We start from the raw sequence: 113,971 nt of genomic DNA on the forward strand, positions 1-113,971 counted from the left end.
CGCCCGCGCGAGCCTCGGCGCACTCGGCGTCGCGCTCGAGGTCGAGCTGCAGGCCGTTCCCGCGTTCCACCTGACCGATTCGCGCACGCTCACGGATGCGGAGGATCTGCGCGCGCAGTGGGACGGCCTCACCGATCCCGCGCGACCGGCCTCGTTCCAGTGGCTGCCCGGGGAGGATTCCGCATCACTCCTGGAGCTGCCCGCGCCGGAGGGCGAGCCCTCAGCCGGGCGTGCGCTTGTGCGCCGCTCCGCGCGCGCCGCGACGACCGCACTGGTGGAGGGCACCGGCTCGCCGACAGGTGCCCCCGACTCGCCGACAGCTGCCCCCGGCCCCGTGAACGCCGACGGCACCGACCGCTCCTACCGGGTGCTCGTCGGCCGGTCGATGAAGCCGTTCCACGAGATGGAGCTGCTGGTGCCGCTCGATCGCGCCCGAGAGGCCTTCGATGCGCTCACCGCGCTACTCGCCGAGGACTTCCCTGAGCACCAGCACCCGATCGAGGTGCGCTTCGTGGGGCAGGACGACGCCCACCTCTCCCCCACCGAGGGCGGCCCGCGCGCGGCGCTGTCGATCCCGGTGAAGACGAGCGCCGACTACTGGCCGATGCTGATCGCCATCGACGCGCTGCTGGAGCCGCTGGGCGCCCGCCCCCACTGGGGCAAGCTGCACCTCCTGGACCGCGAGCGGGTGGCGGCGCTCTACCCGCAGCTCGGGGCCTTCCAGGGCGTCCACGCCCAGCTGGACCCCCACGGGATCTTCCTCAACGACCACCTGCGCGCGCTGCTCGGCTGAGCGCGCAGCGCTCGATTCTCGGGCCCGATTCCCCCTCGCCGAGACGGCATCGACTGCGGCTCGCAGCTCACTCCCCCCATGCCCATCGCAGTCCCACCAGACCCGGGCCGACGTCGTGCGCGGAGACCCGTACGCGGTTCGAGGCGTTGATCAGGGCGGGCTCCGCCGTCTCCTCGCCTCCGGCCCGGATCCTTCTCTCGCAGCGCACCGGCTCCTGCTCGGGCGCGAACTGCACCTGGATGAGGACCTCCCTGGCTTTGCGGGAGAACGAATAGGTCGCTTCCCTGATCGCCGACGGCGGCAGGGCGAAATGCACCCGGTACTCGCAGTACGCCAGGTCTCCGACCTGCAGGTCCTCGTCCATGATGAGCTCTGCACCGTGCGTGCGCAGGTCGGGCCGGTCGATCTGCCTGCCGACGGCGCACCCCAGCAGCGGCTCCAGAACAGGCCGCGCACCGGGCTCGTCGGGGGCCATGATGTGGACAGACGGCAAGTGGCACCGGCCCGCCCTCAGAGCCCGCATCAGGATCCGGAACTCGAAGACCACGGTTCCATCCCCCCGCGAGAGATCAACCTTCTCGACGACGTAGAGCTCGTGCGGAAGCTCCTCATCATCCTCGAAGCCGAGGGCCGTGAGCGCAGCGCTCGCGATGTCCCGATGCGGCATCTGCTCATGAAGAGGCTCTTGGAGGAGCGGCCGTCCAGCGCGCCGAGGCGCGCCGATGGCGTCGCGCAGATGCCCGGACTCGCACCCGAGGATCTCCTCCAGCGCTTCCACTGCGCGCAGCGACTCCGCCTTCTCGGGCTGGCGTGCCCCCGACTGCCACATGCTCAGCGCCGAGATGCTGACCCGATGCCCGCGCGCCTCCAGGCGGTCCTTCACAGCACGCAGCGTCAGCCCGGCGGCGGTGATCGACTCTCGCAGGCGGGACGCGAAGCTCTCGCCCCCGGGGTCCGTCACAGAGCGGCCTTCGCGCGGGTCAGCGGGAGGCAGCTGCGGGATCGGCTATGACCAGTCATAACCCGATGATGACATAGAGACGGCTTCCAGAAAATTGCTCCGGGCCCGACAAGAAAGCGCGCAAGGTCGTTCACGTGTTTTGCGCCCCGCGTGAACGCCCCTCGTCGGCGAACCCCCGATCAGGCCGAGCCCAGGCACGGATGCGCAGCGCGGGACCAGTAGATTTCACACATTTCTCCAGTCCGTGAACGCCGACGCAATTCACGGGTTGCGAACTCCTGTGAATCCCCGGCACTTAATCTCCCCGTGTTCCGCTCTCGCGGAGCGCCGATCGGCGCTCTGTGAGCGCCCGGTCCTCCGCACACGCTTCCGAAAGGCGGCGCCATGCACGCGATCCCCCGTTCCACGTTCCTCACCGGAGCACTCACCGCCGTCGCGGCCCTCGGCCTCGGCACCTCCGCAGCCTCCGCACACGGGACTGCCGGCTCGAGCGGAGCCCCGAGCACGACCTACACCTGGGGCACCGCGTACACCTTCGCGAACACCGAGCGGTACGTGTACCTGCGCGAGGCGCGCACTGGATACGTCCTCATCTTCCAGCGCTCCCGCTCCGGCAGCTACTGCCTGTACCGCCGCACCTGCTGGATCCCGTGCGGAGCAGTCCCGGCCACGATCCCTGAGCCCGAGGACAACGCCGAGCCTCTGTTCGCACCCTGACCTCTCCGCCCCCGGCCCTCCGCGCACCCAAGGACACAGACATGACCTCCACTGCCGGAGACACAGCTCCCCCGCCCCGCCCTACGCGCCGGGCGCTCGCACGCGGCACATTCTGGGCGGTGCCGACAGCCGTCGTCGCCGTCTCCGCCCCCGCCTTCGCCTCGAGCACGCCCGTCACGCCTCCCGACCACGGCGATTCCACCATCGGGCTCCAGGGCCTGCTGAACGTCGGCAAGGGATGCTCCGGGTACGGGGGCGGCCCCTACGATCTGGTCGTCAACGCCCAGGATCTCTCCTCGACGAAGCCGGTCTACGACGAGAACGGCGTCCTGGTGAAGTACGGCTTCTACGTGCTGGGGGCGACGGCCTCGCAGCGGCCTGCGAATGCTCGGTTCACGATCTATCTGCCGTCGGCGCTCGGCTCGATCGCCTGGACGAACCGGGCGACCACCTCGGGGTGGACGAATCTCATGAAGGACTCCTCAGTGCCCCAGTACAGCGGCATGACCGCCTACACCACCACGTTCCAGGGGACCTGGCGCTACTCGGTGGTCGACGGGGTCGGACGATGGGCGGCCGGGGGCAGCGCCCCTTCATGGGGTGCCAACCCTCCTGCTCTGGATGCGAACGGAACTGCGCGCCAGTACTGCCCGAACGGCACGATGCCTGCAACCGCCTTGCGCCGGGTCATCGTGGACGGCGAGGAGCTGAGCTTCCAGCGCAGCGTGCGTCGACCCGTCTGAGGGCGCGCGGTCTGCTCTCGCCTCGCATCCGACCCGCGTGCACGGGCCGGACGCTCAGAGCACCCGCGGCTCCTGGTCGCCGTCGGCCACCATCGGCAGGCCCTGCTCGAACCACTCGTCCATGCCGCCGGCGACGTTGATCGCGTCGTAGCCGTTCTGGTTCAGCCACATGGTGGCCTGCGCGCTGCGGCCGCCGGAGCGGCACACGATGTAGAGGTCGCCCTCCTCAGGCAGCTCGCCGAGGTGCTCGACGATCGAGCTCGCGGGCACATGCTGGGCGGTCGGCGCATGGCCGGCGTCCCACTCGTTCTGCTCGCGCACGTCGATGAGGTGCGCGCCCTCGGGGATGTCTCGGGGCTGCACGGATTCGATGCTCATGGGGGCTCCTGGATCGATCGGACGGTCCCGTTCAGACTACGCGGGCCGCCTCCTCCGAGGGGGCGGCCCGCGCGCCGCGCCTCACTTTCCGGTGAGCGCACCCCGGCGCACGATCGGCCCGGAGACCAGCACCGCCGCGGCGACCAGGCCGTATGCCGCCGCCGCCGAGACAAGCAGCTGCAGGACCAGCGGCAGCGGGTTCTCCGCGACCTGGCCGATCGCCGGGGTGAGCAGCAGCAGCGCCGTCATGACGGCGACCACGGTGCTGAGCGCGAGCGGGATCGCGATCTCCATCCACCGCGCCGCGTGCAGCTGGCGCACCTCGGCGCCGCCGACGTGCTGAGAGCGCAGCACCGGTGCCTGGTCGACGGCCCGGGCGGCCTGGGTGACGCCCGTGGAGACGGCGGCGAGCACGGCGGCGATGGCGAGGGTGAGCATCCCGCCGGTGTGCATTCCGGTGAACATGCGCACCTCCTCCGGGCTGGTCGGCTCCGAGACGACCTGGATGAAGCCGAGGAAGCCGGCGATCACGAGTGCCACGGTGATCCCGGAGACCGCGCGCCATCCCCCGCGAGGATCTGCCGCCAGGCGCCGGGCGCCGACGAGCAGGGCCGGCCCCCGCGCGATCCGAGGGATGATCCGCGCCGCGGCCCACACCAGGAAGGGCCCGATGATGGCCAGGCTCAGCATCACCAGTCCCATCATCACCACCAGCACCACCACGACCAGTGCATCCCCGCCGAGGACCTAGAGCTGCCCCGTGGAGCGGGCGGCGATGAAGAACCCCAGCATCAGCGCGCCCCACAGCGCGACGCGGGCGATCGACATCCGCACCGAACGGGACTGGCGCGCCACACCGAGCGGCGTCACGGCGACCCCGAGCAGGGAGACTGCGGCAGAACCCGCAGCGAGCGCCACGATCCCGAGCAGTACGAGCGGATACCCCCACCACGGCAGCAGCAGCTCACGGGCCGTGGACGGATCGATCCCGAAGTCGAGCGTCGTCATCAGCGGCGTCGCCGCCAGATGCAGCCCGAGTCCGACCATCGCGCCGGCGACCGCCTGCACGACGACATCGGCGACCGCCACCAGGCCGACCTGCGCGGTCGTACCGCCGACCAGGCGCATCGCGGCGAGGTCCCTCTCGCGCCGGGCGAGGGAGAGCCGGGCGGCCGCGCCGCCGAGGCCGAGAGCGCTCGGCACCAGCAGCGTCGCCGCGATGCACGCGCACACCAGGAAGAACAGGAGGATCGAGGCCTCCTCGCTCTGCCCCGCCCCCGCCGCACCTGCGGCGTCCGAGGCGCCTCTCGCGCGCGCGAGGAACGCGCCGACGCCCCCGAGGACGGTCATCAGGATCCCGCTCGCCGCGGCGAAGGCGATGACGGGCAGGAGATCGGCGAGCGCACCGCGACGGCGCAGGAGCAGGGGCGCGGAGGAGAGGAGGACGGTCATCGCGCATCGCCCCCGCGCAGGTGCTCCGCCGCGATCCGGCCGTCCTGCATCATGATCGTGCGCTCGCAGGCGGCGGCGACGTGGGGGTCGTGCGTGACCATCACCAGACTCGCACCGACCTCCTGGCACGCGTCCGTCAGCACCGCGAGGACCTGCTGGGAGGTGGACTGGTCCAGCGCTCCCGTCGGCTCGTCGGCGAAGACGACCGACGGCCCGCCGGCGAGGGCCCGCGCGATCGCGACGCGCTGCGCCTGACCGCCCGAGAGCTGGCCGGGGCGGCGCCCGTGCAGTCCCGTCAGACCCAACCGGTCCAGCCACTGCGCGGCCTCCATGCTCGCAGACTGCCGCGAACGGCCCTCGAGCATCCGCGACAGGATCACGTTCTCCAGCGCGGTCAGCTCGGGCAGCAGCTGGCCGTCCTGGAAGACGAAGCCGAAAGCGCTGCGTCGCAGCCGGGTGCGCGCGGTATCGGAGAGGCGGGCGAGGTCGGTGCCCGCGTGGAGCACCGTGCCGGAGGTGGGTCGGAGGATCCCACCGAGCACGTGCAGCAGGGTCGTCTTGCCCGAGCCCGAGGGGCCCATGATCGCGAGCGACTCAGCGGGGCGCACGTCGAGATCCACGCCGTCCAGGGCGACGGTCTGCGCGCTGCGGTCGCCGTAGGTGCGGGTGAGGCCGCGCGCGCTGAGCACGGCCATCGACGCGGAGGCGGCGGGAGCTGGAGCAGTGGGGGCTGGGTCAGTGGGGGCTGGTGCGAATGTCATGCCTCCACCCTCGACGCCGACCCCCGGCATGCGCGTCGGCCCCGAGGACGAATCCTCGGGGCCGACGTCATACCGCAGCGGGAGGCGCGACCCGTACCGAGGTCGCGCTCCCGGGCCAGATCACCCGAAGCGGCCGGAGATGTAGTCCTCGGTCTGCTTGTTGGAGGGGTTCGTGAACATGCGCTCGGTGTCGTCGATCTCGATGAGGTGCCCGGGCTTGCCGGTGCCGGCGATGTTGAAGAAGCCGGTGCGGTCCGAGACGCGCGAGGCCTGCTGCATGTTGTGCGTGACGATCACGATGGTGAAGTCCTTCTTCATCTCGTGGATCAGGTCCTCGATGGCGAGGGTCGAGATGGGATCCAGGGCCGAGCAGGGCTCATCCATCAGGATCACCTCGGGCTTCACCGAGATCGCGCGCGCGATGCACAGACGCTGCTGCTGCCCGCCCGACAGGCCCATGCCGGGCTTGTCCAGGCGGTCCTTGACCTCTTCCCACAGGTTCGCGCCGCGCAGCGAGCTCTCGACGAGCTCGTCGGCCGCGGCCCGGGAGATGCGCTTGTTGTTCAGCTTCACCCCGGCGAGCACGTTGTCGCGGATCGACATGGTGGGGAAAGGGTTCGGCTTCTGGAACACCATGCCGACGCGGCGGCGCACGTTCACCGGGTCCACGCCGTTGCCGTAGATGTTCGAGCCCTCGATCTCGACGACGCCCTTCGCGTAGGCGCCGGGGATGACCTCGTGCATGCGGTTCAGGGTGCGCAGGAAGGTCGACTTGCCGCAGCCGGAGGGGCCGATGAGCGCGGTGACCGAGCGGGGCTGGATCGTGACGTTCACATCCTCGACGGCGAGGAAGTCGCCGTAGTAGATGTTCAGATCCTCGACGTTGATGGCCTGGGCCATGGTGGTTCCTTTCGGGGCGGTCGAGCAGGGCCGGGGATCCGGCTCAGCGGCCGAGCTTCGGCGAGAAGAAGTAGGAGACGAGGCGGGCGGCGATGTTCAGGACCATCACGATGATGATCAGGGTCAGGGCCGCAGCCCAGGCGCGATCGAAGTTGATCGAGGTGGAGCAGGCGTAGTCGATGCCCGAGATCGGGTTCGTCATCACGTCGGAGTTGCAGACCGCGTTGCCGGCGCCGTACTGGCTGTTGATGAACGTCGGCAGGGTCTGCATGCGGCCCGAGAACAGGTTCGTGTTCAGCATCGGCACGGAGCCGACGGTCAGCAGCAGCGGAGCGGTCTCGCCGATGACGCGCGCGATGGCGAGGGTCACGGCGGTGGTGAGGCCCGCGATCGCGGTGCGCAGCACGACCCGCACGATCGTGAGCCACTTCGGCACGCCGAGACCGTAGGCCGCTTCGCGCAGCTCCATCGGCACCAGGCGCAGCATCTCCTCGCTCGAGCGCACGACCGTCGGGATCATCAGCACCGAGAGCGCCACGGAGCCCATGAAGCCGATGCGGATACCGGGGTCCTTCGTGATGGTGATGAACAGGGCCAGGCCGAACAGGCCCGCGACGATCGAGGGGATGCCCGTCATGACGTCCACGAGGAACGTGATGCCGCGGCCGAGGACCTTCTGCCAGCCGTAGCGGGCGTACTCGACCAGGAAGATCGAGGTGAACAGGCCGATCGGCACCGAGATCAGGGTCGCGCCGAGGGTGATCAGCAGGGTGCCGACGATCGCGTGCGAGATGCCGCCGGCGTCCATGCCGCCGATGACGCCGGCCATGTCCGTGGTCCAGAACTGGAGCGGGGCCGGGGTGATCAGCTTGTGGATGCCGCGGCTGAGCACCTCCCACAGCAGGGAGAACAGCGGGATCATCGCGACCGCGAACGCGCCGAACACCAGCAGGGTGACGAAGCGGTCCATCGCCCAGCGGCGGCCCTCCCGCACGCGGGAGTAGGTGTAGCCGATGATCAGGTGCAGCACGTAGCCCAGCAGGACCAGCGCGGGAATCGAGAACACGCCGAGCAGGAGCAGGATCACGGCGGAGACCACGAGCGCGATCCCGGCGGTCATCGCCAGATGCCACCAGGGAAGGCGGGTCTCGGCCGCGCCGGAGCCGGTCATGAGCGCGTGGGAGCCGCCGCGGGGCGGGGTGCCCGCATCGCGGGGGGCAGCGGAGGTGGAGGTCATGTCGCGGGCCTCAGCTCTTCGTCGTGCGCGAGACGATCGCGCGGGCGATGGCGTTGATGATGAACGTGAAGACGAAGAGCACAAGGCCGGTGAAGATCAGCCGTGCCATCACGTCGGGTGTCGCCTCGGCGCTGTGCGAGGCGATGTTCGCGGCGATCGTGTTGTGCTGGCCGACCTGCAGGATGCGCAGGGAGAAGGTCTCTCCGGGCGAGAGCACCATGAGCACCGCCATCGTCTCGCCGAGGGCGCGGCCGAGGCCGAGCATCGAGGCGGAGACGACGCCGGAGCGGCCGAAGGGCAGCACCACGGTCTTGATGGTCTCCCAGCGGGTCGCGCCGAGCGCGAGCGCGGCCTCCTCCTGGAGGCGGGGGGTCTGCAGGAAGATCTCGCGGGTCACGGCGGTGATGATCGGCAGGATCATCACCGCGAGCACCACGGAGGCGCTCGCCATGTTGCGCATCGGGGCGCTGACGGTCCCGCCGAACAGCGGGATCCACCCGAGATGCTCGTTCAGGAAGAAGAAGAGGGGCTCCAGGCGGGGCACCAGCCACACGCCGCCCCAGAGGCCGAAGACCACCGAGGGGACCGCGGCGAGCAGGTCGATCAGGAAGCCGAGCGGAGTGGCGAGGCTGCGCGGGGCGAAGTGCGAGATGAACAGCGCGATCCCCACCGCGATCGGAACGGCCATCAGCAGGGCGAGGAGCGCCGCGAGCACGGTGCCGTAGACCAGCGGAGCCACGTACTGCACGAGCGAGACGGCATCGGCGTTCCCGGTGAGCTCGCGGCTGGTCTGGATCGCCGGCCACGAGCGGATCAGCAGGAAGATGAAGACCAGCGCCAGCGTGAGGAAGATCAGCAGGCCCGAGCCGATGCTCAGGCCGGAGAAGATGACGTCGCCGGGCCGCTTCGCGGTGCGGGCTGCGGTCGTGGTGGGGGCTGCGGGGGCAGGAGGATCCTGCTGCGGCGACGAGGGTGTCGCGACGGAGCTGCTCACGAACGGCCTTCCAGGAGGAGGGGTCAGGGATCCGGGCGCAGAGCCCGGGAGGCGGGCCGGTGCGCCGCCGGGAGCGGGGAGCTCTCAGCGGCGCACCGGCGCGGTCATCCTCCGGCTCAGCCAGCGGCCTTGATCTTCTCGATCGACGCGGTGGCTTCGGCCGAGAGCGTGTCGGTCAGAGCCGCGTTGCCCGCGGCCTGCGCGGCAGCCTTCTGGCCCTCCGGCGAGACGATGTAGGAGGCGTAGGCCTTCACGAGGTTCGCGGTGTCCGCATCGGCGTAGGTGTCGCACACGGCGAGGTAGGACACGAGCACCAGCGGGTAGGTGGTGGGATCGGTCAGGGTGCGATCCAGCTCGATGACGATGTCGCCCTCGGCGCGGCCCTCGGCGCGCGGGGAGTCCTCGACGGCCTTGGCAGCGGCCTCGGGGGTGTACTCCACGTACTCGTCGCCGACCTTGAGCTTGGCGATGCCGAGGTTGCCGGCCTTGGAGGCGTCGGCGTAGCCGATGGTGCCGTTGCCGCCCTCGACCACGGAGATCAGGCCGGAGGTCTTGTCACCGGACTGCCCGCCCTGGATGGGCCACTCCTCGACGGCGCCGTAGGTCCATGCGTCGGGAGCGTTCGCGGACAGGTAGTCCGTGAAGTTCTTGGTGGTGCCCGAGGAGTCCTGGCGGTGCACGGGGGTGATCGCGAGGTCCGGGAGGGTGGCCGAGGGGTTGTCGGCCGCGATCGCGGGATCGTTCCAGTTGGTGATGGTGCCCGCGAAGATGCCCGCGATGGTGGGGGCCGAGAGCTGCAGGTCCGTGACGCCGTCGAGCTTGTAGACGACGGCGATCGGGGAGATGTAGATCGGGACGTCGAACGCGGAGCCGCCCTGGCACGCGGTCGCCGACTGCGCGATCTCCTCGTCCTTGAGAGCGGAGTCGGTGCCCGCGAACTTCACGCCGCCGTTGAGGAACTGCTCGCGGCCGGCGCCGGAGCCGACTGCGTCGTAGGTGACCTGCGCCTCGGGGTTGAGGGCGGTGAAGTTCTGGGTCCATGCGCCCTGCGCGGACTCCGCGGAGGAGGCGCCGGCGCCGGCGAGCTGGCCGGAGACGGTCGTGCCGGAGGCGGAGCCGCCGTTGTCCGAGCCGGTTCCACCGGAGGTGGTGCCCGCGCCGCCGCCGCACGCGGAGAGCGCGAGAACGGAGGTGAGGCCGAGGGCGGCGACTGCGGCGAGCTTGTTCTTGCGAGCGATCACAGCGAATCCTTTCGGGGCCGGAGCCCACGCGTCAGTTCTGCAGGAGGTTCAGCATCGGGAGGCGGCGGGAAGGATCCTCTGCGAGGTCCAGGGCGATTCCGCCTGACGAGTCCGACAGCGCTGACGCTAAGGAGCACAGGTGACAACGGGGGCCTTGCTCGGTGAACTCCAGGTGAACGCGGCCGCAGACACCCCCGATCGGCCATGGAAGCGCAGGTCAGAGCGGGATACGGTTGCGTCACATCAAGGTCACAGTCGGGTCACAGCGCCCGCTGGACGGCACTCAGTCAAGGATCGGCCTGTGGCGCTCGAGCGCGACCACGCGCCCCTGCTCCGTCACGTGCAGCACGAGGGCCTCACCGGCCGCGAGATAGGGATCCTCGGCGGGCAGCTCCGCTGCGACCTCCTCGCTCGCATGCTCCCGGATCACCCCGATGACCGTCGGCAGCACCGGGCGGTGCGTGCACACGACCGTCGGCCGCGCCTCCTGCAGCACCCGGGCGATGACCGCCGCAGTTCGGGAGGGCTGCGCCTCGTGGCCCGCCTCGGTGAGGGCGCTCTTCGTGGTGAGGTCCAGGCCCGAGAGCCGGCCGAAGGGCTGGACGGTGGAGCGGCAGCGCTCCCAGGGGCTGGAGATGAGCACGGCCGGATCGTAGGAGTCCAGCATCGCCGGGAGCAGCTTCGCCTGCCGCTTCCCCTTCGTGTTCAGCGGGCGCGTCTCCTCGCCCTCGCGCCACTTCGCACGGGACAGCGCCGCGGCGTGGCGCTGGATGATGATCGGGCGGGTGCGCGCGGCGTCCTGCTCGAGATGGTCGCGCAGCGCGGCCAGCGGCGCCTGATCGTTCTGCCCGTGCATCAGTCGCCCGGCCTTCTCGATCTCGACCCAGCGCACCTCGTCCACCTCGCGGGGGTTCTGAGGCCCGGGGCCGACGCGCGAGCGCACCTCCCCGCTCCAGTAGCGCACGAGCTTCGGACGGCCGCTGGCGAGAACGTAGGAGCTCGAAGGCAGCGGCCGGTGCAGGCGCACCCGGTACCCGGTCTCCTCCTCGACCTCCCGCACGGCAGCGGCAGGGAAGGTCTCGCCCGGATCGAGCTTCCCCTTGGGGATCGACCAGTCGTCATAGCGGGGTCGGTGCACCAGCAGCACCTCGATCCGCCCCTTCTTCTCGCGCCAGGTCAGCACGCCTGCGGCGAGCACCGTGCGCGGATCCGCCAGGACCTCCGTCGTGCTCATGCGGTGCCCGCCTCCGTGCCGTGCTCCGCGCCCGCAGCCTCCGGGGCGGCGGAGGCCTCGGCGGGGAGGCGGAACTGGAGGTCCTTCCCGCTCACGCGGAAGCCTGCGCGCTCGTAGAGGCGCCGCGCCCCCGCGTTCCCGCCCTCCACGTACAGCTCCACCTCGCGCACTCCCGTGCGCTGGAGGTCGGCGAGCGCGGCCGCCGTGAGAGCGCCCGCGATCCCTCGGCCGCTCGCTGCCGGATCTGTGCCGACGGCATAGAGCTCGGCGCTGCTGCCGTCGGGCGCGCGCTTGACCCAGACGAAGCCGAGCATCTGCGCTCCCTCGCGCGCCACATGGAGATCAGCGGGGTCGAACCACGGCTCGGCCCGGCGCGCGTCGAGATCAGCGCGCGTCATCCGCCCCTGCTCGGGATGGTCGGCGAAGGCGATCGCATTGACCCGCACCCACTCGTCGGCCTCGCGGTCCAGCTCGAGCACGGGATCCAGGGCGGCGTCATCGCCCTCGGCCCCGGTGCGGGATCCCAGGGTGCCGAGCACGACGCCCTCCGGGACGGCAGGCACCGGCAGCGCGGGGCCCGCCGGATCCAGCGCACGGGACATCGTGAGCAGCTCGCGCGTGCACTGCAGGCCGTGCCGCGCGAGGAGCCGCACGGCCTCCGGCAGGCCGCCATGGGCCCACACGCCGGCATCCGGGCGCAGCGCGAGCGCGCGGCGGAGCAGATCGGCGCCGATCCCCCGGCCGCGGTGCGCCGGTGCGACCATGCCCTGCACGGTGCCGTCGGCCAGGATCGAGACGGCTCCGACCAGGGGAGCGCCGTCGGCGCCAGGCTCTTCGGGCGAGAGCGGGGCAGGGACGAGCAGGTGGCGCGCGCCGCGCGCAGGGCCGACGGCCTCTCCCCGCAGCGCGAGGCGGGCGGCCTCGTCCCAGGGGCTCACGCCGTCGTGCGCGGTCACGCTGCGCAGGAGGTCCGTGAGGGATCGACGCGCCCCGGGGCGCAGCTCGTCCGTGACGATCATGCAGGATGTCCTTACGGTCCTCGTCGGATTCCGCTGTCGGCGGCGGCTCGTAGACTGCCACTGTATCCCCAGCCCAGCACCGGGCCGCCCGAGCGCCCATCGCGCAGCGGAAGGCCGGGCGAGACCCTGACCGCAGCCCCGAGGAGGACGAGCATGATCGCATCCGAGCGCACTCCCCTGGGTGCCGCGCTCGCGGTCCTGCTCGCGCTCGTCGCGCTCACGGGCCCGCACTCGGCGGCGCTGATGGCGGCGCTGATGTGCCTGCTCTCGATCATGATCGGCATCGGCTGGCCCGACCTCCTCGAGCTCGCGAGCCCTCGCGGCACCCGGATCGTCGTGGCGGGCACGGGCGTGCTCGCCGCCCTCCTGACGCTCGGGACCGCCTCGACCGACGCCCCCCTCGGCAGCGTGGTCATCGCCTGCGCCCTGGGCATCTTCGGCGCGTTCGCGCACCAGATGGTGCGGCGGGAGCGCGACGGGCTCTCCGCCTCCCTCACCAGCACGATCGCCGGAGTGATGCTCACCGGCATCTCGGCCACGTGGGTGCTCGCCCAGGCCGAGGCGACGACCGGCAGCGAGGCCCGCATGCTCGCCGCCTGCGGGGCCGGTCTCGCGATCACGCTGCTGATCACGGCGACGGGCCTGCCCCGTCTGCTCCGGCTGGCCCTCGCGGTGCTGGCGAGCGCCGGGGCGACGGCCGTGCTGATGCCCGCTCTCACCTCGGCCACCTGGCCCCTGGGGATGCTCGTGGGCGCCCTGCTCGGCGTCGGCGCCGGCGGCGTGCACCTGCTGCTGGGGTCCGTGCTCGTCGCGAAGGAGCCCCTGCCCTCCCTCACCGTCGCCGCGGCCCCGGTCGCGACGATCGGGATGGTCGCTCTGCTCGCCGCGCGTCTGCTGGGCTGAGCGCGGCTCCTCTAGACTGGGCGCCATGAGCGCACTCTCCATCATCTTCTCGCTGCTGTCCGCCGTCGTCGGCCTCGGCACCGCCGGGTTCGCCGTCCTCGTGATCTCCCGGCTCTTCGGGCGCTGATCCCATGCCGATCGTCCTGGACCCCTCGCTCCCGGAGAGCCTCTACCCGCTCGCCTGGCTCGTCGGATCCTGGAGCGGCACCGGCGCCGCACAGGTCTCCGCCGAGGGCGGCGAGCTCGAGGGCCGCAGCATCGAGCAGCGCGTCGTCTGCACTCCGGGCGATGACGGCACCCTCGCGTGGGTGATGAGCACCGATCAGCTCGACGCTCCCCCGCCTCTGCCTCCCACCAGCGTGTTCGCGAACGGTCCGGAGGCGCAGGCCGCCCCCGAGGCCCCCGCCGACTCCGCCGCCGTGGAGCGCTCGCAGCTCGTGCGCGAGCGCGGCTTCTGGCGCGTCGGGGAACCCCTCCCCGGGCAGGATCTGGCGGCGGCCCAAGCCGCCAAGCCCGGCGATCCCGCCGGCATCGTCTCCTACGCCGTCGAGCTGGTCCTGCAGCGGGAGGACGGCGAGGAGATCTGGGCCGGCGAGGTGCGCGGACCGCGCATCCAGCTGGGGCTGCGCACCTCCCCCACCGCCCGCAGCGCCGACGGCGCGATCGCCGCGACCCGCATGTTCGGGCTCGTGGGCGGGCGCATGTTCTGGCTGTGGGAGCGCGCGCTCGATCCCGCCGCCCCGGACCAGATCGGCCCGTTCCTCTCCGTGGAGCTCGACCGTGGCTGATGCCGCGGACTCCCCTGCCGAGGCCCCTCCCCTGCCGGACTCTCCCCGCATCCGGCTGCTCCAGCGCCGCGGAGCCGTGCTCGCCGCGGGAGCGGACCGCGCCGTCCCCGCCCACTACGGGGCTCCGCTGCGCGAGCAGCGCCGTCTCCTGCGCGGCAGCGCCGTCGTGGATGCCGGGCATCTCGAGCTGCTCGAGGTCGCGGGCCCGGACGCCTTCAGCTGGCTGACGACGATCAGCACCCAGGTGCTCACCGGCGCCCCCGTCGGCGCGTCCCTCACCCTCGCGGTGCTCAGCCCCCAGGGGCGCCTCGAGCACCTCGCGGCCGTGGCGATCACCGCCCCGGACACGGCCCTGCTGATCACCGATCCCGGAGCCCGCTCTCCCCTCCTGCGCTACCTCGAGATGATGCGATTCGCCGCGCGCGTGGAGCTGACCTGCCGCGATGACCTGCGCGCGCTCGGCTCCACCCGTCCTCCCGCCGACGTCCTCGCCGCGGCGGGCATCGCCCTGCCCACCCCGGAGGCGACCTGGACCGATCCCTGGCCCGCGGTCGCTCCCGGCGGCGTCGCCTACGGCCCCGACCCGGAGGACGCCACCGCGTGGGTGCTCTCGGTGTGGCCCGCCGCCGCACTGACCGCGATCGACTGGCCCGCGGATCTCCTCGCCGGGCTGGACGCCGCGGAAGCGCTGCGCGTCGCCTCCCACCGCCCCCGCCTGATCACCGAGAGCGACGCGCGCACGATCCCCCACGAGCTCGACCTCCTGCGCACCGCAGTGCACACCCAGAAGGGCTGCTATCGCGGGCAGGAGACTGTCGCGAAGGTCCTGAACCTCGGCCAGCCCCCGCGGCGCCTCGTCATGCTCCACCTCGACGGCTCCCAGGACGTCCCCGTGCGCGCCGGCGCCGAGGTGCGGATGGGCGGGCCCGAGGGCCGCGCCGTCGGCACCGTCACCACCGCCGCCCTCCACGCGGACCTCGGCCCGATCGCCCTGGCGGTGGTCAAGCGCGCCGTCCCCCTGGAGGAGCGGCTGGTCGTACAGGCGCTCCTCGGCGCGCAGGACAGCGCGGACGAAGGCCAGGGCGAGGGCGAGGCGCTGTGGCTGGACGCCGCGCAGGAGGCGATCGTGCTTCCTCGCGATCACGGCGAGCGGCCTCCCACTGCCCGCCTCTGAGCGAATCGGACCTGCGAGAATGGACGCATGAGCGGGCAGGAGCAGGAGCACCAGCAGGAGCAGCGGAGCTGGTCCGAGGAGCGCGCCGAGATCATCGCCGCGAAGGACCGCGCGCTCTATGATGCCCGCCAGGCCGAGCACGAGCAGGCGACGGCCCTGCTGCGCGAGTTCGCCGAGCGCTTCGAGTCCGCGGGGATCCCTCCGATCCCTCTGCAGGCCCTCCCCTATCGGGGCGACCGCCCCGTGCGCACGCATCTGCGCGGCTGGTACCTCACGCAGGACCGCACCCTCGGGATGGATCGGCAGGGTCGCTATTACATCCTGCGCGCCGACGGCGGACTCGGATCTCGCCTCCGCGGGGCCGACGTGGAGCCTGCTCTCGCGCCCCTGGTCATCGGGCGCGGGGCGCGGGACGGAGAGACCGTCGATCTGCGCACGCTGCTCTCCACGCGGCTCAGCGATCCGGTGCGGTCATGACGGCCCCCGGCTCCACCTCCGTCGCGGAGCTGTCCCGGCGCCACCGGGCGCGCGCCGCGGTGCGCAGCCGGCTGCGCGAGAGCGCCTCGCGCACCCGCTCCGGGGTCTTCACCACCCTTCGCGGTGCGGCGGCGGCTGCTCTCGCCTATCTGCTGTCCACCGTGCTGTGGGGCCACACGCATCCGGTCTTCGCCGCGATCGCGGCGTTCGTGATCATCGGCGTCTCCAGCACGGAGAAGAAGATCCGCAAGGTCGGCGAGATGTCCAGCGGGGTCATGCTCGGCGTGCTGCTGGGCGAGCTCGCCCGCTCGACCATCGGCTCGGGCTCCTGGCAGATCCTCGTGGTGATCACCGTGGCGGGGCTGCTCGCCCGGTTCATCGACTCGGGCGTCATGTTCGCGATGCAGTGCTCGATCCAGTCGCTGCTGGTGATGCTGATGCCCGTGACGCCCGGCCTCGCCCCCGGTGCGCGCGTGCTCGACGCCCTCACCGGGGTGAGCGCCGCGATCCTGATCCACCTGCTGCTCACCGGCGATCCCCGCCGCGCGCAGCGCGATGCGGCCGACGCCCTCTTCCGCGCGCTCGAAGATGCCCTCACCCAGCTGTCCCTCGCGGCACGCACCGGCGATGCGGCGGTCGCCCGCGCCACTCTCGCCGAAGTGCGGCGCACCTCCCAGGGGCTCGTGGACGAGTGGCGCATCGCCAACAGCGCGGCCGACGAGGTCACCGCCTACTCCCCTACGAATCTCCGCCACGCCGCGGACGTCGAGCGCCTGCGCCAGCTCCTGGTGGGCTCCGACCGCGCCATGCGGAACGTGCGCGTGATCGCGCGGCGCGAGGTGCAGTTCCTCTCCGTGGTCGACGGCGACCCCCACTCGACGCTCGCCGACGCGCTCCTGGAGGCGAAGGACGCCGCGACCGCGCTGCGCGAAGCGGTGGACACCGACGTGGACTTCACCGAGGCGAGGCGCGAGCTGCGGCTGTTCTGCTCGTACCTGACCCCGGAGATGCTGCTGAAGAACGATGCCGGACAGCATCCGGGGCGCGTCGGCCACTTCGAGGGCGTCACCCTCGCCATCCAGCTGCGCTCCCTGGCGAGCGATCTGCTGGAGGCCACGGGCCTCTCGCCCGCCGAGGCCCAGCGCTTCCTGCCGAGCCTGCTGGTCGCGGGCGACGGCGACACCATCGGCCCGCGCCCTCTCACCCAGGAGATCCGCGCGATCGAGCCGCCGCCCACCACCGCCGCTCTCGAGCTGCTGATCACGGACCGCTCGGATCCCGATCGCCGTCGGCCCTCTCCCCCGCCCGAGGCGGGGGTTGCGGCAGCGGGCGAGACAGCGGGCGGGAAAGCGGGAGCGGAAGGCGCCGCGGCCACGGCAGCGGCGGGGCCGGGCGCGGCGGGGCCCGGCGCTCTGGATTCTCCCGACCCCGCACCAGAAGGACCGCGCGCAGGCGCGCCGGGGAGCGGCCGGTAGCCTGCGGGCATGGTCTTCGTCATCCAGCAGTGGATCTTCGCGATCCTCGCCGTCGCTCTGTTCGCCCTGGAGCTGTGGGCGCTGGTCAACGCGCTGCGGTTCCGCGCCGACGCCTACACCGCGGCGGGCAAGCGCACCAAGGCGTTCTGGGGAGTGCTCACCGGCGTCGCCGCCCTGCTGGGCTTCCTGTCGCTGCCGTACCCGATCGGCGGCGGGCAGAGCCGGATGCTGTTCATGCTGATCGGCGTGGTCATCGCGGGCGTCTTCCTCGCCGACGTCTACCCGGCGCTGAAGTCCGTCATGCGCAACGCCCAGGGTCCCCGCCGCCGCTGAGCTGCGCTCGCGGTGACGCGCTGCCTCACCGCGGACTCTCATAGCCTCTCCCGGCCCCCATCGATGCGTACGCAGCCGTCGGATAAAAATCGCATTCCGACGCCCACGCTCGCGTCGCCTCCTGCAGCGCCACGATTCCGACGCCCACTCACGCGTCGGCGCCTCGACTCCCCCAAGCGTCCCCCACCACGCGCCCTGCCGCCCCCAGCGCACAGCCCGCCTCGCCGCCGGAGCAGATCGAGGTGCGCTTGCACGTCGAATAGACCGACTCATTCCGACGTCTTCACGCACCTCGATCGTGCAGACACCTCCATTCCGACGTCTGCACGCACCTCGATCATCGGACCGTCCTCGCCACCCGGCAGCCCCACCCTGCCCCGGTCGATGTGTACGCAGCCGTCGGATAGAGATCCCATTCCGACGCTCACGTACGCCTCGATCGCGCCAGCGCCACCATCCCGACGCTCACGTACGCCCACCCGCCCGCGCACAGACGAGCGCCCCGCCCGGCGGAAGCCGGACGGGGCGCTCGGTGCGCGCTCTCAGCGCGCTGATGAGGCGTGAGCTCAGGCGCTCATGCTCGTGCCTGCGGAGCGCAGGTTCTCGCAGGCCTCGACGATGCGGGCGGCCATGCCGGCCTCCGCCTTCTTGCCCCAGGCGCGGGGATCGTAGGCCTTCTTGTTGCCCACCTCGCCGTCGACCTTGAGGACGCCGTCGTAGTTCTCGAACATGTGGGCGACCGCGGGGCGCGTGAACGCGTACTGGGTGTCGGTGTCGATGTTCATCTTGATGACGCCGTTGTCCACAGCCTCCTGGATCTCCTCCAGGGTGGAGCCGGAGCCGCCGTGCATGACGAGGTCCAGCGGCATGTCCTTGCCGACCTTCTCGCCGACAGCCTGCTGGATGTCCTTGAGGATGGACGGGGTCAGCTTGACGTTGCCCGGCTTGTAGACGCCGTGGACGTTGCCGAAAGTGAGGGCCGTGATGTAGCGGCCCTTCTCGCCGAGGCCAAGAGCCTCGACGGTGGCGAGGCCGTCCTCGGGGGTGGAGAAGAGCTTGGACTCATCGACGTCGGCCGAGTAGCCGTCCTCCTCGCCGCCGACCACGCCGACCTCGATCTCGAGGATCTTCTTGGCGGCGGAGGTCTTCTCCAGCAGGCGCTGGGCGATCTCGAGGTTCTCCTCGACGGGAACGGCGGAGCCGTCCCACATGTGCGACTGGAAGAGGGGGTTCAGGCCCTTCTTCACGCGGTTCTCGAGGTCCCACTCGATGAGGGGCTCGACCCACGACTCGAGGTTCTCCTTCGCGCAGTGGTCGGTGTGCAGCGCGATGGTGACGGGGTAGTTGTCGGCCACGGCGTGCACGAACTCGGCGAGCGCGATGGAACCGGCGACGCGGTCCTTGACGGTGGAGCCGGAGAGGTACTCGGCGCCGCCGACGGAGACCTGGATGATGCCGTCGGACTTCGCGTCGGTGAAGCCCTGCAGCGCAGCGATGGCGGTCTGCGAGCTGGAGACGTTCACGGCCGGGTAGGCGAACTTGCCCTTCTTGGCGCGATCGATCATTTCACCGTACTGCTCAGGCGTTGCGATGGGCATGTGTGCTCCTGACGAGAGTGGACATCATCGGGACGCAGGGAAGCGCCCGCTCGCCTCCGATTCTCTCATGCCCGCCCGTTTTCGAAAGGGGACGTCCGGCCCGGATCCGCGTGCTGGAGGAGCCAGGTGTGCATGGCGATGGCGGCGGCCGCGGCGACGTTCAGGGAGCGGGTCGAGCCGTACTGGGTGATCGCGAGCATCCGCTCGCACGCTTCCTGCAGCACCTCGCTGATACCGGGGCCCTCCTGCCCGAAGACGAGCACGGAATTCGCGGGCAGTGCCGCGCCCTCGAGAGGCTCGGCGCCGGGCGCGTTGTCGATCGCGATGAGGGGGCGGCCCTCGGCGCGCGCCCAGTCCGCGAGGGAGGCGACGCCCGGATGATGGATCTCGTGCTGGTAGCGGTCGGTCACCATCGCTCCGCGCCGGTTCCATCGGCGTCTGCCGACGATGTGGAACGCCCCCACCCCGAACGCGTTCGCGCTGCGCACGATGGAGCCGATGTTCGCGTCGTGCTCGAGGTTCTCGATGGCGATGTGCAGGTCGAAGCGCTTCTCGTCGAGAGCGGCGACGATCTCCGCGCGCTTCCAGTAGCGGAAGCGGTCCTCGACGTTGCGCCGATCCCCGTGCGCGAGCAGCTCCGGGTCCAGGCGCGGATCCTCGGGCCAGGGCTCCGGGTGGGGGCCGACGCCGACGGTGCGCTCCACGGCTCCGACGTCGCTCATCCTTCGTCGCCGGCGGCGGCGCGCCGGTCAGCGGCGTCCAGCGCGCGGTTCTCCTCGGCGTCGGGGTCGGGCAGCCCGAGGGCGCGGCGCCTCCGCTCGCGGCGCACGAGCTTCACGAGCCACCACACCACGGCCACGGCGATGAGGACGTAGACGATGTTCGAGACGACGTCGGTGTACGGCTCGATGATGTGCCAGCGGCTGCCGAGCTGGTATCCGAGCGTGATGAACAGGGTGTTCCAGATCGCCGATCCCGCGAGCGTGAGCAGGGAGAACGGCAGCAGCGGCATGGCGTACAGCCCGGCGGGGATCGAGATCAGGGAGCGCACCCCGGGGACCATGCGGCCGAAGAAGATGCCCTTCGTGCCGTGCTTCTCCATCCACTCGACGGTCCGGTCGTAGTCCTCGACGTGCACGAGCGGGAGGCGGATGAAGATGCGGCGCAGGCGCTCGGGCCCGAGCGCCCTGCCGAGTCCGTAGAGGAGCCACGCGCCCGTCAGCGATCCGAGCAGCGAGAAGAGCAGCATCTCGAGGAACGAGTGCTCGCCCCCGGCCGCCGCGACGCCCGCGAGGGGGAGGATCACCTCGGAGGGGATCGGCGGGAACACGTTCTCGAGGAAGATGAGCAGCGCGACTCCGAAGCCGCCCATCGCATTCATCGTACTGACCGCCCAGTCGACCACGTTCATGCCCGCACCTCTGTGACGTGCAGGGATACAGGGCGGAGCTGCGGCATGAGGTGCCTTTCGGAACGGGCGGCGCACGGGGCCTCGGACATCCTCATCGTAGGCGCGGCGCGTTCGCGTCCCCTGTGCGGCCTCTGACCTTCTACTGTGTCTCCCATGACCTTCAATCCCAATGCCAACATCACCTCCGGCAACGTCTCCCGCGCAGGGGGCGGCGGCGGACTCGGCGGTCGCGGCGGCCTCGCGATCGGCGGAGGCGGCGGCTGCCTCATGCTCGTGGTCGTCGTCATCATGATGCTCATGGGCGTCAACCCCGGCTCGCTCCTCGGCGCCGGCCAGGGCACGACCCAGCAGGACCCCGGCACCTCCACGGAGTGCACCACGGGCCAGCAGGCGAACGAGCGCGACGACTGCCTCGTCGTCGGCACCGTGGAGTCGGCCGACGCCGTCTGGGCGGGCCTCGCGGGCCCGGCCGGCATCCAGTTCTCCGAGCCTCAGGGCCGGCTGTTCTCCGGCCAGGTGAACACCGGCTGCGGTGCGGCGTCCTCGGCCGTCGGCCCGTTCTACTGCCCTGCCGACCAGACCATCTACATCGACACGAGCTTCTTCGACGAGCTCTCGAGCCGCTTCGGCGCCAATGACGGCAGCTTCGCGAAGATGTACGTGGTCGCGCACGAGTACGGCCATCACATCCAGAACCTGCAGGGCACGATGAATCAGATCGACCAGCAGCAGACCGGCCCCACCAGCGACGGCGTTCGCCTCGAGCTGCAGGCCGACTGCTACGCGGGCGTCTGGGCGAACCACGCCGCGCAGTCCAAGGACGGCGAGGGCAACAACTTCCTCCAGCCGCTGACCGACCAGCAGATCGCCGACGGCCTCTCGGCCGCCGCCGCCGTGGGCGACGACCACATCCAGGGCGAGGTGGCCGGCGGCCAGGTGAACCCGGAGAGCTGGACGCACGGCTCCTCCGAGCAGCGCCAGAAGTGGTTCACCACCGGCTACCAGTCGGGCGATCCCGGGGCCTGCAACACCTTCGCGACCGACGCTCTTTGATCTGAGCACTCCCGTGATCTGAGCATCCCCGCATCGCAGAGGACTCCCCGCAGATCTTCGGCGGGGAGTCCTCTCGTTCCGGGCCTTGCGCAGGGCCGACGGGTGCGCACCGGCCGGTGCGCCGGCGGGCTCGCGCCGGCGTCTGCGCGCCGGCGGGGCGCGGCTCAGATGCTGAGCTCGTCCACCCCGAAGGCCGTCAGGTAGCGGTACCCGGCCTTCTCGATGACCTCGCGCGCTCCCGTGCCGCGGTCCATGATCACGGCGACCGCGCGGATGCGCCCGCCGGCCTCCTCGATGGCTTCGCAGGCGGTGAGGACGCTGCCGCCGGTGGTGGAAGTGTCCTCCACGGCGATGACGTCGCGCCCGGCGATGTCCGGCCCCTCGATGCGGCGCTGCAGGCCGTGGGCCTTGTTGGCCTTGCGCACCACGAACGCGTCCAGCGCCGGCACGGAGGCGTCGGCCGCGGAGGCGTGGAGGAGAGCGGTGGCGACGGGGTCGGCGCCGAGCGTCAGCCCGCCGACGGCCGCGGCCGCTCCCTCGCCCTCCAGCAGGCCCTCGGTGCGCAGGAGATCGAGCATGACCCGCCCGACCAGCGGCGAGGCCTCGTGGTGCAGGGTGATGCGGCGCAGGTCGACGTAGTAGTCGGCCTCCTTGCCGGAGGACAGCGTGACCTTCCCGCGCACGACGGCGAGCTCGTCGATCAGCTGGAGGAGGCGGGCGCGGTCGGACGCGGGGGCAGTATCGATATCAGCCATGGCCACAGGGTAGTCCGGACCTCACTGGCCCTCGCGCTCCCACGGCGCGTGCAGCTCACGCTTCGAGGCCGTCCGGCGGGAGCGGCGCAGCCGGCGCCGGCTGAGGCGGGTCTCCCAGGCGGGGCCCGTCAGGAAGCGCATCAGGCGCCGCGGGGCGAGGCGGGACACCTCCCCTGCTGCGCGGTACTTCACCGAGGGGATCGAGAGCACGTGCCCGGCGGCGGTGTCCCGCAGCGCCTGCTCGACCACGTACGGGGCTTTCAGCCAGGTGACCCGCGGCAGGCCCTCCACGTTCATCGAGGCGCGCTCGTGGAACTCGGTCTGCACGAATCCGGGCAGCAGCGCGGTCGCCGTGACTCCTGTGCCCCGCAGCTCCGTGGCCAGGGACTCCGTGAACACGGTGACCCAGCTCTTGGAGGCGGCATAGGGCCCGGCGGCCGTGTAGCCGGCGAGGGAAGAGACGTTGAGGATCGCCCCGCACCGCCGCTGCACCATCGCGCGGGCGGCGGCGTGCGAGAGCACGAGGACGGCGCGGATGAGGGTGTCCATCTGGCGCTCGTGATCCTCGATCGGGACCTCGAGGAACTGCCCGCGCAGTCCGTAGCCGGCGTTGTTCACCAGCAGGCTGATGCGATCCACCGGATCCGTCAGCCGGCGCGCCACCCGGTCGAGCTCGCGGCGCACGGAGAGATCGGCGGGGAGCACCTCGATGTCGACTCGGTGCACGTGGCGGATCTGCTCGGCGACCGCATGCAGGCGGTCCTCGGAGCGCGCCACGAGCACGAGGTCGTGGCCGGTGCCGGCGAGCTGCCAGGCGAATTCCAGGCCGAGTCCTGCCGTGGACCCGGTGACGAGGGCGCGTGCCATCTCTGCTCTGCGGGAGCGGCGGGGCTCAGCCGCGCATCCCCGGGGACTGCGCGTAGACCTCCTTGGGGATCCGCAGCGGCTTCATCGCCTCGCGGGGGCTGATCCAGAAGGGCTCGCCGCTGCCCCGGGTCGCGTAGAAGTCGCGGATCAGCTCGACGTGCGAGGCGCCCCAGTACGCCCGCGCGCCCTCGAGCCGGCGCTCGGCGACGGTCTCGACTGTCCCGTCGGCCCAGGTCACCGTGAGATCGCCGCGCATGCTGAGGGTCGCGTTCTCGGCGGCGATGACGATCGAGACGGGCTCGTTGACGGCGTTGGCATTGGTCGCGTACATGACCGAGCGCACGCCGCCCTCGTGGGTGAGGACGAGCTCGGCGGTGTCCTCCACCTCGATGATGTCGCCGAAGACGTGGTTCGCGGCGTGGCCGGCGACCGCGCTGACGGGCCCCAGCAGCCACTCGAGCAGGTCGATCGTGTGGATCGCCTGGTTGATGAGCAGGCCGCCGCCGCTGTTCTCCCAGGTGCCGCGCCAGGGCTTCGCCCGGTAGTACTCAGGGGTGCGCGCCCACTTCACGGTTGCCGATCCGCCGATCACTCGACCGAGGCGCCCGCTGTCCAGGAGCTCCTTCATGGCGATGGAGGTCGCGTTGTAGCGGTTCTGGAAGCAGACGCCGATGCGCTGGGCGCTGGCCTCCGCGTGCGCGACCAGGCGCTCCGCCTCTGCGAGAGAGGCCGCGAGCGGCTTCTCGGTGAGGACGTCGGCCCCGGCGTCGAGGGCGTCGATCGCGACGGGGACGTGCTGGTCATGGGGAGTGCAGATGTGCACCACATCCGGGCGCAGCTCCTCCAGGAGCGCGCGGTGGTCGGTGAAGGAGGGGACACCGTTCGCCTCGCCCGCGCGCGCCGCGGCGTCCGGGTCGACGTCGCACACGCCCACGAGCTCGATGCCGTCGAGGTCCTCGATCGCTCCGAGGTGGAGCGCGGAGATGTCACCGCATCCGATCACTGCCGCCGTCGCCACATCGCACCCCCGAGATCGCCCAACTGGATCCCGACAGTCTAGGACCCTCGTCACATCCCGGGGGCCTTTCGCTACCCTGGCCGCATGCGCATCGCCACCTGGAACATCAATTCGCTGCGGGCCCGGATGGATCGCCTCATCGCGTTCCTGGAGCGCCACGAGATCGACGCCGTCGCCCTGCAGGAGATCAAGGCCAAGCCCTCCCAGCTCGACCTGGCCGCGCTGAACGCTGCGGGCTATGAACTGGCGGCGCACGGGCTGAACCAGTGGAACGGCGTCGCGATCGCCTCGCGCATCGGCCTCGACGACGTCCACACGGAGCTCGCCGCAGTGCCGACGTGGCCCGAGGAGGAGGGCGGCGTGGTCGAGGCGCGCGCGCTGAGCGCGGTCGTCGGCGGGAAGCTCCGGCTGTGGTCGCTGTACATCCCCAACGGTCGCGAGATCGACCACCCGCACTACGCGTACAAGCTGCGCTGGTTCGACGCCCTGCGCGCCGAGGGGGCGCGCGTGCTCGCCGAGGACCCGCAGGCCGCGATGGTGCTGGCGGGCGACTTCAACGTCGCCCCGGAGGATGACGACGTGTGGTCGATGGAGGCCTTCGAGGGCAGCACCCATGTCACCGAGCCCGAGCGCGCGGCGTTCCGCGCCGTGGTCGACGCCGGATTCGCGGATCTCGTGCGGCCGGACCACCCGGGCCCCGGCGTCTACACGTACTGGGACTACACGAAGCTGCGCTTCCCGAAGAAGGAGGGCATGCGCATCGACTTCCTCCTCGGCTCCCCCGCCGTGCAGAGCCGCGTGACCGGTTCCTTCATCGACCGCGAGGAGCGCAAGGGCAAGGGCGCCTCCGACCATGCCCCGGTGGTGCTCGACCTGGATCTCTGAGAGGCCGACGGGGGTCGCGGGGGCCGACGGGCATCGCGCGGGCTGGCGGGCGCGTCGCGCGCTCCGCGAACTCTCCCCACTGACGGGTTCTCCCCAAGCGGGCGGGCGGCGCTGACGCCGCCCGTCCGCTCCGCGACTCTGGGGGCATGACCAGCCTCCTGGAGCGATCCTCCCGCGGCACCCGCCTCGGCCCCTCGCGCGCCGCCGCGGCCCGCACGGACGCCCGCATCCCCTCTCGATTCCCGGCCGGGGCCGCCGCGCTCTCCGCAGACGGAGCATCCTCGACCGCTGCGCCAGGCGCCCGCGCGGTCGTGCTCTGGCACGGCGAGCGCGAGGGCGCGCTGCGCAGCCTCGCTGCCGACCACGTCAGCGCCGCCGGTGCCGAGCTGCGCGACGCCGGGCGCACTGCATCCGGCCCGATCGCACCGGGCCTGGGAGGCCAAGCCGACCAGTCGCTGCAGGGACCCGGAGAGCCGGCTCCTGCGCTGCATCTGTGCCCGGCCGAGGCCCTGCTCACGGCCGACCATCTGCCCGCCCCGGCCGGTCAGCTGATCGCGGTGGCCGACGCGCCGATCGCCGAGGGCATCTGGCGGCGCGCCCTGTCGGCGCAGGTGCGGGCCGTGTGCCGACTGCCCGAGGACTCCGCGGCCCTGCTCGCGCTGCTCTCCGGCGCGCTCCGGGCAGGCGAGGGCGCGCGCGTGATCGGAGTGGCAGGCGGCTGCGGCGGTGCGGGCGCCTCGAGCTTCGCGGCCCGTCTCGCGGGCGCCGCCGGGCGCCTCGGGCCGGTCGCGCTGATCGACGCGGATCCCCTCGGCGGAGGGCTGGAGCTCCTGGTCGAGGCTCCGCCCGCAGCGGGGGCGCGCTGGGAGGATCTCGCCGGCATCGACACGGCCGACGGCGCGCTCCTGCGCGAGGGCCTGCCCCGCGTCGACGGGGTGCATCTGCTGACCGCCGGTGCGGGCGCCCCGCCCCGCGCCCTCGATCTGGACCGCGCTCTCGGCGCGCTCGCGCGGGTTCCCGGCCACGTGATCGCCGATCTCTCCCCGGACCTGGTGGGCCCTGCCCTCCCCCACCTCGACGAGCTGCTCATCGTTCTCCCTGCCCGCGATCATGCCGTGCGGGCGGCGTGGCGCCGCCTCGGCTCCTGGCGGCCGCCCGCGGGCGTGGCCCGACTGGTGCTGCGGGGCCGGGGCCCCGTGAGCGCGGACGAGGCGCGCGAGGATCTGCGCCTGCCCGTCGCGGGCGTCTTCCGCGACTCCCCCGCCTCGCACGTGCCGCTGCTGGATGTGCGCCGCGGCCGGGCCGATGCGCTGTGCCGCCGCCTGCTGGAGGCCGGGCTGTGAGCGGGGCTGTGAGCGGGGCGCCGCTGCCGGGACTGCTCGAGCAGGTGCGCGAGGATCTCGCCGGCGATCCCGGGCCGGTGGACGTCCCCCGGATCGCGCGCCTGCTGCGGCGCGAGGGGCAGGTGCTCGGGGCCGCAGCGATGCTCGAGGCGACCGCGCGGGTGCGCGAGCATGTCGGCGGCCTCGGCCCGCTCCAGCACCTCGCCGTCCCCGGCACCACCGACATCCTCCTCAACGGGGACGGCAGCGTCTGGGTGGAGGACGCCGCCGGCCTGCATCGCACCGACGTGCAGGTCGACGCAGAATCCGCCCGGGATCTGGCGGTGCGGCTGGCCGCGCTGGGAGGGCGGAGGCTGGATGACGCGGTGCCCTTCGCCGACGCCCACCTGCCCGACGGCACCCGCTTCCACGGGGTCCTGCCGCCGCTGTCCACCGCGGGGGCCGTCATCTCCCTGCGCCTGCCCTCCGCGCAGGCGCTGTCCCTCGCGGATCTCGGGGCGCGGGGAGTGTTCGGCGCGCGCACCGCTGCCGTGCTCGAGGCCCTGATCGCCTCTCGCACCGCCTTCGTGATCTCCGGCGGCACCGGCACGGGCAAGACGACCCTGCTCTCCGCTCTGCTGGCCCTCGTCCCTCCGAGCGAGAGGATCGTGGTGGTCGAGGATGCGCAGGAGCTCCAGGTCCCCCATCCGCATGTGGTCCACCTCCAGTCGCGGCACGCGAACACCGAGGGTGCCGGCCGAGTGGACCTCGCCGAGCTCGTCCGGCTGTGCCTGCGGATGCGCCCGGACCGGATCGTGCTCGGCGAGTGCCGCGGCGCGGAGGTGCGGGAGCTGCTGCAGGCCCTGAACACCGGCCACGAGGGCGGCTGCGGCACCCTGCACGCGAACACCGCGGCCGACGTGCCCGCCCGCCTCGAGGCGCTCGGCGCGCTCGGCGGCCTGGACCGGCGAGCTCTCGCGGCGCAGGCGGCGAGCGCACTGGAGGTCGTGCTGCACCTCGGGCGGCCCGGCGGGGTGCGGGTGCTCGAGGAGATCGCCGTGCTGCATCGCGACTCCTCGGGACTGCTGCGCACGCAGACGGCCCTGGATCTGCGCTGCACGGGCGAGGTGCGCCCGGGGCCGGGATGGGACGCCCTGGCTGCGCGTCTGGACGGCCGCGGCCGCGATCACGGGACGCTCCGATGACGGGCGCGCTCGCGGTGCTGACGCTGCTGACGGGAGCGCTGCTGCTGTGGTGCTGCGCCCCGAGCAGTCCGATGCGCAGGAGCACCGTCTCCGCCGACGGGTCCTCTGCTGCGGCGAGCGGCACTGCGGAACGGCTCGTGATCCCTCCGGCGGCCCGGCGCGCACGACCGAGCGCGCTGCAGGTCGCAGGGCTGATCGAGCATCTCGCCGTGGTGATCGCGAGCGGCGCGGCCCCGCGGCAGTCCTGGCAGCTGGTCGCCGCCGCGGAGCCGCCCGGCCCCCTCGCGGATCTCGCACGGGCCGTCGGGGCCGGTGCGGATCCGCGCCGGGCAGCGAGCGGCGCTCTTGGGCGCTCTCCGGAGGTGCATGCGCTCGGCGCTGCGCTCGAGGTCTGCGAGCGCAGCGGCGCACCGCTGGCCGCGCTGCTGCGCAGCCTCGCCTCGGCGCAGCGCGACCTGCATGATGCCTCTCTCGCGCGCCGCAGCGCCTTCTCCGGCCCGCGCTCCACCGCCCGGATCCTGCTGGCCCTGCCCGCGGCGGGGATCGGACTGGGCATGCTGCTGGGCGCGAATCCGCTCGCGACGCTGACGGCCACCGGCCCGGGCCGGGCGCTGCTGACGTCCGGCCTCGCCCTCACTCTCGTGGGCTGGGCGTGGATGCGGCATCTGCTGCGCGCCGCCGCTTCGAGCTCCTCCGGTGGCATCGACCCCTCGGTGCTGCTCGAGCTCATCGCCGGTGCGCTGCGCGCCGGACTGCCGCTCGCCGGAGCCGCAGGCATCGTGGCGCGCGCCGCCGGGAGCAGCGGGCCGACCGGACCCGCCGACGCCGCGGCGACGTCCCTCGGCAGGTTCGCGCAGGCGCTGGCCGGTGGAGTCCCGAGCCGACTCGCTGCCGCCCATCTGGACCCTTCGGTGCAGGTCCTCGGGACCTCGGCGCTGCTCGCCGAATCTTCGGGAGCCGACCTCGCCCAGGTGCTGCGCAGCGCCGCCGCCGACTCCCGCCGCGGACGCGCTCGTGACGCGGAGGCCGCAGCGGCTCGACTCGGCGTGCACCTCGTGCTCCCGACGGGGCTGACTCTGCTGCCGGCCTTCGTGCTGCTGGGCATCATCCCGACGGTCGCCTCGCTGCTGGGCGGATCCTTCACCGGACTCGGCCCCGGCTGAAGGCGCCAGCTGAAGGCTCCGCGCACGCCACCGGTTCGAGTCGAAGCCCCATCAGATCGCCAGTCCCACAGACCCCCGCAGTCGGCGCCAGCCGGCTCCGGACCGCCGCGCTCGCGGCACCCATCGCAGTCGCCGCCGGCGCCTGCACGGACAGAAGGAGAATCCCATGACCATCACCGCCACCGCTGCTCCCACCGCAGCCACCCGTCCCGCCTCCGCGCCCGTCGTCATCGGCACCGTCACCGGGGCCGACGCCGGCGCCGGGGCCGACGCCGGCGCCGGGGCCGGGATGGCCCTCGCGTCCGTCCCGCGGCTCCCGCTGCGCGCGCGACTGCGGGACGAGACCGGGGCGAGCACGGCCGAGTACGCGATCACCGTGCTCGCCGCGTGCGGCTTCGCCGCAGTGCTCGTGGTGCTGCTGAAATCCGGAGAGGTGCGCTCGCTGCTGATGAACGTGATCACCTCGGCGCTCGCGCTGGGTTCGTGAGCACCCGATCGACGAGGTCCCGGCCCCTGGGCACCGGAACCGGCAGGTCCGCACCGTCGGTTTCCGCGCTGTCGGAACCTCCACCGTCGGCTTCCGCGCTGTCGGAACCCGCACCGTCGGGATCTGCGCCGGCGGGATCCGCCTCGGCGGGGGCCGCTCCCTCCTGGCTGCGCCGCCTGCGCGGCGCGGCCAGGAGGGAGGGCGGGGCCACCACGGCCGAGACGGCGATCGTGCTGCCCGTGGTGGTGGTGATGGTGCTCGTGATGGCCGTGGTCGGGGCGGGGATCGGCAGTCGCGTGCAGCTGGAATCCGCCGCACGCTCTGCGGCCCGCGAGCTCGCCCGGGGAGAGGACGCCGCCTCTGCCTCCCGCGCCGCGCGCACCATCGCCGGCCAGAGCGCGCGGGTCTCGATCTCGACCGAGGGCGAATGGGTGAGCGTGCGGGTCCAGCGCACCCTCTCGCTGCCCGGGGGCGCGCTCGGCGGGGCATCCTGGGCGCTCGAGGGCGATGCCACCGCCCGGCGCGAGCCCCATCTGCTGGGCGCCCCGGCTCCGGTCGCAGCGATCGGGCGTGCGCCATGAGAGCCTTCCCCCAGCTGCGCTCAGAGACCGGCTCCGGGGCAGCCGGACTGCTCGCCTGGACGGGAACTCTGAGCGCCCTGCTCGCCGTGCTCGTGCTCGCCGGGCAGGCCCTGCTGGCACAGGCGGCCGCGGATACCGCGGCCGATCTCTCCGCCCTCGCCGGCGCCGATGCGCTCGCAGCCGCGACCGCCGATCCCTGCGCGATCGCCGCCGAGGCCGCGCGGCGCAACGCGGCAGAGCTCAGGGGCTGCACGGTCCAGGGTGCCGACGTGCTCGTGCAGGTGCGCGTCCCGGCCGGGGCACTGCCGCCCGTGCAGGCGCAGGCCCGAGCAGGACCCCCGCCCGCCGGGACCGGGGCGCCCTGATGTCGCGGTCCGAGATCCGCGGGTACCAGATCTCAGGCCCAGGCCGCAGCTTCTCAGTCCATCGTCGCGAGCAGCTCCAGCAGGGCGATCGCTCCGGCCTTCGACAGCGGCTCGTTGCCGTTGCCGCACTTCGGGGAGACCACGCAGGCCGGACAGCCCGCCTCGCAGGAGCATTCCCGGATCATGTCGAGGGTCGCGCGCAGCCAGGCCGCGGCGTCGTCGGCCCCGCGCTCGGCGAAGCCGGCGCCACCCGGGGCGCCGTCGTACACGAAGATCGTCGGCTCGCCGGTGTCCTCGTGATGCGCGGCGGAGACCCCGCCGATGTCCCAGCGGTCGCAGGTCGCCAGCAGCGGGAGCATCGAGATCGCCGCGTGCTCTGCGGCGTGGAGAGCACCGGGAAGGAGCTCCCCTGGGATGTCGTGCGCCTCGGTGAGCGCGCGCGGGATCGTCCACCACACGGACTTGGTGGTGAGGGTGCGCGGCGGCAGATCCAGCGGGTGCTGGCCGAGGACCGCCTGCGTGTAGACGTCGCGCACCTGGTAGCCGGTCACCTGATCGGTGACGTCCACCGTCCCGAAGGACAGCTGGACGCCGTCCTTCCAGGGCGCGGAGCGGTCGGCCTGGCGGATGCGGATCGTGGAGGTCGACTGCGGATGCGTCGAATGCAGGGGGTCCTCGCGGTGCACGAAGGCGACGGCCCGCTCCACATCGAGGTGGTCCACGACGAAGGAGCGTCCCTGATGGAGGTAGACCGCGCCGTCGTGCACCTGGGTGTGGGCGCTGCCCGCATCGACGGTGCCCAGCAGCGCGCCGCTGGAGGCCTCGACGATCCGCACCGGCTCCCCGCCGCTGCCGCGCAGGTCGGTGAGATCGTGGGCGCTCTCCGTCATGGTCCAGTACCAGCCCGTGGGCCGGCGCCGCAGCACTCCGCGGGCGGAGAGAGTGTCCAGCAGCTCCTTCGCGGCCGGGCCGAAGATGCCCTCCTCGCCGTCCCGGATCGGCAGCTCCGCCGCGGCCGCGCACAGGTGCGGGGTCATCACGTACGGGTTCTGCGGATCGAACACGGCGGCCTCCACCTCGCGTCCGAACACCGTCTCGGGGTGGTGGACGACGTAGGTGTCCAGCGGATCCTCGCGGGCGATGAACATCGCCAGCGCTCCGGTGCGCTGCGACCGGCCCGCGCGGCCCGCCTGCTGCCACAGGGAGGCGCGCGTGCCGGGCCAGCCTGCGATCAGCACGGCATCGAGACCGGAGATGTCGATGCCGAGCTCGAGCGCATTGGTCGAGGCGAGCGCGCGCAGCTCGCCGGAGCGCAGCGCGTCCTCCAGCGCCCGCCGCTCCTCGGCCAGATAGCCCCCGCGGTAGGCGGCGACCCGGTTCGCACGGTCGGCGAGCAGGGCGCTGCCGCCCTGCTCCGCCTTCTCGTGCAGGAGCCTGCGCGCCCCGCCCGCCACGAGCTCTGCGCCGCGCCGCGAGCGCGCGAACACGAGGGTCTGAACGTCGGCCGCGACGAGGTCGGCCAGCAGCGCGCCCGCCTCGCTCGTCGCCGAGCGCCGCAATGGCTCTTCCGCGCGCGCGGCTCCCCCGTGCTTCGCGGCAGGTGCCGCGCTCTCGGGCCCGGCTCCACTCGCGCCCTCGCCGGCTCCCGACCCCTTCTCGGCCCTTCCGCCCGTGCTCCCGTTCGCTGCCCCGTCGGCCGGCCGCCCATCGACCACGGCCTTCGTCCCCGGCTCCCACAGCGCGAACGTGAGTCCGGCGCGCGGGGAGCCGTCCTCCGTGACGGCCACGACGTCCTCCCCCACCAGGCGCGACGCCGAGATCTCCGGGTTCGCGGTCGTGGCCGAGGCGAGGATGAACGTGGGCTCAGCGCGGTATGCGGCAGCGATGCGCCGCAGCCGGCGCAGCACCATCGCCACATGGCTGCCGAACACCCCGCGATAGGTGTGGCACTCGTCGATGATCACGTAGCGCAGCGCGCGGAAGAAGCTCGCCCACTGCTCGTGGCCGGGCAGGATCCCGAAGTGGAGCATGTCGGGATTGGTGAGCACGAAGCTCCCGTGCCGGCGGATCCAGCGCCGCTGCTCCGAGGGGGTGTCGCCGTCGTATACGGCGATGCGCGCATCGCGCAGCTCCGCGCCGTCGGCGAGCGCCGCGATGTTCGTCATCTGGTCCGCGGCGAGCGCCTTGGTGGGCGAGAGATACAGGACGGTCGCGCGGCGGGCCGACGGCTCGCGCTCTCGCGCGCTGATCGCGCTGAGCGCGGGCAGCAGGTAGCCCAGCGACTTCCCCGACGCCGTGGCGGTGGCGAGCACGACGTGCTGGCCGTCATGGGCGAGCTGCGCGGCACGGGCCTGATGGATCCAGGGCGCCGTGATGCCGCGATCCGCGAGGTGAGCGCGGATCCGCGGATCCGTCCATTCGGGGAACGGCGCGGTGCGCCCCTCCCGCTGCGGCAGGTGCTCGACGTGCGTGAGGCAGGTGCGCCGGGTCAGGGGCAGGGAGAGGTCCCGCAGCAGGTCGTCCGCTCCGCCAGCACGCACGCGCACACCTCCAGCTCTCCGGGGACGACCCAGCTGCCTCCCGGAGGGGTTCCACGGGGCTGGGGCACAATCGTAGCCATGCCCGACTCCACCCCCTCAGCCGGCTCCAAGCGACTCGCAGCGTCCGATCGCGCCTCCGCTCCGTTGCTCACCGACCCCGCGCTCCTGGCTCGACTGCGCGCGGATCTCCGGAGCGCCGACTACACCGTCGAGCGCGCCGAGGAGGCCCTCGGCACCCTCGCGGCCGACGCCCTGCGCCGCGAGAACCCGATCCCTGCGCGGCTCGCCCTGCGCGGGCGGCGCGATCCGCTCGCGGTGCTGTACTCCCTGTTCACCCTCGGCGCCATCCGGCCCCGAGCGGAAGTCGAGCCGACCCTGCCATCACTCGGAGTCGACGGTGCGATCGCTCTGGGCCTGCTTGCCGCGGCCCCCGCAGGCCCCGGCCACCGCGAGGAGGAGGACGCCGTCCGTGCGCTGGTGGACCTCTCCCCCTACTCCGCCACCGACGACCTGGGAGCGATCTCCTGGTGGATCGCCTCGGACCTCTCGGAGATCGCGACAGGCCGCGCGCTGGAGGGCGAGCACGTACTTGGCGTCGGCGGCGCGTCCCTGACGCTCGCCCGCATCACGCCGCGAGAGCCCGTCGGCCGCGCGCTCGACATCGGCTGCGGCGGCGGGATCCAGGCGCTGCACCTGGCGCGCCATGCAGAGCATGTGGTCGCGACCGATCTCTCGCAGCGCGCTCTCGACTTCGCAGCTTTCAACGCCGCGCTCAACGAGATTGCGCTCGAGCTGCGACAGGGCTCCCTCGCAGAGCCGGTGCACGGGGAGGTCTTCGACCTCATCGTCTCGAATCCGCCGTTCGTCATCACCCCGCGCACGGCGGCGGAGGGGGCGCCTGCCCCAGCGGCAGGGAGCGAGCAGCCCACCGGCGAGCGCTGGACCTATCGCGACGGCGGCCGTGCAGGGGACGCCCTGCTCGGCGAGCTCCTGGCCGACCTCCCCTCGCTGCTCGCGCCCGACGGGCGCGCCGTGATGCTGGCGAACTGGGAGATCAGCGAGGACGATTGGCGCGCGCACCCGGAGGCCTGGCTGCGCCCCGCGGCTGCTGACGGCGTCGACGCCCTCGTCATCCAGCGCGAGAGCGAGGACCCCGCGCAGTACGCCGAGACATGGGCGCGCGATGGCGGCATCACCGTGCGCGACGCCGCGTGGGAGGGCATGCAGGAGGCATGGCTCGCGGACTTCGACTCCCGCGGTGCGCACGCGATCGGCTTCGGCTACATCGCTCTGCACCGGCCCTCGACCCGCCGCCCCGGCATCCTCACCCTCGAGAACGTCGTGACCACCGGCTCCGGCCACCTCGGCGCGCATCTCGCGCAGACGCTCGACCGCATCGACGCGCTCGCGGCACTGCCCGACGAGGAGCTCCTCGCCTCACGCCCGGCGCGCGAGGCCGACGTCATCGAGCGCCGCCACCAGGAGCCCGGCGCCTGGGACCCGATGCTGATCGAGATCGTCCAGGGCGCGGGCTTCGGCCGCACCGTCCCCGCCGACCAGATGCTCGCCGCGGCCGTCGGCGCTCTGGACGGCTCCCTCACCCTCGACCAGACGATCGGCGCGATCTGCGCGCTCACCGACGCCGACCCCGAAGAGGCGAGGGAGCGCCTGCTGCCGAGGATCCGCGAGCTGATCCGCACCGGGGTGCTGCACCTGTGAGCTCCGCCCCGACGCCGGCGCCGAAGCGCACGCTCGCCCACCGCCTCCTGCAACGCCGGCGCCTTGGCGTGCTCGCCGCGCTCTGCCTGCTGGGCGCGGGGATCTGCACGGGAGCGCTCGCTCTGCTCGCCCGGGCCGCCGTCGGCACCGCGCGCGGGCAGCGGCTGGACCAGCTCGTCCTCACGGCCGCGCAGGCGGACACCAGCGCGATCAGCCGCGTCGTCTTCCCGGTCCTGAACACCGTCACCGTGCCGATCGTGCTGGCGCTGCTGGCGCTCGGGGCGGCCGTCGCGCTCATCCGGCGCCGGTACGGGACGCTCGCGCAGATGATCGTGCTGGTGGGAGGGGCGACGGCGAGCACCCAGATCCTCAAGCACCTGCTGCTGGACCGTGCGACTCTCGCCGAGGCGATCGAGCAGACGCCGAACTCCTTCCCCTCAGGCCACACGACGCTCGCGGCGTCGGTCGCGCTCGCCCTCGTGCTCGCGACCCCGCCGCACCTGCGGGGGCTCGTCGCCCTCATCGGCACGTTCTGGGCGGCAGGCGCCGGGGTCGGGACCATGGCGGGCGGCTGGCATCGTCCGAGCGATGTCCTCGGCGCACTGCTCGTGACAGGCGCCTGGGCGCTCCTCGTGCTCGCCGCCGGCGCGCTGCTCGGCGGGGCCGAGTCCGCTCGCCCCGGCAGCGCCGCCCTGGAAGACGGGGCAGTCGCTGAGGAGCAGCCCAACGACGGCGGCGCGAGCACCTCCGCAGCCCTCGCGATCATGGGCGTCGGCGCCGTGATCGTCGGCGTGCTGGGGCTCTCCAGCGTCCCCACGCCCCTGAGCCTGACGAGCGAGTCCGCACAGGCGAGCGCCTACGGCGGGAGCGCCATGGCGATCCTCGGCAGCATGGCACTGCTCACCGCCGCCGTGCTCGCGCTGCGCCTGCCCCGCCCGCACCGGCGCGACCTGCGCTGAATCGCCGGGCCGCTGCGCCGCAGGTCAGGCGCGGCTGCGCGCTCCGCGCATCCGGGGAGCAGTCCCGGTCGGCGCTCGCGGCGACCGTGTACGGTGAGCACGCCGGGGCCCTGGAGCACCGGCGACCGAGCAGAGCAGACAGGACGCAGCAGCGGCGCAGCCGGTGCTCCGTCCGCCGTGGAAGGACGTGTGACGTGGCCGGATCGCGCCATCTGGTGATCGTGGAGTCCCCCGCCAAGGCGAGGACAATCGCCAAGTACCTGGGCGATGACTACGTGGTGGAGGCCAGCGTCGGGCACATCCGCGACATCCCCGTGCCTCGCGACCTGCCGGCGGAGATGAAGAAGGGGCCGTACGGGAAGTTCGGCGTCGATGTCGAGGACGGCTTCGACCCCTACTACATCGTCGACCCCGACAAGAAGAAGAAGGTCGCGGAGCTCAAGCGCCTCCTCAAGGACGCCGACACCCTCTACCTCGCCACCGATGAGGACCGCGAGGGCGAGGCGATCGCCTGGCACCTCCTCGAGACCCTCAAGCCCAAGAAGTCCACGCCCGTGCACCGCATGGTGTTCCACGAGATCACGCGCGATGCGATCCAGAACGCGCTCACCAGCACCCGCGAGATCGACACGCACCTGGTCGACGCACAGGAGACCCGTCGCATCCTCGACCGCCTGGTCGGCTTCGAGCTCTCCCCCGTGCTGTGGCGCAAGATCGGCCCGAGCCTCTCGGCCGGTCGCGTGCAGTCCGTCGCGACCCGCCTCGTGGTGGAGCGCGAGCGCGAGCGCATGGCGTTCGTCGCCGCCGACTACTGGGATGTGACCGGCCGCTTCGCGGGAGAGGACGCCGCGTTCACCGCGCGCATCGCCACCGTGGACGGCGCGCGCGTCGCGAGCGGCTCCGACTTCGCCGACGACGGCACGCTGAAGAAGCGCACCGCCCAGGTCACCGTGCTCACGGAAGAGAGCGCGAACGCGCTGGTCTCCGCCCTGGAGGGCGCAGGCGCCACCGTCACCTCGCTCGACTCGAAGCCGTACACGCGCCGCCCCGCCGCGCCGTTCACGACCTCCTCCCTGCAGCAGGAGGCCTCGCGCAAGCTCCGCCTCGGCGCGCGCCAGGCCATGCGCGTCGCGCAGTCGCTGTACGAGAACGGCTATATCACCTATATGCGCACCGACTCGGTGGCCCTCTCGCAGGAGGCCATCCGGGCATCGCGCGCACAGGCCGCCGATCTCTACGGCAGCCAGTTCGTTCCCGACAAGCCCCGCTTCTACCAGATCAAGTCCCAGGGCGCCCAGGAGGCGCACGAGGCGATCCGCCCCGCCGGGGACCGCTTCCGCACCCCCGCCGAGGTCGCCGGCCAGCTCACGGGCGACGAGTTCCGCCTGTACGAGCTGATCTGGAAGCGCACCGTCGCCTCGCAGATGGCCGACGCGAAGGGCACGACCTCCTCGGTCGAGCTCACCCTCGCGAAGGACGGGCGCACCGCCACCTTCCGCGCCTCCGGCACCGTCATCACCTTCCGCGGCTTCCTCGCCGCGTACGAGGAGGGCCGTGACGCCTCCCGGTACGAGGACTCCGAGGGCGATGAGAAGCGCCTGCCCCAGATGACCGAGGGGCAGAGCCTCGAGGTCCAGGGACTCGTGCCCGACGGGCACTCCACCACCCCGCCCCCGCGCTACACGGAGGCCTCGCTCGTGCGCGCGCTCGAGGAGCGCGGCATCGGCCGCCCCTCGACCTACGCCTCGACCGTCACCACGATCCAGGACCGCGGGTACGTGCTGCGCCGCGGCAGCGCCCTGGTTCCGAGCTGGACCGCCTTCGCGGTGGTGCGGCTGCTGGAGGACCACTTCGGGCCCTTCATCGACTACGACTTCACCGCGCAGATGGAGGCGCAGCTGGACCGCATGGCCCGCGGCGAGCTGGGCCGGCGCGACTACCTGCAGGACTTCTACTACTCCGACGGCACCGGCGCGCCCATCGGCCTGAAGCCCATGGTCGAGGGGCAGGGCGAGATCGACGCCCGCGCGATCAACACCCTGCCGATCGGCGAGGGCATCGACCTGCGCGTGGGCCGCTACGGCGCCTATGTGGAGCGCGCTGCGGTCGACGAGTCGGGTGCTCCGATCGAGGGCGCCGATCCGGTGCGCGCGAGCGTTCCCGATGACATCGCCCCCGACGAGCTCACGGTCGCGAAGGCGAAGGAGCTCCTGGAGCGCCAGAAGGACGACGGCCGCGTGCTCGGCACCGACCCCGAGACCGGCCGCGAGATCATCGCGAAGGACGGCCGCTACGGCCCCTACGTCACCGAGGTCCTCCCCGAGGACCCCGAGGACAAGACCCCGAAGTCGAAGCGCCCGAAGCCCCGCACTGGGTCGCTGCTGCAGTCGATGGATCTGGCGACGGTGACCCTCGAGGATGCGCTGAAGCTGATCTCGCTGCCGCGCGTGGTCGGGGCCGACGAGGACGGCACCGAGATCACCGCGCAGAACGGCCGCTACGGCCCGTACCTCAAGAAGGGCACGGACTCGCGCTCCCTCACCTCCGAGGAGCAGATCTTCTCGATCACGCTCGAGGAGGCGAAGGCGATCTACGCCCAGCCCAAGCAGCGCGGTCGCGCCGCCGCGAAGCCTCCGCTGAAGGAGCTGGGCATCGATCCGACCAGCGAGAAGCCGATCGTGGTCAAGGAGGGCCGCTTCGGCGAGTACATCACCGACGGCACCACCAACGTGACCCTGCGCAAGGACGACTCCCTGGAATCGCTCACGCACGAGATCGCGGTGGAGCGCCTCGCGGAGAAGCGCGCGAAGGGTCCCGCCAAGAAGCCCGCGCGCAAGGCGCCGGCGAAGAAGGCTCCTGCCAAGAAGCCCGCCGCGAAGAAGGCGGCTCCGAAGAAGGCCTGAGGCGAGAAGGCCTGAGGCGCGAGCGCCAGCAGCGACGGGGGCCGGAGCCTTCCGCCTGCCTGCTCCGCCTCTGCCTGTCCGGCCCGGCCGACGCCCCAGCGGCGTCCGTCGGGCCGGACTCATGTGATCGGCGCCGCCCTAGGTCACGACTTGGTCACGAATGTCCGAATCCGTGCTGTGAGGTGCCACCATGTCTCCGGGGGAGGCCTAGCCTTGCCCCACCCCTCGATGGAGAAGGAGACATCATGAGCCGACGCGCTCTGAGCAGGCGCACGCTGATGGCCGGAACGGCCGCAGCTGCAGCGACGGCAGGCCTCACGGGCTGCCTGCAGAACCCCAGCCCCGGAGGATCCGGCGGCGGAGCTGTGAACCGGTACACCGAGGGCGACGTCCCCGGCAGCGGGACCGTCACGATCCTCGGCGCGTTCGGCGGCCAGGAGCAGGAGGCCTTCGAGGCCTCCCTGGCTGCGTTCCAGAAGGAATCCGGGATCACGATCCAGTACACCCCGGATCAGGACTTCACCACCACGATCCAGCAGCGCGTCGGCGCGGGCGACGCCCCCGACATCGCGCTGTTCCCGCAGCCGGGCGGCCTGTTCGACCTGGCGGAGAACGTCACGCCGATCGATGTCTTCCTGGACTACGACCAGCTGAACTCCACGCTGATCCCCGGCTTCCTCGACTCCGCGCGCCTGCAGGGCCGCGTCATGGGCGCGCCCATGCGCATGGCCTGCAAGTCGCTCATCTGGTACCCGAAGGCTGCCTACGACGCCGCCGGCTACTCGACGAGCCCGGCCACCATGCAGGAGCTGATCGGCATCGGCGATCAGATCAAGGCCTCGGGCATCACCCCGTGGTCCGACACCTGGGGCTCCGACCAGGCCACCGGCTGGGTGGGCACCGACTGGATCGAGGAGTACATGCTCCGCGTCCACGGCCCGGACGTCTACGACGACTGGACCTCCCACCGCATCCCCTTCAACGATGAGCGCGTGGTGCAGGTCTTCGACCTCGTCGGCGAGCTGCTGAAGACCGAGGGCAACGTGCTCGGCGGCGTGGACACGATGATCAACACCCCGTTCTCCGAGGCTCCCCTGCCCCTGTTCGAGAACCCCCCGCGCGCCATGCTCGTGCGCCAGGGCAACTTCGTCACCGGCTTCTTCCCCGAGGACGTCCTGGCGAACATCGACACCGAGGTCGGCGTGTACGCGATGCCGACCTGGGAGGGCGGCTTCGAGGGCCAGCCCATCCTCGGCGGCGGCGACCTGGCAGCGCTCTTCAACCTCAACGACGACTCGGCGAAGGTCATGGCGTTCCTGACCTCCGACAAGTTCGGCGCCGAGTGGGCGAAGGCCGGTGGCTGGCTCAGCCCTCACAAGACCTTCCCGCAGGAGAACTACGCCGACGAGACGACCCGCAGCATCGCGAAGATCGCTTCCGAGGCCGCCGTGTTCCGCTACGACGGCTCGGACCTCATGCCGAACGCAGTCGGCGGCGGCACCTTCTGGACCAACATGGTCGAGTGGCTGCAGGGCACCAAGACCTCGCAGCAGGCCTGCGACGCCATCGAGGCGAGCTGGCCGGCATGAGCACCGCCGCGACCTCCCCCCAGACCTCGACGGGTCCCTCGGCCGGCGCGCCGACGGAGCTGAACGAGAAGGCAGGCTCGCCGGCGCGTCCGGTGCGCGTGCTGGTGGGCGCGGTCGGCATGGTCGTCACGGCCTGGCTCGTGTGCAATGCCTTCCTCGCCTTCGCCTACTACCCGGGGTGGTTCTTCAACTCGGGCATCCTCATCGGACTGCTGGGCCTCATCGTGGGCATCGGCGGCTCGCTGCTGTTCTTCTACTTCCTGAACGTGTGCATCGAGGGCTTCCCGTCGCGCCTGGCCGAGGGATTCATCCCCTACGCCTTCCTGCTGCCGGGCTTCGCCCTGATCGCGCTGCTGCTGCTCTACCCGACGGTGCAGACGATCGTGTACTCCTTCGCGAACGATGACTCGACCGACTGGGTCGGTCTCCAGAACTACCGGGCGATCTTCGGCGATTCGGCCTTCTGGTCGGCGCTGCTGAACAACTTCCTGTGGATCCTCATCGTGCCGGTCACGACGGTCGCCATCGGCCTCGCGGTCGCGGTCTTCGCCGACAAGCTCAGCCCGCAGGGGGAGAAGTTCTCGAAGTCGGGGATCTTCCTGCCGATGGCCATCAGCTTCGTCGGCGCGGCCACCATCTGGGGTCTCGTCTACGCCTACAAGGCGCCGGGCGAGTCGCAGATCGGTCTGCTGAACGCGATCGTGCAGGGCCTCGGCGGCACTCCGCAGGCCTGGTTCCAGATGGAGACCATGCGCCTGAACTCGATCTTCCTCATGGTGATCCTGATCTGGCTGCAGGCGGGCTTCGCCATGGTGCTGCTCTCGTCGGCCATCAAGGGCGTCCCGGAGGACACCATCGAGGCCGGCCGCATGGACGGCGCGAGCGAGGTGCGCATCTTCTGGAGCGTCATCTTCCCGCAGGTCTGGCCGACCCTCGTCTCGGTGTTCATCACCGTGCTGATCATGGTGCTGAAGGTCTTCGATCTCGTCTACGTCACCACCAACGGCCTGTACAACACCGACGTCATCGCGAACATGTTCTACCGCAAGGCGTTCGTGTCGCAGCAGGCCGGCCAGGCCGCAGCCGTCGTCGTGGTGCTGCTGCTGCTGGTCACCCCGATCCTCATCTACCAGGTGCGGGTCTTCCGCCAGCAGGAGGCGAACCGTTGATGGGCATTATGAAAGACGGACGGCGCCGTTCTCTCGCCGCCATGATCACGATGCCGATCCTCGTCATCCTGTGGTCGATCCCGACGCTCGGCCTCCTGGTCACGAGCTTCCGCACCCGCGAAGCCGCGGCCACTTCCGGCTGGTGGACCTCGCTGTGGAACGGCGGCTGGACGCTCAGCAACTACGAGGCGCTGCTCAGCGGCTCCATGGGCACCTCGCTCATCAACTCGGTCGTCGTGGCGATCCCCGCCACGGTGCTCCCGATCATGTTCGCGGCCTTCGCGGCCTACGCGTTCACGTTCATCGAGTTCAAGGGCAAGGACCTGCTCTTCATCCTGATCGTGGCCCTGATGGTGGTCCCCATCCAGGTCGCCTTCCAGCCGATGCTCGACTTCTTCGGCCCCCGGGGCCTCGGCATCAACGGCCAGTTCGTCGCCGTGTGGATCCTCCACACCGGCTTCGGCATGCCGCTCGCGATCTACACGTTCCGCAACTACATGGCCTCTCTCCCCCACTCCGTGGTGGAGAGCGCGAAGATCGACGGCGCCTCGCACTTCCAGACGTTCTGGCGCCTGGTCGCTCCGATGAGCTCCCCGGCGATCGCCGCGTTCGCGACCCTGCAGTTCCTGTGGGTGTGGAACGACCTGCTCATCGCGAAGCTGTTCCTCGGCGGCGGCGCCAACCGCACCGTCATCGTGGATCTGCAGCAGATGCTCGGCACCCAGGGCCAGGGTCAGGAGATCCTGACCGCCGGCGCGTTCCTGTCGATGATCATCCCGATGATCGTCTTCTTCTCGCTCCAGCGCTTCCTGGTGCGCGGCATGACCTCCGGTGCGGTGAAGGGCTGACGCCCTCGCGGGCTCTGCCCGCCGCACGGGACCTCGAGAGCCCCGCTCCTGCCACGGCAGGGGCGGGGCTCTCCCCATGCAGATGCCCGCCCCGGTCGATTGTCGGGAGGGGCGGCTAGATTGGTGGGCATGACGAGCGACTCCACCGCCCGCGAGACCCTGCGCCTGCCGGCAGCGGAGGTCCCGGATCCCGCCTCCGCGCCCGCCCTGCGCTGGGCGGTGATCTCCCCCGGCGGCATCGCCGGCAAGTTCACGCACTCGCTGCACGCGGCGACGGCGTCGCGCGTCGTGGCCGTGGCCTCCCGGTCCGCGGATCGCGCCGCCGCCTTCGCCGCCGAGCACGGCATCGACACCTCGTACGGGTCGGTCTCCGAGATGCTCGCGGCCGGCGGCTTCGAGGTCGTCTACATCGCCTCGCCCCACGCGCAGCACGTCGACCTCGCGCGCGAGGTGCTGCGCGCCGGCTTCCCGGCGCTGGTGGAGAAGGCGTTCACCCTGAACGCCGAGCAGGCGCGAGAGCTGATGGATCTCGCCCGCGAGCGCTCGCTCTTCCTCATGGAGGCGATGTGGTCGCGCTTCCTCCCCCAGTACGCCGTGCTCCGCGGGGTCATCGCGAGCGGCATGCTCGGCGAGGTCGTGAGCGTGCGCGCGAGCCACGGGCAGTCCTTCCTCTTCGATCCCGCCCACCGCCTCTTCGATCCGGAGCTCGGCGGGGGAGCGCTGCTGGACCTCGGCGTCTACCCGATCTCCCTCGCGCAGATGGTGCTCGGCGACCTCGCCGATCTGCAGGTGCTGGGCTCCCTCACCGCGACAGGGGTCGATGAGACCCTCGGGCTGCTGGCGCGCGGATCCGCTCCTGTCGGCCGCAGCGAGGACTCCGCCGAATCCAGCACTGACTCCGCCGGTGCGGGCACCGGCTCCGCCGATGCGGGGGCCGGCTCTCCCGCCGGCTCCCCGGGCATCGCGATCCTCGAGACCACGCTGCGCGCCCGCTCCCTCAACGACGCGACCGTCGTCGGCACGGCGGGGCGCGCCCACCTCCGGGAGACCTTCTACGCGCCGACCTCCCTGCACATCGAGCTCGAGGACGGCCGCAGCGCGGCCGTCGAGCACCCCGGCGATCCCGAGCTCGCGATGGCCTTCGAAGCCGCCGAGACCGCGCGCTGCATCGCGGCGGGCGCCCTCGAGTCACCGCTGATGACGTGGGCCGACACCCTCTCCGTCCTCGAGACGATGGACGAGGTCCGCGCCCGTCTCGGCATCACCTATCCCTCGGAGCAGGAGCACCAGTCATGAGCCCGTTCTCCACCGGAGCCCACTCCCTGCGGGTGCCGAGCCCCCACGCTGCCCGCCGCGGCCTGTTCCTCTCCTTCGAGGGAGGCGACGGCGCCGGGAAGTCCACCCAGATGGCGCTCCTGCGCGAGCACCTCGTGAAGGAGCGCAGCGTCTCGGAGGACCTCGTCCTCACCACGCGGGAGCCCGGGGGGACGCCGATGGGAGCGCAGCTGCGCGAGCTGGTCCTCCACGGCGACCACATGAGCCCGCGCACCGAAGCGCTGCTCTACACCGCCGACCGCGCGCACCACATCGACACCGTGGTGCGCCCGCACCTGGAGCGCGGGGGTCTGGTCCTCGCCGACCGCTACGTCGACTCCTCCGTCGCATACCAGGGGGCCGGCCGCGAGCTGGAGCCCGAGCAGGTCGCCGCGCTGAACCTCTGGGCGACCGGCGGCATCATGCCCCACCGCACGATCCTGCTGGATCTCGCACCCGAGGCGCTCGAGGAGCGCCGCCCGGCGGAGAGCCTGGACCGCCTGGAGCGGGCGGGGCGCGACTTCCACCGCGCCGTGCGCAAGGAGTTCCTGGGGCTCGCAGCGGCGGAGCCCGAGCGCTTCGTGGTCATCGACGCCTCGCAGCCCCGGGAGTCGATCCACGCGCAGATCGTCGACGCGCTCAGCGAGGAGCTGTCGGCGTTCGACCCCACCTTCGAGCAGACGGTCGCCGCGCGCCCGCCCTCGGAGGAGCGGTGAGCGCGGGGCCGTCGGCGCCGCCCGGCCCAGGAGGCGTCTGGGACGATGTCGTCGGCCAGGACGAGGCCGTCGCCCAGTTCCGCCGCGCCGCGTCCCCGGAGGGCTCGCTCGCGCAGGCGTGGCTGATCACGGGCCCGCCCGGATCGGGGCGATCGACGGCCGCGCGCGCCTTCGCCGCGACCCTCCAGTGCGAGACGGGGACGGGCTGCGGGCACTGCCGCGCCTGCCGGACCGTCCTCCCGGGCACCCACCCGGACGTCACGCTCGTCGCCACCGACAAGCTCTCCATCTCGAAGGAGGAGGTGCGCTCGCTGGTGATGACCGCGCAGCGCTCCCCCGCCACGGGCCGCCACCGCGTGATCATCATCGAGGATGCCGATCGCATGAGCGCGGGCACCTTCAACGTGCTGCTGAAGTCGATCGAGGAGCCCCCGCCGGCGACCGTCTGGATGCTGTGCGCGCCGTCGGCCGAGGATCTCGCGCCGACGATCCGCTCCCGCTGCCGCGTGGTCTCCCTCGCCGTCCCGCCCTCCGCGGTGGTCGCCGCGCTGCTGGAGCGGCGCGACGGCGTCGATCCCGATCTCGCGCAGCGCGCCGCTCGTGCCGCGCAGGGGCACATCGGTCTCGCCCTGCGCTATGCGACCGCCGATGGGGCGCTGGCTGCCCGCGAGGAGTCGGCGCGCACGATCCTGTCCCTGCATTCCTCCGGTCAGGCGGTCCTCGCCGCGGGCGCCCTGGTCGAGCAGGCCACGGCCGAGGCGAAGGCCCACGCCGACGAGGTCGCCGCCGAGGAGAAGGCGCGGTTCCTGCGCTCAGCCGGGATCGAAGGCGCCACGGTGCCGCCGGCCCTGCGCAGCCAGGTCAAGCAGCTGGACGACGATGCGAAGCGCCGCCAGACCCGTCTGGTGCGGGACGTGCTGGACCGCTACCTGCTGGACGTGCACTCGGTGTGGCGCGATGTGCTGACCCTGCAGCTGGGCTCGGGCAGCGAGCTGGTGAACCCGGGGGTGCGGGAGCATCTGGACTCCGCGGCCGCCGCCGGGTCGCCCGAGCGCTCGCTCGGGCTGCTCGATGCGGTCCAGCAGGCCCGCACGCGCATCGCGGGGAACGTGCCCCCGCTGCTGGCGATCGAGGCGCTCCTGGCCCGGATCGCCGTGGAGGCCTGAGCTCAGGCCTCGGCCTTCTCGGCCGGCTCGTCCGGCTCGGTTTTCTCCTGCTCGGCCGGCTCGGCCTTCTCGTCCGGCTCGGTCTTCTCCTGCTCGGGAGTCTCAGCGACAGGCGCCTCGGGAGCCGATGCCTCCGGGGCGTCCGCGGGAACAGCCGACTCGGCCTCCGAGGTCTCATCGGTGCCAGCCGCCTCAGCCTCCGGCACGAGCGGCTCGTACTCGACCTCGAGATCGTCGACGACGACGCCCTCGGCCGCCTTCGCGAACTCGCTGGGGCCTTCGTCGCGGCCGGTCTCGGAGTGCGAGCCGCAGCCGTACTGCAGGCTGACGACGCGGCCGTCGGCCGGGGACCACTCGTTCGTGCACACGCCGAACTCGGTGCGCAGCGACCCTGCCATCAGCGTGAGGAAGCCGCAGCTCGCGCAGCTCGCGGAGATGGTGCCCTTGCGACCGCGCGAGGAGATCTCCCGGGGACCGAAGTCGCTGCCGATCCAGCGCTCCGCGGCCTCGGCCCGTCCGAGCGGCGAGAGCACGCGCGCGCGCCCGAGCCCCAGCTCCCAGATCGCGAGGCGGTCGGCCTCGGCGTCATCGGTCTGCTCGTAGCTCTCTTCGAGCCGCTCGTCGAACTCCTTGTACGGGAGCAGGTCGTCAGCGCCCACGTCGGAGGGGCGCAGGCGGTCCTCCCACGGCTCCCAGTCGGGAGCGAGCAGCGCGCCGTCCCCCGGCAGGAGGGTCGTCTCGCACACCGTGGCGGCCTTCGCGCGCGGCGCGCGCGCGACGACCACGTGCCAGGCCCAGCCGCGATACCCGGCCATCTCGCACGCGAACATGTGCGTGACCAGGCGCTCCCCGGAGTTCAGGACCCCGAGGTGCTCACCGACCTGCCCGGGCTCGGTCGTCTCCAGCAGGGCCTCGCGCGCGAGCTCCACGGCAGCGGCGCTCACCGCATCGAGCTTGGGGCGGGAGGTGCGGGGACGGCCGGCGGTATCGGCCTCGACGGGGAGCGTCATGCGGGGGATGTCCTCAGGACTCGAAGTTGTCGGCGACGCCGCGGAGCACCGTGGCGATCTTCTGGGAGTGGCCGCGGTCGGGGTAGCGGCCCTGACGCAGGCCGTTGCCCGCGTCATCGAGCAGGCGGATCAGGTCCTCGACCATCCCGGCCATGTCCTCGGGCTTGGGGCGGCGAGCGCGCACCACCGACGGCGCGGGCTCGAGCAGGCGCAGCGAGAGCACCTGCGGGCCGCGGCGGCTGTCGGCGATGTCGAAGTCGACCTTCTGGCCGGGTCGCAGCGCGGGGACGTCATCCGGGAGGGTGGAGGCGTGCACGTAGACGCTCTCGCCGGTCTCGTCGTCGAGCACGAAGCCGAAGCCCTTCTCGGAGTCGTAGAACTTCACCTTGCCTCGGGGCACGCTGATCCCTGTCCTTCACCTGGTCGTCATGCGACGAGTCGCCGATGAGGCGCGGCTCCGGACCGGAGCCTGTCGCGACCGCCCAGTCTACCGTGCCCCCTGCCCTCGCGCTCAGCGGGAGCGGGGCCTGCGCGCGCTGTCCCGTCGGCGCTCCGCGGGGATCTCGATCCGCGGCGGGGCCGACGGCGACGCCCCTGTCGCATCCGCGCTGCGGGCCGCGTCGGCGGCCGTGTCGGCAGGCGCGAGTCCCAGCCCGCGCAGCGTGTGCTCGATGAGCATGGCGGTGAAGCCCCAGACGAAGCAGCCGCCCTCGAGGTCGAAGACGGGGCCGACGGCCTCCCCGTCGAACGTGCCGAGGAAGCGGCAGGCGGGATCGGTGAGCGATCCCGGGCCGCACAGCAGCGGGGTCTCGATGCGCTCGACCTCGAAGGGATCCGCGCGGTGCAGCGACGGGAGGGTCGGCGCCCAGGCGAGGACGGGGTGGACGGCTTGGCTGCGCCAGGGCAGGGCGATCGGGGCGAAGGCGCCGAGCACGCGCACCGCCTCGGGCTTCAGGCCGATCTCCTCGCGCGCCTCCCGCAGGGCCGTCTGGCACGGGTCGGCGTCCCCCGGCTCCATGCCGCCGCCGGGCAGCGCGAACTGGCCGGGCTGGGAGCGCATGCGGTGGCCGCGCTCCTCGATCACGAGCCGCGCCTCCTGCGGGGTGCGCCCGGCGATGAGGAGCAGGACCGCGCTGCGGCGGGGGTCCCAGTCCTCAGGCACCGGGCGCAGCGCCTCGCCGAGGCGGTCGTCGCCGGCGGCGGCGCGCGCGGCGAGCCCGTGCAGGAAGGGCGGCAGGGGCTCGTCCTCGAGCACCCCGCGTGCGGCCGACGGGCCCGGTCCCGCGGGATCCGCAGGCCCCGTGGGACCCAGCGGCTGCGCGCCGCTCATGCCTCGATCCCGATCGCGCGCAGGGGCTCGGGCCCGACCAGGGGCTCCACGGCCGAGGGGCAGAGCGGATTCAGAGGGCACTGCGCGCAGTGCGGCGAGCGCGCCGTGCACAGCGTGCGTCCATGCAGGATCAGCCGCAGCGAGAGCGCGGTGAGGGAGCGCTGCGGGGCGCGGGCGGGCAGGTCGAGCGCGGCGCAGGACTCCTCGACCCGCCGCGCGACGTCCGTCTCCACGCGCACGGGGTCGCTCGCCTCGGTCCAGCCCAGACGCCTGCTGACGCGCCCCACGTGGGTGTCGACGGCCAGCAGGGAGCGGCCGAACCAGACCCCGCGCAGCACGTAGGCGGTCTTCCGGCCCACCCCGGGCAGCGCCTCGAGGGCCGCCTGGTCGTCCGGCACCTCTCCCCCATGGTCGCGCAGGAGCGCCTGGGCGAGGCCGACGATGCGCGAGGCGCGCGTCGGCCCCATGCCGAGCGGGCGCACGACGTCCTCCACCTCGGCGGGATCGGCGGCGGCGAGCGAGGCCGGATCGGGCCAGCGCGAGAAGAGCTCCGGAGTCAGGGAGTTCACGCGCACGTCGGTCGTCTGGGCGCTCAGCACGGTGGCGACCAGCAGCTCGAAGGCGTCGGAGTGCTCCAGAGCGGTGCGGGCATCCGGGTGTATCGCGGCGAGCCGGTCGATCACCTCGAGCGTCGCCCGGGCGCGGTCCTGACTGCTCATGTGCACGCTCCGACTCCTCCTCGACTGGCGCCGACCACTGCGCTCCGCGTCTCCGTGCCGTAGCATCGGATGCGCCTGCTCGTCTCCAGCAGGCGCGGATCGTGACACCTGCCACCCGGCGCCCGCGGAATACGTCACAATGGAGGACAACGCTTCGGTCCCGTGCCATCGGGATCACTGATACCTGGAGGTTCCGTGGACGAGAACATCGTACGTTCATCCCCGCTCTTCGCCGCGCTCGACGACGACGGCAAGCAGGCCGTGCTCGGCTCGATGTCCCAGGAGGACTACCACCGCGGGGCGATCATCTTCCGCGAGGGCGACCAGGGCGATCGCCTCTTCATCATCGGCACCGGCAAGGTGAAGGTCGGCCACGCCTCGGGCGACGGCCGCGAGAACCTGCTCGCCGTGCTCGGCCCGGGCGAGACGCTCGGCGAGCTCTCCCTGTTCGATCCGGCCCCGCGCAACGCGACGGCCACGGCCGTGGCCGAGTCGACCCTCTACTCGCTCTCGCAGCAGGATCTCTACCGGGTCCTGTCGCAGCGTCCCGAGGTGGCCCGCCACCTCCTCGCGTCGCTGGCACGCCGCCTGCGCAAGACCAACGAGTCCCTCGCGGATCTGGTCTTCGCCGACGTCCCCGGCCGCGTCGCGAAGAACCTGCTCGATCTCGCGCAGCGCTTCGGCCGTCAGACCGACGACGGCGTGATGGTCTCCCACGGCCTCACCCAGGAGGAGCTCGCGCAGCTCGTCGGCGCCTCCCGCGAGACCGTCAACAAGGCGCTCGCGGACTTCGCCTCGCGCGGCTGGATCCGCCTGGAGGCCCGCGCCGTGCTGCTCATCGACGTGGAGCGCCTGCGCCGCCGCGCGCGCTGATCATCCCCGGGCGCCGCGCGCGCCTGCTCTCGAGAGGCCCCTGCCGGATCCCGGCAGGGGCCTCTCGCGCACCCGGGGCGGGAGCAGCTGCCGTGCGTCATTCCTCTCGCGCATCTGCGGCAGGGTGCTCAGCCCGAGGCGCTCATCCCGTGCCGCTCACTCCCGCGCGAGGTGGCGCAGGATCGCGCGCAGGTTCTCCTCGGCCGCGGGACGCAGGCCTGCCGACAGGTCCGGCCCGTAGACCGCGGGCAGCAGCGTTTCGAGCGTGAGGAGACCCTTCGCCCGCGCGCGGCGCACCTGCGCGATGCGCTCCTCGCGATGCGCGATCTGCTGCTCGATCGCGTCGAGAGCAGCGAGCGGATCCTCGTACGGATCCCCGTGGCCGGGATGGATCGAGGAGATGCGGCCGTCGATCGCCATCGCCCGCAGGACCGCGAGGGACTGGAGATGCTCGGTGACATCGCCGTCCGGCGGGGAGATCACCGTGCTCGAGCCGCCGCCGAGGAGCGTGTCGCCGGTGAGCATGAGACCGCCGGCGACGAGCAGGCCGAGGGAGTCCGCGGTGTGCCCCGGGAGGTGGATGACATGGCCGATCGTGCCGTTGTCCCCGTGGATCACCGCCGGAGGTGTCACCGCCCCGGGCAGTGCGGCGCGATCCTCGGCCCACAGGGGGACGGGATGCCCGGTGCGGTTCTCGAGCTGGCGGCGCAGGGTCCCCGCCCCGGCGGAGTGATCGGCGTGCCGGTGCGTGACGAGGACGCCCACGCACCTCGGCGCCGCTCCCCCGCTCACCCCGGCAAGGCCGCACGCGCGCAGCACGGCGGCCAGGTGCCCGGCATCGAGGGGCCCCGGATCGACCACTGCGCACTGCGCACCGTCGCGCAGCACGTAGGTGCGCGTGCCGGTCAGCGTCATCGGACCGGGGTTGTCGGCGCGGACGTCGATCAGCTCGACCGGGGCCGCGGCCGGGTCCCGGTCGGATCCGGGCACGGGCTCCATCAGGCGTCCTGGAGAGGGCGCTTCAGGTAGGCGACGAGGGACTCGGGGTTCGGGCCGGGCACGACCTGCACCAGCTCCCAGCCCTCCGACCCGTAGTTGTCGAGGATCTGCTTGGTGGCGTGGATCAGGAGGGGGACGGTCAGGTATTCGAAGCGCGTCATGGTCGTCATGCCGCGAGCCTACCGGGGCCGCTCCGCCCCCACCCGGGCGGCGCGGCAGAGCCTGCCTCAGCTCGAAGCGCGCTCCGCCGAGCGGCGCAGCACGTCGAACCAGTCCTCCACCTGCGGATGCTGGCGCAGCAGGCGCCTGCGCTCACGCTCGGTCATTCCGCCCCACACGCCGAACTCGATGCGGTTGTCGAGAGCATCGGCCAGGCACTGCATGCGCACGGGGCAGTCATGGCAGAGCGACTTCACGCGCTGCTGGTCCGCGCCCTGGACGAAGAAGCCGTCAGGGTCGAGGTCCCGGCAGGTTCCCCGCGCTGCCCAGCTGCGGTCTTCCTCGCCCCGGAGACTGCTGATCGTCACTGGTTCCCCCATCTCGGATCGACGTCGATCCGGCTGTCCGCTGCATCGTAACGAGAGGGGCCGCTGTGTGCCAAGAATCGCGTTGGGTACCAGGAAAGGTTCTGTGCGCCCACCCGGATATCGCCGGGATCCCGGCGCCCGCGGCGAGTCTGAGCCTGCCGCGCGGGCACCGCGGCCCGTACTCTATGGGGCATGTCCGCTCCCACGCCCTCCGCCGGTCCCGGCGCCGCGCCCGGCATCCTCGCCCAGACCGTGTACCTGCTGCTGGGGATCCTCGCGGTCTCCGGCATCGCCGGCGTGCTGCTGGCCGCGTTCTTCCTGCCGGCCGTGTCGCTGGCCTCGCAGGCCGCTGAGGACGGCGTCGAGCTGTTCGACTCGATCCCCGCCGAGCTCGAGGTGGCCCCGCTGAACGAGGCCAGCCGCATCGAGGCGGCGGATGGCACGCTCCTGGCGACGTTCTACACCGAGAACCGCATCATGGTGCCGCTGGACCAGATCTCCCCGCACATGCAGCACGCCGTGATCGCGATCGAGGACCGCCGCTTCTACGAGCACGGCGGCATCGACTTCCGCGGCACGATCCGAGCGCTCGCGAACAATGCCGCCAGCGGCAACACCCAGGGCGGCTCCACCCTCACCCAGCAGTACGTCAAGAACGCCCTGCTGATGGACGCGGTGCAGAAGAACGACGAGGCCGCCATGAAGGAGGCCACCGCCCCGACCTACAGCCGCAAGCTGCGGGAGGCGAAGCTGGCGCTCTCCCTCGAGAAGAAGTGGAGCAAGGACGAGATCCTCAACGCGTATCTCAACGTCGCGCAGTTCGGGCCCTCGCAGTACGGCGTCGAGACGGGCTCCCAGCACTACTTCTCCAAGCCCGCGAGCGAGCTGAACCCGGGCGAGGCGGCGCTCCTGGCCGGCATCACCAACAGCCCCAACGGCAACGACCCCGTCAGCCAGCCAGAGCGCGCGCAGCACCGCCGCGACGAGGTCCTCGCCGACATGCTCGACCTCGGCTACATCACACAGGAGGAGCACGACCAGTACGTCGCCATGCCGGTGGGCGACATGCTCACCGTGAAGGACGTGCAGGCGGGCTGCGCCTCCGCCGGCACCAGCGGATTCTTCTGCGACTACGTCACCCGCTCGCTGCTGAAGGACCCCTCCTTCGGCGCGACGGAGGACGACCGTCGGCGCCTCCTCTACGGCGGCGGCCTCACGATCCGCACCACCCTGGACCCCGCGAAGCAGGCGGCCGCGCAGGAGATCCTGCAGCGCAAGATCCCCCAGGACGACGCATCCGGATTCGGCCACTCGATCGTCACGGTCGAGCCCGGCACGGGCCGCGTGCTCGCGATGGCGGAGAACCGCACGTTCAACCCGTACCAGAACGCGGGCCCCGGCGAGACCGCCATCAACTACAACGTCCCCCAGAGCCTCGGCGGCGGCAGCGGCTTCCCCGTCGGCTCGACGTTCAAGCCGTTCGTGCTGACCGAGTGGCTCTCCAAGGGCCGCTCGCTCTACGACACGGTGGGCACCGCCCGCGGCGTCACCCCGTCCTTCCCCGCGTCCTGCCTCTCCGGCGGCCAGTACATGAACCGCGACGCGTGGGATCCCGACAACGCCGTGTCGGTCTCGCTCGCCCCGCAGGAGACGGTCCTGAACGCGACCAAGTTCTCCGTGAACACCTCGTACACGAACATGGCGCACGAGCTCGACCTGTGCGACATCGCGAACCGCGCCCGCAGCCTCGGCGCCGTCCCTGCGACGTTCGACCCCTACGATCCCGCCACGACGCAGATGCCCATCGAGCAGATGTACGGCCAGGAGCTCGCCCCCTCGGTCGTGGTCCTCGGCGAGGTCCGCATCTCGGCGCTGGACATGGCGGCCGCCTACGCGACCTACGCGGCCAGCGGCACGTACTGCCGCCCCACCGGCATCGACTCGATCTCCGACCGTGACGGCAACCCCCTGCCCGTGACCACGACCCAGTGCGAGCAGCGACTGGAGCCGAAGGTCGCCGACGCGATGGCCTGGACGCTCGAGCAGGATCTCGTGGACCCCCGCGCGACCGGCAAGGGCCGCGTGATCCCCGGGCATGACGCCGGCGGCAAGACCGGAACCTCCAACGAGCAGTTCCACACCTGGTACGTCGGCTTCACGCGGCAGATGAGCACGGCCGTCTGGTACGGCCATCCCGCGCGCAACGTGCGCCCCGGCGGCACCCGCATCGACAACGGGCGCACCTATCTCCAGCGCGGAGAGGTCTGGGGCAACACCGTCTCCCTGCCGACGTGGCAGGAGTACATGACGCGAGTGCACGAGGGGTTGCCCAACGAGCCGTTCCCGCAGCAGCCCACCGGCAGCACCGGCGCGCCCGGCGAGACGGTCCAGAGCGCCTCGCGCCCCTCGAACCGCACGTCCACGTCCTCCAGCCGCAGCGGCGGAGAGGGCTGAGCATGGGCCGCCTCCTCCCCGCGATCGGCGCGCTCGCCGGCGCCGGGGCGCTCGCTGCGGCGGGCGCCCACGTCTGGGCCCGGCACATCGAGATCCATCGCTACACGGTCCGCGAGGAGAGCCTGGAGATCCTTCCGGCCGGCACCCCACCCGTTCGCATCCTCCACATCAGCGACATCCATCTGATGCCGGACCAGGACCGCAAGCTCGCCTTCCTGCGCCACCTCGAGAGCCTCAAACCCCACCTCGTCATCGATACGGGCGACAACATCTCCTCCGCCCGGTCGGTGGAGCCTCTGGCCGACGCGCTGCGCCCCCTCCTGGAGCGCCCGGGCGCCTACGTGATGGGCTCCAACGACATGTACGCCCCGCAGCCGAAGAACCCGCTGCGGTACTTCCAGCGCGACCCCCGGCCGGAGGGCTTCACCGAGAAGCGGCCCGAGGACCTCCCCACCGATCGCCTGCGGGCCGCGCTCTCGAGCGGCGGCTGGGAGGACCTCACCAACACGCGCGCGAGCATCGCGCTGACCGGGCTGCGCGTCGAGCTCTCCGGGGTGGACGATCCGCACCTGGAACGGGACGAGCTGCCGGTGCCCGGCGGCGCGGAGCCGGCGCCTGCCGCGCACGGCGAGGTCCCTGTGCTCCGCATCGGGGTCGCCCACGCCCCCTATCGCAGGGTGCTCGACGCCTTCGTCGCCGACGACGCACAGCTCATCCTCGCGGGCCACACCCACGGAGGCCAGCTGCGCGTCCCGGGGTACGGAGCACTGGTCACCAACTGCGACATCCCGCGCCGTCAGGCCAAGGGGCTCTCGCTGTGGAAGGGCGTGCCTCTGCACGTCAGCGGGGGCATCGGCGCGAGCCCGTACGCGAACTTCCGCTTCGCGAATCCGCCCGAGGCGACCTTGCTCACGTTGCGGCCCCGCCGCGCCTGATCGGTTCCCCGGATCGCCGACGGCAGGTAGACTCGTTCCTCGGTGAGCATCAGCGCACCGGATTCGGGGTGTGGCGCAGCTTGGTAGCGCGCTTCGTTCGGGACGAAGAGGTCGCAGGTTCAAATCCTGTCACCCCGACTCTTCGCAGCAGGTCCCCGCTTCGGCGGGGGCCTGCTGCATTCCCGGGGCGCCCCCTCGCCCTGCCCCCTCGACCCTCACGGCTCATACGCCGCCCTCGGCGCCCACGCCGCTCACGGCGCACACGGCGCACGCGGCGGACGAATCACAGCGGTGCAATTACCACGGTCCGGCGCCCTTGTCTCGCATCGACGCGCGCGCCTCACGGCCGCACGGTAAAGAGATGTCAAAATTCTGCCCCCCATTCTCTCGGTGTCTGTGCCTGCGGATCGCTCGCGCGGCACCCCGAGCAGGCGCGCACCCCTAGGGTGAAAGCGGCGCATCACCCCCTTGAGCGCCCTCCGAGAGCCGCCCCCGTCACGCTCCCGGCTGCAGTGCCGCTGTACCTGCGTGACGGGACGCAGCCCCGCCGCGCGCGCGTGGACTGCGAGGCGGCAGAGAGAGCGATCGATCTGATGTTCCGCACCACCCTTCGGCGCACGCACCGCGCCCAGGGTCCCGCCGTCATCGACTACAGAGGGCTCGTCGGCCCCCTGGGTCGCACCGTGGGCGGCGTCGCCGCCCTCGGCGCCGTGACGGCCACTGCGACCCTCGTCTCCGCCGAGGCGGCCCATGCCGAGGCGCCCGCCGCCCGCATCGCCGCTCCCGCGGCGGCCGCGCCCGCCGCACTGCCTGCCGCCCCGACGCCGGTCGCCATCCCGGTGGCCGCACCCGCCAACCCCTTCGCCGGGGTCACCCTGCGCCAGGGAGCCCGCGGCGACGCGGTCCGCTACCTCCAGGACGCGCTCAACGCGAACGGCGCCTCGATCGCCGCGGACGGCGTCTTCGGCCGCGCGACCCAGGACGCCGTGCGCACCGCGCAGTCCGGCGGCGGGATCGCCGTGGACGGCGTCGTCGGCCGTCAGACCTGGGGCGTGCTCTCCGGCAGCGGGCAGTCGACGCCCGCCCCGAGCGAGCAGGCCAGCACCAGCACCAGCACCGGTGCGCAGCTCACGCTGCGGCGCGGCGACCGTGGGGAAGCGGTTCGCACGCTGCAGGAGCAGCTCAACGCACGGGGCGCGGGCATCGCGGTCGACGGCTCCTTCGGAGCAGGCACGCACGGCGCCGTTCGCAGTCTGCAGTCCGCGGCCGGGATCTCGGTGGACGGGGTCGTCGGGGCGCGCACGCGCTCGGCCCTGACCGACGAGAGCGTCCGCATCACCAGCGGCTCCTCGGCGCGGAGCACCTCCGGATCATCCAGCGACTCGGCTCCGAGCGCGTCCTCGGACTCCAGCGGCGACGCCATCGTGGCCACGGCCCGCCAGTACCTCGGCGTCCCGTACCTCTGGGGCGGCACCACGCCGAACGGCTTCGACTGCTCCGGTCTCGTGCAGTACGTGTACAAGAAGAACGGGATCTCCACGCCGCGCATCGCGAAGGACCAGGTGTTCGGCGGCCGGATCATCCCGCAGTCGGAGGCCCGCCCGGGCGACCTGGTCGGCTTCACGGGCAACAACTACGGCCACATCGGCATCTACCTCGGCAACGGGCGGATCCTCGACGCCTCGAGCAAGGGACGCCCGGTGCAGGAGCGCGCCATCTGGAGCGCCCCGCACGTGTTCGTCACCTACCGCTGACGGACTGCGCCCCGCGGCGCGCCCCCGCAGTCCCCGGAGCCCGGTCGACCTCGTCGGCCGGGCTCCTCGGTGATGCATGTGACAGAATCGGATCGCTCTGCTCCATCGCAGGCCCCGCCCCGCCAAGGTCCAGGAGGATCTCCCGCCATGACCGACCCGATCAGCCTCGTCCCCCTCCCCCAGTCCGTCGTGTGGTCGCACGGCACCTGGGAGACGAACGATCCGTGGGAGGGGCTCTCGATCGGGATCTCCGGGGAGCTCGCGCGCGAGGAGTACGCGCTGGCGATCACGCCGCGCGGCGCGAACCTCACCGCCGGCAGCGAGGCCGCCCTGGCCGATGGCCGCAACACCTTCAACCAGATCATCCTCGCCTCGGGCGGCTCCATCCCCTGCGTCACGATCTCCGATCGGCCCGCGCACGCCTGGCGCGGGCTGCACCTCGACGTCGCCCGCCACTTCTTCGACGTCTCCGCCGTGAAGACGATGATCGACGGCATGGCGCTGCACCGCCTGAACGTGCTGCACCTGCACCTCACCGACGACCAGGGCTGGCGCGTCGAGATCGACGGCTACCCCCTGCTGACCGAGGTCGGCTCCCGGCGCGCCCAGACCCTCGTCGGCGCCATGGGCGACTCCGCCCCCGAGGAGTGGGTCTTCGACGGCACCCCCCACGGCGGCTTCTACACCCAGCAGCAGCTGCGCGACCTCGTGCAGTATGCGAGCGACCGCGGCGTCATGATCGTCCCCGAAATCGACCTGCCCGGCCACATGCAGGCCGCGATCGCCGCCTACCCGCACCTCGGGAACAACCCCGAGCAGCAGATCGCGGTGCGCGAGGTCTGGGGCATATCCCAGCACGTCCTCGGGGTCTCCGACGAGGTCTTCGAGTTCCTGCGCGACGTCCTCACGCAGATCGCCGACATCTTCCCCGCCCCGTTCTTCCACATCGGCGGGGACGAGTGCCCCATCACCGAGTGGGAGCAGTCGGTCGCCGCGCGCAGCCGGCTCACCGAGTGGGGCTTCACCCGCATCTCCGAGATCCAGGGCGCTTTCACCTCCTTCGCGACCGAGGTCCTGCGCGAGCGCGGCAAGACCGTGGTCGCCTGGGACGAGGTCCTCGACACGCACGTCCCCGATGACGTCGTGGTGATGAACTGGCGCGGCTCCGACGGGGTGAAGACCGCGGTGGACCGCGGCTTCCGCACCGTCGTCGCGAGCTCCGATCAGTTCTACTTCGACAAGGCCCAGGGCGACCGCGCCGCCGAGCCCCTCGCGATCGGCACCGACGTGCTCACCCTCGAGGACGTCTACACCGCCCAGTACGCCCCGAAGGGCCTCAGCGCCGAGCAGGAGAAGCTGATCCTCGGGCTCCAGGGCCAGCTGTGGACCGAGTACATCGCGACCCCCGAGCACCTGCAGTACATGGCCTTCCCGCGCCTGTGCGCGCTGGCCGAGCGCGCGTGGGGCTCCCCTGAGCAGCCCTACGCCCAGTTCGAGGAGCGTCTGCGCGGTCACCTGCACCGCCTGGAGGCCCTCGGCATCGCCTACCGCCCCTTGGACTGACCCCTGGATCGACTCCCGGGCGCCCGCCCGGGAGTCCTGAGCGCAATCGAGCCCGCCATGCCCTCCAGCCACCGCGACGCCCACCCCTACGGCCGGTCCACGCAGACCGTCCGCCGCCGGGAGGAGCGCGCCTCGCGCCAGCGGCGGGTGCGCATCACCCAGCTCGTCGTCTTCTCGCTGCTGACGATCGTGCTCATCGGCGCGCTGGTCTGGGCCGCCGCGAATCTGCTCGGCGAGGATCCCGCCCCCGCCGGTGAGCCTTCTGATGCGGGCGGGGCGGTCGCTGCCGCCGCCGACGGCACCGTGTGCCCCGAACCGGGGGCGGTGCCGACGGCTCCGGGCGAGGTCAGCGTGAGCGTGCGCAACGGCACCAACCGCTCCGGGCTCGCGGCGACGACCACGAAGGCCCTGGCCGAGCGCGGCTACGCCACGGGCGAGGCCGGCAACACGACGGCCGCCTCCGGACCGGTGACCATCGTCCACGGTCCCACGGGCTACCTCGCCGCGCAGTCGGTGGCCGCCCAGTTCGAGGGGGCGACCCTCTCGCTCGACGACCGCGAGGACGCTTCTGTCATCGTGCTGCTGGGCGAGGGCTACACGGATCTGCGCGACGGCGCCGCCGCGCAGGCGCAGCTCGCCCAGCCCGCCCCCGCCCTCGAGGGCTGCCCGGCTGGCTGATCCGCTGGTTGCTCCGCGGGTCGGCCCGTCGGCCGGTCCGCCGGTCGGGCCTGGGCGGCGCTCAGTCCTTCCAGGTGCGGCGGTCGCTCTCCATCCGCGTGCCGATGAACAGCGAGACGGCGCCGGCGAAGCTGATCAGCACCGCGATCGTGCCGTAGACGATCGCGGTGGACGAGGAGCTCGGCAGGAGCCCCGTGAGCAGCGAATTGATCCCGGCGCTCCCTTCCGACCCGCTCCCCGCGGATGCGGCGAGCGCCGGATCCACCTGCACCACCGCGGAGGCCAGATACGGCACTCCCTGGGCGTCCTCCACCCTGTAGAAGACGGGCGTGGCGCGGCCGGAGAAGCCGTCGGCCGGAGTGAACGTGAGCACGCCGTCGCTGCTCACCACGTACTCGCCCTCGCGCGGGATCACCAGGCGGGTGCCGCGGAATCGGTCGAGCTCGCCCAGGTTCGCGGCCTGCAGCGAGAGCAGGCGCGCGCTGGACGCCTGCAGGGGGCTGGCCGCGGATCCGGCGGTGTCGTTGGCCAGGAGATCAACCGCGGCCGAGCGCCCCGGCGCCGTCGCGATCTCGTCGTCCCGCAGGGTCGGGGTCGCCGCGCTGACCAGGGCGGTGAGCTGACCGCTGACCGGGTTCCCGGCGTGCACGCCGGTGCCCGTGATCCGCACGGTGCTGGTCGCGCCCGCCTCGAGATCGGACTCCGGCGTCAAGGTGATGGTGCCGCTCTCGCGGTCGATCTCCCACAGTCCCTGACCGGGGATCGCCATGGTCAGGCCGTCCTCGGCGAGCACGGCTCCGGGAGCGGCGCCCTCCGCGCTGAGCCGCAGCGAGTCCTTCGCGACGCCCCCTGCCGGCCCCGAGGGCGCGAGGGGGCGGAAGACGATCTGCGCGCCCGGCTTCGCGGCGGAGACGAGATCGAACAGCGCCGGGTACCCGATCGTCAGCAGGGCCGTTCCCGCCGACTGGCCCTCCGCGTCGGCCCCGGTGATGCCCATCGGCGCGGCCTCGATCACGGACGCCGACTCGGGGGTGAACGTGACCTCCCCCGCCTCGCGGTCCAGGGACCAGCGGCCCTGTCCGTCCACGATCACCTCGGTGCCGTCGGCGTTCACGCGCGCCATCCCTGGCTGCGGATCCTGCGTGGTGCCGCTCGTGCGCGCGTTCGCCGTCGGCCCCCCGACGGGGACCAGCCGCAGCGTGTTCGGGGAGACGTTCTGCTGGTTGTCCCGGACCGGGAAGGAGACCGGCTGCCCGAAGGGTGCGGCGCGCACCATGTCGGCGAGCACGGGGGTGACGATCGAGATGCTGCCCGTGCGCAGGGTGGCGCCGGCCTCGTTGTCGGCGAGATAGCGCAGGGTCGTGGGCTGGCGGCCCAGATGGGAGGCCGCGGGGGTGAACTCCACGGCGCCGGTCGCGGCGTCGTACTGCCAGACCCCCTCCTCGGGGATGACGATGCGGGAGTCGTCCTCGGTGACGGTGGAGCCGGCGGGCATGCCGTCGAGCAGGAGATGGATCCTCGCGACACCGGCGCCGCTCTCCCAGAGGTCGACGCTCACAGCGGCCCCGGCTCCCGCGGTGACCTGCAGCTCCACCGCGTCGGTGGGCTGCAGGCGGAACTCGGCGGGCAGCGAGCGGGTGCCGTGCACGCTCGCGACAGTGATCGCGATCGGGGAGAACCCGGGATCGGGCGACGCATCTGGAGTGAACACCAGGTCGGTGCCCAGCACCGACCACGTGCCCTCCCCCGCGACCGTCATCGCGGTGCCGTCCTCGGAGAGCGCCATGTCATCGAGCTGCTGCTCCGTGGCGCCGTCGGGCACCGCCAGGCGGGCCGAGGCGAGATCGAGCTCGCCCTCGACGCTGTCGGTGATGAGGTCCGCGACCGGGATGCGGTTGACGATGCCCGGCGCGATGTCGACCGTGCGCTCCGACCTCGGGAGCTCGAAGGGACCGTCCTCGCCGAGCGCGAGGGCGGCCGACGGGACGAGCATCGGACTGCCCGCGAGCACCGCCGCGGCGACTAGTCGGAGGAGAGGGCGGGGGCGACGGCCGGGGCGACCGGGCCACGGCGGGCTGCCCGGGCACGGAGCATCCGCGGCAGGGGGGATCAGCGGGGCGCCAGGCACCGCCCCACGCTATCAGCGGTGCCTGCCGCCAGGCCGCGCGGCACCGCCCTAGAGTGGAGGCCATGGACCGTCAGCGCCCCGCCTCCGCCGCCCTTCCCGACTCCGCCATCGAGCCTCTGCTCGTGTCCGCTCTGGACGCGATCGCCCAGTGGATTCCTGCGCAGCGCTGGTTCACGGCGAAGGCGGGAGGCGCTCCCCGGCTCGAGCTGCTCGCCTGGGCCGTGCTCGAGGCGCCCGCGGACGCCCCGGGTGCTGGGGGCGCTGAGGGCGCTCTCGTCGTGAACACGGCTCTGCGCGCCGGCGGCACCACCGACTACCAGGTGCCGCTCGTGCTGGTGCGGCGCGCCGCTGTCGGTGCCGGTGTCGAGGCGGAGCCTGGCGCGCTCATCGGGGAGGCCTCCGATCCGTCGGACCCCGATGCCCCTTCCCTGCAGCTCGTCGACGCGGCCCGCAGCGACCTGGGGCGGCGCACGCTCCTGGCGCTGCTGGCCGACGGGGCGGGTGCGCGGCCCGCCGCGGGGGCCGCGCGCGCCGACGGGGCGGAAGCGCAGCCCATCGCGGATGGCGCGCAGCCCGGCACGGCAGGCACGCAGCAGAGCGCGGAGGGCGGCCGCGCTCTTCCCTCCCGGGACCTGCGCCTGCAGGCCGCGCCCGTCGGCGATCGCGCGGCCGGTCGCGTCACGCGCAGCCGGCTGCTGTCCGGAGAGCAGTCCAACTCCTCGATGATCTTCGATCTCGAGGGCCGCGACCCGGTGATCCTCAAGCTCTTCCGCGTCCTGCAGGAGGGCGAGAACCCGGACGTCGTGCTGCAGGGCGCGCTCGACGCCGCCGGATCGACCCGCATCGCGCCGATGGTGGGCTCGGTGCGGATGGTCTACGGCGACGCGCGCATCACCACCGATTCCCTGCTCGGCCAGGGCTTCCTGGCAGGGGTGGAGGACGCATGGCGGGTCGCTCTCGAGCAGGCCGCCGCAGGCGCCGACTTCACCGACGGCGCTCGCACGCTCGGCGAGGCGACGGCCGAGGTGCACCGCATCCTGGGCGAAGTGCTCCCGTCCCTGCCGGCCTCCCCGGCCGACGCCGCCGCGATGGTCGAGCAGATGCTGGAGCGGCTGGACCAGGTCGCCGGACAGGTCGCAGAGGTCGCCCAGCGCCGGGAGGCTCTCGCCGCGGTGATCCGGCGCGCCGCCCAGGATGCCGTCGCCTGGCCGCCGATGCAGCGCATCCACGGCGACTACCACCTCGGGCAGGTGCTGCAGGCGCCGGGTCGGGGCTGGATCCTGCTGGACTTCGAGGGCGAGCCGATGCGTCCGCTGAGCCAGCGCGTCCTGCCCGACTGCCCGGTGCGCGACGTCGCCGGGATGCTGCGCAGCTTCGACTACGCGGGCGGCGCCGTGGCCCTGGAGCACGGGGCCGACGCCTCCGCCTGGGTTTCGCACGCGCGCGACGCCTTCCTCGCGGGCTATGCCGACGCATCAGGGATCGATCCCGACGACGCCTCGTTCCGCACCCTCATCGCCGCGTTCGAGGCCGACAAGGCCGTGTACGAGGTGCTCTACGAGGTCAGCAACCGCCCCGATTGGCTGCCCATCCCGCTGGCCGCGCTGGACCGGATCACGGGAGCGACGCAGGGCTGAGCCCCGGAGGCCTCCCCGTCGGCCGACCCAGAGCGCACCTGACCAGGCCCGAGCCCCGCCCGCCACGGCACCTGAGCAACCCCCGGCCCCTCGAGTCGCACGGTCCCATCGCCGAGATCCGGCTGACGAGGCGAGACCCCCCGATTTCGACTCGCCAGTTGGATCTCAAGGGGGCCAGGGCGGTGCCTCCCGAGCGCTTCCTGGGTGACTTCGCCTGCTGTACACGCGGGGCCGGGATTCCTCAGCGCGCCATCCGGCCCGAGTAGTCCATCGCGCCTTCGAGGAGTACCCGACCTCGCCAGGATCCCACTGGAGGAACAGGCACGCCCCGCTCGGTGCAGCTCCGATGGAGCCGGGTCAGGAACTCGTCCGGATGCACCAGATCCGCTCCGGTCATTCTCCGCAGCAGCCAGCCTGAAGCCGCGAGCCCATCACGGCGCTTCTCGTCCTCTCGCCACACCGAACGTCCAGTGCGGTGCACATCCCCGTCGAATTCGATCCCGACCCTCTGCGCCTCGTAGGCGCCATCTATCCGTCGGATCTTGCCCGATAGCACGTCGAGCACGGGCAGGTTCACCGTGGGCTCCGGGAATCCTGCAGCCACAATCAGTAGGCGCGCGTACGTCTCAGCCGGCGATTCCACCCCCTCCCGGGCGTCGGAGAGAGCCCGCCGCAGGGCACGCGATCCCCGCCTTCCTGCGGGGGCTGCTGCGACGTGCTCCCGGATCGCGGCGCGCGTGAGGAGGTGTCGGCCACCCCCGAGCTGCCTCGCGCGCGGGCTCAGGATGCTGTCCACCGCAGCGACGAGATCCGAGTGGCCAAGCAGCCCGGCGAGCTCCCACAGCACTTCCAGTGGGTGGGAGACCAAGAATCCGTCGTGCTGCAGGCGAAGTTCGGGCGTGCCCCGATGGACCCGGACACGAGGACCTGCAGCAGGATGGTGAGGCGCGGGGACGCGCACGTGCAGGGGAGGTTGCAGCGGGTTTCGCGGCACCGCAGCTCCCGTTCGAGAATCGATGCGCCCGGGCTGGACACGCGGCAGATGGAAAGCTATCCCGCCATCTGCAGACGCAGGAAGAGCGATCCCCATGAGAGCAGCAGCGGTCGTATGGCTGAGCACCACACCGGGGAGCACCTGCGTCTGTAGCACGTGGCACATCTGCCGCACACCTGCCGGCACCTCGGTGAGCGTGTAGAACCCTGGAAACACTCGCGTGAACTCCGAGCTCGCGAGCCTTCGGCTGGTGACGCCGCGGTCGAGGAGCGCTTCCCGGCTCAGCACCAAGCGCCCCAGCGAACTGGGGCGTGCGGAAGCCCGCCTGCGAGGACTGAGAGCAGAGTGCTCACTACCGGGAGAGGAGGACATGCAGCGACGCTAGAAGCTTCGGAGCACCGCCGTCCCCGCCACCTCTTCGATTGTGGACCCCGAAGGTCGGGGAGGGTTCGCCCACACGCACGCTTCGGACAAGTCAGCGGCGCCTCGCCTACCCCTGCACCGCCGCCCTCGCCATCCTTCCGCTACCCCGCCGAAATCCAGCCCAGGAGCCGAGATGGACGCATCTCGACTCCTGACGTGACTCTCAACGAGCATCGACGAGGTAGGGCAGGAGGCTGGTGTGGTGGTGGGCGGGCGCTCGGCGCAGCCCGCCCCGCCCCAACCCCGCCCCCGCTCAGCCGACGGGCACGAACTCGATCGGGCTCACGCTCGAGTAGCGGTCCTCGCGGATCGCGACCACGCCCACGCCGCCGATGAACGGGGCGAGGGCCTGGGGGTTCTTGCCGGGGTTCGCGAGGATGACCTGGAAGCCGAAGTGGCGGAAGGACTCCATCGCGGCGGTGATGAACTTGCCCGCGCCCTTCGAGAACGCTTCATCGATGATGATCGGCGCGTAGCGGGGCACGTCGACGCCGGTGCCGGCGAGCTGGTAGCGCAGGGCGGCAGCCAGGCAGAAGGTGGTGAGGCGCTCGTTCTGACCGCCCGAGAGCGGTCCGCCGGACTCGTGGGCGTGCACCACGACGCCGGTCGCGTCGACCTCCTCGGCGTGGAAGTGCACGTGGCGCCGCACGTCGAGGATCGCGCGGGAGACCTGATCCTCCTGCGTGCGCGCCGCGGAGATCATCTCCATCAGGCGCCGCAGCGACAGGAACCGCTCCTCGGCGAGCTCGCGGTCGCGGGTCATGTCGTGCTCGACCGTCCCGGAGACCGCGGCCTCCAGGGTCGAGCGGAACTCGTCGAGCGCAGCGAGGTGCACCGGGCGCATCGAGAGCTGCAGGTAGCGGCCCGAGTGGAACTCGACCTGGCTGAGCAGCGCGTTGATGCGCTGCAGGCGCTTGCGGATCTCGGCGGGCTCGCGCGCGATGGCGGTGGCGAGCGCCTGGACGTCGCCGAGCGTGTTGCCGGTGAAGAAGTCGAAGAACCGGTCCTCGACCTCGGGGAGCTTCTCCTCCTCGATCCGCCGGAGGATCGCGAGGTGGTCGTCGGCCGCATCCAGAGTCGCGTCGGTGTCGCCGGCCTCGGCGGGCCAGCGCCGCGCGAACTCGCGCATCGCCGTGCGCATGTCCTCCTCGGCGCGCGAGGTGCGGCGGGTGAGATCCACGAGCTCCGCGTCGAGGGTCGCAGCAGCGTCCTTCGTGACCTGGTCGATGTTGGAGAGCACCAGAGCGGGGGCGATCGCCGAGAAGCGATCGGCGAGCTCCTCCTCCACCTCGGGACTGAGCTCCCTCTCGGCGAGCCGTCCGCGCGCGGCCGTGAGTCGCTCTGCAGCCCGATCGGTCTGCTCGGTGAGCTTGCCGGCGGTGCGCACGACCTCCAGCAGCTCCTCGTCGGCGTCGGCGATGGCCTGCTCGACGTCGTCGACCTGACGGGCGAGGTCGGCGAGGGCCTCCGAGCCCGACTCCGCGGCGCGCACCATGTCGCGCAGGTTCGCGATGCGCCGGGCGATCGACGCGGCGTCGATGTCATCCCAGGTCACGGCGCTGAGAGCCTGGAGGGCGAAGAGCCGCTCCCGTCGGCGCTCCGCGTCGGCCTCGACGTCCTTGCGGCGCGCCTGCGCCTCGAACAGGGCCTGCTCGGCGCGGGTGCGCTCCGCTTCGAAGACGCTGCGCTTGCCGCGGTTGTCGAAGCCCAGCACCCACTGCGAGCGGTCGTTGATGGCGCGGTCGGTGTTCTTCTCGTGGCGCGAGGCCGAGTGCTTGATCTGGCCCGAGCGCAGCACGGCGCGCGGCAGGCGCGTGAACTCCTCGAGGCTCTCCGCGCAGGCGTAGTCCATGCGCGCGGCGATCTCGCCGGCGAGCCAGCCGTGGAACTCGCCGTCCTTGACGTCGATCTTCGCGGCGAGGGTGCGCTCGTCGATGCGGCGCACGGGCTGGCGCAGGTCGGTGTCGATGCGGTTGTAGGAGATGCGGCGCCGCAGCTTCGTGCGGTCGATGACCCCGGCGACCTCCCGGTACACGCGCTCGGGCACGAGGATCGAACGGGCGAGCCCGCGCAGCGCCTGCTCGGCCGCGGCCGTCCACTCCTCCTCGCCGTCCTTGACCTGCAGCAGCTCCGCGGCGAAAGGGAGGTCCGACGGGGCGATGCCGACTTCGCGGGCGATCGCGTCGCGGATCGCGACGTCCTCCGAGTGCAGGTTCGAGGCGCGCGAGGTCAGGGAGGCGAGCTCGGCGGTGGTGCGCTGGAGCGTCTCGCGCAGCTCGCGCACGGATGCCTCGGCCTCCCAGCTCTGCTCGCCGGCGCTGCGCTCCTCCTCCTCGAGGGCCGATCGCAGCGACGCGACCTCGCGCTGGGTGGCGAGGAAGAGGTCCTCGCTGACGGGAGTGCGCAGGTCGACGGTCGCGAGCTGCGCGGAGAACTCGGTGGCGCGCTCCTTGCGGCGCTCGCGCTCGACGTCGAGACCGGCGATCTGCTGCTTCCAGTCGTCGATCTCGCCGCCGCCGGCGCGTCGGCGCTGCTCCTTCAGCTGGAGGAGATCCGCGCGGGACTCGGCGAGGTCCTGCACGAGGCGGCGCTGCTGTGCGCCGACGCGGTCGCGCTCCAGGGTGAGCCGCTCCTGCTCGCTCTCGAGCAGGCGCACGAGGTGCTGGGCGGCGAAGACATCGATGTCGCTGCGGCGATCCACGAGCTCCCCGCCGCGCTCGCGCATCGCCTTCCAGGACTCGTGGGCGGTGCGCAGCGTGCGCAGGAGGTCGCGCTGCTCGCGCGCGTTGACGAGGGCGTCGTGCACCTCGGAGAGGTTGTGGAAGTTCGCGAGCGCCTGGTCGGCGAGCTCGAAGGTGCGCGGCTCCTCCAGCATGTAGTCGCGCAGCAGGGCGTTGACGTCGCCCAGCTCCTTGGCGCTTTGGATCTTGTGGAGGAGGCCGAGGGCCTTCTCGTCGGGGATGCCGAGGAGCTGGCAGAACTTCGCGCGGTACTCGCGGAACTGGCGGAAGGTCTCGGTGCCCGGATGCGCGGCCTCCAGCGCCTTGCCCTCGATCTGCGTGGAGACGAACTGGCGCAGATCCGTGACATCCAGCGGCTGCCGTGCGATGACGTACAGGCTCTTCACGTCGGAGTCGGCGCTGTGCCCGGCATGCAGGAGCAGCAGGCGGGTGAGCTGCACCGTGCCCCCCTCGCCGTCGGAGTAGCGCAGGGTGATGACCGAGAGCGTGGACTTCTCGCGCAGCACCTCCTGGCTGAACTCGCCGGTCGCGGCGTCGTAGTGCATGGCCCAGGCGCCGCGCACGTAGCTGGCGACAGTGCGGCGGTACTTCGAGCGCGCGGGCCCGGCGTCCGACGCCGCGGCGTTGAAGTGCAGGGTGCGCGGAGGTGTCAGCAGCGCGCTGATCGCGTCCAGCAGCGTCGACTTGCCGGTGCCGGGGCCGCCGGTGAGGAAGAAACCCTTGGGCGAGATCTCGAGGTCATGGGTGCCGTGGAACGTGCCCCAGTTGCTGACCTGCACGTGCGTGAGGCGCCACTGCCCGGGGTGGGGGTGGTCGGGGTCGGTGCTCACGTGGGCGCCCTCCGGCTGAGCGAGGGGCACGCCGGGCAGATCCAGGCCGCTCTGCGGGGAGTTGTCAGTAGTGGGAGGCACCGCAGAAGTCTACCGAGCGAGCCTCCGGGGATATCTGCGGCCTGCGACCCGCAGAACCTCGCAAATGCGACACATGCCGGATTGCGGCACCAAACGAATGCGACCTGCACACCTCTACCCCCTGAACCCCTAGACAACCCGCCGGTAAGGATGTGACTGGTTGAAATATGCACCTTTCCTCTTCCGGCACCCCCTCCCCCAAGCGCACCCCCGCTTCACGCCGCGCACTGCTGCGCGGCACCGCCTGGGCAGTCCCCACGGCCGCAGTGATGGTCGCCGCCCCCGCCCTAGCGATCTCCCGCACGGACTTCACCCTCGTTCGCACGTCCAACCTCGGCGACACCAACAAGGCCGCGCACACCGACACGCTCGCACTGCGGAACCTCAGCGCGGACCGGCCCACACGCGAGGGCACAGTCACCATCTCTGTCACCCAGACCAGTGGCAGCACGACCAAGCGCGCCACCCCGAGCCTTGGCACGTCGAATGCTGCGACCAAATGGTTCAGTCTGAGCAATCCCACCGTCACCACCGGCACCGATGGATACCGGACCTGGACCTGGACCATCACCATTAAGACCGGATTCCGCCCGAACGACGGCGTCACTTTCAATATGAACTGGCCCGACCGCATCTCTCAGCCCGCCAACTACACGTTCTCCGGGCAAATCCTCGAGGATGCCAACCCTGCGAACAACACGCTGACCTATACGAAGTCCTGATCTCAACGGCAGGGCCGAGACCGATTCGCATCACCGCACTATGCCTGCGATCACGGTCGGATGATCGTGATCCCCGCAGGCGGGGCGTCGCCCATCGCCATCAGGGCGGCTCCGGCTTCTTCGAGGCCGATCGAGGCGGTGACGAGATCCTGCGGGCGCAGCCTTCCGTCGCGGACCATCTCCAGCAGCTCTCCATAGCCGCCTGATGCCATGCCGTGACTGCCCAGAAGCGAGAGCTCCTGGCCGATGATCCGCGGCAGCGCCGTCACCGGCGGCGCGGCGAACAGGCCGATCTGCACGTGGCGGCCGAGCGGAGCGAGGCTCTGCAGCGCCGTCTCGAGGGTCGCTTCGAGACCGAGCGCATCGACGGTGACCGCAGGCCGCTCCCCGGTCGCCGCGATGATGGCGTCGGCCGACGCCTGCGGGTCGAGCCCGGCGGTGAGCACCGCGCGCTCCGCACCGTGGCGCTGCGCGAGCTCGAGCGCGCGCGGGCTGATGTCGACCGCGATCACACGGGCTCCGAGGGCCGCCGCGATCATCACGGCCGACAGGCCGACGCCCCCGCAGCCGATCACTGCGACAAGCTCCCCGGCGTGCAGCTGCGCGCGCTGGCGCAGGCCGCGGAAGGCTGTCGCGAAGCGGCAGCCGAGCGGCACGACCGCTTCCGCCGGAAGGCCCTCGCCGACGCCGACGAGGTTGTGGTCGGCCGCGTGGAGGACGACCTGCTCGGCGAAGGCACCGAAGTGGGTGAACCCGGGCTGCGTCTGGTCGGGGCACACCTGTGATTGACCCGCTTCGCACCACTGGCAGTGCCCGCATCCGCAGACGAACGGGGACGTGACGCGGTCCCCCACCCTCCAGCGAGAGACGCCTTCACCGACCGAGAGGACGCGGCCGACGAGTTCGTGGCCGGGGACGTGCGGGAAGGCGACGGTCGCATCGTGCCCGACGGCGGCATGCCAGTCGGAGCGGCACAGACCGGCGGCTTCCACCTGGAGGACGACCCCTCCGGGCGGGGCTTCCGGGGCGGGGATATCCCGCACCTGCGGGGTCGATCCGGGGACATCGAGGACGAGTGCGCGCATGGGACCAGCGTAGAAGAGACCGCACCTTGAGCCGATCAAGGCCCCTTGACGCAGTTATCCACATTCCCGGGAAGCCCTGTTCCTCCGGTTCTGCGCGGTTTAGAGTTCAGGAATCCCACCCCTGGAGGCCAGCCGTGCGCGCCAAGAATGCCCGACGATTCCTCGCCCCCCTCGCCGCCGCAGCCCTTCTCTGCGGCGCCGCAGCCTGCGGCGACACTGCCGCAACGCCCTCAGCGGCTCCGAGCGCGAGCCCCACTGCAGCTCCAGCTCCCGCAACGAGCGAGGCCCCGCCCGCGACCACGGCCGCACCGACCCCCGCCATCCCCAAGCCCGACCGCGCGGACTACCCGGGTATGGACCAGCACACCGACGACGGAGCCATCCAGGCGTACCGGTACTTCTGGGCGATGACAGTCTGGGCATCGCAGACCGGGAATGTCGACGAGCTGAAGACACTCCATTCGGAGAAGTGCCTGGGGTGCACACAGAATCTGGAATCCATCGAATTCATGCGCAGCCAAGGGCAGTTCTGGGTCGGTGGAGACCTTCAAGAACTGCCTGATCATTCGATCGACAGGTACGACTCTTCCCTCAACGAGGTAGAAGTCGGGTATGACTTCGTACTCGCCAAGAACACCTCACCTCGAGGTGACGGCTCCACCGCAGAGTCGGCGGCAGTCCTGATGTACACCGTCGGCGGGCTGAACTGGGACAACGGTCGATGGATCGTGTCGGACTACGATGTCGAGTCAAAATCCTGGGACGGGCCATGAGCGCCCCAAGATCATTGAAAGCGATTTGCGCCAGCCTTCTAGTCGCGGTAGTCATTTTAACTCCTGCCTCCGCCCACGCCACCCCCAAGGCGGAGGAGAACAATTCGACTTCTGAAGCGACTCCGGACCACTCCGAACTTCCGCGCGGATCTGGGATGAAGGGTAGTTTGGGGAAGCGAAATGTGGGGGTCGCGGCTGAGGCCCGCCTCGAGGAGGCAGAATCGGGCCGATCCGCCACCACTAAAGAAAACGCCGCCACGGCAAAGAGTCACAAAAACAGCTCCTCGTCTCCAGTCAGACCTAGGAGCCTAGCGGCCGAAACAATCCGCAAAATGTTCCAAATAGACCAGCAATACGTGCGCGCATCTCGTCAAGGCTGCGGCTCGACCGACGGCAGCGCTTGGAACTGTTCCGCACCTCGCGGCTCCTGCGAAGCGGCGTCCACAGGCTCGTATCGCGGCGAGGGAGATGCACTCTACGTAGGCGGATGGAAAGCAGCGCAGAATCCAGGGGCAACTGCGGGTCAGACGGTGAAGCGCACTCTCACGCTGGCGGCAACCGGGACCGTCGTAGGCGAGAGCTATTCGTGCGCCCTCCCCGGCCAGCCCGGCAACGCCGCCGCCCCCGACGGAACTCCCATCGTCATCACGGTCACGCAGTCCGACTTCGCATCCCTCCCCGTGCAACCCCTCCCTGCGCACGCAGGCCCGCCGGATGGTTGGCTCCCTGTGAACATGGATCTCGTGCTCTACGCCGAGACTGCGGAGCAGACTCTGCCCACCACGCTGCTCGGCATTCCCGTGGAGGTCAGAGCGATCCCCAGCCAGTACACCTGGGACCTCGGGGACGGCACCACCATCACCACCGACCGCCCCGGACGCCCCTTCCCCGCGCTCGACGTCACCCACACCTACCGCTACGAGGGCTGGTACGACATCACCCTCACCACCACGTTCCGCGGCCAGTTCTCGGTGAACGGCGGCCCCTGGCAGGACATCGACGGCACGATCGACATCGCCTCACCTCCGGTCGAGATCTTCTCGAAGTCGCTGGAATCCCGGCTCGTGAATCCTGACATCCCTGTCGACGAGAGCGCCGACCCCTGGATCCCGCCCCGCACCCCGGATACCGAAGGCCCGCAGGACCCCGACGCTCGCCGCAAGGGCTGAGCGCTTCCGAGACCCCCCGGGGCGGAGCCCTGTGGCCCGGTGCCCCGTCGGCCGGCGCCTCGCGGGGACGCCGCTCAGTTCTCGGCGTCAGCGCTCGGTGCGGACTCGTCCTCGTCGGCCGGAACCTCCGTCGAGCCGCCCTCGATCGCGACCCCCGCCTCGCGGTACAGCTCGATGAACTCGCGGGCCGTGTCGGGACCGATCATCAGACGCAGCACCGGTGAGACCTCGAACGAGTCGCCCTGCTCCTCGAGCAGGCCTGCGCGCTGGAGCTTCGTGATCGAGGCGCGCACCTCCTTGGCGAACCCGGCCTCGTCGGTCGAGGCGGTCCGCCGGTATGCGGCGAGCGCCTGCTGGATCTCCGCCTCGGAGACCACTGCGCGCTGGCCGCGGGAGGACTGCGTGAGCAGCATCTGGCGCAGCACCAGCATCAGCACGGAATCGAGTCGGTTCATGCCCGACAGCCTGCGCAGCAGCTTCGGGGCATCGGGATCGGACTCGCTCTGACGCACGAACGCCACCTGCGCGTCGTCGTCGAGCACCAGCTCGAGGAACAGATCCGCCAGTCGCGCCTCGATCGCGGGCCGGTCGCGCAGGAGCTGGCTGTAGCGGACCGTGTCCTTGCGGCCGTCGAGGAACGGTCCCTGCAGCAGGGCCACCAGCACGCGGCGGGACTCGTCCACGAGACTGCCGAGACTCGAAGCGGTCGGCGCATCGACATCGTCGGAGGCATCACGGGGCGCGGCGGGAGCGAAGGGGTTGGTCACGCCTCCCGAGGGTACCGGCTCCGCGCGCTCCCCAGCCGCCGTTGGCGCCCGCCGCACAGATCTGCTGGGATCGACGGCATGGACCCCCAGCCCCGCGTGCAGATGGATGATCTGACGGTCGAGCGCGTGCTGCGCACGATCGAGGCGATCCCCCGCGGCCGCGTCACGAACTACGGGACGATCGGTGCGATCGCGGGCTGCGGGCCGCGCCTCGTCGGCCGGATCCTCCGCGACTGGGGCTCCAGCGTGCCGTGGTGGCGTGTCGTCTCAGCATCGGGTGAGGTCGCTCCGCCTCTGCGCGCCCGCGCCTTCGCCCTGTGGGAGAAGGAGGGGATTTCGGTCGCGCCGCACGGCCGGGGCTGCAGGATGAGCGACTTCCGGGCCGACGAGGAGCTCCTCGCACGTGACGCCGAAGCGGCCTGGGTCGACCTTCCGAGCCCGCCTCAGTCGACCGGGACGTCGTCCAGGAAGTAGAACGCCGGCACCTTCGCCGCATAGTCGCGGCCGTCGAGCTCGCGCCAGGCGACGATCTCGGTGGAGCCCTCGCGCTGCTGCGCGTACTGGGTGGCGAGGAACATCAGTCCGATGACGCTCGCGAGGCCCTGCGTCGCCGGTTCCTCGCGCAGCACATCGCCGATCGAGGCCTGCCCGCCGCGACCGCGCACCCTGTTGACCGATCCGGTCAGGCCGATCACGTCGATGTCGTTGACGCGCACGAGGTTCTCGAGCACCTCGACGCTGAGCGTCGTCGCATCGTGCACCTCAGCCTCTGCGGGTGCGCCGGGGTCGGTGGGATCCTTCAGCTGGTGCTGGGCGACCGAGCTCATCCGCACACGCGCGAGGTCGAGCTCGAGGGGGAACGGCGAGCGCGCGCGCACCTCGTCCTTCTGCGCGAGCGCGATGCCCTGCGCCTCGGCGAGCAGGTCCATGAGCACACGGTGCTGGCGGAAGTCCTGGGAGCGCACGAACCGCGCGAGCGAGCGGTACAGCTCGGTCTTGACGTCGAGGACCTCCTGCGCCGGCTCGTACAGGTCGCTGAAGACGTTCGCGAGGCGCTCGCGCTCCTCCCGGCCGAGCGCGCGCGTGAAGTCCCGCTCCAGCAGACGGTCGATGACGTCCTGCGCCATCGCAGTCTGCGCCGGATCGTTGAGCAGGCGGAAGAACTGCGTGAAAGTGCGGCCGACGGTCGACTGGCCGAGCAGGTCGTCCCCCGCGAGGAGCTGCTCGAGGATCTCGCCGCGCGAGGCGTCGGGCGAGAGGATCTGCTCGCGCAGGTGGAGGTCGACGGCGCGCAGGTCCTCGCGGTACTGGAGGAAGTCGCCGGAGAGCTCGGAGGCGATCTGGAGAATGTCCCGCAGGCGGTCGGCCGACGCGGCAGGCGCCGGCAGCATCAGCTCGCCCTCGGAGAGGTCGGCGATCTCCCGCTCGATCTCGGCGCGTCGGCGCTGCAGGTCGCGCAGGCGGATATCGCGGTCGGTCTCCGTCTCCTGCGCGAGGCGGTCGAACTGCTGCAGCACGAGCTGCAGCCTGGACTGGGTCGTCGTCGGCCGATGCTCTTCCAGAGAGGCGATGAACTGGACCGCGTCGATCGTCGCCGGGGACGGCTCGAAGGTGGTCTCCAGGCGCTGCTGATCGTCGCGGCGCGTCAGGTAGCCCTCGCGCACCCACGTCTCGACGTACTCGGCAGCAGTCCGGGCGGTTCGGGACTGGCCCTCGTCCAGCAGCAGATGCAGGTGCGTCTCCACCCGTGCCACCAGCTCGCTGCGGGGCAGGCGCCGACCCCCTGCGGGGAAGACCGCCTGCAGGATCGCGAGGACCGCCGGGGCCTTCGTGGCCGACAGCAGCCGCCAGGTGCTGAGGCGCCGCAGCTGCTCGTAGGCGTCCTTGCGGGCGGCGACAGCCCCGGCAGCGCTGCCGACGGGCCGGCTGTCGCGGCCGCTGGCAGAGTCAGGGATCGGCGCGGAGGTCACGGCCGACGAGTCTATCCGGGCCTGCCTGCTGCGGTCCCGCGATAGCGTGAGGGCAACGTTTCCCACGACCAGAGAGCGATCCCATGAGCAGCCCCAACGAGTCCTCCGACCCGAACGCCCGCCCCGACGCAGAGGGAACCTTCTCCTCGGACCTGCCGGAGGTGAAGGAGTTCGGGCAGCAGCACGCCGAGCCCTCCGCCCTGCCCTCGTACGAGCAGGCCCAGCAGAGTCCCGCTCCCTCGAGCGCCCCGCAGTACGGAGCGTCGCAGCAGTACGGAGACTCATCGTCTGCGCCGTCCACGGCACCGCAGTACGGCTCCGCCCCCCAGTTCGACTCACCCTCGACCGAGTCCTCTTCGGCATCGCAGTACGGCTCCGCGCCGCAGTACGGCTCGGCCCAGCCGTACGGTGCCTCGCAGCCCTCCGGCCCCTCCTCCGCACAGCCCTTCGGTGCCGCTCCGGCCCCGGGCGCTGGACCCTACGGCGGTGCGGGCACCGCTGCACCGCAGCGTCCGCAGACCAGCGCCAAGACTGTGCGCACCCTCGGCACCGCGCTCCTAGGCCTGTCGATCGCTCTGCTCCTGGTGCGCCTGGCGCTGTCCCTGACGGCGATCCTCGGCGCCGCGACACTGGCTGCCAACCAGTACGAGAGCACGGAGCTCGACGCCGGGATGATCGGGGTGGGCCTCTCCGGCCTCGTGTTCGGACTGACGAACATCGTGCTGTCGATCGCGGCGTTCGTGGTCTCGATCATCGCGATCGTGAAGAGCACCGGTCGTGCCCGCGTCGGGGCGATCATCGTGCTGGTCAGCCTGGTCGTCTCGCTGGTGGGCGGCGCCATCATCAGCTTCGTCACCGGGATCGTGCTCGGCGCCGCGGGGATGACGGATCTCGCCGGCAACCTCACTGCAGATGCTTTCCGCATCAGCGGCGTCGTCGATGCGATCAAGGTGCTGGTGTTCGTCGGCGTGATGATCTACGGGGCGTGGATGGTGCGCAAGAGCGCGAACACCGCCGCCTCCTGAGCTTCCCGCACGAGAGCGAGCTGGGCATGCGACGGAGCAGGGAACGCGAGCTCGCCGCGTGGGAGACTCGCACTGGAGTCGTCCTGCTGGTCGCGGGCATCCTGCTGGCTCTGCTCGGCATCACGGCCCCGCTCCTGCAGGTCCTCGGCGCTGTGGCGCTAGGCGAGGGTGGGATCGCGCCCTCGACCTGGGAGGGGCTGCAGCGGGCGGCCTCTGCGATGGCGTGGGTGGCCGAGAGACTCGTGATGATCGTGGCGGTGCTCTCGGCCGCGCTCGCCCGGCGCCTGTGGGGTCGCGGACGAACGGGTGCCCTCGTCGCGCTCGGAGCCGTCGCCCTGCATGCGGTGGCCTTCGTCGCGCAATGGCAGCTGGGACGCGGCCTCTCCATCGGCCGCAGCGGTCCGGTCGAGGACTCCGACTGGGCGATCCTCGCGGTCCTGCAGTTCATCGCGGTCTTCGATCCGATCGTCCTGGCGGCGGGCACGATCGTGGGTGCGGCTCTCATCATGCAGTGGGTGCGGGGCCTCCCGCGATCCCAGCCCACGTCGGAGCTCCCGGCGGACTTCCTCGAGGTCGAGGGGCAGGGCTGAGGAGCTCGTAAGCGGAGGGGGCAGGGGCGCGCACATGCCCCTGCCCCCTCCGCTTGTCGTCAGCGGCCTACCGCACCTCGCCGTAGTACGCGCCGGTGCGCTCCTCGCGCAGGGCGTCGAAGTCGCCCGCGATGAGCGAAGCCCGGATCTCATCGACCAGGCGCACCACGAAGCGCTCGTTGTGGATCGTGCACAGCGTCGCCGACAGCATCTCCTTCGCGCGGAAGAGATGGTGGATGTACGCGGCGGTGTAGTGCGTGCAGGTGTAGCAGTCGCAGGTCTCGTCGATCGGCGCGAACTGGCGCTTGTAGCGGGAGCCGGTGAGGTTCACTCGGCCGCTGCGCGTGTAGACGGCGCTGTTGCGCGCCACGCGCGAGGGCGAGACGCAGTCGAAGGTGTCGGCCCCGGCGGCGACCGCGGTGAAGAGGTCGTCGACCTCGCTGATCCCCAGCAGATGGCGCGGCTTCTGGTCCGGCAGCTCCTCGGTCACCCAGCCCACGATCGTGCCGAGGTTCTCCTTCTCGAGCGCCCCGCCGATCCCGAACCCGTCGAACTCCCAGCCCTCGACGCTCATCGCGCCGAGATCGCGGGAAGCCTTGCGGCGCAGATCCTCGTACTGGGCGCCCTGGATGACGCCCCACAGCTGCTGGTACGGCTTCGCGCTGCGCTCTGCGGTGAGGCGCGCATGCTCGGCGAGGCAACGCTCCGCCCACAGCCGTGTGCGCTCGAGCGCGCGCTCCTGGTAGGGGCGGGAGTTCATCAGCGTGGTGAGCTCGTCGAAGGCGAACATGATGTCGGCGCCGAGCCCGTGCTGGATCTGCAGCGACACCTCCGGCGTGAAGCGGTGGATGTCGCCGTTGATGAAGGAGCGGAAGGTGACGCCGTCGTCGTCGACGTGCGCGAGGCGCTCCTTGCCGTCGGCCACGGCGTCGTCCTCGCCGGTGGAGGTGCGGGCGGTCGCGCCGCCGGCGAACTCGCTCGAGAGCACCTTCTTGAAGCCCGCCCCGAGGCTCATCACCTGGAAGCCGCCGGAATCGGTGTACGTCGGGCCGGGCCAGTTCATGAATGCGCCGAGGCCCCCCGCCTCGTCCACCAGGTCGTGGCCGGGCTGGAGGTACAGGTGGTACGCGTTCGCGAGGAGCGCCTGCGCGCCGAGATCGGCCATCGTCTCGGGCAGCACGGCCTTGACGGTGGCCTTCGTGCCGACGGGGATGAACGCGGGGGTCGCGATCTCGCCGTGCGGCGTGGTGATCACGCCCGCGCGGGCCTTCTCGCCGTGGCGGGCGGTGATCTCGAATCCCGCCTGGGAGCGCGGATCAGCAGGAGTCGCCTCGGGCGCGGAATCGGACTGGGGGCGGGGAGCTTCGGGGGGCGTCGGCACGGATGACAGTCTGGCATGCGCCCTCCAGTAGCATGCAGTTCGCTCTCCCCGTCCCCTCCGCAGGAGGCGCTCCCATCGACCAGCCCCCGAGCTCGGACACCGCACCCCGCCACGGGCGGCGTCGCGGCGCTCCGCGGAGCCCGGAGGCGGAGCTCGCGGCGAACGGCGTCATCCTCCCCGCTCCTGCCGACGAGGGTACAGGCGGCTCCAGCCCGGGCGCTGCGCCTGCGACCGCCACCGCGCCGGAATCTGCACCGACATCGACAGCGACAGCGCCGCACACCGCGACCCCCGCGCCCCGTCCTCGCGGGCGTCGGCGCGCTCTCCCCGCCGCCGAGGTCGAGCCCGCCGAGACAGCGGCGCCCCAGGATCCGCCGGCAGCTGCCCCCGCGGAACTGACATCGGAACCCGGCCTCGACCCATGGGTCCAGGACCCTGCGCCGCCGGCCCCCGCCGCAGAGGCCGACCCCTGGCTCGAGGAAGCCCCCGACGACGCCCAGGAAGATCCCGCCGCGCCCGCGCCCGCGCTCGCGCCTGCTGCCGACGGCGCCGTCGATCCCGCTCCGGAGTCCCCCACCCCTGCACCGGCTCCCGCCCGCTTCCGCACCGAGCTGCATGGGCTGCGAGCGGTCGCGATCGGCATGGTCGTGGCCTATCACGTCTGGTTCAACCGGGTCTCCGGCGGGGTGGACGTCTTCCTGCTGATCAGCGCGTTCCTGCTGACGGGGTCGTTCCTGCGCCGCATGGAGCGGGCCCAGCCGCTGCGCGTGCCGCAGTACTGGCTGCGCGCGTTCTCGCGGCTGGTGCCCCCGGCAGCGGTTGTCATCGCTCTGACCACGATCGCCGGGCTCACCATCCTGCCTGCCTCCCGCGCCCGCAGTCTCCTCGACGAAGCGATCGCATCCGCGCTCTACGCGCAGAACTGGCTCCTCGCCGCCCGCAGCGTCGACTACTACGCCCCCGATCACTCCCTCGCGAGCCCCCTGCAGCACTTCTGGTCTCTCGCGATCCAGGGCCAGGTGTTCCTGCTGTGGCCGCTCCTGCTCCTGCTCGCCGCCCTCATCGTCCGCGTCACGAGGCTCCGCCCGGCGGCGGTGGTCGCCGCGATCTTCGGGGTGATCGCGATCGCCTCCTTCACCTATGCGCAGCTGCGCCTGCCGATCTCCCAGGCCTTCACCTACTTCGACACCGGCGCCCGGCTGTGGGAGTTCGCTCTTGGCTCCCTGCTCGCGTGCGCTCTGCCCCTGCTCGAGCGTCGACGTGCCGAAGGCCCCTCCGCTGCGCGCGCGCTCCTCTCCTGGACCGGGCTCGCCGCGATGCTCGCCTGCGGCTGGGTGGTCGACGTCGCCGGCGCCTTCCCCGGGGCGATCGCGCTGTGGCCGCTGCTCGCCGCCTGCCTGGTGCTCGCGGCGGGACGCTCCGGGACGCGCTGGGGCGCCGACGCGCTGCTGTCCGCTGCGCCCGTGCAGCGCCTCGGCGGGATCTCCTATGCGCTGTATCTCGTGCACTGGCCGCTGCTGGTGATCGCGCTGCACCTCACCGGCCGCTCCCATGCAGGAGCCCTCCTCGGCTCCAGCGTCGTGCTCGCCTCGCTCCTGCTGGCGTGGGGGCTGACCCGGTGGGTCGACTCCCCTGTCCGACGCTCGCCCTGGATCGCGGCCAAATGGCGGCGGGGCGCCGGGGTGATCGCGCTGAGCTGGGCGCTGGTAATCGGCATCGCGCTCGGCGGCAGCGCAGTGCTGGACCGGCAGGTGCGAGAGGCTGCGCCTCCAGCGGCGACCGTCGACCCGTATCCGGGCGCGGCCTCGCTCCTCCCTTCGGCGGGCCCCGTCCCCGCCGGGGTCTCGCCGATCCCGGCGCTGAGCGAGATCCGCGGCGACATGGTCGACTGGGCCGGCGACTGCCCCGAGTCGATGCCCGGACTCGTCGGCGACTTGCGCGAATACTGCACCGTCGTGCCGACGGGTGCGCCCTCGGACGCGCCTCTCGTGATCATCGCGGGCAATTCCCACGCTCTGCAGGCGCAGCCGATGATCCAGGAGGTCGCCCGCGAGCAGGGCTGGCGCCTGATCAGCGTGGCGCGGCCGCAGTGCTCATTCGGCGAAGCCACCGGGAGCGAATGGTGCGCCGAGTACAGCAGGGAGGTGGTCGCGCTCCTCCAGCAGAACGACACCGCCGCGCTCATCACCTACGCGACGACTGCGGGCATCCCCGGCGCCGCCGGGGAGCAGTCGGCCGACGGCTTCTCGGTCCTCGCAGCACAGGTCCTGGACTCGGGGATCCCCATCCTCGGGATGCGCGACGTGCCGCGGCTGGAGATGGACTTCGTGGACTGCGTGGAGAGCGGAACCGACTGCACCTCACCGGTCTCCGCCTCCCTCGCTCCAGAGGATCTCTCTGCGCAGATCGCCGAGGCGCTCGCAGCGCGCCCCGATGCGGCACCCGGTTCCGCGAGCATCACCGCAGTCGATCTCACAGCCTCGCTGTGCCCTGGAGGGACGTGCGTGCCCGTGGTCGGGAACGTCTACACCTACGTGGACGACAACCACATGACGGCGGCCTACGCGCGCACCATGGCGCCCGCGCTCCAGCAGTCGCTGGACTCAGCCAGGTTCCGTCCGCGCACGGCCGCTCCCGCCGTCTCCCCCGCTCCCGGCGCCCCGGACCCTTCGGACCAGGGCGGCGCCTCGGATCAAGGCGGCGCCTCGGATCAGGGCGCCGGCTGACGCCCAGCGCCCTTTCCTGCTGCTCGGGCTGCGCCAGTCAGTGCTGTGTCAGTCGGTGCTGGGCAGGGCCGACATCCGACGGCCGAGCACCAGGTACGCGGCGCGGCGCTGGAGCGCGAGGATCTGCGCTCGCACGTCGCCCAGGCGCACGTCGGCCGCGGAGATCGTCTCCGGGGCGAGAGCGCGCGCGAGCCGGTGGAACTCCGCGGCCTCCTTCGCCTGGCTGCGCATGAGGCGCACCGACCACTGCGAGGTGCTCACGCGGAACGAGGCCAAGGAGCGGCGCAGCGCGACCATGTCGCCCTGCACCAGCACGTGCGCGTACGAGCCGGCGTCGATGTAGTAGGCGAGGTCCTGCCACCAGCCGGCCTTCTCGAGCGCGTCGCGGCGCATCAGCACGCACGCCGGCTCCCCGAAGAGGTTGCCGCCCGAGCGGACGGTCGCCCGCAGCGCCTTCGCGCCGGGGACCACTCCGTCGAGCCTGCCGAGCCCCCGGGCCTTCACGAACACCTCGCCGCGAGCGTCGATCAGGTCGCGCTGCGAGGCGACCAGGACGGCCCGCTCCCCCGCCGCATCCATGGCGCCCACCTGCTCCTCGAGCATCGTGGGATGGATGAGGTCGTCCCCGCACACGAGCTTGATGAGCTCCCCGGTCGCGAGCTGCGAGACCCGGTTCCAGTTGCGGCGCGCACCGCCGCCCGCCTCGGTGCGCTCGAGGCGCACGCGGGGATCGTCGGCGAACTTCTGCATAGCCTCCCAGGTGCCGTCGCTCGAGGCGTGGTCGGAGACGATCAGCTCGAAGTCCTGGAACGTCTGGTCGAGGATCGAGCGCAGCGTCTGCTCGATGACGTCGCCGTTGTTGTAGGCGGGGACGACGACGGACACACGGGGATTCATGGACGAGGCTCCTTGGGGTCGGTCGGTCCACCCTATGCAACCAGTCGGCGCTGTGCAGTGCGCATATATAGTGGCGGGCGTGACCGAAGCCCCCGCCTCCCCGACTCCGCACCGCATCTCGGTGGTCATCCCGGTCTATCAGGGCGAGAAGACTCTTCCCGCCCTGATGCAGGAGATCGCTGTGCTCACGGAGCCCTTCACGACGAAGGGCGGCGCGCAGGCGCAGGTCACCGAGGTGTTCCTGGTCCACGACCACGGCCCCGACCGCTCGGCCGCGACCATTCGCGCCCTCACTTCCGAGCATGATTTCGTGCGTCCGGTATGGCTGAGCCGGAACTTCGGACAGCACCCGGCCACCCTCGCAGGCATGGCGTCCTCGGGGGGCGATTGGATCGTCACTCTCGATGAGGACGGCCAGCACGATCCCGCCGACATGGGGAACCTGCTCGACGCAGCCCTCGCGCAGCAGGCCGACGTCGTCTATGCGAAGGCCACCAACGCGCCTCCGCACAGCGCGTTCCGCAACCTCACCTCGAAGGGCGCGAAGAAGGTCATCGAAGGCCTCTCGGGCGGAACGGACTCTTCCCTCTACCAGAGCTACCGGCTGGTGCTCGGGGAGATCGGCCGCTCGGTCGCGGCCTACGCCGGGCCCAACGTCTACCTCGATGTGGCCCTCGGCTGGGTCACCAACAGGATTGCGACGGCGCCGGTGACTCTGCGCGACGAGGGCGAGCGCCGCTCGGGCTACTCCCTGCGCAGGCTCCTCTCCCACTTCTGGCGCATGGTCATCTCGAGCGGCACCCGCAGCCTGCGCGCAGTGAGCGCGCTCGGCGCCCTGTTCGGCGTCGTCGGTGTCGCCGTCGGCATCTATTTCGCATTCGCCAAGCTGCTGGGGGGAGACGTCCCTGAGGGGTGGACCTCGCAGATCGTCGTCCTGCTCCTGGGCTTCGGTGCCACGCTGTTCGCGCTCGGAGTGATCGCCGAGTACGTCGGCGTCGCGGTGAACATGGCCATGGGCAAGCCGCTGTATCTGATCGTCTCGGATCCCGCGCAGGGGCCGCTCGGACGCGTTCCCGCAGCCCCCGCCCGCTCGGCCGGGCCCGCCCCTGCGGTCGCGCACGCAGCCGCACGCAGCCATGAGGCGGAGCCGCAGACACGCACGGCCGACAGCTCAGCCAGGCCCCGGTGACCTCCCCCATCCCCGTTCTCGTCATCGGCGCGCGGGGGCTCCTGGGGTCCGCCGTCGTCCGCCGCGGGCGCATGCGCGGGCTCGACATCCGCGCTGCTCGAGTGCGCTGGTCCGACGCCTCCCTGGCCGCCGAGGATCTGCTGGCGGCCGTCGTGCGGACGGCTTCGCGCAGCGCCGATGGGCCATGGAGCATCCTCTGGTGCGCGGGCGCCGGGGTCACCTCCTCCACTCAGGAAGACTTCGACGCCGAGATCGCGGTGATGCACGCTTTCGTGGACGCCGTGAGCTCAGGCCCTGCCGAGGCGCTGTCCCGGTGCACGCTCTTCTTCGCGTCCTCAGCCGGAGCCCTCTACGCCGGTGCCGCTGAGCCCCCGTTCACCGAGGACCACACTCCGAACCCCCTGGCACCCTACGGCCGGGCGAAGCTGCGCGCAGAGGCTGCGTTCTCCCGGCTCGCCGAGCACGGAGTGCGAGTCGTGCTCGGGCGCATCTCGAACCTGTACGGTCCCGGGCAGAACCTCGCGAAGCCGCAGGGACTCATCTCCCAGCTGTGCCTGGCGCACCACCGCTCGAAGCCCAGCAGCATCTACGTCTCCCTCGACACGCTGCGCGACTACATCTACGTCGACGACTGCGCGGACCTGGTGCTGGACCTCGTGGACCGCGCGAGCGCCCTCCCGCCCGGCTCGCCGCCCGTGGCCAAGATCCTCGGATCGCAGGCCGCAGTCTCGATCGCGGAGATCCTCGGGATGCTGCGCATGATCCACAAGCGCAAGCCCCAGGCGATCCTGGCAGCCTCTCCCCTGGGCAGGGCGCAGGCCCGCGACCTCAGGTTCCGCTCGGTGGTGTGGCCCGAGCTGGATGCGCGCACCCTCACTCCGATGCCGGTGGGCATCGCGGCGACCAGCGCGGACATCGGCCGCTCCGTGCGCCTGCACGGAACCTCCCGCCCCGACTGATCAGACCCTGCGGCCCCGCTTCCGCACGCTGAGAGCGACGAGCGCGAGCGAGGAGAGCAGGGAGAGCGCGAGCGCACCCATCTCGATCTCCCACCCGGGCGGGCGGAACGTCACGGTGACGACGCTCCCAGAGGAGTCCGCGGGGACGTCGACCGTCAGGAGATAGTCGCGAAGGGGCTTCCCGACCTCCCCGCCGCTGACCCGGTATCCGGGCCAATCCAGGCGGCTGAGCACGATGCGACCGCCCTCGGCGGGGACGCCGTCGACGCGCATCGTCACTTCGTTCGTGCTCTGGGAGAGCACCTCCACGTCCATGCCGGGAGTCCACCAGGTGGGCCCCCCGACCGGCGCGGTGGTCTCGTCGCGCACCCACGTCACGGAGATGGAGTCCCGATCGGCCACGCTCCAGCCCGCCGGCGGCTCGAGGCGCTCGATGCGGGCGAGCGACATCTCCTGATTCTCGAGGATCTGGATCGTGTCGAGGCTGAAGAGGTCTGCGCGCACCGCGCCGGTGGTCTCGTCGGGCGCGAAGAGGCGGTTGATGAGATCCCCGCAGGTGGCACCGTAGTAGGGAGACTGGCACTGGTCCGCGTTGAAGGCGTCGTAGCCGGTGGGGGAATAGGCGTTCATCGTGGGGACGCCGGAGAGGTACCAGGTGGAGCCCCAGAGGGTCTCTCCCCACGTGTCCTCGCCCTCCTCCTGGAGCCACTGGGGATCGCCCACGGTGACCATCTCGCCGCCGCTCGTCGTCACCACGCCCTGGTAGTCCTCGAGCGCGGTGGGGAAGCCTCCGGTGCCGAAGTGCGAAGCCTCGGGGACGTACGCCCGGATCTGCAGGGCGCTGGTGAACGCCGTGGCTCCGATCAGGGCGAGCACCACCCAGCGGCTGCGCGGGAAGCGCGAGGCGAGCACGCCGAACCCGACGAGCATCACCGCGCAGAGGACCCCCCAGAAGATCTGCACCTTCCAGGTGGCGAGCACCGCGCTGTAGCTCAGCCAGAACGAGAGCAGCGTCGCGACCACCAGGAGCGGCAGCTTCCGGCGCACGCGAGTCCAGTCCACTCCTCGCGAGAGCACCACGGCGGTGATGACGAGCAGCAGGAGGGCGATCCACGGCATCGAGCGGATCGGGAAGCGCAGCGGCCCCAGATCCGAGGGCCCGATCGCGAGCGCCATCACGATCCCGAGTGTCACGAACGCGCCGAGCAGACGCGGCACGACGGCAGCCATGCGCCGGCCGGATGCCAGGAGGAGCAGCGGCAGGAACCACGCGATGTAGGTGTACGGCACGTTGGGGTAGCGACCCCACCAGCCGGTGAGGTCCGCGCGGCCCGACGGCGCGGTGGAGACAGCGAGCCCGTTGAGGGTGAGCGTCATGGTGCCGGTGTTCTTCACGGTGTCCTCGCGCACGGTGACGTCGGAGGTCAGCAGTCCCGGCAGGTACACCGTCACGGCCATCAGCCCCATCGGCACGCCGAAGGCGATGAGCCGTCCGAAAGCGCCCCACTGCCGGCGCACGAGAGCCTCCACGCCGAGGCCCAGGAACATCGCGATCAGCATGAGCGTGCCCTGAATGTATCCCACGGTCACGAGCAGCAGTCCTGCCGCAAGGCCGATCACCGCACCGCGCGAGCGGTACATGAACCGCCTCGCGGACCACATCACCCACGGGAAGTACGCCCACACCTCGAGATTCGTGACCCACGCGGTCGCATCGAGGTAGAGCGTCCAGCCCGCGACGGGAGCGCTCATCGCAGCGAGCACCGCATAGCCGGGGCGCACCCCGTAGGAGCGGGTCAGGAAGTAGGTGCCGATGCCCGCGAGAAGCAGGAACGCGAGCTTCACGATCGCGGCGAGCACCGGGGGGTGCGGGACGACGGTCGCGGCCAGGGAGATCAGCCAGACCACCGGGTTGTACAGGCCCCACTGGCCCTCGGCGATGTGATTGCCCGCCATCCAGGCGTCCAGGGACAGCATCGGCCAATGCCCGGCCCGCAGCTCCTGGCCGAGCTCGTACCACTGGCCGTAGGCGCCGCCGGCAGTGTCATCGATGAAGTAGAAGGTGCGGCTCCAGAGCAGGGGCAGCAGGGTCAGGCCCATCACGAGCACGGCGGTGAGCAGCACGGGGACCAGATCGCGGCGCCCGAGCTCCTGGACGCCGGCGACCGCGCTGCTGCGCCCGCTGACGGCCCGAGTCCGCAGCGCGGCAGGAGTCCGGGAGGCTCGGCTCGACCCCGAGCGGGCGGGGGTGCTGCTGGTCGGCATGGTCGGATCGCATCCTTCGGCGTGGGACCGGGGCCGCGGGAGGCGGCGATGTGTCGCCCAACTCTATGTCTCCGCCCCCATCGCGCCGCGGAGGCGCAGAGGCGCGCTCCTCACACCGACAGCGGCCGCTACCATGATCGTTTCACGGCGGAGCACCGGCGACACCGACCCTTGCGCCTGCAGCGTGAAACACGCCTACGGAGATTTCAATATCTCGCCACTGCGGCGCACGATGTAGCTCGAGGAGCAGCTCGGAGTGGGTCGTCCGTCGACAAGCAGAATTCAAACGAGAGTGATGCACGATGACCGCTGAGATTCCTGGTGCACCCGTGACGACCGAGGAGAATGCGCGGCCCAGGATCAGTTCCTTCGGGCGCCGACTCCTGCTGCTCTCGAGCGTCGGCGCCGCGATCAGCAACCTCGGGATCATCCTGCTGGTCGCCCAGGTGCTCGATGTCGAGGACAACAAGGAGTTCCTGGTGTTCTGGGCTCTCCTGTTCGGGCTGTTCGGCGTCCAGTCCGGGATCCAGAACGAAGGCACCCGCGCGACCACCCGGCCCTCTGCGCGCGGAGCGCGCGTTCTCGCGGGCGGCGCAGCCTGGGGGGTGGCCTTCGCCGTGCTCATCGCCGCGACCTCCCCGCTGTGGGCCTCGCACATGCTGCCGCGCTCCGCGAGCAGCGCCGTGATCGTCCTCGTGATCACCGCGCTCCTCTATCCGATCTACATCACCGTGCTCGGCGCTCTCGGCGGCCGCGGCCACTGGGAATGGTTCGGCTCGACCTTGCTGGTGGAGGTCGGTGTGCGCGTCGCGCTCGTGTTCCTCGCGGCCGGGATCGGCGCGAGCCTCGGCGGGTTCGAGGCAGCGAGCGCAGCCGCGGTGCTCACCCTCGGCGCGATCCTGCTCATCGGCCGGGTGCCCCGCCGCGCGCTCCTCAGCCGAGCCGACGTCCCGCTGCCGCGGCTGCTGCGCCACCAGGCGCTGGCCATGCTCTCCACCGCCTGCACCGCCGTGCTCATCAACGGCTACCCGGCCCTGGTCTCGGTGACGAACCCCCAGGGGTCGCTGGGTCTGCCGCCCGAGCAGTCCGCTGCGCTGATGGGCGCGTGCATGCTCGCGGTGTCCTTCACGCGCGCACCGATCATGATGCCGCTGACGGTGTTCGTGGGGGTGGCGATCAGCGCGTTCGTCGGCCATCGAGGGAGCATCTGGTCCGCAGTGCGCAAGCCCTTCCTGCTCCTGCTCGCGGTAGGGCTGTTCGGCGGCGCGGCCGCCTGGCCGATCGGCCCCTGGTTCATGCGGCTCGTGAAGCCCGAGTACGACCTGCCGGGGTGGTACTTCGCCGCGCTCACCGCGTCCAGCGTGCTCATGGCATGGCTCATGATCCTCGGTGCGATCGCGCTGGCCACGAATCGCCATCTGCTCTACGTGATCGGATGGGGCGCCGCTTCTGCGGTCGGGGCCATGTGCCTGCTGCTGCCCCTGCACCTGACGGTGACGACGACGCTGTCCGTCTCCGCCGGACCGGCCGCAGGCATCCTCATCCTCTTCGCTGCGCTGCAGCGCCGCCAGCGCGTTCAGGAGCACGCGGACGTCGCGTCCGCGTCCTGAGGCGAGAGGGCGCGTCCCCGCGGGGACGCGCCCTCTTCTGCCCGGTGCGACGCCTCAGGGGCGCACGGGCTCGGGGTCGATCACCTGCTCGGTCCCGAGGCTGCTGATGGAGCGGCTCTCGAGAGCGTCCAGGCGGCGCTCATGCCTCTCGACCACGAGGCGCGCGATGGCTGCTTCCTCCGCGAGCACGCGCGCCTCGTCCTCCCGGCGCGAGAGCTCCATCGACAGATGGAGCGTCACGCCCAGCAGCAGCACGATCGCCAGCAGGAAGAGCAGGTTCGAGGCCACTTCGAAGCCCAGCACGCGCGCGGCGCCGTCGAGGAGACCGGGGAACACGGCGAGCACCACGACGGCGAGGCCGATCAGCACCCACAGCGCCGCGTACTTCTCCCGCAGCGCTCCGCCGCGCAGCAGGCGCAGCACCAGCAGGACGACGAGGACAGCGACCGCTCCGATGAACAGGAGGTTGGGGACCGAGCTGGGGTGCATCACACTCTCTCTTCCGGCGTCACCTTGCGCCGCGTCATCGCCATTCCGAGCGCGAAGAACGAGCGCATCAGGTACACGGCGGCCTTCCAAGGATTGTTGGAGGGCGTCCCGGCCTGGCGGGGGCGCATCTCCACGGGGACCTGCGTGACCGTCAGGCCGGAGCGGACAGCGACCACGAGCGAATCGATCGTGTCACCGAGGTACTCGGCCGGGTAGTGCTCGCAGTACTGCGCGATGACGGTGCGGTTGCCCGCGCGGAACCCGCTGGTGACGTCCGTGAGACGAGTGCGCGCGATCCGTGAGATGACGGCGGCGAGCACGATCATCGCCCAGCGCCTGGGCCCCTTCGCCTCGTAGTTGCCGCGGTCGGCGAAGCGGGCACCGATCGAGATGTCGGCCCGCTCGAGGCCCTCGAGGACCTCGAGGATGTTCTTGGGGTCGTGCTGACCGTCGGCATCGACCTGGATCACCCGCTGGTACTGGAAGCGGCGGGCGTACTTGAAGCCGGCGCGCATAGCTCCGCCCACGCCCAGGTTGTAGGGCAGGCGGAGCACGCGGGCCCCCGCCGACTCGGCGATCGCGGCGGTGGCGTCGGTGGACCCGTCATCGACGACGAGCACATCGGCCTGCGGCATCGCCGGGATCAGCTCCTCCAGGGTGCCGCCGATCACGGACTCCTCGTTCCACGCGGGCATGATGATCAGGAAGCGATCGGGAGCCGCGACGAACGGGGAAGGTGCACTCATGCGCGCCATCCTAATCGGCCGCTCACCTCCGACCGGTGCGCGCCGGGCCGGGCATGCTCCCCCGCCCCGCGGAGCGGGCCGATGCTTGAATGGCTCCATGACTGCCACCGCTCCAGACCGCACCGCTGCCGCCCGCGAGTTCGTCGCCGACCTCGGGGCATTCGTGACCGCCTCCCCCAGCTCGTTCCACGCGGCCGCCGAGAGCGCGAGGCGCCTCGAAGCCGCGGGCTTCGTGAGGCTGCGCGAGATGGACCCCTGGAGCGAGGCCGATGTCCGGGGGGATCGGCTGGTCGTGAGGGATGGCTCCGTGATCGCCTGGTCGATGCCGGAAGACGCCTCGGTCCGCACCTCTTTCCGGATTCTGGGGTCTCACACCGACTCTCCCGCTCTGAAGGTCAAGCCCAATCCGCAGCTGGGCGCTGAGGGTCTCGCGCAGGTCGGCACCGAGGTCTATGGCGGCGCGCTTCTGAATTCATGGCTTGACCGGGAGCTGCGCCTGGCAGGTCGTCTCGTGCTGCGCGGCGGGGACGAGGTGCTGGTGGCGACCGGACCACTGCTGCGCGTCCCGCAACTCGCTGTGCACCTGGACCGCGGAGTGAACGCTGAGGGGCTCCGACTCGATCCTCAGCGGCATATGCAGCCCATCATCGGCGTGGGGAGCGTGGATGTCCTCGGCCTGCTCGCAGATGAAGCGGACGTGTCGCCGGCCGACGTCCTCGGGTTCGACATCGTCGCTGCCGATGCCCAAGCTCCTGCCAGATTCGGCGCGCATCAGGAGCTCATGGCTTCGGGTCGGCTGGACAACCTGTCGTCCGTGCACGCTTCGTTGATGGCACTGCTCCGCGTGGCGGCCGACCGAGCTCGTGACGCACCGTTGTCACCGATCGCACTCATGGTGGCCAATGACCATGAAGAGGTCGGCTCCGCATCCCGCTCCGGAGCCGCCGGGCCCTTCCTCGAAGACGTGCTGGTTCGGATCCATGCTGGTCTCGGAGGAGACGAGGCGACTCGCCGTGCCGCCCTCGCGGGATCCGTCGTCGTCTCGTCCGACGCCGGGCACGCAGCCCACCCGAACTACCCGGAGCGCCACGACCCTGTGACTCGGCCACGCCTGGGCGCGGGCCCAGTCCTCAAGATCAATGCGAACCAGCGATACGCAACTGATGCCCGCGGGGCCGCTCTGTTCAGCGAAGCGTGCGCGCGGGCAGGCGTGCCGATGCAGACCTTCGTCTCCAACAACGCGATGCCCTGCGGGTCCACGATCGGCCCCATCACCGCCACGCGACTGGGGATGACGACCATCGACGTCGGCATAGCGCTCCTGTCGATGCACTCGGTGCGCGAGATGTGCGCAGTCGAGGACCCCCTGAGCCTGTCTCTCGCTTGTGAGACGATGCTCCGGTGAAAATCTCGACGACGCGGCTCCAGGCGTTTCTTCTCGCCCTGGCGGGCCTGTTCGGCGTCACATTCGGCTTCGCTCTGATCCATCCGATGTCCGGTTCCGCGGATGAGCAGGCCCATCAGCTCTATGCCTATGCAGTCGTCTCCGGCCAGGCACCTCTCTCTGAGGACCGGGAACTGCAGGCGCCAGCCTGGCTCCTCAAGGAGGGCCCCTGGTGCTGGCGCTTCGACGCACGAGTGCCCGCGACCTGCGCGACTGCGGATGGCACGATGGCGAGCGCTCCCTCCGAGATGGTCACCGCTGAGACGACAGCTTCCAACTACCCTCCTCTGTTCTATGTGACGACCGGCTGGCCGCTCCTGTTCCTCGAGGGACACAAGGCTGCGTACGCACTCCGGTTCCTCACCGCACTGCAGTTCAGCGCGATCGCGGCAGCCGGTATCGCGGCCCTCGGTCGGAACGACCGCCGATCGGGCCTCCTCAGGGTTCTCGCCGCAGCCTGCCTCACTCCCACCGCCATCACGGCAGCTGGCGGCTTCAACCCGCAGGGCCTGGAGATCGCCGCTGCGCTTCTTCTCGTCGCCAGCGGATGGCCACTGGTCTCGCGCAGCGCGAACGAGTACTCATCCAATCTGCGCTGGGCCGGCGTGGTCGCCGGCAGCGCACTGCTGATCCTCTCCCGGCCCACTGGACCCATCTGGGCGGTCCTCCTAGCGCTCCTCCTCCTCGTCGGCGCCGGAAGCCGGTGGAGCAGCCTCATCCGCGAGAAGGCTTTCCTCGTCTACGTCGGAGTCAGCGCCGCCGCCTGCGCGGTGTGGCTCGGCTGGCGGATCTTCACGCCCCAGACCATCGAGCCCCCGGCTGGTATCCCCGAGAACTGCGGCGTGGCCTGCGTCAGCCTCCACATGATGAACACACTGCCCAACCTGATACCCCGCACGATCGGAGTCACCGGCTGGGACGACACGGTCATAGCGTGGACCACAGCTGTCGCCGGGCTGCTGATCCTGGCCGCGGTCCTTGCAGCGGGGCTCGATGTCGACCGCAGCGCATCACGGCGGGCGATTCTCCTGGGAATCCTGTTCATCCCCGTCTCGGCCATCACGATCGAGCGCATGGTGATCGAGGATGCCGGCTTCATGTGGCAGGCGCGCTATGCCATGCCGTTCATCCTCTCTCTGATCTGGATTGCCGCGCAGTCGGCGTGGGAGATGGCGACGAGCCAGCGCGTGCGCGCTTGTCTCGCACTGCTCTCCTGGGCGGCGCTCGCGTTCCAGTCGTATGCGCTGGTCACCTATGCGCGCTTCTGCATCCAGAGGTTCTGGTGGGGCGTCGAGTCAGGTCCCATCCCGTGGGACGCGGTCCCTCGTGCGGCGCGCCTAGGCCTGGGCGTCGTCATCGGGACCCTGCTGCTCAGTGTGGCGCTCATCGTGGCCAGCCGCCTGCGCGGACGTACCCGTGTCCTCGGGGGTGACTCAGCTCCCGCCGGTTCGCATCGCGTCGATCCGGCTGAATCCGCTCGTTGATACGGGACCGCACAGCGCGTTATGACCGCCCGGGCGCGAGAGCGCAGTCTTGGCCGGTCACGAGCTCTCAGAGAGTACGCCCTAAGCGGCGACGATCCTGAGATGCTCACGGCGTCGACGACGCATCTGTCCTGACGTTGCGTCGAAGGACCGACGGCCGATTCCATCAGAGCCCCGCTGCACCGCACTCAGGATCCCTCAACCTCACTCCCGCAGCGATTCCCCGATGATCGCCCACGCCGCATCCTTCACGGCGAGCGCGCGGGCCGTCTGCGGGGCGTCCTCGCCGAAGTTCCGGCGGCAGTCCTTCACGAGCTCCTGCACCTGGATCAGGGAGTCCTCTGCCCGGCCCGCCCGGGCGCAGGCGAGGGCCAGCTCCCCACGGGCGGCGAGCACGTCGTCGGCGAGCGCCGCGCGCCCGGTGGCGTCCGGGGCGCTGAGCAGGGCGGCGAGCCGCGCGTACAGCGCGTTCATCTCCTGCGCGGCGACTGCGGCGTCTGCGGGCTCTGTGTCAGGACGGTCGGCGGGATCGATCATGCTGCACCTTCTCGCTGCACCTTCTGGAGGAACGCCTGCTGCTGAGCAGGGCTGAGGGGGCATCCGCCTGCGAAGGCGCCGTCCCCGGGTCCGGATGCCGCCCTCGAGAGGCGGGCGAGCTCGGCGCGCGCGGGGCCGGGCGGGATCGTCTGGTCCAGCCGCATCCAGCCGCGGGGGCGGTCGGCCTCACCCTCCCCCCGTTGGCCCGCGCCTGCGCCGAGGGCGGCGATGTCCACGCCGAACACGGTGTGGAGCGCGTCGACGAACTCGCCGGCATGGCCCTGGGAGGCATGCTCGCGGGCGCGCACCGTCGGCGAGTGCATGACCTTGGCGAGGATGCGGCGGATGCTGCGGGCGACGTCGTCGGCGGCCTCGTCCTTGCCGCTGCGGCGCAGCTGCGCGATCTCGGATTCGGCCGCGCCCTCCACGGATCGCCGCAGCAGGGAGATCGCCGGATCCACGCGCCGCATCTCCTGGCGGGAGGAGAACACGTCGACGCCTGCCGCGATGACGGCGCGGGCCGCCTCGAGAGCGGGCGTCGAGGCGGCGTCGCTCCCCGCACTGAGGTCGGAGAGGTCGAGCACGCGGACCTCGTCGAGCCTCCGCACCAGGGGGTGGAGGTCGGAGTGCAGGGCGAGGTCGAGCACGAGGGTGGGACCGGCGGTCCGGAAGTGCTCGGGGAACAGGCTCGTGCCGCGGCCGGAGCATGCCAGCACGAGATCCGCCTCGCGCAGAGCCGAGCCGAGCTCCTCCCCCGCGATCGCCTCCACGCCGTGACGCTGCGCGAAGCCGACGGCGCGGCCGGAGCGGGAGTGCACGCGGACCCGTCGGGCTCCCCGGCGGGTCAGATCGGCCACGCCGAGCCGGGCGTAGGCGCCGGTGCCGATGACCAGCACGTCCTGCTCGGCGATCGGGCCGAGGAGCTCCTCGGCGCGGTCCAGCGCCACTGCCACACCGCTGCGTCCGGCGACTCCGACCGGGGTGCGAGCGGCGACCTTCTTCGCGTGGCGGAAGCTGATCTGGAAGAGGTCGTTGAGCATCGCCGTGCTGTGGCCGGCCGCACGCGAGGCCTCGAAGGCGGTGCGGATCTGCCCGGCGATCTCGGCCTCTCCGATCACGATGGAGCGCAGCCCTGCGGTCACCTCGAAGAGGTTCTCGGCGACCGGGTCGCCCATCGCGGTCTCCAGGCACAGTGCGACCAGGTCGCGGTCCAGACCCGAGGTCGCGGTGACCGCTTCCACCACGAGATCCACGCCGTCGTGGAAGCGGTGGGCGTCGAGATAGACCTCGAGGCGGTTGCAGGTCGCGATCACGACCCACCCGGCGAGGGGCTCGCCCTCGGAGTTGAGCTTCGCGAGGAGCGCGGGGAGCCGATCGGCGTCGCGCGTCAGCAGATCGAGCACCCCGAGGTCGAGGTGCTCGTGGGAAGCGCGGACGGCGGCGAGCATCGCCCCATCGTAGGCCTGCTCCGCTGCGTCTCCACTGCACCCTCGCCCCTCACGGTGAGGCGTCGCACACCGCCATGCGTGTCAGATCCCTGTTCTCAGCGCGAAGGGGCCACAATGGACGGAGCGAGAAAGACCGCAGGTCAGAGCCCCTTTTCACGACAGGATGTCAGAAACTCGATGGATGCCTCCCCCGCCGCCCGACCCAGCGACGCCCCGCTCGTCCGCCGCCTCCGCGGCGAGTCGGTGGACGCTCCCCCGTCGGTCTGGTTCATGCGCCAGGCGGGCCGCTCCCTGCCCGAGTATCGGGCGGTGCGCGAGGGCACCTCGATGCTCGAGAGCTGCCTGATGCCCGCGCTCGCGAGCGAGATCACCCTGCAGCCCGTGCGCCGCCACGGCGTGGACGCCGGCATCTTCTTCTCCGACATCGTCGTGCCCGCGAAGCTCGCGGGCCTCGAGGTGGAGATCGTCCCGGGCCGCGGCCCGGTGTTCGCGAGCCCCATCCGCACCCGCGCCGACATCGACGCCCTGCCGCCGCTGGGGGACGCGACCGAGGAGGCCCTCGCGCCGATCCGCGAGGCCGTCGGGCTCACCGTCGCCGAGCTCGGCGCGACGCCGCTCATCGGCTTCTGCGGCGCCCCCTTCACCGTCGCCTCCTACATGGTCGAGGGCGGACCGAGCCGCGACCACCTGCGCACCCGCGCCCTCATGCGCGAGGACCCGGAGGCGTGGGACCGGCTCGCGAGCTGGGTCGCGGAGCTCTCCGGTCGCTTCCTGCGCGCCCAGGTGCTCGCGGGCGCGAGCGCGGTCCAGCTGTTCGACTCGTGGGTCGGATCCCTCTCCGCCGAGGTGTACACCCGCCACGTGCAGCGCCACTCGGCCGCCGTGCTCTCCGCCGTCTCCGACCTCGATGTGCCCCGCATCCACTTCGGCGTCGGCGCGAGCCACCTCCTGCGCGAGATGCACGCCGCGGGCGCCACGACGATGGGCGTAGACCACCGGATGCCGCTCGACGAGGCGATCCGGATCCTCGGCGGAGACGTCCCCGTGCAGGGGAACATCGACCCCGCCGTGCTGTTCACCGGCGAGGACGCCCGATACGCGGAGGCCCGCGCCGTCCTCGCCGCCGGCGCGAGCGCCCCCGAGCACGTGGTGAACCTCGGCCACGGCGTCCCCCCGGAGACCGACCCCGCGGTCCTCACCGACCTCGTCGCCTTCCTGCACGCGCAGTCGGCATGAGCCCCCAGGCGCAGCGCGTGATCGTGGTCGGCGGCGGGGTCGCCGGCCTGCTCGCCGCGCGCCGCCACGCTCTCGCCGGGGCCGACGTCCTCGTGCTCGAGTCCGCCCCGGAGCTCGGCGGGGCCGTCGCCGCCGGCTCCCTCGCGGGCATCTCGGTGAACCTCGGGGCCGAGGCGTTCTCGACGGCCTCCGGCGCCGTCGGCCGCCTCCTCGCGCAGCTGAAGTCGAGCGGAGCGCTGACGCCCGCGCGCGAGATCGTCGCGCCCCGCCAGGGCCTCGGCAGCCGCCTCGTCTCGGACGCCGGCTCCCTGCCGTCCCCGCGCGGCGGCCTGCTCGGCATCCCCGGTCGGCCCCTCTCCCGCGAGGCCCGCACGGTGCTCGGCCTGCGGGGTGCTCTGCGCGCCTGGTCCGAGCGCTTTCGCCCGGCGGCCGAGGGCCTCGAGCCGGGCGTCACCGTCGATGCGTACGTGCGCGCCCGCATGGGCGATGCCGTCGCCGACCGCCTGGTCGCGCCGGTGGTCGGAGGCGTCCATTCGGCCGACCCCCGCACCCTCGAGCTCGCGAGCGTGCTCCCGCGCCTCCCGGAGGCCGTGCGGGAGCACGGGAGCCTCGCCGCTGCCGTGCGCGCGCTGCGGCCCGTCAGCCCGAAGGGATCCTCCGCGAAGGGCGACAGCGCCCGCACCGCAGGAACGGCGGGAACGGCGGTGCAGGCACTCACCCCGACGATGGCCGCCCTGCCCGCGGCGCTCGCGGCCGATGTCGAGCGCCTCGGCGGCAGCATCCGCACCGGTGCGCGCGTGACCTCCGTCCGCCCCGGCCCGGGCGGCTGGAGCGTGAGCTGGTGGGAGGGCCACGACTCCTCCAGCACCCTCACCGCAGCGCGCGTCGTGCTCGCCACCGATCCCCAGGTCGCCTCGGCCCTGCTCGAGACCGTGCCCGAGGTCGCCGCGGCGATCCCCCTCACCCCCGCCTCCCCCGTGCGCCTCGTGGCGCTCGCCCTTCTCGCCCCGGCGCTCGATGCCCACCCCGCCGGCACCGGAGCGCTGGTGGCCCCCGGCACCCGGGGCGTGCGCGCGAAGGCCCTCACCCATGCGAGCGCGAAGTGGGAGCACGTCAGCCAGGCGGCGCGCGAGGCCCTCGGCCCCGGCGGTCACATCGTGCGCCTCTCCTACGGCCGCCCCGGCGAGACGCTCCCCGGGGACGACGGGCTCAGCGAAGAGCAGGTCATCGACCTCGCCCTCGCCGACGCCTCCGCCATCCTCCGCACGCCCCTCACCCGCGCCCAGCTGCGCGAGGCCCGCATCATCAGCTGGGCGGGCGCCATGCGACCGGCCCGCACCGGGCATCGCGAGGCCCTCGCCGCCCTGGACGCCGCGCTCGCCGCGGCGCCCGCACCCCTCGAGCTCGTCGGCGCCTGGCGCGCCGGCACGGGGCTGGATGCCCTGGCCCGCGCCGAGGAGCAGCTCTCCACCCCTACGGAAGGACACCTCTCATGACGCAGCACCCGCACTCCTCCCCCGTGCCCGAGGCCGATCCCCCAGGCGAGGGCCAGGGCGCCGAGATCATCCGGTACACCTCGTACACCGTGTTCACCCGCTTCGCCGCTCCCGGCGAGGCCTCCCCGGAGGGCGCCTTCAGCCGCGAGGCGGCCGCCGCCGAGCTCGAGCGCGTCACCGCCGCGATCGAGGCCTCCGGCGTCACGATCCGCGGGATCTACGACGCCTCCGTCTTCCGCGCCGACTCCCACCTCCTGCTGTGGATGATCGCCGAGCGCCCCGAGCAGCTCCAGTCGGCCCTGCGCCTGTTCGAGCGCTCGCACATCTCCGACGGCCTCGTCGCGTCCTGGTCTGCGGTCGGCGTGCACCGCGAGGCCGAGTTCTCCCGCTCGCACGCCCCCGCGTTCATGTCCCCCTCGCGCACGCCCCACGAGTGGATGACGGTCTACCCCTTCACCCGCTCCTACGAGTGGTACCTGCTGCCCGAGGAGGAGCGCCGCGAGATGCTCCGCGAGCACGGGATGATGGGCCGCGAGTACCCGGACGTCCACGCCCATACCGTCGCCGCGTTCTCCCTCGGCGACTGGGAGTGGATGCTCGCATTCGAGGCGAAGGAGCTGCACGAGCTCGTGGACATGATGCGCCACCTGCGCTACTCCAAGGCCCGCCTGCACGTGCGCGACGAGCTGCCCTTCCACGTCGGCCGCCGCCTCCACGCCACCGCCGACGTCATCGACGTCCTGCTCTGAGGGCCCCGCCCCGGCCCATCCGCCTCGACCACGCCGCGCCGTCCCCGCGGCGCCGCACTCCCGAAGGAGACCCCCATGACCGCTCCCGCCCGACCCGCCGGCCCTGACGCACCTGTCCCGCCCGCCGCCGACGTCATCGCCCCGCTCGTCCCCGGCACCGAGGCCGACACCCACGGCCGCCGTGCGCAGCCGCTGCCCGCAGACGCGATCGTGTTCGCCTCCTTCGGCGGACCCGAGGGACCGGAGGACGTCATGCCGTTCCTGCGCAACGTCACCCGCGGCCGCGGCATCCCCGACGAGCGCCTCGAGGAGGTCAGCCACCACTACATGGCGATGGGCGGCCGCTCCCCGATCAACGCGCAGAACCGCACGATGATCGCGCAGCTCGAGGCGGCTCTCGCCGAGCGCGGCATCGATCTGCCGGTCTACTGGGGCAACCGCAACTGGGAGCCCTACATGGCGGATGCCGTCCGCTCCCTCCACGCCGACGGCCACCGCCGCGCCCTCGGCATCGTCACCAGCGCCTACTCCTCCTACTCTTCGTGCCGCCAGTACCGCGAGGACTTCGGGAAGGCGCTGGTGGAGACGGGGCTGCTGGGCGAGGTCACGATCGACAAGATCCGCGTGTACTTCGACCATCCCGGCTTCCTGGACCCCGTGGCCGACGGCCTCGCCGAGGCTCTCGGCGAGCTGCGCGCCGAGGGCCACGAGCACTCCCGCATCCGCGTCCTGTTCTCCACCCACTCGATCCCGACCGCGATGGCCGTCGCCTCGGGCCCCGAGGAGACGCGCGGCGGCTCCTGCGAGGGCGACCCCGAGGGCACGGGCGGCTGGTACGTCGCTCAGCACCTCGCCGCCTGCCGGTACGTCATGGAGCAGGTCGCCGCATCGCCCGAGGGATCCGGCGCTGAGGCCCCCGCGTGGGAGCTCGTGTACCAGTCCCGCTCGGGCGCCCCGCACATCCCGTGGCTCGAGCCCGACATCAACGACGTCATCGAGGGCATCGCCGCCGAGCGCTCGGCCGACGCCGTCGTGGTCGTGCCGATCGGCTTCGTGACCGACCACGTCGAGGTCGTCTGGGACCTGGACACCGAGGCGAAGGAGAGCGCCGAGGAGGCCGGCCTCGGCTTCCGGCGCGTGGCCACCTCCGGCAGCGATCCGCGCTTCATCGCGGCGCTGGTGGACCTGGTCGAGGAGCGCCTGCGCGAGGACGCGCCCCGCCGGCAGGTCACCGATTTCGGGGGCACCCCGGACGTCTGCGGCGTCGGCTGCTGCGCGAACGGCTCGCCCCGCGCGCGGATCCAGCCGACCACCTCGGCGCTGGACTCCCCGGCCGACGTCGCCGCGGCGGCCGCGGATGCGGGCGCCGGGGCCGCCTCGTGAGCACCCCGCTGCGCCTCGGCACCCGGGCCTCCGCTCTCGCGCTCGCGCAGTCGGGGCAGGTCGGGCGCGAGATCGCCGCGCATCTGCCCGGCAGCGACGGCGAGGTGGAGCTGGTCCACGTCTCCACGCACGGCGACCGCGACCGCGTGAGCCCGCTCGCGCAGATCGGGGGCACCGGCGTGTTCGTCACCGCCGTGCGCGAGGCGCTGCTCGCCGGAGAGGTCGACGCGATCGTCCACTCCGCGAAGGATCTGCCGACGGCGGCCGTCCCGGGGATCGACATCGCCTGCATCCCTGCGCGAGAGGACGTCCGCGACGCCCTCTGCGCACGGGACGGCCTCACCCTCGAGACCCTCCCCGAGGGGGCGAGCATCGGCACAGGATCCCCGCGCCGCGCGGCGCAGCTGCTGGCCGCCCGTCCTGACCTGCGGATCGTCGCGATCCGCGGGAACATCGACACCCGCCTGGCGCGCGCGCTCGGCCCGGACGCCGACCTCGACGCCGTCGTGCTCGCGGCCGCGGGCCTGCGGCGCCTCGGCCGAGGGGACGCGATCAGCGAGCTCATCGACCCGTCCGTCATGCTGCCCGCACCTGCGCAGGGGGCCCTCGCAGTCGAGAGGCGCACAGAAGAGGGCGAGGACCTCGCCGCGGCCATGGCCGCGGTCGACGACCCCGCGACCCGCGCCGCCGTCACCGCTGAGCGCGCCCTGCTGCGCACCCTCGAGGCGGGCTGCTCCGCCCCCGTCGCCGCGCTCGGCGAGATCACGGCGGCGCCGCGCGGGGCGATCACGGCGGCGCCGCACGGTGACGGCGAGCATCCCGTCGGAGCAGCCCTGCGCCTGCGGGCGCTGGCGATCATGCCCGACGGGTCCCGCTCCTTCCCCGGGGAGCTGAGCGCCCCGATCGACCTGGCCGCCGATCGCGGCGCGATCGAGGCCGTCGCCTCGCGACTCGGGGCGGACCTCGCCGCGCTCCTCCTCGCCGACGGCGCCGGAGCCGTCCTCGGCGCGCCCGGGGGCGCCGCATGAGCCCCCGCGTCCTCGTCCCCCGGCCCGTCGGCCGCGCAGAGGGGCTCCTCTCCGCTCTCGCAGCGCAGGGGCTGAACGGCGAGCACCACCCCTTCCTCGAGCTCGTCCCCGAGCACGATGGAGACCTGCGCGAAGCGGTCGAGGATCTCGCCGCGGGCGCCTTCTCCTGGCTCGTGCTGACGAGCCCCGCGGCGATCACCGCGCTCGCGGCGCTCGGCGAGGGCCCCGCCGCCGCTCTGGACGTCCCGCCGTCGACCAGGATCGCGGTCGTCGGCGACGGGACGGCGGAGGCCCTGCGCGCCGCCGGTCAGGAGCCCGCGCTGATCGCCTCCGGCTCCGGGGAGGCGCTCGTGCGCGAGATGCCCGATCCTGAGTCCGGCGAGGAGACCATGCTGTTCGCGGCGTCCTCCGCGGCGGCGCCCACTGTGCCGGACGGCCTCGCGCAGCGCGGCTACCGGGTGCGCCGCGAGATCGCCTACCGCCCGCGCGCGGCGAGCGTCGACCCCCAGGCCGTGCGCGATCTGCTCCACGGCCGCTTCGCCGCGATCCTGCTGACGAGCTCCATGATCGCCCGCATGGCCGCCTCGCTCCCGATCCACCTGTCCACACAGGTCGTCACCATCGGCGCCCCCACCACCTCCGCCGCGCACGCGGCGGGCCTGCGGGTCGACGCCGAGGCCGACCGCCCCGATGACGCCGCTCTCGCCCGTGCCGCGCGCACGGCGATCGACACGGCCACCGACACAGCGAAGGAGAGCTGAATGACCGACTCCCGCAGCACCGACCAGACCCGCGCCCTGCGCTCGCGCCTGCCCGCGCACCTGCGGCCGATGGAGCGCCCGCGCCGCCTGCGCACCACGCCCGCGATGCGCTCCCTCGTGCGGGAGACGACGCTGCGCGCCGGCTCCCTCGTGCTGCCGATGTTCGTGCGCGAGGGCATCGCCGAGCCCGCCCGCCTGACCTCCATGCCCGGCGTCCTCCAGCACACCGAGGACTCCCTGCTCGCGGCGGCCCGCGAGGCCGCCGACCGCGGAGTCGGGGGACTGATCCTCTTCGGCGTGCCCGCGACGAAGGACTCTGACGGCTCCGCTGCGAGCGACCCGGACTCCTTCATCAACCGCGCGATCGCACGACTGCGCGCCGAGATCGGCGACGACCTCGTGATCATGGCCGACCTGTGCCTCGACGAGTTCACCGACCACGGCCACTGCGGCGTGCTCGATGCGCACGGCACCGTCGACAACGACGCGACCCTCACCCGCTACCGGGAAATCGCGATCGCCCAGGCCGAGGCCGGGGTCCACATGATCGGCCCCTCGGGGATGATGGACGGCCAGATCGCGGCGATCCGGGACGCCCTGGATGAGGCCGGCCACCAGGACGTCGGCATCTTCGCCTACAGCGCGAAGTACTCCTCGGCGTTCTACGGCCCCTTCCGGGAGGCCGTGGACTCCTCGCTCACGGGCGATCGCCGCACCTACCAGCAGGATCCCGCCAACGGCCGCGAGGCGCTGCGCGAGGTGGCGCTGGATGTCGCCGAGGGCGCGGACCTCGTCATGGTCAAGCCCGGGCTCCCCTACCTCGACGTGCTGCGCGACGTCGCGGACGCCTCCCCGGTGCCCGTCGGCGTCTACCAGATCAGCGGGGAGTACGCGATGATCGAGGCCGCCGCCGCGAACGGCTGGATCGACCGCGATCGCGCGATCCTCGAGTCCCTGCTCGCCTTCCGCCGCGCCGGGGCCGACGTCATCCTCACCTACTGGGCCAGCGAGGTCGCGCTCTGGCTGCAGGGCGGGCCGCAAGGCCTGCCCGCCCACCTGCGCGAATACGTCTGATCCGCCTCCGCCCCCGATCCGCCGCCGCCCCGTTCCGAAGGAGCACCCCCATGTCGCACGAGACCGCTCTGTCCTCCCAGCTGTTCGAGCGCGCGAAGCGCATCATCCCCGCCGGGGTGAACTCGCCCGTGCGCGCCTTCGGCTCCGTCGGCGGCACCCCGCCGTTCATCGCCTCCGCCTCCGGAGCGATCCTCACCGACGCCGACGGCAACGAGTACGTCGACCTCGTCGGCTCCTGGGGTCCGATGATCCTCGGCCACGCGAACCCGCAGGTCGTCGAGGCCGTGCGCGAGGCCGCAGGCCGAGGTCTCTCCTACGGCGCCCCGCAGGCCGGGGAGATCTCGCTCGTGGAGGAGGTCGCGCGCCGCATGGCGCCGATCGAGAAGCTGCGCCTGGTGAACTCCGGCACCGAGGCGACCATGAGCGCGCTGCGCGTGGCGCGCGCCGCGACCGGCCGCGACGTGATCGTGAAGTTCGCGGGCTGCTACCACGGGCACGTCGACGCGCTGCTCGCCGAGGCCGGCAGCGGGGTCGCCACGTTCGCGATGCCGGGCTCGGCGGGCGTCACCGCCTCGACCGCCGCGGACACGGTCGTCGTGCCCTACGGGGACCGCGAGGCCGTGCGCGAGCTCTTCGCCCGCCGCGGCGGGGAGATCGCCGCGATCATCACCGAGGCCGCGCCCGCGAACATGGGCGTCGTCCCCCCGGCCGACGGCACGGATCTGCGCGATGGCGGCGAAGGCATCGGCTTCAACCGCTTCCTCGCCGAGACCGCGCACGCCGCGGGCGCCCTGCTCATCACCGACGAGGTCCTCACCGGGTTCCGGGCGAGCGCGGGCGGCTACTACGGCATCGACGGCGACGGCTGGGCGCCGGACCTCATGACCTTCGGCAAGGTCATCGGCGGCGGCCTGCCCGTCGGCGCCTTCGGCGGCCGCGCCGACCTCATGGACCTGCTCGCGCCGCTCGGCCCCGTCTACCAGGCGGGCACCCTCTCGGGGAATCCGCTCGCGACCGCAGCGGGCATGGCCACTTTCGAGGGCCTGGACGAGGCGGCGTACGCGCACCTCGATCGCGCTTCGGCGCAGCTGCAGGCTCTCGTGGCCGACGCGCTCGCAGCCGAGGGCGTTGCGCACACGATCCAGACCGCCGGCACCCTGTTCTCCGTGTTCTTCCGCGACGAGCCCGTGCGCACCTACGAGGACGCGAAGGACCAGGACACCGCCGCCTTCGGCCGCTTCTTCCACTCGCTGCTGGACTCGGGGATCTACCTGCCGCCCTCGGCATTCGAGGCCTGGTTCGTCTCCACCGCGCACGACGACCAGATCCTCGACCGCATCGGCGCGGCCCTGCCCGCGGCGGCGAAGGCGGCGGCCCGGGGCTGAGCGCCGTCCGCCGCGTCCGTGCATGCCCGCTCCCCCGCGGGCAAGGGCGTGTGCAGGTGGCGTGCAGGTGCCGGGATCGGCCTGCGCTTCCGGACGCCCTGTGCGAGTCTGACGGCATGACTGCACAGCAGCGCCTCTGCGACCCGTCAGATCTGCCCGTGCGCCGCCCAGCCCGGCGCCAGCTCCTCGGCCTCGCTCTCCTGCCCGCCGCGCTGGGGCTGACGGGCTGCGACACGATCACCGCGCGCTTCCGCCGCACCGAGGCGCGCTGCCTCGGCCCTGACGAGGAGATCCCGGAGGAGGTCTTCCAGACCGCTCCTGAGGGCGTCGTCTACGACGTGCAGCCGATCGACCCCGACGTCATCTTCTATGCCGGCCCGATCGTCTCGCCCGACGGCAGCCTCGTGGCCGCCACCGGTCGCGACGGCCTGACCATCTGGGATACGGCCAGCGGCCAGGTCGTGCGGCAGGCGGCGGTCCGCGGCGGCGCCCCGATGGCCTGGCATCCGGACGGGACGATGCTGGCTCTCTCCGGCGGCCGGTACATCTCGCTGGTGAACGTCGACGGCACCCTTCGCGGGACGCTCATCGGCCATGAGATGCCTGCGTCCGGCTCGGCCGGCATGTACGACCTGGCCTTCCGCCCCGACGGCGCGCGCCTCGCCTCGAGCCACAGCGACGGGACCATCCGCTTCTGGGACGTCAGCGCGGATTCCTGCGGCCCGGTGGACGTCATCCAGCACGGCCAGGAGGACCAGAAGAGCCTCGCCTTCTCCCCGGACGGCACAGTGCTGGCCGTCGGGGGCCGCACGAGCTACACCACCAGCACCCCAGGGGTGCCGCCCGAGCTCTGGGATCCTGCCACCGGCGAGCGCATCACCGTGCTCGACCAGGTCACCGGGAAGATCGAGGAGCTCTGGTACAGCGACGACGGCACCCTCCTCGTCGCGCGCGCGAGCGCGCCTGAGCTGGCGGTGGTCGATGCCGAGGGGACGGTCGTCGCCGAGCACACGATCGATGCGCGCTCCTACCAGGGCTTCGTCGCGGGCGGCTCGGGCACCCGAGCTGCTTTCCGCACGGCCTACGACGAGCTGACGATCTGGGACCGGGAGACGGGCGAGCTGGCCCGCTGGACCGGAGCGCCCTATCGCTCCGCCGCGTTCTCACCGGATGACACGGTGCTGTACGTCCTGGTCCCGGAGACGGGGATCATCGCCTGGGATGGCACGAGCACGCGGGCCTTCGACCTGCCCTGACGTCAGCGCATCGCAGCCGGAGCCGTCGGGGCGGCCGCAGCCGGCGCCAGTGCTCCGCTCCGCACCGCCTCAGCCCCGCGAGCGCCGCCCTCGTCCCTCGTGCACGTCGATCGCGCGCTCATAGATCCGCAGCAGGTCATCGCTCGCCGCGTCCCAGGACCACTCCTCGGCCTCGGCGCGGGCGCGCTCCCGGATCCGGGCGGCGAGCTCCGGATCCTGCAGGCGGTCCAGCGCCCGGTCGAGAGAGCCGCCGGGCACGGCAGCGTCGGCCGCGTCGTAGAGCAGTCCGTTCTCCCCGTCGGCGACCTGCTCCAGCGTCGGCCCGGAGCGGGCGGCGACCACGGGCAGGCCCGAGGCCATGCCCTCCAGGATCACGAGGCCCAGGGTCTCGGTGACCGAGGGGAAGACGAACGCGTCGGCACTGGCGAAGGCGGAGGCGAGCTCCTCGCCGGCGAGGAAGCCGGGGAAGACGGCCCTGCCCGCTCCCGGGCCGCCGGAGTCCGGGCCGAACACCCGCTCGAGCTCGCTCCGGTGCGGCCCGTCGCCGACGATCGCGAGCGCGACGTCCTCGCGGCGATCCAGCAGGGGCCGCAGGCTCTGGATCTCCTTCTCCGGGGCGAGACGGCCGACGTACACCAGCAGAGTGCGTTCGGGATGCCCTCCGGTCAGCCGCTCGCGCATGGCGCGGGAGGCGAATCGCGGGTGGTGGGCCTCGACGTCGACCCCGCGCCGCACGACCTCCAGCCGCGGCACGCCGTGCGCGGCGAGCTCCTCGCGGATCGCCTGGGAGGTAGCGACGTTGACGTCGGCCCGGCCGTGCTGGCGGCGGATCCACCACCACACGAGCCCCTTGCCCCAGCGCCAGGCCGGGTAGAGGTCGAGATACTTCGGGATGTGCGTGTGGTAGCTCGCGACCAGAGGCGCATCGAGAGCGCGGGCCGCGCCCACGGCGCTCGCGGCCATCATCATCGGCTGCGCGGCGTGGATGACGTCGGGCCGGAATTCCGCGAGCAGGCGCCGCACGCGCCGCGAGGGCAGGGCCCACGGGCGCTGCCGGTAGAACGGCAGCGTCACCGTGCGGATCCCCTCGACCCGGGCCCCGGCGTGCTCGCGCGCCCCGAGATCCGGGGCGATCACGAGCACCTCGTGGCCCTCGGCCGTGAAGCGCTCGACCGCATGGCGCAGCCGCGTGACGACGCCGTCGACCGAGGGCAGGAACGTCTCGGTGACGATCGCGATCCTCATGCGAGCGCTCCCGGCACGCGAGGCGGACGGGCACCGGCGGCTCGGACCGCGGCGCTCCGTCCGCGAGCGGGCGTCACTTCCAGGTGACGGTCGGCATGACCAGCTCGCGGCGCACCCGATCGGTGTTCGCCATCGCCACGCGCAGCACCTCGGCGATGTGCTCGTCGGTCAGCAGGTGCGGCTCGAGGCCCAGGTCCAGCAGGTTCGTGTTGACCGCGTTGTAGTAGTGGTCGTACTTCTCCACGCGCGGGTTCTCGGTCGCGGCGATGTTCGCCTCCAGGCCCAGCTCGCGCGCGGCCCTCTGCACCTTCTCGGCGAGCTCCTTGACCGAGAACTGCTCGGTGAACTGGTTGTACACGCGGAACTCGCCGCGATCGGCGGGGTTCTCGCAGGCGATCTCGATGCAGCGCACGGTGTCCTGGATGTCGAGGTACCCGCGGGTCTGGGAGCCGTTGCCGTAGACCGTGAGGTCGTGGCCGATGGCCGCCTGGATGATGAAGCGGTTCAGGGCCGTCCCGAAGACCGCGTCGTAGTCGAAACGGTTGACCAGCCGCGGATCGCGCCGGGTCTCGTCGGTCTCGAGGCCGTAGACGACGCCCTGGTTCAGATCCGTGGCGCGGATGCCCCAGATGCGGCAGGCGAACATGATGTTGTCGCTGTCGTGCACCTTGGTGAGGTGGTAGAAGGAGCCGGGCTGCTTGGGGAACGGGAGGCGATCCTTCCGGCCCTTGTGCTCGATCTCGATCCAGCCCTCCTCGATGTCGATGTTCGGCTGGCCGTACTCGCCCATCGTGCCGAGCTTGACGAGGTGGCAGTCGGGCGCGAAGTCCTTGATCGCCCACAGCACGTTGAGAGTGCCCTCGACGTTGTTGCGGTGGTTCTCGATCGCGTGCTCGCGGTCGATCATCGAGTAGGGGGCGCTGCGGTGCTCGGCGAAGTGCACGAACGCCTCGGGCTGCCTCTCGCGCAGGAGGCCTGCGACGGTGTCGTAGTCGGTGAGGTCGCCGATGACGACCTCGATGCGCTTCCCGGAGACCTCCTTCCACGCGGCCACGCGCTCAGCGAGCGGAAGGATGGGGGTCATCGAGTTCGAGCCGAGCTCCGCGTCGATCTCGCGGCGCACGAGCGAGTCGATGATCGTGACCTCGTGCCCCTTCTGCGAGAGGTACAGGGCAGTGGGCCAGCCGCAGAATCCGTCTCCGCCGGCGACGACGATCTTCATCGGGTGCATTCCTCTCGGGGGCGAGTGCGCGCAGGGCCCGCGCCCGGCGCTCGCTCCAACCTAGCCCAGGTCAGCGTCGCTTCCGCTGGGAGCAGGCGCCTTGGTGACGGGCGCGGGAACGAGGCGCGAACGCCCGGTGGACGCTCGCCGCGCGAGGCGTCCCGACAGCTCCAGCCAGGCCTCCAGCACGATCGTCACCAGGGGCGGGATGGAGGCGGCGAGCGCGAGCAGCACCACCCACCAGCGCCAGCGCAGCTGCCAGGCGGCCAGCAGCGTCACGGCGAGGTAGGCGACGAACACGCCGCCGTGCAGGCGCCCGAACAGCCACACCCCCGCCTCGGTGCCGACGGGCCCGTACTTCAGCGCCATCCCGAGCAGGAGGCCCGCCCACGTGATCGCCTCGGCGATCGCGACGACGCGGAACAGCCGCCCCGCCCAGTGGATCCCGCCGGGTGCATCCGCCTCGGCCCTGCGGCCCGCATCGACGGCGCTGCCGGCCGACGCCGCCGCTCTCACGCCGCGTCCGCCTGCGCGAGGATCGCGTCGGTGATGCCGGGCCAGGCCGTCTTGTGCATCTCGCCGAAGGGCTCGGTGCTGAGGAACGCCGCGCAGAGGCCGCGGGTCGGATCCATCCACAGGAACGATCCGGACTGCCCGAAGTGGCCGAAGGTCTCCGGGGCGCTGCGCTGGCCCGTCCAGTGCGGGGACTTCTGCGCGCGGATCTCGACGCCGAGCCCCCAGTCGTTCAGCTTCTGGCGGCCGTATCCCGGCAGGATCCCGACGAGACCGGGGAACTGCACGTGCACGGCCTCACGGTGGAGCGCCTCGCCGACGAGGGTGGGGGCGAGCCACTCGCGGCCGACGGCCAGCAGATCGCGCACGCTGCCGCGATACCCCGCGGCGGGAGAGCCCTCGGCCTCCAGGGTCGTCAGCCCGAGCGGGCCGATCACGACCTCCTCCATCCAGTCGGCGAACTCGTAGCCGGTGGCCTCCTCGAGGTGGCGCCCGAGCACCTCGAAGCCCGTGTTCGAGTAGCCGCGCCGCGCACCGGGAGCGCCGATGAGGTCGCCCGAGTCGAAGGCGTATCCAGCGGTGTGGGCGAGCAGATGGCGCACCGTCGCGCCCTCAGGGCCCGCGGGCTCGTCGAGGTCGACCATGCCCCGCTCCACGGCGACCAGCGCGCCGAGCGCGGCGATGGGCTTGGAGACGCTGGCGAGGGGATGCACGGCGTCCGCATCCCCCTGGAGCAGGAGGATCGGATCCGCTCCCTCCGCACGGGAGACGCCCAGCGCCCAGTCGAAGGGCAGCGCGGCAGGGACGGGCTTCAGGGCGGTCGCAGAGGTGTCCACCCGGCCAGGATTCCACATGGCCCCCGGCCCGGCTCCACACGCTCTGCACATCCTCCGCACCTCTCCTGCAGGCAGCGGCCCCGAGCGTCTCACCTCGGCGCGGTACGATCGACCAGCGCGGCGTGCGCCTTGCGGGCCTCGCGCGCCCTTCCCATCCAGCACCGAGCAAGCGGAGGACCGATCGTGGGGATCTTGGACCGGATCGAGCGCGGACTGGACCGCGGCGTGACGAGCGTGTTCGCCCCCGGCCGCGGGCACCTCAAGCCGCTGGACCTCGCGCAGGGGCTGAAGCGGGAGTGCGACGACCAGATCCAGGTCCTCGACCGCACCCGCACCATCGCCCCGAACGTCTTCACCATCTATCTGAACTCCGCCGACCACGAGCGCTTCGCCTCCTGGGAGGACACGCTGCGCGAGGAGATGGAGCGCGTCATCCTCGAGCACGCCGAGAAGAACCGGTACGTGTTCGTCGGCGGCGTCAGCGTCCAGCTCGAGCGGGACGACGAGGTCCGCGAGGGCCGCTTCGAGACCGAGTCGCGCACCGAGCGCGGCGCGGTCGCCCCCGCCACCGCGGGCGAGGCCGCCGGCCCGAGCGGCCACCCGATCGTGGAGATCGACGACCAGCAGTACCTGCTCACCGGGCCGGTCACCGTGATCGGGCGCGGCGGCGACGCGGACATCATCCTCGACGACACCGGCGTCTCCCGCCACCACCTGGAGCTGCGCGTCGCCGACGGCGCCCTGCAGGCCACGGATCTCGGCTCGACCAACGGCACGTTCGTGGACGGCGAGCGGATCCGCACGCCCGTGACGCTCCAGGACCGCTCGACGCTGAAGATCGGCCGCACCCTGCTCACGGTGATCCTGCCCCAGTCCCCCGCCGCCCAGTGGTGAGGCGCGCATGAGCGAGCTGACCATCCTGGTCCTGCGCTTCGGCTTCGTGATCGGCCTGTGGCTGTTCGTCGTGGCCGTGCTGCTGATCCTGCGCAGCGACCTGTTCGGCACGACCGTGGTCAGCCGCGGCTCGAAGCCGGATCCGCGGCGCGAGCAGCGGCCGAGCGCCGATCCCTCCCAGGCCGCGAACCTGCGCACCGAGCCGGCCGCCGTGCTCACGCAGCTGGTCGTGACCGCAGGCCCCCTGCGCGGCACCAACCTGACCCTCGGCGCGACCCCCGTGCTGATCGGGCGCGCACCCGAGTGCACGCTCGTGCTGGATGACGACTACGCCTCCAACCGCCACGCGCGCGTCTTCGCGGCCGACGGCACCTGGATGGTCGAGGACCTCGGCTCCACCAACGGCACGCTGCTGTCGAACCGGAGGATCGAGGGAGCGGTGCCCTTCAAGCCGGGCGCCCAGGTGCGGATCGGCCGCACCGAGATCGAACTGAGACGAGGACCGAGATGACAGTCGCTCTGCGGTACGCAGCACGCACCGATGTCGGCCTGGTGCGCTCCAACAACCAGGACTCGGGATTCGCCGGCAGCCACCTCCTGCTCGTGGCCGACGGCATGGGCGGGCACGCCGGCGGCGATGTCGCCTCCTCCATCGTGGTCGGCCACCTCGCGCGCCTGGACTCCGAGGCCCCCGGCTCCGACCTGATCGCCGCCCTGGAGACCGCGATCCTCGAGGCCAACCAGGCGATCCTGCGCCGCGCCCGCGACGAGCCGGTCCTCGCGGGGCTCGGGACGACCGTCACCGCCCTGCTGCGGGCCGAGGGGCGGTTCGCCCTCGCCCACATCGGCGACTCTCGGGCGTACCTGCTGCGCGAGGGGGAGACGACGCTCGTCACGAAGGACCACACCTTCGTGCAGCGCCTGATGGACGAGGGGCGGCTGACGGCCGAGGAGGCCGAGCGCCACCCCCAGCGCTCCGTGGTGATGCGCGTGCTCGGGGACGTCGACGCCGATCCCGAGCTCGACCTCTCGCTGCGCCCGGCGCGCACGGGCGATCGCTGGATGCTCTGCTCCGACGGGCTCTCCGGTCTCGTCTCCCTCGAGACCATCGACCGCACCCTGCAGGAGATCGAGGATCCCGACCAGTGCGCGGCCGAGCTGGTGCAGCTCGCGCTGCGCGGCGGCGGCTCCGACAACATCACCTGCGTGATCGCCGACGTGGTGGATCTCGATGCGCTGCCGCGAGGAGCGGAGGCGCCCTCGACGGCGCCCCTGATCGTCGGCTCCGCCGCGCGCAACCGCAACCAGCCGACCGCCGCGGCCGGTCCTGCCGCCAAGGCCGCCGCCCTCACGCGCACCTCCCCCGCCGAGCCCCCCTACTCCGATGAGGACTTCGACGAGGAGGAGCCCCCGCGGCGCAGCATCTGGCCGGCGATCATGACGATCGGCCTGCTGGGCGCGGTGATCATCGGCGGGCTGTGGGCGGCGTACGCCTGGTCCCAGCAGCAGTACTACGTGGGCGCCGACGGCGCGAACGTCGCGATCTTCAAGGGCCTGCCCCAGGATCTCGGACCGATCTCCCTCTCCGAGCCGGTCGAGCGCACCGACATCACCGTCGCGAGCCTTCCCACCGTGACCCGCCAGCAGGTCGCCTCGACCATCGCGGCCGACGACCTGCCCGGGGCCCGCTCCATCGTCGAGCGCCTGCGCTCGCAGGTCCCCCAGCCCCTGCCCACGGCCTCCCCGAGCCCCGCGGCGACCGAATCCGCCTCGCCGTCGGACCCGGCGTCGACCGCCCCCGCCTCCCCGGCCGCGCCGTCGGAGTCCCCGAGCACGGGCCAGTAGTGGTCACGGTCGTCTCCTACACCGCGCGGACCCGTCGCACGCTGCAGGCGATCCTCCTGATCGCCGCAGCCGCCCTCGGGGTGCTGGCCTATGCCCTGGTGGACCTGGGCCGCAGCGGCGCGCTGCCGGAGAACCTCCTGCAGATCGGCATCATCGCCGCGGTGATCGTGGTCGTGCTGCAGGCCGTGGTGATGTGGAGGGCGCCGTACGCCGATCCGGCCATACTCCCGATCGTCGTGCTGCTCAACGGCATCGGACTCGCGGTGATCCACAGCTACGACACCGCCATGAACCTGTTCACGAGCGCGCAGATCGAGTACGCGAGCCGGCAGCTGCTGTGGACGATACTCGGCGCGATCCTCGCCGCCGCCGTGCTCGTGCTGCTGCGCGACCACCGCGTGCTGCGCCGCTACACGTGGATCTCGGCGGCCTGCGGGGCGCTGCTCCTGCTGCTGCCGCTCGCCCCGATCATCGGCCAGGAGAACCTGGGCTCGCGCATCTGGATCTCGATCGCCGGCTACTCGTTCCAGCCCGCCGAGCTCGCGAAGATCTTCTTCGCCCTCTTCTTCGCCGGCTACCTCGTCTCGCGCCGCGACACCCTCGCCCTCGCCGGCCCGAAAGTGCTGGGGATCCACTTCCCCCGCTGGAGCGACTTCGGCCCGATCCTCGTGGCCTGGGCGCTCGGCATCGCGATCCTCGTCTTCGAGACGGATCTCGGCACCTCGCTGCTGTTCTTCGGACTGTTCGTGGCGATGCTGTACGTCGCCACCGATCGCCTGAGCTGGCTGGTCATCGGCGCGGTGATGTTCCTGCCGCCCGCGATCGTGGCCGTCACGCAGGTCTCCCACGTGCGCCGCCGCCTGACGTGCTGGCTGGATCCGCTGAGCCCCGAGAACTACGGCCCCTGCGAGCAGATCGCCAAGGGCCTGTTCGGCATGGCCAGCGGAGGCCTCATCGGCACCGGCCTCGGCGAGGGCCGCCCGAACGTCGTGCCCTTCGGCCACTCGGACTTCATCTTCACCTCGCTCGCCGAGGAGCTCGGGCTCGTGGGCGCCTTCGCGGTGCTCCTGCTCTACCTGCTGCTCGTGCAGCGGGCCCTGCGCGCCGCGGTCGGGATCTCCGACGGGTTCGGGACGCTCCTCGCGGGCGGTCTCGGCTTCGTGATCGCGCTGCAGGTGTTCGTGGTCGTCGGCGGGGTGACGCGCGTGATCCCGCTGACGGGACTGACCCTGCCGTTCCTGGCCTCGGGCGGCAGCTCCCTGGTGTGCAACTGGATCATCGCGGCGCTGCTGGTGCGGATGTCCGACGCCGCGCGCCGCCCGGCCGCGCGCCGGCTCGGCGCCGCGCCCGCCGCCCCCGCGTCCGGCTCCGCATCCGGCCCGTCGGATGCGCCGTCCCCGGCCCGGGAGGTGACCGCGTGAACAAGCCCCTGCGCCACGTGTGGCTGGTCGTCAGCGTCCTGTTCCTGCTGCTGTTCGGCTCCACCACGTACTTCCACGTGATCGCCGCCGGCTCCTTGAACGCCGACGGCCGCAACGCCCGCACGATCTACAACGAGTTCAACAAGCACCGCGGACCGATCGTCGTCGCGGGGCAGCCGATCGCCCAGTCCTCCCCCACCGACGACACCTACGGCTTCAGCCGCCAGTACGACCCGGGGGCCATGTACGCGCCCGTCACGGGCTTCTACTCGGTGGTCTACGGCTTCGGCGGTCTCGAGCGCGCCCTCAACGGCACCCTCTCGGGCGATTCCGACGCCCTCTTCTACCAGCGCCTGGCCGATACGGTCTCCGGCCGCTCGCCCCAGGGCGCCACGGTCGAGCTCACCCTGGATCCCGCCGCCCAGCAGGCGGCCTGGGACGCGCTGGACGGCCGCCGCGGCGCGGTCGTGGCCCTGGACCCGGAGACCGGCCAGATCCTCGCGCTCGTCTCCGCGCCGAGCTACGACCCCAACGCGCTGTCCTCCCACGACACATCTGCCGTGCAGGCCGCCTGGAAGCAGCTCAACGACGATCCCGAGCGCCCGCTGACCAACCGCGCCATCGGCGGGGACCTCTACCCGCCGGGCTCGACCTTCAAGCTGCTGGTCGCCGCCGCGGCCCTGGACAGCGGGAAGTACACGAAGGACACCGTCATCCCGGGCCCCGGCACGCTCACCCTGCCGAACTCCTCGAGCGTGATGTACAACCACGCCGGGGGCGACGCGACCGCCTGCGGCCCCCAGGACCAGTCCACCCTCCAGGAGGCGATGCAGCAGTCCTGCAACACCTCCTTCGCGCTCCTGGGCACGGACCTCGGGGAGGACGCCCTCGCGAGCACCGTCGCCGAGTACGGCTTCGGGCAGCGCCTGCAGATCCCCCTGTCGGTCTCCCCCTCCACCATCGGCACGGACCTCGACGGGGCGCAGATCGCGACCTCCTCGATCGGCCAGTTCGAGGACCGCGTGACGCCCCTGCAGATGGCGATGGTCGCGGGATCCTTCGCGGCCGACGGCCGGGTGATGGAGCCGCAGCTCGTCCAGCAGGTGCGCACGAGCGATCTCTCCGTGATCTCCGAGCTGACCCCGCGCCAGCTCTCGCAGCCGCTCAGCGCCTCCAACGCCGCGCAGATGCGCGAGATGATGGTCGCCACCGTCGAGGACGGCACCGGGAAGTCCGCCCGCATCGACGGCGTCGAAGTGGGCGGCAAGACCGGCACCGCCGAATGGGGAGAGGGCCGCGCGGCCCACTCGTGGTTCGCGGGCTATGCGAAGAGCGGCGAGCGCACCGTGGCGGTCGCCGTGGTCGTGGAGGAGGGCGGGTACGGGTCGGCCGTGGCCGCGCCGATCGCGAAGGACGTCATGGAGGCGGTGGTGAACCCGTGAAGACTTCCCAGGGGCTCGTGCTGGAGGACCGGTACCGGCTGGATTCGCTGATCGCCACCGGCGGCATGGGCGAGGTGTGGCGCGGCTGGGACCAGGACCTGGACCGCGACGTCGCCGTGAAGGTGCTGCGCGACGAGTACGCCTTCGACGAGGGCTTCCTCAAGCGCTTCCGCGCGGAGGCCCGGCACACCGCCGCGCTCAGCCACGACACGATCGCGGCGCTGTACGACTACGGCGAGCTCGACGGTCGCGCCTACATCGTGATGGAGCTGTGCGCGGGCCGGCCGGTGTCGGAGATCATCGAGGAGAACCCCTCGGGGCTGCCGGAGGGCCGCGCGGTCTCGCTCCTCATCGCCCTGGCGCGCGCGCTGGATGCCGCCCACGCCAAGGGCGTGGTGCACCGCGATGTGAAGCCGGAGAACATCCTGGTGGACGACGCCGGCGACTGGACCATGAAGATCACCGACTTCGGGATCGCCCGCAGCCAGGACCAGGCGCGGCTGACGAAGACCGGGCTGGTCATGGGAACGGCCCAGTACCTCTCCCCCGAGCAGGCGATGGGCAAGCAGGCCACGTCGCTGTCGGACGTCTACGCGCTCGGCATCGTCGCCTACGAGATGCTCACCGGGCATCGGCCCTTCACCGGCTCCAGCCAGGTGGAGATCGCCATGGCGCAGGTGAAGCAGCAGCCGCCCGCGCTGCCCGACACCGTCAGCCCCGACCTGCGCCAGCTCGTGATGATGACGCTCGCGAAGGCGCCGGCGAACCGCCCGCGCTCCGCGGCCGCGGTCGCCCGCATCCTCGAGTCCATCCAGCGGGGCGAGGAGCCGCAGTTCGCGACGGATCCGGCGAGCAGCGTCGCGGCGCAGCCGAGCTCCTACGACGGCGCCCTCTCGGGGAGCGCCGCGGGCCGCTCCCGCCCGGCCTCCCCGGCGAGCACGCGCACCGCGGCGATGCCGCTGCCCCTGTCGGGATCGCGGCGCGGGGTGCGCCACCGCTCGGGCGCCTCGGCGTACTCGTCCTCGTCGGCGCGGTCGGCGTCCTCCGCGATGTCCGCATCGTCGGCCCTCTCCGCGGCGTCGGCCGCCTCGGCGAACGATCCCGGGGTGTTCTCCGCGAACCCCGTGTTCACGCGGGACTCGGCGAACCCGGCTGCTCCCGCGGCCCAGAAGCCTCCCGCCCAGGGCACGAGCACCGGCGCCAAGATCGGGCCGTTCTCGGTCCCCGGTCTGGTGCTGGCGATCCTGCTCCTGGTCATCGCGGCAGCGGCCGTGCTCGGCACGCTCGGCGTGTTCCCGCTGCCCTTCTCGGGGGCGCCTCAGGCGCCCTCGGCACCCGTCGGTACGCTGGCCTCCGGGGTCAGCACGGATCTCGGCACGAGGATGGTAGGACTGTGAACGAAGAGAAGCTCGTCCTGGCCGGGCGCTACGCCGTCGGCAAGGCCCTCGGCCATGGCGGCATGGCCGACGTCTACCTGGCGGAGGACCGCCGGCTGCATCGCACGGTCGCCGTGAAGATCCTGCGCACCGAGCTCGCCCGCGACACCAACTTCCAGGAGCGGTTCCGGCGCGAGGCGCAGAGCGCCGCCGGGCTGAACCATCCCTCCATCGTCGCCGTGTACGACACGGGCGAGGAGACCTCGCGCGACTTCACCGGCAACGAGCTCACGATCCCCTACATCGTGATGGAGTACGTCCACGGGCGCACGCTGCGCGAGTTCATCGATCCCGAGGCGGGCATGCCCGTGCAGCGGGCCTCGCAGATCATGGCGGCGCTGCTGTCGGCCCTGGAGTACTCCCACCAGGCCGGGATCGTGCACCGCGACATCAAGCCGGGCAACATCATGATCACCGACGACGGCGACGTGAAGGTGATGGACTTCGGCATCGCCCGCGCCCTCTCGGACGCCACTGGCATGACGCAGACCCAGGCGGTCATGGGCACCGCCCAGTACCTCTCGCCCGAGCAGGCGCGCGGCCAGCTGGTCGACGCCCGCAGCGACATCTACTCCGCCGCGTGC

The 113,971-nt window shown here is 71.9% G+C and carries 103 protein-coding genes and 1 tRNA gene (2 of these 104 running past the window's edge); 62 read left to right on the top strand and 42 right to left on the bottom strand.

Annotated elements, in window-relative coordinates:
- Positions 1-793, top strand: partial view of a D-arabinono-1,4-lactone oxidase gene (locus Bequi_RS03125; RefSeq protein WP_249736487.1) — the 3' portion only. 509 nt of this gene lie to the left of the window's left edge; the window shows 793 of its 1,302 coding nt (coding positions 510-1,302); the start codon falls outside the window, past its left edge; the stop codon is at positions 791-793.
- A 67-nt stretch (positions 794-860) separates the two neighbouring features.
- Here Bequi_RS03125 and Bequi_RS03130 read toward each other — a convergent pair whose 3' ends face one another.
- Positions 861-1,754 carry a hypothetical protein gene (locus Bequi_RS03130; RefSeq protein WP_249736488.1) on the bottom strand — a complete coding sequence of 298 codons (894 nt, stop codon included), beginning with the start codon at positions 1,752-1,754 and terminating at the stop codon, positions 861-863.
- A 384-nt stretch (positions 1,755-2,138) separates the two neighbouring features.
- Here Bequi_RS03130 and Bequi_RS03135 point away from each other — a divergent pair, with 384 nt between their 5' ends.
- Both Bequi_RS03135 and Bequi_RS03140 read left to right on the top strand, forming a co-directional pair.
- Complete coding sequence (locus tag Bequi_RS03135; RefSeq protein ID WP_249736489.1) at positions 2,139-2,471, top strand: hypothetical protein; 333 nt, start codon at positions 2,139-2,141, stop codon at positions 2,469-2,471.
- A 41-nt stretch (positions 2,472-2,512) separates the two neighbouring features.
- Entirely contained in the window at positions 2,513-3,214 is a 702-nt protein-coding gene (locus Bequi_RS03140; protein ID WP_249736490.1) for a hypothetical protein, read from the top strand.
- Between the two features lie 54 nt (positions 3,215-3,268).
- On the opposite strand, the gene Bequi_RS03145 is transcribed toward Bequi_RS03140, so the two are convergent.
- From Bequi_RS03145 to mshD, 10 genes are all read right to left on the bottom strand, one after another.
- Complete coding sequence (locus Bequi_RS03145; protein ID WP_249736491.1) at positions 3,269-3,592, bottom strand: rhodanese-like domain-containing protein; 324 nt, start codon at positions 3,590-3,592, stop codon at positions 3,269-3,271.
- A gap of 81 nt (positions 3,593-3,673) precedes the next feature.
- Positions 3,674-4,315 carry a hypothetical protein gene (locus tag Bequi_RS03150; protein WP_249736492.1) on the bottom strand — a complete coding sequence of 214 codons (642 nt, stop codon included), beginning with the start codon at positions 4,313-4,315 and terminating at the stop codon, positions 3,674-3,676.
- Between the two features lie 24 nt (positions 4,316-4,339).
- The gene (locus tag Bequi_RS03155) at positions 4,340-5,044 is read right to left on the bottom strand and encodes an FtsX-like permease family protein (protein ID WP_249736493.1); all 705 of its coding nucleotides are present in this window, start codon (positions 5,042-5,044) and stop codon (positions 4,340-4,342) included.
- Positions 5,041-5,805, bottom strand: a complete 765-nt coding sequence (locus Bequi_RS03160) for an ABC transporter ATP-binding protein (RefSeq protein ID WP_249736494.1) — start codon at positions 5,803-5,805, stop codon at positions 5,041-5,043. The genes Bequi_RS03155 and Bequi_RS03160 overlap by 4 nt, the downstream gene beginning before the upstream one ends.
- 120 nt (positions 5,806-5,925) lie before the next feature.
- Positions 5,926-6,705 (bottom strand): phosphate ABC transporter ATP-binding protein PstB, encoded by a 780-nt coding sequence (gene pstB, locus Bequi_RS03165; protein ID WP_249736495.1) that lies wholly within the window; start codon positions 6,703-6,705, stop codon positions 5,926-5,928.
- 43 nt (positions 6,706-6,748) lie between these two features.
- Positions 6,749-7,942, bottom strand: coding sequence for a phosphate ABC transporter permease PstA (gene pstA / locus Bequi_RS03170; protein WP_249736496.1), 1,194 nt, complete (start codon positions 7,940-7,942; stop codon positions 6,749-6,751).
- A 10-nt stretch (positions 7,943-7,952) separates the two neighbouring features.
- The gene (gene pstC, locus Bequi_RS03175; protein ID WP_430623083.1) at positions 7,953-8,936 is read right to left on the bottom strand and encodes a phosphate ABC transporter permease subunit PstC; all 984 of its coding nucleotides are present in this window, start codon (positions 8,934-8,936) and stop codon (positions 7,953-7,955) included.
- 116 nt (positions 8,937-9,052) lie between these two features.
- Positions 9,053-10,177: a phosphate ABC transporter substrate-binding protein PstS gene (locus tag Bequi_RS03180; RefSeq protein WP_249736497.1), complete on the bottom strand. Its 1,125-nt coding sequence runs from the start codon at positions 10,175-10,177 to the stop codon at positions 9,053-9,055.
- A gap of 283 nt (positions 10,178-10,460) precedes the next feature.
- Positions 10,461-11,411 carry an NUDIX hydrolase gene (locus Bequi_RS03185; protein ID WP_249736498.1) on the bottom strand — a complete coding sequence of 317 codons (951 nt, stop codon included), beginning with the start codon at positions 11,409-11,411 and terminating at the stop codon, positions 10,461-10,463.
- Positions 11,408-12,430, bottom strand: coding sequence for a mycothiol synthase (gene mshD, locus Bequi_RS03190; RefSeq protein ID WP_249736499.1), 1,023 nt, complete (start codon positions 12,428-12,430; stop codon positions 11,408-11,410). The genes Bequi_RS03185 and mshD overlap by 4 nt, the downstream gene beginning before the upstream one ends.
- A 153-nt stretch (positions 12,431-12,583) precedes the next feature.
- Between mshD and Bequi_RS03195 the strand changes: the two genes are divergently transcribed.
- From Bequi_RS03195 to Bequi_RS03220, 6 genes are all read left to right on the top strand, one after another.
- Positions 12,584-13,333, top strand: a complete 750-nt coding sequence (locus Bequi_RS03195; protein WP_249736500.1) for a hypothetical protein — start codon at positions 12,584-12,586, stop codon at positions 13,331-13,333.
- A gap of 131 nt (positions 13,334-13,464) precedes the next feature.
- Positions 13,465-14,121, top strand: a complete 657-nt coding sequence (locus Bequi_RS03200; RefSeq protein ID WP_249736501.1) for a heme-binding beta-barrel domain-containing protein — start codon at positions 13,465-13,467, stop codon at positions 14,119-14,121.
- Complete coding sequence (gene ygfZ, locus Bequi_RS03205; protein WP_249736502.1) at positions 14,114-15,295, top strand: CAF17-like 4Fe-4S cluster assembly/insertion protein YgfZ; 1,182 nt, start codon at positions 14,114-14,116, stop codon at positions 15,293-15,295. The genes Bequi_RS03200 and ygfZ overlap by 8 nt, the downstream gene beginning before the upstream one ends.
- 27 nt (positions 15,296-15,322) lie before the next feature.
- Complete coding sequence (locus Bequi_RS03210; RefSeq protein ID WP_249736503.1) at positions 15,323-15,772, top strand: hypothetical protein; 450 nt, start codon at positions 15,323-15,325, stop codon at positions 15,770-15,772.
- A complete protein-coding gene (locus Bequi_RS03215; protein WP_249736504.1) occupies positions 15,769-17,247 on the top strand; it encodes an FUSC family protein in 1,479 nt (492 codons plus the stop codon). The genes Bequi_RS03210 and Bequi_RS03215 overlap by 4 nt, the downstream gene beginning before the upstream one ends.
- A 9-nt stretch (positions 17,248-17,256) precedes the next feature.
- A complete protein-coding gene (locus Bequi_RS03220; RefSeq protein ID WP_249736505.1) occupies positions 17,257-17,580 on the top strand; it encodes a DUF2516 family protein in 324 nt (107 codons plus the stop codon).
- 566 nt (positions 17,581-18,146) lie between these two features.
- Here Bequi_RS03220 and fbaA read toward each other — a convergent pair.
- The 3 genes from fbaA to Bequi_RS03235 form a co-directional block, all read right to left on the bottom strand.
- Positions 18,147-19,178 (bottom strand): class II fructose-bisphosphate aldolase, encoded by a 1,032-nt coding sequence (gene fbaA / locus Bequi_RS03225; protein WP_249736506.1) that lies wholly within the window; start codon positions 19,176-19,178, stop codon positions 18,147-18,149.
- Between the two features lie 65 nt (positions 19,179-19,243).
- Positions 19,244-19,900, bottom strand: a complete 657-nt coding sequence (locus Bequi_RS03230; RefSeq protein ID WP_249736507.1) for a TrmH family RNA methyltransferase — start codon at positions 19,898-19,900, stop codon at positions 19,244-19,246.
- Positions 19,897-20,589, bottom strand: a complete 693-nt coding sequence (locus tag Bequi_RS03235; RefSeq protein WP_249736508.1) for a DedA family protein — start codon at positions 20,587-20,589, stop codon at positions 19,897-19,899. The genes Bequi_RS03230 and Bequi_RS03235 overlap by 4 nt, the downstream gene beginning before the upstream one ends.
- A gap of 153 nt (positions 20,590-20,742) precedes the next feature.
- On the opposite strand from Bequi_RS03235, the gene ypfJ reads away from it, so the two are divergent.
- Positions 20,743-21,642 carry a KPN_02809 family neutral zinc metallopeptidase gene (gene ypfJ / locus Bequi_RS03240; protein WP_249736509.1) on the top strand — a complete coding sequence of 300 codons (900 nt, stop codon included), beginning with the start codon at positions 20,743-20,745 and terminating at the stop codon, positions 21,640-21,642.
- A 164-nt stretch (positions 21,643-21,806) separates the two neighbouring features.
- Here the strand turns inward: ypfJ and Bequi_RS03245 are convergent, their stop codons facing one another.
- The 3 genes from Bequi_RS03245 to Bequi_RS03255 are packed head-to-tail and all read right to left on the bottom strand — an operon-like array spanning position 21,807 to position 24,267.
- Positions 21,807-22,397 carry an orotate phosphoribosyltransferase gene (locus Bequi_RS03245; RefSeq protein WP_249736510.1) on the bottom strand — a complete coding sequence of 197 codons (591 nt, stop codon included), beginning with the start codon at positions 22,395-22,397 and terminating at the stop codon, positions 21,807-21,809.
- Between the two features lie 21 nt (positions 22,398-22,418).
- Positions 22,419-23,264, bottom strand: coding sequence for an SDR family NAD(P)-dependent oxidoreductase (locus Bequi_RS03250; protein WP_249736511.1), 846 nt, complete (start codon positions 23,262-23,264; stop codon positions 22,419-22,421).
- Positions 23,265-23,289: 25 nt separating this feature from the next.
- The gene (locus tag Bequi_RS03255; RefSeq protein ID WP_249736512.1) at positions 23,290-24,267 is read right to left on the bottom strand and encodes a Gfo/Idh/MocA family protein; all 978 of its coding nucleotides are present in this window, start codon (positions 24,265-24,267) and stop codon (positions 23,290-23,292) included.
- Between the two features lie 99 nt (positions 24,268-24,366).
- Here Bequi_RS03255 and Bequi_RS03260 point away from each other — a divergent pair, with 99 nt between their 5' ends.
- The 7 genes from Bequi_RS03260 to Bequi_RS03295 all read left to right on the top strand — a co-directional run bounded on the left by Bequi_RS03260 (position 24,367) and on the right by Bequi_RS03295 (position 30,290).
- Positions 24,367-25,167: an exodeoxyribonuclease III gene (locus Bequi_RS03260; protein ID WP_249736513.1), complete on the top strand. Its 801-nt coding sequence runs from the start codon at positions 24,367-24,369 to the stop codon at positions 25,165-25,167.
- Positions 25,168-25,313: 146 nt separating this feature from the next.
- Positions 25,314-26,510 carry a hypothetical protein gene (locus tag Bequi_RS03265; RefSeq protein WP_249736514.1) on the top strand — a complete coding sequence of 399 codons (1,197 nt, stop codon included), beginning with the start codon at positions 25,314-25,316 and terminating at the stop codon, positions 26,508-26,510.
- Entirely contained in the window at positions 26,507-27,694 is a 1,188-nt protein-coding gene (locus Bequi_RS03270; RefSeq protein WP_249736515.1) for a TadA family conjugal transfer-associated ATPase, read from the top strand. The genes Bequi_RS03265 and Bequi_RS03270 overlap by 4 nt, the downstream gene beginning before the upstream one ends.
- Positions 27,691-28,857 (top strand): type II secretion system F family protein, encoded by a 1,167-nt coding sequence (locus Bequi_RS14165; protein ID WP_283774562.1) that lies wholly within the window; start codon positions 27,691-27,693, stop codon positions 28,855-28,857. The genes Bequi_RS03270 and Bequi_RS14165 overlap by 4 nt, the downstream gene beginning before the upstream one ends.
- A gap of 166 nt (positions 28,858-29,023) precedes the next feature.
- Positions 29,024-29,344: a DUF4244 domain-containing protein gene (locus Bequi_RS03285; protein ID WP_249736516.1), complete on the top strand. Its 321-nt coding sequence runs from the start codon at positions 29,024-29,026 to the stop codon at positions 29,342-29,344.
- 176 nt (positions 29,345-29,520) lie between these two features.
- Positions 29,521-29,925, top strand: coding sequence for a TadE family type IV pilus minor pilin (locus tag Bequi_RS03290; protein ID WP_283774663.1), 405 nt, complete (start codon positions 29,521-29,523; stop codon positions 29,923-29,925).
- The gene (locus Bequi_RS03295) at positions 29,922-30,290 is read left to right on the top strand and encodes an Rv3654c family TadE-like protein (RefSeq protein WP_249736518.1); all 369 of its coding nucleotides are present in this window, start codon (positions 29,922-29,924) and stop codon (positions 30,288-30,290) included. Before Bequi_RS03290 ends, Bequi_RS03295 begins: the two co-directional genes overlap by 4 nt.
- A gap of 53 nt (positions 30,291-30,343) precedes the next feature.
- Here Bequi_RS03295 and Bequi_RS03300 read toward each other — a convergent pair whose 3' ends face one another.
- Positions 30,344-32,830 carry a DEAD/DEAH box helicase gene (locus Bequi_RS03300; RefSeq protein WP_249736519.1) on the bottom strand — a complete coding sequence of 829 codons (2,487 nt, stop codon included), beginning with the start codon at positions 32,828-32,830 and terminating at the stop codon, positions 30,344-30,346.
- 78 nt (positions 32,831-32,908) lie between these two features.
- On the opposite strand from Bequi_RS03300, the gene Bequi_RS03305 reads away from it, so the two are divergent.
- From Bequi_RS03305 to Bequi_RS03345, 9 genes are all read left to right on the top strand, one after another.
- On the top strand, positions 32,909-34,549 hold the full coding sequence (locus tag Bequi_RS03305; RefSeq protein ID WP_249736520.1) for a DUF7059 domain-containing protein: 1,641 nt from the start codon (positions 32,909-32,911) through the stop codon (positions 34,547-34,549).
- Positions 34,546-35,508: a phosphatase PAP2 family protein gene (locus Bequi_RS03310; protein ID WP_249736521.1), complete on the top strand. Its 963-nt coding sequence runs from the start codon at positions 34,546-34,548 to the stop codon at positions 35,506-35,508. The genes Bequi_RS03305 and Bequi_RS03310 overlap by 4 nt, the downstream gene beginning before the upstream one ends.
- Before the next feature lie 194 nt (positions 35,509-35,702).
- Entirely contained in the window at positions 35,703-38,411 is a 2,709-nt protein-coding gene (topA, locus tag Bequi_RS03315; protein WP_249736522.1) for a type I DNA topoisomerase, read from the top strand.
- 245 nt (positions 38,412-38,656) lie between these two features.
- The gene (locus tag Bequi_RS03320) at positions 38,657-40,000 is read left to right on the top strand and encodes an ABC transporter substrate-binding protein (RefSeq protein ID WP_249736523.1); all 1,344 of its coding nucleotides are present in this window, start codon (positions 38,657-38,659) and stop codon (positions 39,998-40,000) included.
- On the top strand, positions 39,997-41,169 hold the full coding sequence (locus Bequi_RS03325; RefSeq protein ID WP_249736524.1) for a carbohydrate ABC transporter permease: 1,173 nt from the start codon (positions 39,997-39,999) through the stop codon (positions 41,167-41,169). The genes Bequi_RS03320 and Bequi_RS03325 overlap by 4 nt, the downstream gene beginning before the upstream one ends.
- The gene (locus Bequi_RS03330; protein ID WP_249736525.1) at positions 41,169-42,017 is read left to right on the top strand and encodes a carbohydrate ABC transporter permease; all 849 of its coding nucleotides are present in this window, start codon (positions 41,169-41,171) and stop codon (positions 42,015-42,017) included. The genes Bequi_RS03325 and Bequi_RS03330 overlap by 1 nt, the downstream gene beginning before the upstream one ends.
- Positions 42,018-42,146: 129 nt before the next feature.
- Entirely contained in the window at positions 42,147-43,313 is a 1,167-nt protein-coding gene (locus tag Bequi_RS03335) for a Gfo/Idh/MocA family protein (protein WP_249736526.1), read from the top strand.
- The gene (tmk, locus tag Bequi_RS03340) at positions 43,310-44,047 is read left to right on the top strand and encodes a dTMP kinase (RefSeq protein ID WP_249736527.1); all 738 of its coding nucleotides are present in this window, start codon (positions 43,310-43,312) and stop codon (positions 44,045-44,047) included. The genes Bequi_RS03335 and tmk overlap by 4 nt, the downstream gene beginning before the upstream one ends.
- Positions 44,044-45,213: a DNA polymerase III subunit delta' gene (locus tag Bequi_RS03345; RefSeq protein ID WP_249736528.1), complete on the top strand. Its 1,170-nt coding sequence runs from the start codon at positions 44,044-44,046 to the stop codon at positions 45,211-45,213. The genes tmk and Bequi_RS03345 overlap by 4 nt, the downstream gene beginning before the upstream one ends.
- A gap of 2 nt (positions 45,214-45,215) precedes the next feature.
- Here the strand turns inward: Bequi_RS03345 and Bequi_RS03350 are convergent, their stop codons facing one another.
- The 4 genes from Bequi_RS03350 to Bequi_RS03365 form a co-directional block, all read right to left on the bottom strand.
- A complete protein-coding gene (locus tag Bequi_RS03350) occupies positions 45,216-46,223 on the bottom strand; it encodes a DUF3027 domain-containing protein (RefSeq protein ID WP_249736529.1) in 1,008 nt (335 codons plus the stop codon).
- A gap of 13 nt (positions 46,224-46,236) precedes the next feature.
- Positions 46,237-46,623 carry a cold-shock protein gene (locus Bequi_RS03355; protein WP_249736530.1) on the bottom strand — a complete coding sequence of 129 codons (387 nt, stop codon included), beginning with the start codon at positions 46,621-46,623 and terminating at the stop codon, positions 46,237-46,239.
- 111 nt (positions 46,624-46,734) lie between these two features.
- Positions 46,735-47,553: an NUDIX hydrolase gene (locus tag Bequi_RS03360; RefSeq protein ID WP_249736531.1), complete on the bottom strand. Its 819-nt coding sequence runs from the start codon at positions 47,551-47,553 to the stop codon at positions 46,735-46,737.
- The gene (locus Bequi_RS03365) at positions 47,550-48,272 is read right to left on the bottom strand and encodes an endonuclease III domain-containing protein (RefSeq protein ID WP_249736532.1); all 723 of its coding nucleotides are present in this window, start codon (positions 48,270-48,272) and stop codon (positions 47,550-47,552) included. The genes Bequi_RS03360 and Bequi_RS03365 overlap by 4 nt, the downstream gene beginning before the upstream one ends.
- A 195-nt stretch (positions 48,273-48,467) precedes the next feature.
- Between Bequi_RS03365 and Bequi_RS03370 the strand changes: the two genes are divergently transcribed.
- A complete protein-coding gene (locus tag Bequi_RS03370; RefSeq protein ID WP_249736533.1) occupies positions 48,468-49,145 on the top strand; it encodes a Crp/Fnr family transcriptional regulator in 678 nt (225 codons plus the stop codon).
- 156 nt (positions 49,146-49,301) lie between these two features.
- Here the strand turns inward: Bequi_RS03370 and Bequi_RS03375 are convergent, their stop codons facing one another.
- From Bequi_RS03375 to Bequi_RS03385, 3 genes are read right to left on the bottom strand one after another with little or no spacing between them, the layout of a single operon-like run.
- A complete protein-coding gene (locus Bequi_RS03375; RefSeq protein ID WP_249736534.1) occupies positions 49,302-50,144 on the bottom strand; it encodes an MBL fold metallo-hydrolase in 843 nt (280 codons plus the stop codon).
- Positions 50,144-50,314 (bottom strand): Sp36 family protein, encoded by a 171-nt coding sequence (gene sp36, locus Bequi_RS03380; RefSeq protein WP_249736535.1) that lies wholly within the window; start codon positions 50,312-50,314, stop codon positions 50,144-50,146. The genes Bequi_RS03375 and sp36 overlap by 1 nt, the downstream gene beginning before the upstream one ends.
- Before the next feature lie 57 nt (positions 50,315-50,371).
- Entirely contained in the window at positions 50,372-50,671 is a 300-nt protein-coding gene (locus tag Bequi_RS03385; protein WP_249736536.1) for a WhiB family transcriptional regulator, read from the bottom strand.
- Positions 50,672-50,863: 192 nt separating this feature from the next.
- Between Bequi_RS03385 and Bequi_RS03390 the strand changes: the two genes are divergently transcribed.
- From Bequi_RS03390 to Bequi_RS03415, 6 genes are all read left to right on the top strand, one after another.
- Positions 50,864-53,125: a transglycosylase domain-containing protein gene (locus tag Bequi_RS03390; protein WP_249736537.1), complete on the top strand. Its 2,262-nt coding sequence runs from the start codon at positions 50,864-50,866 to the stop codon at positions 53,123-53,125.
- 2 nt (positions 53,126-53,127) lie between these two features.
- A complete protein-coding gene (locus Bequi_RS03395) occupies positions 53,128-54,060 on the top strand; it encodes a metallophosphoesterase (RefSeq protein WP_249736538.1) in 933 nt (310 codons plus the stop codon).
- Between the two features lie 64 nt (positions 54,061-54,124).
- Positions 54,125-54,198, top strand: a tRNA-Pro gene (locus Bequi_RS03400).
- A gap of 455 nt (positions 54,199-54,653) precedes the next feature.
- The gene (locus tag Bequi_RS03405) at positions 54,654-55,814 is read left to right on the top strand and encodes a C40 family peptidase (RefSeq protein WP_249736539.1); all 1,161 of its coding nucleotides are present in this window, start codon (positions 54,654-54,656) and stop codon (positions 55,812-55,814) included.
- A 147-nt stretch (positions 55,815-55,961) separates the two neighbouring features.
- Positions 55,962-57,377 carry a beta-N-acetylhexosaminidase gene (locus Bequi_RS03410; RefSeq protein WP_249736540.1) on the top strand — a complete coding sequence of 472 codons (1,416 nt, stop codon included), beginning with the start codon at positions 55,962-55,964 and terminating at the stop codon, positions 57,375-57,377.
- Between the two features lie 57 nt (positions 57,378-57,434).
- Positions 57,435-58,055, top strand: coding sequence for a LytR C-terminal domain-containing protein (locus Bequi_RS03415; protein ID WP_249736541.1), 621 nt, complete (start codon positions 57,435-57,437; stop codon positions 58,053-58,055).
- Between the two features lie 61 nt (positions 58,056-58,116).
- Here Bequi_RS03415 and Bequi_RS14350 read toward each other — a convergent pair whose 3' ends face one another.
- The gene (locus tag Bequi_RS14350; protein ID WP_249736542.1) at positions 58,117-60,066 is read right to left on the bottom strand and encodes an Ig-like domain-containing protein; all 1,950 of its coding nucleotides are present in this window, start codon (positions 60,064-60,066) and stop codon (positions 58,117-58,119) included.
- 179 nt (positions 60,067-60,245) lie between these two features.
- Here Bequi_RS14350 and Bequi_RS03425 point away from each other — a divergent pair, with 179 nt between their 5' ends.
- Positions 60,246-61,820 carry a maltokinase N-terminal cap-like domain-containing protein gene (locus tag Bequi_RS03425; RefSeq protein WP_249736543.1) on the top strand — a complete coding sequence of 525 codons (1,575 nt, stop codon included), beginning with the start codon at positions 60,246-60,248 and terminating at the stop codon, positions 61,818-61,820.
- Between the two features lie 241 nt (positions 61,821-62,061).
- Here the strand turns inward: Bequi_RS03425 and Bequi_RS03430 are convergent, their stop codons facing one another.
- Positions 62,062-62,397 (bottom strand): hypothetical protein, encoded by a 336-nt coding sequence (locus Bequi_RS03430; protein ID WP_249736544.1) that lies wholly within the window; start codon positions 62,395-62,397, stop codon positions 62,062-62,064.
- Positions 62,398-63,490: 1,093 nt separating this feature from the next.
- Complete coding sequence (locus Bequi_RS03435; RefSeq protein ID WP_249736545.1) at positions 63,491-66,889, bottom strand: ATP-binding protein; 3,399 nt, start codon at positions 66,887-66,889, stop codon at positions 63,491-63,493.
- Between the two features lie 167 nt (positions 66,890-67,056).
- On the opposite strand from Bequi_RS03435, the gene Bequi_RS03440 reads away from it, so the two are divergent.
- The gene (locus Bequi_RS03440) at positions 67,057-67,611 is read left to right on the top strand and encodes a hypothetical protein (protein ID WP_249736546.1); all 555 of its coding nucleotides are present in this window, start codon (positions 67,057-67,059) and stop codon (positions 67,609-67,611) included.
- Positions 67,612-67,661: 50 nt separating this feature from the next.
- On the opposite strand, the gene Bequi_RS03445 is transcribed toward Bequi_RS03440, so the two are convergent.
- Positions 67,662-68,696 carry an alcohol dehydrogenase catalytic domain-containing protein gene (locus tag Bequi_RS03445; protein ID WP_249736547.1) on the bottom strand — a complete coding sequence of 345 codons (1,035 nt, stop codon included), beginning with the start codon at positions 68,694-68,696 and terminating at the stop codon, positions 67,662-67,664.
- A 134-nt stretch (positions 68,697-68,830) separates the two neighbouring features.
- Between Bequi_RS03445 and Bequi_RS03450 the strand changes: the two genes are divergently transcribed.
- Together Bequi_RS03450 and Bequi_RS03455 are read left to right on the top strand one after the other, a co-directional pair.
- The gene (locus tag Bequi_RS03450) at positions 68,831-69,469 is read left to right on the top strand and encodes a DUF6318 family protein (RefSeq protein WP_249736548.1); all 639 of its coding nucleotides are present in this window, start codon (positions 68,831-68,833) and stop codon (positions 69,467-69,469) included.
- A gap of 530 nt (positions 69,470-69,999) precedes the next feature.
- Positions 70,000-70,638 carry a PKD domain-containing protein gene (locus tag Bequi_RS03455; protein ID WP_249736549.1) on the top strand — a complete coding sequence of 213 codons (639 nt, stop codon included), beginning with the start codon at positions 70,000-70,002 and terminating at the stop codon, positions 70,636-70,638.
- A 74-nt stretch (positions 70,639-70,712) separates the two neighbouring features.
- On the opposite strand, the gene Bequi_RS03460 is transcribed toward Bequi_RS03455, so the two are convergent.
- Positions 70,713-71,405 carry a DUF4194 domain-containing protein gene (locus Bequi_RS03460; protein WP_249736550.1) on the bottom strand — a complete coding sequence of 231 codons (693 nt, stop codon included), beginning with the start codon at positions 71,403-71,405 and terminating at the stop codon, positions 70,713-70,715.
- A 78-nt stretch (positions 71,406-71,483) separates the two neighbouring features.
- Here Bequi_RS03460 and Bequi_RS03465 point away from each other — a divergent pair, with 78 nt between their 5' ends.
- On the top strand, positions 71,484-71,879 hold the full coding sequence (locus Bequi_RS03465) for an MGMT family protein (RefSeq protein ID WP_249736551.1): 396 nt from the start codon (positions 71,484-71,486) through the stop codon (positions 71,877-71,879).
- On the opposite strand, the gene Bequi_RS03470 is transcribed toward Bequi_RS03465, so the two are convergent.
- On the bottom strand, positions 71,849-73,273 hold the full coding sequence (locus Bequi_RS03470) for a DUF3375 domain-containing protein (protein WP_283774673.1): 1,425 nt from the start codon (positions 73,271-73,273) through the stop codon (positions 71,849-71,851). The two genes, Bequi_RS03465 and Bequi_RS03470, sit on opposite strands and share 31 nt — an antisense overlap.
- A 185-nt stretch (positions 73,274-73,458) precedes the next feature.
- Between Bequi_RS03470 and Bequi_RS03475 the strand changes: the two genes are divergently transcribed.
- Entirely contained in the window at positions 73,459-74,400 is a 942-nt protein-coding gene (locus tag Bequi_RS03475; RefSeq protein ID WP_249736553.1) for a hypothetical protein, read from the top strand.
- A 26-nt stretch (positions 74,401-74,426) separates the two neighbouring features.
- Positions 74,427-74,990 carry a hypothetical protein gene (locus Bequi_RS03480; protein WP_249736554.1) on the top strand — a complete coding sequence of 188 codons (564 nt, stop codon included), beginning with the start codon at positions 74,427-74,429 and terminating at the stop codon, positions 74,988-74,990.
- A gap of 67 nt (positions 74,991-75,057) precedes the next feature.
- Here the strand turns inward: Bequi_RS03480 and tgt are convergent, their stop codons facing one another.
- On the bottom strand, positions 75,058-76,371 hold the full coding sequence (gene tgt / locus Bequi_RS03485) for a tRNA guanosine(34) transglycosylase Tgt (protein ID WP_430623084.1): 1,314 nt from the start codon (positions 76,369-76,371) through the stop codon (positions 75,058-75,060).
- A gap of 32 nt (positions 76,372-76,403) precedes the next feature.
- Here tgt and Bequi_RS03490 point away from each other — a divergent pair, with 32 nt between their 5' ends.
- The gene (locus tag Bequi_RS03490; RefSeq protein ID WP_249736555.1) at positions 76,404-79,097 is read left to right on the top strand and encodes an acyltransferase family protein; all 2,694 of its coding nucleotides are present in this window, start codon (positions 76,404-76,406) and stop codon (positions 79,095-79,097) included.
- 48 nt (positions 79,098-79,145) lie between these two features.
- Here Bequi_RS03490 and Bequi_RS03495 read toward each other — a convergent pair whose 3' ends face one another.
- A complete protein-coding gene (locus tag Bequi_RS03495; RefSeq protein WP_249736556.1) occupies positions 79,146-79,994 on the bottom strand; it encodes a glycosyltransferase family 2 protein in 849 nt (282 codons plus the stop codon).
- A gap of 79 nt (positions 79,995-80,073) precedes the next feature.
- Here Bequi_RS03495 and Bequi_RS03500 point away from each other — a divergent pair, with 79 nt between their 5' ends.
- Together Bequi_RS03500 and Bequi_RS03505 are read left to right on the top strand one after the other, a co-directional pair.
- On the top strand, positions 80,074-81,183 hold the full coding sequence (locus Bequi_RS03500) for a glycosyltransferase (RefSeq protein ID WP_249736557.1): 1,110 nt from the start codon (positions 80,074-80,076) through the stop codon (positions 81,181-81,183).
- Positions 81,180-82,142, top strand: coding sequence for an NAD-dependent epimerase/dehydratase family protein (locus tag Bequi_RS03505; RefSeq protein WP_249736558.1), 963 nt, complete (start codon positions 81,180-81,182; stop codon positions 82,140-82,142). Before Bequi_RS03500 ends, Bequi_RS03505 begins: the two co-directional genes overlap by 4 nt.
- Here Bequi_RS03505 and Bequi_RS03510 read toward each other — a convergent pair whose 3' ends face one another.
- The gene (locus Bequi_RS03510) at positions 82,143-84,407 is read right to left on the bottom strand and encodes a hypothetical protein (RefSeq protein WP_249736559.1); all 2,265 of its coding nucleotides are present in this window, start codon (positions 84,405-84,407) and stop codon (positions 82,143-82,145) included. It abuts the gene before it with no gap.
- Positions 84,408-84,709: 302 nt separating this feature from the next.
- Here Bequi_RS03510 and Bequi_RS03515 point away from each other — a divergent pair, with 302 nt between their 5' ends.
- Complete coding sequence (locus tag Bequi_RS03515) at positions 84,710-86,017, top strand: hypothetical protein (protein ID WP_249736560.1); 1,308 nt, start codon at positions 84,710-84,712, stop codon at positions 86,015-86,017.
- Between the two features lie 54 nt (positions 86,018-86,071).
- Here the strand turns inward: Bequi_RS03515 and Bequi_RS03520 are convergent, their stop codons facing one another.
- Positions 86,072-86,506 (bottom strand): DUF2304 domain-containing protein, encoded by a 435-nt coding sequence (locus Bequi_RS03520; protein ID WP_249736561.1) that lies wholly within the window; start codon positions 86,504-86,506, stop codon positions 86,072-86,074.
- Positions 86,506-87,252, bottom strand: a complete 747-nt coding sequence (locus Bequi_RS03525; RefSeq protein WP_249736562.1) for a glycosyltransferase family 2 protein — start codon at positions 87,250-87,252, stop codon at positions 86,506-86,508. The genes Bequi_RS03520 and Bequi_RS03525 overlap by 1 nt, the downstream gene beginning before the upstream one ends.
- 97 nt (positions 87,253-87,349) lie before the next feature.
- On the opposite strand from Bequi_RS03525, the gene Bequi_RS03530 reads away from it, so the two are divergent.
- Complete coding sequence (locus tag Bequi_RS03530; RefSeq protein WP_249736563.1) at positions 87,350-88,657, top strand: M18 family aminopeptidase; 1,308 nt, start codon at positions 87,350-87,352, stop codon at positions 88,655-88,657.
- Positions 88,654-90,180, top strand: a complete 1,527-nt coding sequence (locus tag Bequi_RS03535) for a DUF2142 domain-containing protein (RefSeq protein ID WP_249736564.1) — start codon at positions 88,654-88,656, stop codon at positions 90,178-90,180. The genes Bequi_RS03530 and Bequi_RS03535 overlap by 4 nt, the downstream gene beginning before the upstream one ends.
- Positions 90,181-90,384: 204 nt before the next feature.
- Here the strand turns inward: Bequi_RS03535 and Bequi_RS03540 are convergent, their stop codons facing one another.
- Both Bequi_RS03540 and Bequi_RS03545 read right to left on the bottom strand, forming a co-directional pair.
- Complete coding sequence (locus Bequi_RS03540) at positions 90,385-90,717, bottom strand: hypothetical protein (protein WP_249736565.1); 333 nt, start codon at positions 90,715-90,717, stop codon at positions 90,385-90,387.
- A complete protein-coding gene (locus tag Bequi_RS03545) occupies positions 90,714-92,165 on the bottom strand; it encodes a glutamyl-tRNA reductase (protein ID WP_249736566.1) in 1,452 nt (483 codons plus the stop codon). Before Bequi_RS03545 ends, Bequi_RS03540 begins: the two co-directional genes overlap by 4 nt.
- 177 nt (positions 92,166-92,342) lie before the next feature.
- Here Bequi_RS03545 and hemE point away from each other — a divergent pair, with 177 nt between their 5' ends.
- The 9 genes from hemE to Bequi_RS03590 all read left to right on the top strand — a co-directional run bounded on the left by hemE (position 92,343) and on the right by Bequi_RS03590 (position 102,533).
- Entirely contained in the window at positions 92,343-93,401 is a 1,059-nt protein-coding gene (gene hemE / locus Bequi_RS03550) for a uroporphyrinogen decarboxylase (RefSeq protein ID WP_249736567.1), read from the top strand.
- On the top strand, positions 93,398-94,897 hold the full coding sequence (locus Bequi_RS03555; RefSeq protein ID WP_249736568.1) for a protoporphyrinogen/coproporphyrinogen oxidase: 1,500 nt from the start codon (positions 93,398-93,400) through the stop codon (positions 94,895-94,897). Before hemE ends, Bequi_RS03555 begins: the two co-directional genes overlap by 4 nt.
- The gene (gene hemQ, locus Bequi_RS03560) at positions 94,894-95,646 is read left to right on the top strand and encodes a hydrogen peroxide-dependent heme synthase (RefSeq protein WP_249736569.1); all 753 of its coding nucleotides are present in this window, start codon (positions 94,894-94,896) and stop codon (positions 95,644-95,646) included. Before Bequi_RS03555 ends, hemQ begins: the two co-directional genes overlap by 4 nt.
- 75 nt (positions 95,647-95,721) lie before the next feature.
- Positions 95,722-97,029, top strand: a complete 1,308-nt coding sequence (locus tag Bequi_RS03565) for a ferrochelatase (RefSeq protein ID WP_249736570.1) — start codon at positions 95,722-95,724, stop codon at positions 97,027-97,029.
- Positions 97,026-98,057, top strand: a complete 1,032-nt coding sequence (gene hemC, locus Bequi_RS03570) for a hydroxymethylbilane synthase (RefSeq protein ID WP_249736571.1) — start codon at positions 97,026-97,028, stop codon at positions 98,055-98,057. Before Bequi_RS03565 ends, hemC begins: the two co-directional genes overlap by 4 nt.
- A complete protein-coding gene (locus tag Bequi_RS03575) occupies positions 98,054-98,818 on the top strand; it encodes a uroporphyrinogen-III synthase (protein WP_249736572.1) in 765 nt (254 codons plus the stop codon). Before hemC ends, Bequi_RS03575 begins: the two co-directional genes overlap by 4 nt.
- Positions 98,819-98,887: 69 nt before the next feature.
- A complete protein-coding gene (gene hemB / locus Bequi_RS03580) occupies positions 98,888-99,892 on the top strand; it encodes a porphobilinogen synthase (protein ID WP_249736763.1) in 1,005 nt (334 codons plus the stop codon).
- Positions 99,893-99,942: 50 nt separating this feature from the next.
- A complete protein-coding gene (hemL, locus tag Bequi_RS03585; protein ID WP_249736573.1) occupies positions 99,943-101,277 on the top strand; it encodes a glutamate-1-semialdehyde 2,1-aminomutase in 1,335 nt (444 codons plus the stop codon).
- A gap of 116 nt (positions 101,278-101,393) precedes the next feature.
- On the top strand, positions 101,394-102,533 hold the full coding sequence (locus Bequi_RS03590; protein ID WP_249736574.1) for a WD40 repeat domain-containing protein: 1,140 nt from the start codon (positions 101,394-101,396) through the stop codon (positions 102,531-102,533).
- A 69-nt stretch (positions 102,534-102,602) separates the two neighbouring features.
- Here the strand turns inward: Bequi_RS03590 and Bequi_RS03595 are convergent, their stop codons facing one another.
- The 4 genes from Bequi_RS03595 to Bequi_RS03610 form a co-directional block, all read right to left on the bottom strand.
- Positions 102,603-103,778: a glycosyltransferase family 4 protein gene (locus Bequi_RS03595; RefSeq protein WP_249736575.1), complete on the bottom strand. Its 1,176-nt coding sequence runs from the start codon at positions 103,776-103,778 to the stop codon at positions 102,603-102,605.
- A 73-nt stretch (positions 103,779-103,851) separates the two neighbouring features.
- The gene (locus Bequi_RS03600; RefSeq protein WP_249736576.1) at positions 103,852-105,000 is read right to left on the bottom strand and encodes an NAD-dependent epimerase/dehydratase family protein; all 1,149 of its coding nucleotides are present in this window, start codon (positions 104,998-105,000) and stop codon (positions 103,852-103,854) included.
- A 60-nt stretch (positions 105,001-105,060) separates the two neighbouring features.
- Positions 105,061-105,516 carry a DUF3817 domain-containing protein gene (locus Bequi_RS03605; RefSeq protein ID WP_347271963.1) on the bottom strand — a complete coding sequence of 152 codons (456 nt, stop codon included), beginning with the start codon at positions 105,514-105,516 and terminating at the stop codon, positions 105,061-105,063.
- On the bottom strand, positions 105,513-106,367 hold the full coding sequence (locus Bequi_RS03610) for a serine hydrolase domain-containing protein (RefSeq protein ID WP_283774566.1): 855 nt from the start codon (positions 106,365-106,367) through the stop codon (positions 105,513-105,515). Before Bequi_RS03610 ends, Bequi_RS03605 begins: the two co-directional genes overlap by 4 nt.
- A gap of 165 nt (positions 106,368-106,532) precedes the next feature.
- Here Bequi_RS03610 and Bequi_RS03615 point away from each other — a divergent pair, with 165 nt between their 5' ends.
- The 7 genes in view from Bequi_RS03615 to pknB are tightly spaced (at most 7 nt apart) and all read left to right on the top strand, a layout consistent with a single transcriptional unit that may run on beyond the window.
- A complete protein-coding gene (locus Bequi_RS03615) occupies positions 106,533-107,243 on the top strand; it encodes an FHA domain-containing protein (protein ID WP_249736578.1) in 711 nt (236 codons plus the stop codon).
- A gap of 7 nt (positions 107,244-107,250) precedes the next feature.
- A complete protein-coding gene (locus Bequi_RS03620; protein WP_249736579.1) occupies positions 107,251-107,754 on the top strand; it encodes an FHA domain-containing protein FhaB/FipA in 504 nt (167 codons plus the stop codon).
- Complete coding sequence (locus Bequi_RS03625) at positions 107,751-109,088, top strand: PP2C family protein-serine/threonine phosphatase (protein WP_249736580.1); 1,338 nt, start codon at positions 107,751-107,753, stop codon at positions 109,086-109,088. Before Bequi_RS03620 ends, Bequi_RS03625 begins: the two co-directional genes overlap by 4 nt.
- Entirely contained in the window at positions 109,088-110,509 is a 1,422-nt protein-coding gene (locus tag Bequi_RS03630; RefSeq protein ID WP_249736581.1) for an FtsW/RodA/SpoVE family cell cycle protein, read from the top strand. Before Bequi_RS03625 ends, Bequi_RS03630 begins: the two co-directional genes overlap by 1 nt.
- A complete protein-coding gene (locus tag Bequi_RS03635) occupies positions 110,506-111,951 on the top strand; it encodes a peptidoglycan D,D-transpeptidase FtsI family protein (protein ID WP_249736582.1) in 1,446 nt (481 codons plus the stop codon). Before Bequi_RS03630 ends, Bequi_RS03635 begins: the two co-directional genes overlap by 4 nt.
- Positions 111,948-113,348 (top strand): serine/threonine-protein kinase, encoded by a 1,401-nt coding sequence (locus Bequi_RS03640; RefSeq protein ID WP_249736583.1) that lies wholly within the window; start codon positions 111,948-111,950, stop codon positions 113,346-113,348. The genes Bequi_RS03635 and Bequi_RS03640 overlap by 4 nt, the downstream gene beginning before the upstream one ends.
- Positions 113,345-113,971: the start of a Stk1 family PASTA domain-containing Ser/Thr kinase gene (gene pknB, locus Bequi_RS03645; protein WP_249736584.1), read on the top strand. Its footprint extends 1,452 nt past the window's final position; 627 of the gene's 2,079 nt are visible here — the first part of the coding sequence; the start codon lies at positions 113,345-113,347; its stop codon lies beyond the right edge, outside the window. The genes Bequi_RS03640 and pknB overlap by 4 nt, the downstream gene beginning before the upstream one ends.

Source organism: Brachybacterium equifaecis (assembly GCF_023509525.1).
In the GTDB taxonomy this organism is placed as follows: Bacteria; Actinomycetota; Actinomycetes; order Actinomycetales; family Dermabacteraceae; genus Brachybacterium; species Brachybacterium equifaecis.

Bases quoted from the DNA above. Each gene is read 5' to 3' on its own strand.
- Bequi_RS03510 (WP_249736559.1), bottom strand. From the start codon at position 84,407: ATGCCGACCAGCAGCACCCCCGCCCGCTCGGGGTCGAGCCGAGCCTCC.
- Bequi_RS03395 (WP_249736538.1), top strand. From the start codon at position 53,128: ATGGGCCGCCTCCTCCCCGCGATCGGCGCGCTCGCCGGCGCCGGGGCG.
- Bequi_RS03260 (WP_249736513.1), top strand. From the start codon at position 24,367: ATGCGCATCGCCACCTGGAACATCAATTCGCTGCGGGCCCGGATGGAT.
- Bequi_RS03445 (WP_249736547.1), bottom strand. From the start codon at position 68,696: ATGCGCGCACTCGTCCTCGATGTCCCCGGATCGACCCCGCAGGTGCGG.
- Bequi_RS03440 (WP_249736546.1), top strand. From the start codon at position 67,057: ATGCACCTTTCCTCTTCCGGCACCCCCTCCCCCAAGCGCACCCCCGCT.
- Bequi_RS03210 (WP_249736503.1), top strand. From the start codon at position 15,323: ATGAGCGGGCAGGAGCAGGAGCACCAGCAGGAGCAGCGGAGCTGGTCC.
- Bequi_RS03250 (WP_249736511.1), bottom strand. From the start codon at position 23,264: ATGGCACGCGCCCTCGTCACCGGGTCCACGGCAGGACTCGGCCTGGAA.
- Bequi_RS03330 (WP_249736525.1), top strand. From the start codon at position 41,169: ATGGGCATTATGAAAGACGGACGGCGCCGTTCTCTCGCCGCCATGATC.
- Bequi_RS03145 (WP_249736491.1), bottom strand. From the start codon at position 3,592: ATGAGCATCGAATCCGTGCAGCCCCGAGACATCCCCGAGGGCGCGCAC.
- Bequi_RS03320 (WP_249736523.1), top strand. From the start codon at position 38,657: ATGAGCCGACGCGCTCTGAGCAGGCGCACGCTGATGGCCGGAACGGCC.
- hemL (WP_249736573.1), top strand. From the start codon at position 99,943: ATGTCGCACGAGACCGCTCTGTCCTCCCAGCTGTTCGAGCGCGCGAAG.
- mshD (WP_249736499.1), bottom strand. From the start codon at position 12,430: ATGATCGTCACGGACGAGCTGCGCCCCGGGGCGCGTCGATCCCTCACG.
- Bequi_RS03475 (WP_249736553.1), top strand. From the start codon at position 73,459: ATGAGCAGCCCCAACGAGTCCTCCGACCCGAACGCCCGCCCCGACGCA.
- Bequi_RS03490 (WP_249736555.1), top strand. From the start codon at position 76,404: ATGCAGTTCGCTCTCCCCGTCCCCTCCGCAGGAGGCGCTCCCATCGAC.
- Bequi_RS03135 (WP_249736489.1), top strand. From the start codon at position 2,139: ATGCACGCGATCCCCCGTTCCACGTTCCTCACCGGAGCACTCACCGCC.
- Bequi_RS03530 (WP_249736563.1), top strand. From the start codon at position 87,350: ATGACTGCCACCGCTCCAGACCGCACCGCTGCCGCCCGCGAGTTCGTC.
- Bequi_RS03480 (WP_249736554.1), top strand. From the start codon at position 74,427: ATGCGACGGAGCAGGGAACGCGAGCTCGCCGCGTGGGAGACTCGCACT.
- Bequi_RS03360 (WP_249736531.1), bottom strand. From the start codon at position 47,553: ATGAGCGGCGCGCAGCCGCTGGGTCCCACGGGGCCTGCGGATCCCGCG.
- hemE (WP_249736567.1), top strand. From the start codon at position 92,343: ATGGATGCCTCCCCCGCCGCCCGACCCAGCGACGCCCCGCTCGTCCGC.
- pstB (WP_249736495.1), bottom strand. From the start codon at position 6,705: ATGGCCCAGGCCATCAACGTCGAGGATCTGAACATCTACTACGGCGAC.
- Bequi_RS03515 (WP_249736560.1), top strand. From the start codon at position 84,710: ATGACCGCTGAGATTCCTGGTGCACCCGTGACGACCGAGGAGAATGCG.
- Bequi_RS03575 (WP_249736572.1), top strand. From the start codon at position 98,054: ATGAGCCCCCGCGTCCTCGTCCCCCGGCCCGTCGGCCGCGCAGAGGGG.
- Bequi_RS03520 (WP_249736561.1), bottom strand. From the start codon at position 86,506: ATGCACCCCAGCTCGGTCCCCAACCTCCTGTTCATCGGAGCGGTCGCT.
- Bequi_RS03220 (WP_249736505.1), top strand. From the start codon at position 17,257: ATGGTCTTCGTCATCCAGCAGTGGATCTTCGCGATCCTCGCCGTCGCT.
- Bequi_RS03230 (WP_249736507.1), bottom strand. From the start codon at position 19,900: ATGAGCGACGTCGGAGCCGTGGAGCGCACCGTCGGCGTCGGCCCCCAC.
- Bequi_RS03335 (WP_249736526.1), top strand. From the start codon at position 42,147: ATGACGAGCGACTCCACCGCCCGCGAGACCCTGCGCCTGCCGGCAGCG.
- Bequi_RS03350 (WP_249736529.1), bottom strand. From the start codon at position 46,223: ATGACGCTCCCCGTCGAGGCCGATACCGCCGGCCGTCCCCGCACCTCC.
- Bequi_RS03405 (WP_249736539.1), top strand. From the start codon at position 54,654: ATGTTCCGCACCACCCTTCGGCGCACGCACCGCGCCCAGGGTCCCGCC.
- Bequi_RS03185 (WP_249736498.1), bottom strand. From the start codon at position 11,411: ATGAGCACGACGGAGGTCCTGGCGGATCCGCGCACGGTGCTCGCCGCA.
- Bequi_RS03595 (WP_249736575.1), bottom strand. From the start codon at position 103,778: ATGAGGATCGCGATCGTCACCGAGACGTTCCTGCCCTCGGTCGACGGC.
- hemQ (WP_249736569.1), top strand. From the start codon at position 94,894: ATGACGCAGCACCCGCACTCCTCCCCCGTGCCCGAGGCCGATCCCCCA.
- pstA (WP_249736496.1), bottom strand. From the start codon at position 7,942: ATGACCTCCACCTCCGCTGCCCCCCGCGATGCGGGCACCCCGCCCCGC.
- Bequi_RS03600 (WP_249736576.1), bottom strand. From the start codon at position 105,000: ATGAAGATCGTCGTCGCCGGCGGAGACGGATTCTGCGGCTGGCCCACT.
- Bequi_RS03245 (WP_249736510.1), bottom strand. From the start codon at position 22,397: ATGGCTGATATCGATACTGCCCCCGCGTCCGACCGCGCCCGCCTCCTC.
- Bequi_RS03235 (WP_249736508.1), bottom strand. From the start codon at position 20,589: ATGAACGTGGTCGACTGGGCGGTCAGTACGATGAATGCGATGGGCGGC.
- Bequi_RS03195 (WP_249736500.1), top strand. From the start codon at position 12,584: ATGATCGCATCCGAGCGCACTCCCCTGGGTGCCGCGCTCGCGGTCCTG.
- Bequi_RS03465 (WP_249736551.1), top strand. From the start codon at position 71,484: ATGGACCCCCAGCCCCGCGTGCAGATGGATGATCTGACGGTCGAGCGC.
- Bequi_RS03425 (WP_249736543.1), top strand. From the start codon at position 60,246: ATGGACCGTCAGCGCCCCGCCTCCGCCGCCCTTCCCGACTCCGCCATC.
- sp36 (WP_249736535.1), bottom strand. From the start codon at position 50,314: ATGACGACCATGACGCGCTTCGAATACCTGACCGTCCCCCTCCTGATC.
- Bequi_RS03545 (WP_249736566.1), bottom strand. From the start codon at position 92,165: ATGCTCGCCGCCGTCCGCGCTTCCCACGAGCACCTCGACCTCGGGGTG.
- Bequi_RS03325 (WP_249736524.1), top strand. From the start codon at position 39,997: ATGAGCACCGCCGCGACCTCCCCCCAGACCTCGACGGGTCCCTCGGCC.
- Bequi_RS03200 (WP_249736501.1), top strand. From the start codon at position 13,465: ATGCCGATCGTCCTGGACCCCTCGCTCCCGGAGAGCCTCTACCCGCTC.
- Bequi_RS03155 (WP_249736493.1), bottom strand. From the start codon at position 5,044: ATGACCGTCCTCCTCTCCTCCGCGCCCCTGCTCCTGCGCCGTCGCGGT.
- Bequi_RS03160 (WP_249736494.1), bottom strand. From the start codon at position 5,805: ATGACATTCGCACCAGCCCCCACTGACCCAGCCCCCACTGCTCCAGCT.
- Bequi_RS03540 (WP_249736565.1), bottom strand. From the start codon at position 90,717: ATGATCGATCCCGCCGACCGTCCTGACACAGAGCCCGCAGACGCCGCA.
- Bequi_RS03610 (WP_283774566.1), bottom strand. From the start codon at position 106,367: ATGTGGAATCCTGGCCGGGTGGACACCTCTGCGACCGCCCTGAAGCCC.
- ypfJ (WP_249736509.1), top strand. From the start codon at position 20,743: ATGACCTTCAATCCCAATGCCAACATCACCTCCGGCAACGTCTCCCGC.
- Bequi_RS03625 (WP_249736580.1), top strand. From the start codon at position 107,751: ATGACAGTCGCTCTGCGGTACGCAGCACGCACCGATGTCGGCCTGGTG.
- Bequi_RS03265 (WP_249736514.1), top strand. From the start codon at position 25,314: ATGACCAGCCTCCTGGAGCGATCCTCCCGCGGCACCCGCCTCGGCCCC.
- Bequi_RS03565 (WP_249736570.1), top strand. From the start codon at position 95,722: ATGACCGCTCCCGCCCGACCCGCCGGCCCTGACGCACCTGTCCCGCCC.
- Bequi_RS03525 (WP_249736562.1), bottom strand. From the start codon at position 87,252: ATGAGTGCACCTTCCCCGTTCGTCGCGGCTCCCGATCGCTTCCTGATC.
- Bequi_RS03415 (WP_249736541.1), top strand. From the start codon at position 57,435: ATGCCCTCCAGCCACCGCGACGCCCACCCCTACGGCCGGTCCACGCAG.
- Bequi_RS03390 (WP_249736537.1), top strand. From the start codon at position 50,864: ATGTCCGCTCCCACGCCCTCCGCCGGTCCCGGCGCCGCGCCCGGCATC.
- Bequi_RS03295 (WP_249736518.1), top strand. From the start codon at position 29,922: ATGAGAGCCTTCCCCCAGCTGCGCTCAGAGACCGGCTCCGGGGCAGCC.
- Bequi_RS03140 (WP_249736490.1), top strand. From the start codon at position 2,513: ATGACCTCCACTGCCGGAGACACAGCTCCCCCGCCCCGCCCTACGCGC.
- fbaA (WP_249736506.1), bottom strand. From the start codon at position 19,178: ATGCCCATCGCAACGCCTGAGCAGTACGGTGAAATGATCGATCGCGCC.
- Bequi_RS03495 (WP_249736556.1), bottom strand. From the start codon at position 79,994: ATGAATCCCCGTGTGTCCGTCGTCGTCCCCGCCTACAACAACGGCGAC.
- Bequi_RS03555 (WP_249736568.1), top strand. From the start codon at position 93,398: ATGAGCCCCCAGGCGCAGCGCGTGATCGTGGTCGGCGGCGGGGTCGCC.
- Bequi_RS03620 (WP_249736579.1), top strand. From the start codon at position 107,251: ATGAGCGAGCTGACCATCCTGGTCCTGCGCTTCGGCTTCGTGATCGGC.
- hemB (WP_249736763.1), top strand. From the start codon at position 98,888: ATGGAGCGCCCGCGCCGCCTGCGCACCACGCCCGCGATGCGCTCCCTC.
- Bequi_RS03410 (WP_249736540.1), top strand. From the start codon at position 55,962: ATGACCGACCCGATCAGCCTCGTCCCCCTCCCCCAGTCCGTCGTGTGG.
- Bequi_RS14165 (WP_283774562.1), top strand. From the start codon at position 27,691: ATGACGGGCGCGCTCGCGGTGCTGACGCTGCTGACGGGAGCGCTGCTG.
- Bequi_RS03590 (WP_249736574.1), top strand. From the start codon at position 101,394: ATGACTGCACAGCAGCGCCTCTGCGACCCGTCAGATCTGCCCGTGCGC.
- Bequi_RS03375 (WP_249736534.1), bottom strand. From the start codon at position 50,144: ATGGAGCCCGTGCCCGGATCCGACCGGGACCCGGCCGCGGCCCCGGTC.
- tmk (WP_249736527.1), top strand. From the start codon at position 43,310: ATGAGCCCGTTCTCCACCGGAGCCCACTCCCTGCGGGTGCCGAGCCCC.
- Bequi_RS03365 (WP_249736532.1), bottom strand. From the start codon at position 48,272: ATGAGCAGTCAGGACCGCGCCCGGGCGACGCTCGAGGTGATCGACCGG.
- Bequi_RS03285 (WP_249736516.1), top strand. From the start codon at position 29,024: ATGACCATCACCGCCACCGCTGCTCCCACCGCAGCCACCCGTCCCGCC.
- Bequi_RS03215 (WP_249736504.1), top strand. From the start codon at position 15,769: ATGACGGCCCCCGGCTCCACCTCCGTCGCGGAGCTGTCCCGGCGCCAC.
- Bequi_RS03305 (WP_249736520.1), top strand. From the start codon at position 32,909: ATGCCCGACTCCACCCCCTCAGCCGGCTCCAAGCGACTCGCAGCGTCC.